The following is a 113,216-nucleotide window of genomic DNA, read 5'->3' as shown; positions in this document are numbered from 1 at the left end:
GTGTAGCGCAGCCTGGTAGCGCATCTGGTTTGGGACCAGAGGGTCGCAGGTTCGAATCCTGCCACTCCGACCATCATTTATGAGTAAAGCAATAATTTATATACCAAATAAAAGTCCTATGCAGTCAGGTACTGCAAAAAACAATAAATGGATTTTAGAATTTATAACTAAAGATCCAATCAAAAATCCTTTGATGGGTTGGGAAAGCTCAATAGATACGTTATCAGAGTTAAAATTGGAATTTTCAACAAAAGAATTAGCAATCAACTATGCAAAAAAAAATAAAATTAATTTTGATTTAATTGAACCAAAAAAAAGAAAAACTGTAAAAAAATCATATGCAGATAATTTTTTAAAATAATAAATGTTTAGATTTTTTAAATTAAAAAAATGGATCATGTGGTCGTGGTTAGGATCAATGATAATATTAACATCATTATGGGTTCAAGTTAAAATTGATGTCAAAATTAATGAATGGTTTGGTCAATTTTATGATATGATTCAAAAAGCTCTTTCTAAACCTAATGCTATAACTATTGAAGAATATTGGTCTAGTTTATTATCATTTATTACATTAGCTGCATTCTATGTAGCTGTAGCTGTTATTGTAAGTTATTTTACTTCACATTATTTGTTTAGATGGAGAACTTCAATGGTTGAGTGGTATCATAGTGTTTATGATAGAGCTCGTAAAATTGAAGGAGCCTCTCAAAGGGTACAAGAAGATACAATAAAATTTTCAAGAATAATGGAGTCTTTGGGTACAAGTTTAATTGAAGCCTTAATGATTTTGATTGAGTTTATGCCAATCTTATTTGGTTTAAGTATAAGTATTCCAATTTTCTTTTTCGGTGATTGGGATTATGGTCTAATTGTAGGTGCTTTAATCTGGTCAGTTGGTGGAACAATATTTTTGATTATTTTAGGATTAATTTTAAGACTTGTTGGTGTTGAATATGATCTTCAAAAAAAAGAGGCAGCATATAGAAAAATATTAGTTGTTGCTGAAGATGATGGGACTATAAGACCAAAATCAATTGAGGAACTTTTTAATGGTGTTAGAGAAATTCATTTTTTAAGTTATATTAGATATTTATATTTTAATATTGGTAGGATTGCTTACCTTCAAGCAAATGTACTTTCAGCGTATGTTTTTTTAGCTCCTGCAATTGTTGCTGGAGCTGTTACACTTGGTGTTATGCAGCAAATAATAAGAGCTTTTGGTAGAGTTGAAGGTTCAATGCAGTATATTCTTAAAGCTTGGCCTACAATAATTGAATTTGCTAGCGTATATAAACGTTTGAGAGAATTTGAGTCAAAGATAAATCAAGATGAATTTATTGATGAAAAAATTTAATGGCAATAGATAAAAAATTTATTGATCAATTTATCAACGTCACATCTAAAGCAGCATTAGCAGCTTCATACCAAATTGGTAAAAAAGATAAAAATAGAGCAGATCAAGCTGCAGTTGACTCTATGAGGGCTGAGTTAAATAAAATTAATATGAATGGTAAGGTTGTAATAGGGGAGGGAACTTTAGATGAGGCACCATTACTTTATACTGGAGAATTTTTAGGATCAAAAAACGGTCCTGAATTTGATATTGCTGTTGACCCTGTAGAAGGAACAAATTTTGTTGCAAATAATTTACCTGGTGCAATAGCCGTTATATCGATAGGAGAAAAAGGAAATTTATTTAATGCTCCAGAAACCTATATGAATAAAATAGCAACTGGAAAAATTGATAAAGGCCTAATTGATTTAGACTATCCACTTGAAAAAAATATTAAAAATTTATCAAAATTTAAAAATAAAGATGTATCTTCATTAACTGTATGTATTTTAGACAGACCAAGACATAAGATAATTATTGATGAGTTAAAAGATCTGAAAGTAAATATAAAACTTATATCAGATGGAGATGTACTTGGTGCTTTATACGTTTCTGATCCTAAATACAAAGTTGATATGTTTTTAGGTATAGGTGGCGGACCAGAAGGAGTTCTTGCTGCATCAGCATTAGATGCTTTTAATTGTCATTTTCAAGGAAGATTTATTTTTGATAATGAAAAAGATATAGCTGAAGCCAAATTATTAGGAATAAACGATTTAAACAAAAAATATGAATTGAATGAAATAATTAAGGGTGACTCTATTTTTTGTGCATCAGGAATAACAAGTAGTGCAGTTTTAAATGGTATTTCTATAAAGGAAGATAAATTTTTATGTGAAACTTTAATTACACATAAAAGTTGTAATTTTAAAAAAATTGTAAAAAGTGTTAATTCAATTAATGAATGATATCTATTACTGGAAAAAAATGGGTACAAAAAAAAATTAACAAAAATCTTGCTGAAAAAGTTAAACAAGATTATGAGTTAACAAATTTTTTATCTAATTTTGTTGTATCTAGAAATTATGATGCTACAGAAATTTTTTCTATCAATAACAATCAAAAATTATCAAATATATTTATAAATGATTTTGATTTTAAAAAAGCCTCATCAATTTTTATAGATTCTATTAAAAAAAAAGAAAATATTTGTATATTAGGTGATTATGATGTCGATGGATCCTGCGCAACTTCATTGTTGGTAAGATATTTAACCCACATTAATCAACCTCATTTTTTTTATATTCCTGACAGAGTGGTAGATGGATATGGCGCTAGTAAGAAGCTTTTCCAAAAATTAATATTAAAAAAACCTAAATTGGTAATTATGGTTGATTGTGGTTCAAATTCAATTGATGCTGTTGATTTTTTAAGACAAAATAATATTAAATCTATAATTATAGATCATCATGAAATCAATAGCCCATACCCAAAATCTAACGCTCTCATAAATCCAAAAAAAAATATTATAAAAAAAGAACATACTATATTATGTGCTACTACTTTAACTTATTTTTTTTTAGATATTTTAATAAAAAAAAATAAATCAAAGTTTAAATTATCAAAATTTTTAATTTATGTATTATTGGCAACTATTTGTGATGTAATGCCGTTAAGAAAAATTAATAAAATTATAGCTATTAATACAATAAAAGATTTTAATATTAAAGATAATGCAGCAATTGAATTTATATTTAATCAACATGACATAAAAAAAAAAATTTCTATAGAGGATTTAGGTTTTTTAATTGGTCCAATAATAAATGCCGGTGGTAGATTAAATTATTCAAATTATGGAGTAGAATTATTATCCACTGATAATAAAGAAATTATTAAAAAAAAATCAATAGATTTAATTAATCTGAATAACAAAAGAAAAAAAATTGAAGAAAATATTTTGAATAATCTTAATTTTGAAGAAATTAAAAAAGAAAATAACAATGTTATAATTTATCAAGACAATAATATACATGAAGGTTTAATTGGAATTATAGCAGCTAGATTAAAAGATTATTTTAATAAACCAGCGATTGTCATAACTAAATCAAATAATTATTTAAAAGCATCTGCCAGATCAACTTCGTCATATAACGTTGGTTATTTAATTAAATTACTAATTGATAAAAAGATAATTGAAAATGGTGGGGGTCATAATTTGGCTGCTGGTTTTTCATTTAAAAAAAAAAATATTGATCTTTTGCGTAATTTCATAGAAAAAGATTTTTCAAAAAAAAATACTAACTTTGATAATTCTATCAAATATGACTCAGAGCTATCAATCTCTGCTATTAATAGTCAGTTTTTAAGTGAAATTTCTAAATTAGGACCATTTGGAAATGAAAATTTATTACCTATATTTTTAATCAAAAATGTTAAAATTATCAAACCAGAAACAATTAGAGATAAACATATATCTGTTATAATTAAACCTAGTATTGGATCATCAATTAAATCAATATGTTTTAATTCTGTGAATAGCCAATTAGGTGAATACTTGTTGTCATATAAAAAAGAGATAAATTTAATTGCTCAAATACATCAAAATTTTTGGAATAATAAAAAAACTATCCAATTAAATATTAAAGACTTAATTTTGTAGCTGAATAACTCTTGAATTTTACCATCTTTTAAAATAAAAGACTTTTCAACGGTCCCTTCGTCTATCGGTTAGGACAGCTGGTTTTCATCCTGCAAAGGGGGGTTCGATTCCCCCAGGGACCGCCATTGATATGTTCTATTATACATATATGTTAAAAACTATAACTCCTGGTATTAAAAAGACATACGTTGGATATACAAATAATTTAAATCTAAGACTATCAAAACATAATTCTAATAAAGGAGCTAAATCAACTAAAGGTTATAAGTGGATATTGATTTATAGTAGAAAATTTAAATCAAAAAATTCTGCAATGGCATATGAATATAAGTTAAAAAAAGATAGAATTTTAAGAAATGAATTATTAATGAAATCAATAAAATGAAAATATCAATTTTGTTACCATTTAAGGAGAATTTTTCTGCAAACTATGCAGGTGCTGTTTCATTATTTGTTAATGATACAATTAATCAAAGCTTTTATAAGAAATCAATTACAGTTTTTGGTAATACAAATTATAAAAATTTTCTTTCTAAAAGTTATACAAATATAGAATTTAAAAAAAAGATATTTTCTAGTACTAATAAATTGTATGTCGAAAAATTTCTTAATATTGAAAGTAAAATAAATTCTGACTTAATAGAAATTCACAATAGACCTAGCTATATTTCAATTATAAGAAAAAAATATCATAAACATTTATTTTTGTTTCTACATAATGACCCTCTACAAATGAATGGATCAAGATCAGTTGACGATCGTATTAAATTACTTCAAAATGTGGATAAAATCATATTCAATAGTGAATGGTGTAGGAATAGATTTTTTAAAAATTTTGAAAATAAATCTGAATATTTAAAAAAAACTGATTTATGTTATCAATCAACATCAAAAATAAAAATTGATTTTAAAAAAAAGAAAAAAATTATTTCATTTGTAGGTAAATTAAATAAAGCCAAAGGGTATGATATTTTTGGAAAAACTATTATTAAAATTTTAGATAAATATCCAAATTGGTCTGCAAGTGTTTTTGGTGATGAGCCTAGAGAAAAATTAATCTTTAATCATAAAAATTTACATTTATTTGGTTTTAAAAATAATCAATATGTTTTAAATCATTTAAAAAAAGTAAGTATTTCAATTGCTTGTTCAAGGTGGGAAGAGCCTTTTGGTAGAACTAGTTTAGAGGCTGCTAGTAGAGGATCAGCTGTTATAATTTCTAATCGTGGAGGTTTACCAGAGACTTCAAGTGTTGCTATTAAACTAAATGAATTATCTTCAAAATCATTATTTAATGAAATAGAAAAACTTATCAAAAATAAAAAAAAACTTTTATTTTTACAGCAACAAAACTATAAAAAATTTAAATTTACTCATAAATATATATCAAAAATACTAGACACTATTAGAGATCAATATTTAATACCAATACCATTAGTTAAATTTAATGTAAAAAAAAATAAGATTTTAAAAATTTTACATTTAACTAATTTTAATAGACGTTTTGATGGGAGACTTCAGTATAATACTGGTAGAAGACTGAATAATGGTTTTGTTAGATTAGGTCATAATGTTTTAACTTTAAGTGATAGAGATATAATCCATGATAATAAAAAAATTCTAGATCCTACGGGTAAAAAACAGTTACAAAAATCTATCATTCAAAACTTTAAAAATTTTAAACCTGATTGTTTAGTTTTAGGCCATGTAGACTCTATTAATAATTCTACTATTAGTGAACTTAGAAATTTAAATAAAAATTTACGAATATGCCAATGGTTTTTAGATCCAATACATAAACATGGCCCTGATTATATTAAAAATAATGAAAGAATTTCTAATAATTTAAAAAATATTGATTTTACCTTTTTAACATCTTGCCCAAGTCTCCTTAAATATAAAATTAATAATTCTTTTTTTATACCGAATCCATCAGATACATCTTTTGAAATATTAAAAAATTATGAAGTTAATTGTCCTAATGATATTTTTTTTGCAATGAGTCATGGTGTTCATCGAGGAGTTCTTAAAGATGGTAAATATGATAATAGAGAAAAATTTATTAAAAAATTAATTAAAAAAAATTCTAAAATTATATTTGATATTTATGGTATGGATAAAATACAACCCGTCTGGGGTAATAATTTTATAGAAGCTATATCAAAATCTCAAATGGGTCTAAATTTGAGTAGGGGCAAACCAGCTAAATATTATAGTAGTGATAGAATTGCTCAACTTTTAGGAAATGGTCTTTTAACTTTTATTGATAAGGAAACACAATTTGATGATTTAATCGGCAAAGACTCGGTTATCTACTACTCTAATTTAGATGATTTAAGTTATAAAATTAACAAATATAAAAAAGATACAAAACAAGCAAAAAAAATAGCCAAAAAAGGTAGAGATATTTATATCAAATATTTTAACTCAACCATTGTGAGTGATTATATGTTATCAAAACTATTTGATTACAAGAGTTCAAATAACTTTATTTGGACAAAATAAAAAATTAAATTTTATGTTTATATCTTTATTTTATTTAGTGGATTATTTTTAAATAAATTTGCTTCTTTGATATATCTTCTTACCATTTCAGGAGATTTGTGACCTGTCATAGCCATAATGTTCCTTTCCTCTACTCCAGATTCTGCAGCTGACGTAGCAAAGCCTGAGCGCAAACTATGTCCTGAATAATTTTTACTTTCAATGCCAGCAATTTTAAGATATTTTTTTATTATAATAGCAACTGTTTGATCAGTTAATCTATTATTAGTTAATTTAGAGCCCTTAGAAAACCTTCTAAATATAGGTCCCGAATTAATATGAGATACTTCAATCCATTTTTTGAGACTTAAAACTGGACAATATTGTGTATTATTAAAGTAGGGTATTCCTTTTACTAATCCTACTCCAAATTGGTCAGTTTTTGATCTTCTTAGATTAATTTTAAGTCCCTCTGTTACAAAGTCTAAATCATCGTAGTCTAGAGAGACTATTTCATTTCTTCTAAATCCACCTGAAAATCCAATTAGTATTATCGTTCTATCTCTTAATTTCTTAATTTTATTATTTTGATCATTATCAATTACATTAATTATTTGTTTTAAATTATTGATTAATAATGGTTTTTTTCCTTTTTGAATACTTCCTTTTCTTCTTTTTATACCCATTACATTTTCTATTATTGATGGATGTTTAGTATCTAAATAAAGACCTTTTAGTCTATGAATAACGCCTATTGATACCAATCTACGTTTTAAAGTACTCATTTTAATGTTTTTCGTAGTTAAATGTGTCAGGTATAAAGAAACTATTTTTGGTTCTGACGGAAGTGACTTAAATCCATTCTGAGCACAGAATAATCCAAAATCATTAAAATCTGATTTGTAAGCTCTGACCGTATTATTTGCTTTAGAGCTTTGCAAATTTAATAATGTTTCTTCTTGTAAAGCTTTTATATCTGTTATTATATTATTCATCATTATTACTATTGATAACCATTAATTATCGTTAATAATATATTAGTAAAAAATAATTGTCAATGATTAAAAAAAGATTAATCTAAAAAAATGAGAACTTTAATATTGTCTTTTTTTCTTATTATTTCTAGCATTAGCAATAGTCATGCAAACTGTACAGCTAGCTTCATGAGTAGCCCTGACATCATTTTTGGTCAAACTTTTAACTGTGATGATGGATCAATTTTAACATACAATAGTAATTCAATAAAATAGCCAATAACACAGGTTTTAAACTCTATGAACTTAAATGGAACTAAGTTTCAACTAAAAGTCTGGAATTATTTGAGGAAAATACCAAAAGGTAAAGTTAAAACCTACCTTGAAGTTGCTAAAGCCATTGGAAAACCTAAAGCTTTTAGAGCAGTTGCTAATGCAGTAGGCAAAAACCCCTATCCACCCAAAATACCTTGTCATAGAGTGATAAGATCTGATGGCAGCCTTGGTGGCTACTCAGGAAAAGGTGGTATTCAGCAAAAAAGGCGATTACTGAGATTAGAGAAGGTCTTAATTAAATAGCATTTTTTATATACCAAATACCTAAATTAACCGCATAAATAAACACTTATAAGCTATTTTAATCCTTTTTCCCATAAATGGTATTGTACACCCTTCAGTTGTACTAGATATCGATCTTTGCTTAAAATAAGGTGCTCTATGGGCGTTTAAAGCGTATATTCTGATAGTGCATTGCTCTAGTTTTTAATGATACCAATACTTTTAGAAGATGAAAAAAAAGGTTGTATTTTTAGTTATTTTCACTCCCCTACTGCACTTTAAAATGAATCATTTATGTTAGAATGTTTAAAAGTGTTGTTATTAAACAATTTTAATCAATAACAATAAATTTGAATTATTGATATAAGTTTTTATTAATATGAAGCTGAATATTAGATTAATGTTTATCTTATTATCACTGATTATCGAGGTTAATTAAATATATAGTTTATTTTTTTTACTATATTATAATATTATCTACATTTTTATATAATCAAATTAATTAACAATTACAATAATTTATTATATATAACTAATCTAATACATCAGTATATAGTAAATAATTTATTACTATTAATTTAGCTTGCTTAGATAATATTCTCTCCTAGAGATATATAGACCGCTTAACACTATAATAAAAAGACCCAGATAAGTCCAATTATCAGGAAGTTCATGGAAGAAATAATAACTAATAATGATATTAGTAATAATCTCTGTATAGCCTAAAGGAGCTAATTTAGAGGCATCAGCATATTTGAGTGATAATATAAGAAAAAGATGTGCTACAGACGCTATAAGGCCTATTAAAGCCATTAAAATCCATTGATTTGACGTTGGATTAACCCAAACAGAAGGCATAAATAAGCTAATTATGATAGTTCCAATCAAACCTGACAACAAAAGTGTTAATAGTGGATTATCTGAAGTACTGAGTTTCCTAGTTATTATAAGATAAAATCCATAGCAAACTCCATTACCTAATGCAGCCATTGTAGCTAAATTTAACTCAATGAAGCCAGGTCTTATTACAATCAACGTTCCAATAAATCCTAGGGAAACTGCGGCCCACCTCTTCACCCCTACTTTTTCATTGAGGAAGAAAGGAGATAAAGCTGTTACACATATAGGGGCAACAAAAGCTAAAGTTAAAGCTTTAGGTAGAGAAATCTCTGATATTGCATAAAAAAATAAGTACGTAGAAAAAACAAATATTAATCCCCTTATCAATTGAAGTGCTGGTTTTTTTGTCCATACCAATGTGTGTCTGTAGAAAATTAACATTAAAGATAAAGTAAAAACTACAGTGAAGAAATATCTAGCCCATGTAATTTGAAGAACATCCATAGATGAACTTAAATATTTTGCAAAAGCGTCCATCACTGGAACAATCATCCATGCAGAAGCATTTAAAATTATAGCCTTCATAATAAAAGGATACCTTTTAATAGAAGTATTTTAAAGCAAAGAATAAAGTAATAGGAATCGTAACTAACGACATAATTGTAGATACAACAATGGTACTAGAAATATTATCAACAATTTCTTTTGGTGAATACATTGAGGCTACTAAATAGCATAATATTGCACTAGGCATAGAAGATTGAATTAATACGACACCAGCCGAAACACCTGTTAGGCCAAAAATCTTTATTAAAATAAACCCAATAATGGGTCCTAAAATTACTCTTCCAGTTGAAGTTATTACAGCATCTTTGAAGGAGAAAACTTTCATTTGAGTGAGTGCAACACCCAAAGACATCAATATCATGACTATCATTCCATATGCCAGCAACATAACGGTATTCATTACAAATTGCGGAACAGGTCGCTCAAAGTATAAAAATAAAACAGTTATTATTATTGCATAGAATGCAGGACTTTTAAAAATAGTTTGAAAATCAAATGCTCTTTTAGCTAAAAAAATATTTAATGTGAAGTGAAGAAGGACGACTAGTGAAGAAATTGCTGCGGCTATACCCATACCTAGCTCTCCATACGCAAATAAACATATTGGAATACCCATATTTCCCGTATTAGGCAAAATAAATGTAGGTAGCTCTCTTATATAATCTTTTTTCATTAAAACTAAAAAAACTAATCCAATTATTCCAAATGCACTTAAAAGTATTAAAGCATAAAAAAAGAATTCTTTAAAAATATCAAAAGTTACACCACCAGCAGTAAGTGCAAAAATTACCAATGCAGGAGTTCCAAAATTTCCTGCATATGTAGTTATGAAAGAAGTGTCAAAATTTGGGTTCTTTTTTCCCAATAAAAAACCAATTCCAACTATAAAAAAGACTGGAAATAAAACTTCAAAGAGTTTTAAATATATGTCCATTAATTATATAACCTGATTAACACAGGTGTTTTAAGAATATTTTTATTTTTCTTAAATATAGATAAACAGTTATTACAATTAAGTTCAGAAGTTTTGTGAGTTATTATTACAATTGTAGCTTTATTATCTTTTTTATTAGGAGTTTGAATTAATCTTTTTACAGATATTTTGTATTTGGCAAGTCGATTAGTAATCTGTGATAAAACACCTGGTTTGTCTTTAACTTCAAATCTTAAATATAATGAATTTATATAATTTTTTACATTATATGGTTTGAAGGATTTTAGTTTCTTTACAGAAATTCCAAGAGGTTTTTTAATGTTACCTCTTAAAATAGATAATAAATCAGACAACAATGCTGATGACGTTGGACCTGGACCAGCGCCTTCACCTTGCAAAATACTTTCGCCAATTGGTTTACCTTCAAGGATAACCGCATTCATTACACCACCAACATTACCAATATAAGATTTTTTACTCACAAGGCACGGATGTACTGTTTCAAACAAATTACCATTTTTTAACTCAGATATTCCTAGAAGTTTTATTCTTAAATCAAGTTGGTTTGCAATTTTAATATCTTTAAGATCAATTTTTTCAATTCCTTCCATTAAACATTTATGTTTAGAAATTTTACTATTAAATGATAATGCTGATAAAATTCGAACTTTTGCGAAAGCATCAAAACCATTTAGATCTAGTTTTGGGTTACCTGGTTCAGCATAACCAAGTTTTTGAGCTTTTTTCAATACATCAGAAAAACTTTGGTTAGAATTTTCCATTTCAGAAAGAATATAATTAGATGTGCCGTTTAAAATTCCATAAACTTTCGAAATCTTATTAGTAGCTAAACCTTCTTTAATTGATCTTAATATTGGAATACCTCCACCGACAGATGCTTCAAATTCAAGATTAACATTATTAAGTTCAGCGATTTTGGCTAATTCATTTCCATGTTTTGAAATTAATGCTTTATTTGGAGTTATTACATGAATTTTATTTTTTAAAGCTTTTTCAATAACTTTCTTTGATACACCACCTGACTGACCTATTACTTCAAATAAAATATCAACTTTTGTTTTATCAAAAATTTCTAGTGGATTTTTAAAAAATATTTTTTTATTGATTTTAAATTGTCTTTTTTTATTAATATTTTTTGCTGAAATGGCTATAATATTAATTTTCTTACCAGTTTTTATCTGAATATCTTTTTTTTTAGTATTCAATTCATTAAGTAGATAAGAGCCTACTTGACCAAGGCCTACTACAGCAATATTTATTGATTTGTTCATTGGTCTATATCTGGATATTTACTTTTTTTTGTATACTCATCTATATAAATCTCATATTCTTCATTTGTCATATTTGTTATATCTACTGACTTTTTTAATACTTCAGATATTTTATTTTGATCATCACTATTTTTAACGACCTCTTCTGTCCAATATTCAGAATCTTTGTTTAACGAACAATTATTTAAAAACAAAATAATAAAAAATATAAAGACTAATTTCATTTTAATGCTGTATTAATTGGAAAATTAAATTTCATATTTAAATTCTGTATTGCTTGGCCTGCGCCTCCTTTAATCAAATTATCAATAGCTGAAATTATTATAATTTTATTTTTATATTTTGACTTACAAACAGATATAAAGCAATTGTTTGAGTTAATAACATCGTTTGTACTTAATAATGTATTTGCTTTTAAAATTTTAATAAAATCATCTTTTTTATAAAAAGATGTTAGTGTTTTAATTATTTTCGACTGAGTAGCACTTTTTTCAAGATCAATATAAATTGTACTTAATATACCTCTAAACATAGGAGTTAAATGAGGTGTAAAATTAAAACTTAATTTCTTTTTAGTAAATTTATTTAACATTTGATCAATCTCTGAATTGTGTCGATGAAAACCAACACCATATGCACTCAAAGACTCATATAGATTTTTATTTTTATACTTTTTATGAACACCTCTACCAGCTCCTGAATAACCAGATTTAGAGTCCATTATTATATTATTAACTTTAACTAATTTTTTTTTGATAAGAGGAATTAATGGTAATAATATTGAAGTTGGATAGCATCCAGGACAAGATATAATCTGGTATTTACTTATATTTTTTCCATTAACTTCTGGCAGACAATAAATACTTTTTTTAATTAAATTTACTGCTCTGTGCTTTTGTTTATACCATTTGAAATATTCTGATACTTTTTCTAATCTAAAATCAGCTGCTAAATCTATTAAAGTGTTATTTTTTGTTAAATATTTTGATATTTCTTGAGCTTCTCCATTTGGTAATGCTGTAAAAATAATATCAACATCTTTTAAAAGTTTTTTATTAAATTTAATAATTCTTGGTAACTTTTTCCCAGATAGAGATTTATCATAATTAGAAATATTTTTTCCTACAGAACTACTACCGCAGAGATATTTAATATTTATATATTTGTGTTTAATTAATAATTTAATTAATTGAACTCCAATATATCCAGTTGATCCAGCAATCAATGCATTAAGCTTAGCCATAATCTATTATAACAGTTAAAATTTAAAAGAGAATTATCTTTTAGAAAATTGGAAGCTTCTTCTAGCTTTTCTTCTACCAGGTTTTTTTCTCTCTACTGCTCTAGAGTCTCTGGTTGTAAGTTTTTCAGTTTTTAAGGTAGATTTTAAATTTTCATCAAACATAACTAATGCTTTAGAAATACCGTGAACTAAAGCTCCTGCTTGACCAGTAGGTCCTCCCCCACTTACACTGCATCTTACATCATAATCGGTAGACTGATTGATTATATCGAAAGGTCTCGTAATTTGAAGATGATGAAATTCGCTTGAAAAATATTCACTAAATAATTTACCATTTACATAAATCTTACCAGAACCTTTTTTTAACCATACCTTTGCAATCGAAGTTTTTCTTCTTCCTGTTGCATATTTACTGTCCTTAAAGTCTAGTTTTAACTTCGGTGTTTTTGATGTTGTTTGAGTATTTTCCATGTTAAGTTCTTGCTAAGTTTTTACTGTTTAATTTACCCAATTCAATCACTTGAGGATTTTGTGCTGTATGTGGATGATCACTTCCAGAATAAATCTTTAATTTTGTTAATTGTTTTCTACCTAATACACCACCAGGTAACATTCTTTTTACAGCAAGTTTTAAAGTTTCACCTGGTTTTTTTTCATGTAATTTTTCTGGTGTTGTTTCTTTAATTCCACCGGGATGTCCAGTGTGTTTATAATAAATCTTATCTTGAAATTTTTTTCCAGTAAATTTCGCTTGTTCAATATTTTTTACTACAACAAAATCTCCATGATCCATATGGGGTGTGTAAGTAGTTTTGTTTTTTCCTCTAATAATTTTAGATATTACAGTAGCCAATCTTCCAACTACAGCGTTTGTAGCATCTATTTCATACCATGATGAAGTTACTTGATCTTTTTTTACAAATTTTGTCATTGTGCGAGGATTAATACTATTATTAATTGCAAAGTCAATTTGATATTTAACTTGTAATATAAGACTTATCTGCTAAAAAGAAATTGCCGATTTGATCCTATTGCGGGCATAAAACTGCTAAACAGGAATTTTCAACAATTAATCGGTAGGCATTTGAACTGTATTGTGCGCCTTGCATTAAGTTAAAGCACTAAAAAAGGGAGTAAAATGAGTACAAAAAGAAATAATCCAGAAACAATAGCAATTCATGGAGGTGACTATAGAAGTGACCCCTCGACTAATGCGGTAGCTGTCCCAATCTATAGAACTACATCATATCAATTCGATAGTACCGAACATGCAGCCAACCTGTTTGCGCTAAAAGAATTTGGTAACATTTATACAAGAATCATGAATCCTACCAATGATGTTCTTGAAAAAAGAGTTGCTGCACTTGATGGCGGCTTAGCCTGTTTGACAGTTGCATCAGGACAAACTGCTTCTACTTTTGCAATTTTAAACGTAGCTAAAGCAGGAGATAACATTGTTAGTTCAACAGATCTATATGGAGGAACAGTATCTTTGTTTACACATACATTGAGTAAACTTGGTATTGAAGTTAGATATGCTGACCCTTCTGACCCGAAAAACTTTGAAAAAGTTATTGATGAAAAAACAAGAGCTTTTTATGGTGAAACTTTACCCAACCCATATTTAAGAGTTTTTCCAATTAAAGAAGTTGCAGACATTGGTAAAAAATACAATATACCATTAATTGTTGATAACACAGCAGCACCTGTTATTTGTAAACCACTTGAACATGGAGCAGCAGTAGTTGTTTATTCACTTACAAAATACATTGCTGGACATGGAACAGTTGTTGGGGGAGCCTTAGTTGATGGTGGTAATTTTGATTGGACAACAGATCCAAAAAGACAACCATTATTCAACGAACCAGACGCAAGTTATGGTGGAGTAGTTTGGGGAAAAGCAGTACCTGAATTAACAGGCGCAAATGTTTCTTTTGCTGTAAGAGCAAGAGTAACTTTATTAAGAGATCTAGGATCAGCTTTATCACCTGATAATGCTTTTGGAGTGATTCAGGGCTTAGAAACTGTTGCTTTAAGAATGAAACAACATTGTGAAAACGCTACAAAAGTTGTTGATTATCTAAAAAAACACAAAGCAATTTCTAAAGTGATCTATGCAACTGAACATAATGAGGAAATTTCTAGTAGAGCCAAGAAATATCTTAAAAACGGTAATGGTGCATTAGTTGGGATAGAATTAGCTGGTGGAATAGAAGCAGGTAAAAAATTTATCGAGTCTTTAAAGATGTTTTATCATGTAGCTAACATAGGTGATGCAAGAAGTTTAGCAATTCACCCAGCAACTACTACTCATAGTCAATTAACTGAAGACGAACTTGCAGCTGCTGGTGTAACACCTGGTTATGTTAGATTGTGCATCGGTTTAGAACATATTGATGATATTATTGACGACTTAGATCAAGCTCTAGATAAATCCTCAAAAGGTAACTTAAAAGCTGTAAGTTAAATAAAGTATTTATATGTCGACAAACAGAAATTAATTAATTCTCCTATATTTTGTAATATAGATAAAATATAGAGTGGAAAGAATAATCAAAATTGAATTTATCTGGTGTAAAGATGCATAAAAAATTTTTACTCCAGATAAAATAGTAAATATTCCTAAAACAATCTGTAAAAATAAACTAACCCCTATAATAATTACAGGTTTTCTAAGTATTTCAATCCTATCTCTGATGATACAAAAAAGTATATAAATATAAATACAAACAATTAAGTAAGCTAAATTTCTGTGAATAAATTGAACTATAGAAGGATTATCAAAAACATTTAAGTTTAAAAATTCAATAAATTGACTATCATCAGGAAAGTAAGATGAACCCATCATAGGCCAAGTATTGTAAACTCTTCCAGCATCCATTCCTGATACAAAGGCACCAATTATTAATTGTAAAAATAATAAAAAAAGGAAAAACTTTACTAAATTGATGTTAATTGAGATATCAATAGTTTGTATTTTAGTTAATTTAAGAAATTTCCAAAATATAACAGATAATATTATAAAAGCTGTTACTAGATGGAGTGAAAGTCTATAATGACTAACATCTACTCTTTCAATTAAGCCACTGGATACCATATACCATCCAATAAAACCTTGAAAACAAACTAATAAAAAAATTAATCCATATTTTTTTAAGATCCACAATCCATTTTTGATGGAAAAAAAAATGAGTGGTAATAATACAGTTAACCCAATTAATCTACCTAGCTGACGATGACCCCATTCCCACCAAAAAATTACCTTAAATTCATTTAGTGACATATTGAAATTTTGTTCACTAAATTCTGGAATGGTTTTATAAAGATTAAAATAATCAATCCATTTATCATTTGTTAATGGTGGAATAAAACCAACAAACAATTCCCAAGTTGTTATAGATAATCCAGAATCTGTTAGTCTTGTTAATCCACCAACCAAAATTATAAGAATAACTAGAACGATAAGTGTAAGTAACCAGACCTTTAATTGGAAATTTAAATGACTATTCTGACTGTACATATATAGATAAATATAATAATTATTCATTAATCCAATAAATTAAATGTCGCCAAAAAATAAAAAAAAATTAGATGGAATTCGTACAAAACTAGATAAGTTAGACAATAAACTTCTAGCTCTAATCAAATACCGAACTTCTCTTGTCAAAGAAGTGCTCAAATTAAAAGAATTTAAAAAAGAAATAATAGATCAAAAAAGGATTAATTTTATTTTAAATAAAATTAAAGGAAAATCTAAAAAGCTTAAAATAGACCCAAAAATTACTAATCGTATATGGAAGAATATGATTTGGTCTTATATTGATTTCGAAAGACGAAATTTCAAAAAAAAATAATTATTTACTGTGCGGTGGAAGTTTTTTTTCCACAAAGTTTTCATGTTTTCTAGTAGCTGGATTATATTTTTTAGCTGAAAGTTTAACTTTAGCTTTTTCTCCACCAGCAGGTTTTTTCACATAATAAAAAAAAGGGCTGTCAGGTTTTGACTCTGGAACTAGTCTAACTTTTATGTGTGTTTTTTTTGCCATTTTATTTTAAATTTTTTAAATTTTTAACAATTTTAGAAATCTTAATTAATTTATTTCTTAAATTATCAGCTTTTATAGAATTATTTGCCAATTCGTCAAGTTCTAAAGATTGAACTCCATTAAGTATTTTTTTTACACCATTAATAGTCATACCCTGTTCTTTAAGAAGAAATTTAACTTTTTTGAGAATATTAATACAATTTTCATCATAATATCTTCTATTTGAATTTAAAATTTTTGGTTTGATTTGTTTAAATTGGGTCTCCCAAAATCTAATTATATGTGTTGGAAGTTCACCCTTCTTATTAGATTTCAAATTTAATATTTTAGCAACCTCTCCTATTGTTTTATAGGCACTATCAGACTTATCCATTATCTTTCAAATTTACAAATTCTTTGAATTCTTTTGAAGGTTTAAATAATACGACGTCTCTACTTGATATCATTTTAGTTTCTTTTGTTTTTGGATTTCTTCCTATTCTTGATTTTTTTTCTCTTATAGTAAAAGTTCCAAATTTAGATAATTTTAATTTCTTTTCTTGTTTAATATTTGAGACAATTGTTGATAAAAAATCCTCAATAAGGTTTTCAGAAATTTGTTTTGAAAAACCTAGTTGCATATAAACTAAATTAACTAAGTCTTTTTTAGTTAAATTTATTCTCATTAAAATTAAATATTTTGCTTAATCTTTTCTATCAAATTACCTTTTATAATTCTATGACAAACATCTAAAGAATTAGAAAATCCGATAAAATCAGTTCCACCATGGCTTTTAACTACAGGGGAATCAAGCCCAATAAATATAGCACCATTATAAAGTCTTGGATCTAGTCGCTTTTTAAATTTTTTCAAATTTGAAATATTTAATAATGATGAAATTTTTCCAATTAAAGATCCCGTCATAGCTTTTTTAAGTTCATCTGTAATAAAATTTGCTGTCCCTTCAGCAGTTTTAAGAGCTACATTTCCAGTAAAACCATCAGAAACTATTACATTAACTTCTCCATCCATTAAATGGTTCCCCTCTATATAGCCAGAAAAATTATAGTTATCAGATTTTTTATCATTTAGATTTTGGTATGTTTCTTTAATAATTTCATTTCCTTTAAGTTCTTCTGATCCAATGTTTAATAAACCTACGTTTGGTTTTAGCCCAGGATATAAAGATGTGTAAAGAGAAGCGCCCATGATAGAAAAATCTAATAAGTTTTTAGAACTACATTCTATATTTGCACCTAAATCTAACACAACACTCATCCCATTTTTATTTGGCCACAAAGCTGATAATGCTGGTTTGTCAATATTCTCAATCATCTTAAGATTTAGTTTTGAAATAACTAATAGAGCTCCAGTATTACCAGCTGATACTACAATATCTGTCTCTTTTTTCTTAACGCTTTCAATTGCAAGCCACATACTAGTTTTTTTTCCTCTTTTAGCTCCTTCAAGTGGGCTATCAGTACTTTTAACTATATCTGTAGTATGTATGATTTCAAAAAAATCATTATTTATTTTTTTATTGATAAGTGGGCTTATTCTATTTTCATCACCAAAAATTTTATAAAACAAATTTTTATTAGTTCTATGATTAAGAATTATTCCTTCAATAATCTTATTTGGTGAGTTATCACCACCCATTGCATCGACTGCAATTTTTATCAGATCTGTCATTATAGATTTTTTATTCTTTTGGGTCTAAAACTTGTCTACCCTTGTACATACCAGTTTTTAAATCTAAATGATGAGATAATCTGTACTCACCTGATTTTTTATCTTCAACAATGTTTTTAGTTGAATATTTCATAGTTTGAGCCCTTCTCATTCCAGTTCTGGATGGGGTTTGTTTTCGTTTTGGTACAGCCATAATTATGGGTTACTTACACTTTTTAAATAAGAATTCAAAGTTTTTTTTGATAAATTTTCATTAAATAGCTCAAAATAATCAATCAAATGATCAATTTCTTTAAAATCACTTAAAAAAATTGAAAACTTTTCAAATTTTTGAATTCTTGATAAATTTTTCCAAAAATGTACTTCGGAAACCATCGAATGAAATAGATTTATATAATCTTTCATTTTTTTATTAATTGATTGATCTCCATACCCTATTTCTCTGATGCTGAGCTCAAGTTGTCTAAATATAAAATCATAGATTTCCTGTAAAATAATCTTATTTTCGTCATTTTTAAAATTTTTTAAAAAGAATGAAAAATGTAATAAAAATAAGGTTAAACGATCAGAAAAATTATCTTCACGACCTAAATCTTTATATAAAGCCTTATTTCTGGTGTAACTAATTAAATTGTTATAAACATAAAGATATTTTTTATTCATGATCAAAATATTATATATATTTTTTATTTCAATAATAGTTACAAATTGTTCATTAAAAGAAGTTTCAGAAATACACGGTATACCTTTCTTAGAAAAAAAACAGGCCTCGCTTATTATAAATAAAACTAATAAAAATGATATAAGGAGGATTTTAGGTAATCCATCAACAACGAGTAAATTTGATAATGATATATGGATTTATATTGAAAGAAAGCAAACTCAATCTGCATTAAGAAATTTAGGTAAAATGAAGATTAATGAAAATAACGTTCTAGTATTAGAAATAAATAATTACGGAATACTAACAAAAAAAAAATTTTATAACAAAGAAGATATGAATGATTTAAAAATTGCTAAAGCAACTACTCAAGCAGGATTTAAAAGAAATTCTTTTATATATGAATTTATGTCAAGTATGAGACAAAAGGTTAATGACCCTCTTGGACAGAGGGCCAAAAAACGTAAAGAAATTAGCCAGCGATAACAGCTAATAGTAATAACGCAACAATATTTGTTATTTTTATCATTGGATTGACTGCGGGTCCTGCCGTATCTTTGTAAGGATCACCTACCGTATCACCTGTTACTGCAGCCTTATGAGCCTCAGAACCTTTTCCACCATGGTTTCCGTCTTCGATGTATTTTTTAGCATTATCCCATGCTCCACCTCCTGCTGTCATTGATACAGCAACAAATAATCCTGTGATAATAACGCCTAACAACATTGCTCCAACAGCTGCTAATGCAGCTACTTGTCCACCAATTGATAAAATTATAAAATATAAAACAACTGGAGACAAAACCGGTAATAAAGATGGAATTATCATCTCTTTTATTGCTGCTACAGTCAAGAGATCAACCAATTTAGCATAATCTGGCTTTTGTTTTCTTTTCATAATACCAGGAAATTTTTTAAATTGTCTTCTTACCTCAATAACAACGGCACCACCTGCTCTTCCAACAGCTTGCATTCCCATTGAACCAAATAGGTATGGTAGCATTCCACCAATTAACAACCCAACAACAACGTAAGGATTTGATAAATCAAAAGTTACAACTATACCCTCTAATTTTGAACCTGCTACGTTTGAGTAATGTTTAATATCTTCTACATAAGCTGCAAATAAAACTAGAGCTCCTAAACCTGCAGATCCAATAGCATACCCCTTAGTAACAGCTTTTGTTGTGTTACCTACTGCATCTAATGCATCCGTAGTTTTTCTAACTTTTTTGTCTAAGTTAGACATTTCTGCGATACCTCCAGCATTATCAGTCACTGGTCCATAAGCATCAAGAGCAACTACCATTCCAGCTAACGCAAGCATAGTAGTTACTGCGATTGCTATCCCAAAAAGTCCTGCAATAGAATTTGTAGTTAAAATACCAGCAACAATAATTATTGCAGGTACTGCAGTTGCTTCCATTGATACAGCTAAACCTTGAATAACATTAGTACCATGACCCGTTGTTGAAGAAGCTGCAACAGATTTAACTGGTCTATAATTTGTACCAGTATAATATTCTGTGATCCAAATTAATAAACCTGTAATTACTAATCCAATTATCCCACAGTAATATAAACTCATTCCATTAAAGTTTTTGCCATTAACATTATATTCTGTTGCAAAACCTAATACATGATCAGTAACAGGATATAAAATTACTATAGATGTAATAGCTGATACTACAAATCCTTTATATAAAGCGTTCATAACATTTTTGTCTTTACCAAGTTTAACAAAGAAAGTACCTAATATTGAAGTAATGATACAAGCACCACCAATTGTTAAAGGGTAAATCATCATATTCATATCTCCCTGAAAGAAGATAGATGATAAAACCATAGTTGCTACAATTGTAACTGCATAAGTTTCAAATAAATCAGCAGCCATTCCAGCACAATCCCCTACGTTATCACCAACATTATCAGCAATAACAGCTGGGTTTCTAGGATCATCCTCAGGTATTCCAGCTTCAACTTTACCAACTAAGTCTGCACCAACATCAGCACCTTTAGTAAATATACCACCACCTAATCTTGCAAAAATAGAAATTAGAGAAGCACCAAAACCTAGAGCAACAAGTGCATTAACTATCTCTCTTTGATCAACATTAAACTTTAACAAATAATAGTAATAGACTGCTATAGACAATAAGGCTAAACCAGCAACCAGCATACCAGTTACAGCACCTGACTTAAATGCAACGGATAAACCTTGTGCAAGACCTTTTCTAGAGGCCTCAGCAGTTCTAACGTTAGCTTCAACAGACACTAACATTCCAACATAACCTGCGATACCAGATAATGTTGCACCAACTAGATATCCTAAACCAACTAAAGGACTAAAAGCAATACTTACTATTACTAGAACAACAACACCAACAATAGCAATTGTTTTATATTGTCTTGCTAGATAAGCCTTAGCACCAATTTGAATGGCAGAGGCAATATCTTGCATTTTAGCATTACCCGCACTTTGATTTAAAATATTTTTACCAGTAAAAAATCCATAAACTATGGACAATAATCCAGCTCCGATTGTGTATAATAAAATTGTCTCTACTGTTTCGCTCATATAAACCTTAAGGTTGTTGGTTGTTAAATTTTAAGCCCGGACAATACAAAAAAAGGTAAAAAAGACAATAATTAACTTTAGAATTGATGTTTATAACCAGAATTTTTAACCAGTAAATACTCACCTTTTTTATCAATAAAGACTGATTTTTTATTATTTGAATTAATTTGACCTATTCTAGATATTTTAAGACCTAATTTCTTGGATATGTTTTTTATGATTCTAGATTTGTCTGCACTAGCAGTAAATAAAATCTGATAGTCATCTCCATTCGATATAAAATTTGATTTTTTAAGTTCATTCTTTTTTAAATAACTGTACAAATTTCTAGATATCGGGATTTGTTCCTCCCAAATTTTATAAGATAATTTTTGCTTATTAATCATTTTTTCAAGATCATCAATTAATCCATCCGATATATCAATCGATGAGTTAGCAAATTTAAATAATTCTTTTGTTAAATCAATTTGAATTTCAGGTTCAAAATATTTTTTTACAAAATAGTTTTTAAGTTTTTTATTTATCCTAATTTTATTTTGTAAAATTTTTAATCCAATAAAACTATCTCCCAGATTCCCAGTTACATAAATATCATCATGAAGTTTTACTTTATTTCTATAAATAATTTTTTTTGAATGTCCTACTGACGTAATTGAAAAACTTAATTGATTTGAAAATGTAGTGTCTCCACCACATAAAAAAATTCCATATTTATCCTGTTCTTTCTTTAATGAATTTGAAATTTTAGATAAGTTTTTTTTTGTAAATGTCTTTTTATTACCACTGCCTGATATAAAATAATATTTTGGTAAAACACCTTTACAAATCAAGTCTGATATAGAGGAGCGTATAATTTTTTTAATTACTAATTCAGGATTTTTAAAATCTAAAAAATGAGTTCCTTGATTATAAGTATCGATCGAAATAACTAAAGATTTTTTTTTATCAAAAAAAACATCATCATTTAAATCTAGTGAATATTTATTAAACTTTGATAATTTTGAAAAATATTTTCTAATTAGATCAAATTCATGCATTTGAAGTTCTTAACTTTTTACCAACATTGTCTAGTAAGGCGTTTAAATACTTAGTTTGAGAGTCTTCTAAAAAAAAATTGGATGAATTGAGATATTCTTTGATAATGATATTAATAGAAATATTGGGCTTATATAGAAATTCATAAGTTGCTGCTTTTAATATAGTTTGAAATACTTTATCTAAATTATCTAGAACAAAATCATCACCAAGTTTATTGCTTAATTCATCAAGAATTAAATCGTTACGCTCTATGGTTCCAAAAACAATGTCTTTAATAAATTTTTTAAATCTATGTTTTGGAAATTCTAAATCATTATCTTCATTATAAAATTTCCCATATAGTTTTTGAATTATAATAACTCTTGGATTATTCTTTGGATTAAAATGAGTTTTCATTTTTGTGATAAAACTGAGTTTACTGCTTCAGCAGCTTCTGCACCTTTTCTTCTTCGAACTTTAGCCTGCCTCATATTCAAACAAGTTATAATCCCATTGCCGATAGGTTTTTTATTAAGGATAGACAAATCCATTATCGCATTAGTAGATGCTTGTGATATAAAATCAAAATGTGGAGTTTGACCTTTAATAACACATCCAAGTGCCAAAAAAGCATCATATTTTTTAATATTTTTAGATATAGTTACAGGTATTTCAAAAACTCCTGGAACTCTAACAATTTTAATTATACTAGATTTTGGGATCAATTTTAAGGCACTATCAAGAAGACCTTTTGCAATTTCTTTATAATAATCTGCTACAACGATTAGGTATTTTTTTTTCATTAAATAATTTCTTGTTTGGTAATTCTTATACCATAACCATCTAAACCTATAACTTTTTTAGGTGATTTTGTGATTAAGGTCATATTTTTAATTTTTAAATCCTTTATTATTTGTGCACCAATACCATAATTTCTAATTAGTTTGTCTTTTCCTTTTTTATAAAAGTCTTTATTTTTGTAATCTTTAAGAGTTTGGGTAACAGATTTAAGATTCGTATCTTTTATAAAAACTAAAACACAATTATTAAATTTTTTAAAATAATTAAGCGTTTTATTAAAAGAGTTAGGTAATTGCTGATTAATTAAATAATTTTGAACAACATTTGATGAGATCACTCTAACTCTAGGTGTGATCCCTTTTTTTATAACTCCTTTGATCAAAGCAAAATGTTCAGATCCATCTAGAAGATTTTCATAAATTCTGATTTTGTATTTTTGTTTTTTAACATCAATATAACTTTGTTTCTTTAACCTAATTAATTTTTCTTTTTTCAATCTATAGGCAATTAAATCCTCGATCTTACCAATTTTAAGTTTATGTTTTTTTGCAAAATTAAATAAGTCTTGATCTTTAGCCATTGTCCCATCTTCATTCATAATTTCGCAAATTACAGCTGAATTATTTTTTTTTGCTAATTTAGATATATCAACAGATGCTTCTGTATGTCCGGCTCTAACCAGCACACCACCATCTTTTGCAATTATAGGAAATATATGACCAGGTGAGACAATATCATTTTTTTTAACATTTTTTTTTGATGCAATGCTAATTGTTCTTGCTCGATCTTTAGCAGAAATTCCAGTGGTTATTCCTTTTTTGGCTTCAATAGATACCGTAAAAGCAGTTTTATTTCGTGACTGATTATTTGCAGACATTAAAGTCAAATTTAATCTTTTTGCTTGAACTGAGTCTAAAGCCAAACAAATTAAACCACGACCATATTTAGCCATAAAATTTATTTTTTTTGCATTTGAATTAGACGTTGAGATAATTAGGTCACCCTCGTTTTCTCTTTTTTCATCGTCAACTAAAATAAACATACCACCTTTTTTGGCAACATTGATGATATTTTCAATTGATGTAAAATTATTTTTTTGCATTGAAATAATTTCTAACGTATTTCGATAAGATATCTATCTCAATATTAACAAGATCATTTTTTTTAATAGTGGATAGATTTGTTTCATTATAGGTGTGAGGAATAACCCATATCTGAAAACCTTTTTTAGAAACTTTTGAAATAGTAAGCGAAATACCATTTACACATATTGAAGCTTTTTCTATTAAATTTTTTCTTTCCTGGATTGGAACTTCAAATTCAAATAGATAAGATTTATCAACTTTCTTTAGATTAATTACCTTAGCAATAGTATCTACATGACCTTGGCATATATGGCCTGAAATTTTTGTTCCATATTTTAAAGGTAATTCAAGATTTATGATATCTTTAGTTTTTAAATATTTGAATTTTGATCTAACTAAAGTCTCTTTGGACAAATAAAATTCCATTAATTTTGATTTAAATGAAATTAAAGTAAGACAAACGCCATCACAAGCTACTGACAAACCCATATCTTTCTTAGATACTTTAAGGTTGCTTTTTATAAATATATTTAACCCTTTTGGTCTTTTAATAATTTTTGTAACAGTTCCCTGATTATATATAATTCCATTAAACATATTAGTTTTTATACAATGTTATTTTATCTTTACCTAAAAATAGGTTTAAATTAAATTTATTTTTATAATTTTTCTTTAATACATCTAAACTGTTAAATTTCAAATACTCGGTTTCCTTAGAAAGATTTTTAGGGCTTTTATACAAATAAAATTTATTAAAAATTTTATTTTTTAAAAGATGACTAGTTAAAGAGTCACCACCTTCAATCAGTAGATTTCTGCAATTGAACTTATATAACTTTTTTAATATAGTTTTGAAATCAAATTTACCTTGTTTATTGATCTTGGATTTGATTAATTGAATTTTTTTTTTCTTAAAATCTAAAACCTTGGACTTGCTAGCTTGATTATAAAAAATTATAGTATTATCTTTATTTGCAGTTTTTATTATATAGCTATTAATTTTAGTTTGAAGTTTGTTATCTAAAATAATTCTCTTAGGAGAATAATTACTAAAACCTTTAATTCTGCAATTTAATCGTGAATTATCTTTGTTTAAAGTTTTGTACGAAATCATTAATGCATCATTCTTATATCTTAACAAATGTGTAAATTTATCAGCTTGTACGTTTGTAATTCTTTTATTTAATTTGCTATAAACAAGATTATTTTTTGAAATTGCAATTTTTCCAGTCACATAGGGTAGTTTATGTTTTCTGTTAAAAAAATAATTTGAATAAAAGTTATTAATTATATCTTTAAGAATACCCTTTTTAACGTTGACGTTATTTGATTTTAAAATTTTTTGACTTTTATTTCTTACTCTTTTGTCAATATCTGCAACAGAATATATAACTTCTGAAATTTTAGATTTAATTATTATATTTGTACATGGTGGTGTTAAACCATGATGACAACATGGTTCTAGAGTAACATACATTTTTGAACCATTTAAATCATCTGTACAATTTTTAATTGCATTAAATTCAGCATGCGGTCTTCCATTATATGATGTTTGTCCAATAGAAATTATTTTATCATTTTTTACTATCACACATCCTACAGATGGATTAGATCCTGTAAGTCCTTGACGAGAGTTAGCCAACTTTAGGGCTATCTCCATATAAAATTTATCTTTTAATGAAAATTTATCTTTTTTTGTAGACATCAAGTTTGTCCACGAATTGCACAAAGTCTTTTTCTTCTCTAAAATTTCTATAAACAGATGCAAATCGAACATATGCAACTGGGTCGAGTTCCTTTAAACCTTCCATGACCATTGTACCTATAGTATTTGTTGAAATTTCACTTTGACCTAACTCTTCTAATGCTCTTGAAATTTTACTTATAAATTTTTCAACAGTTTCAGTGTCTATAGGTCTTTTCTTGAGAGCTATGTATATTGATTTAGCTAATTTATCTCTATCAAATGCTGATTTTCTGCCATTTTTTTTTACAACCATTATTTCTCTGAATTGAACTCTTTCAAATGTTGTAAAACGTGCGCCACAGACGCACAATCTTCTTCGTCTTATAGCTGTACCATCTTCTGTTGGTCTAGAGTCGACAACTGAGGTCTCCCCTTTTTTGCATATTGAACAAATCATTTATTAGAGGTTCTTATATATCGGAAACGATGAAGTTAAAGAAATAACTTCATTTTTTACTTCATTTTCTATTTTACTATTATCAGTTGGGTTTTCGGATAACCCTTTTAAAGTTTTAGTAATCAATTCACCTACGGTTTTAAATTCACTTAATCCAAAACCTCTTGTTGTAGCTGCCTGAGTACCTAACCTGATACCTGAAGTGATCATTGGTTTTTCAGTATCAAAAGGAATTCCATTTTTATTACATGTGATATTCGCTCTCGATAAACTTTCAGCAGCAAGATTACCTTTTACGTTATAAGGTCTTAGATCTACTAACATTAAGTGTGTATCTGTGCCATCTGAGTAAATCTTAAAACCATTATTTTTTAAAGTTTCTGCTAACATCTTTGCGTTTGATAAAACTGATTTTATGTAATCTTTAAATTCAGGTTGTAATGCTTCTAAAAAACCAGCTGCTTTAGCTGCAATAATATGCATTAAAGGTCCACCTTGATACCCTGGAAAGACTGCAGTATTAAATTTTTTAGCAAGATCTTCGTGATTAGTTAAAATTATTCCACCTCTTGCACTTCTAAATACTTTATGTGTTGTTGAAGTAACAACATGAGCATGATCACAAGGATTAGGATAACCTTGGCCTGCAACCAAACCTGAAAAATGTGCCATATCAACCATCAAGTATGCACCTACTTTATCAGCAATTTCTCTAAATCTTTTAAAGTCAATAACTCTCGAATAAGCACTTCCACCAGCAATGATTAATTTAGGTTTATGTTCTAATGCAAGTTTTTCAACATTATCATAATCAATCAACTCAGATTCTTTATCAACATCATAGCCGATTGCATTAAACCATTTACCAGACATTGAAATTTTTAAACCATGAGTAATGTGACCACCTGAATTTAAACTCATTCCCATGAATGTATCACCTGGGTTTAATAAAGCTAAAAATACTGCTCCATTTGCTTGTGCGCCAGAATGAGGTTGGGCATTTGCAAATTTACAATGAAACAATTTCTTCAATCTTTCTATTGCAAGATTTTCAGCAACATCAACATGCTCACAACCATTGTAATATCTTTTACCAGGATAACCTTCAGCATATTTATTTGTTAAAACTGACCCTTGTGCTTCTAATACAGCTTGAGAAACTATATTTTCAGAAGCAATTAACTCTATGTGCTGCTGTTGTCTGATTAGTTCATCTTTAATTGCTTTATAAAGTTCTGGATCTTTTAAAGACAAACTATCTTCAAAAAAACTTTTGTAGCTATCATTTAAATAATTTTTTTCACTAGACATAATTATATTTTTTTTATTCTTTTTAAGTGTCTTCCACCTTCAAATTTAGTGTTTAAAAAAGCGATAACACAACCTAACGCCAATTTTTTACTTAACACTCTAGATCCTAATGTAATGATATTTGCATCATTATGCAATCTTGATAATTTTGTTGATTTTAAATTAAAACATTGTGCAGCACGAATATTTTTATGTCTATTTGCCGCTATATTCATACCCATGCCTGAACCACAAACTAAAATACCAACGTTGTTTTTGTTGGTTTTAACTTTTTTTGCTACCTTATGAGCATAATCAGGGTAGTCAACACTATCAATATTGTAGGGACCCATATCCTCATAAGATATCCCCTTTTTAGATAAATATAATTTTATTTCTTCTTTTAATTTATATCCAGCGTGGTCCGATGAAATAAATATTTTTTTCAAATTAATTAAATTTATAATCTAAAACACATGCAACTAAATGTATCCTATTCTCTTCTCCGCCATTAAATGCATTGTGATATTTAGTGTTATTAGTGACCCAGACTGAACCATCAGCGGGCATATGTTTGGCAACGTTGTCGATAACCATTAGACATCCTGGATTTGTTATTATTGGTATGTGCAATCTTGGTTCAGGATCTCTGTGCCAACTTAAAGTTGATCTTGGTTCTTTTAGAAGAATTCTCACTCTTCCAAGTTTATATTTTGATGAAAGAACATCATATACTTCTTTGAAATAAGTATTTTCGTAATCTGTTATAAATTCGGAGTAATTTGACTCGTCAATTGACTGATCTCTCACAACTTCTTTTCCTGATTTATCAGGTTTAGTCCAAAATATACCACGTGCTTTATTCCCTTTTATAGAATCTGGATCACCTGGTATTTGAGTTAAAGAAATAGCTCCAAAATGAGTTACACCAGCATCTTCAAATTTTTTAATTTTCACAATTTGTTGATAGGCTTCTTGTAATTTTTCAATATCAAATTTAATTTCTTGCTTTTGAAAATCACTAAAATTTAAAATTCTGTCCTCTTTTTTGACATTTAAGTCTATTACTTTTGAATTATCAATGGTCATCGTGATTGCTTTTTACCCTTTTTTTTGTATATGTGTATATTACATTTGTCGCAATTTGAAAGTAAATTAAAAGATGATTACAGGTAAATATCCAAGTCTAAGGCTTAGAAGAAATAGAAAAGAATCCTGGTCTAGAAAACTAATACAAGAAAATACATTAAGCCCAAATGATTTTATATTACCTATTTTTTTAATTGATGGGTCTAATAAAAGACAGGAAATTTCAACTATGCCTAACGTTTTTAGATATACAATTAATAGATTAAGCCAAGTTGTAGATAAAGCTATAAAAATAGGAATACCTATGGTTGCTCTTTTCCCTAAAACAAAAAATTCAATAAAAGATGAACTAGGGTCAGAATCACTTAATGAGAAAAACTTAGTTTGTAGAGCAATATTAGAAATAAAAAAAAGATATAAAAATCAAATTGGAATTATGTGTGATGTTGCTTTAGATCCATATACTTCACATGGTCACGATGGAATAATAAGATCAAATCAAATTGTAAATGATGAAACAATAGAAGTTTTAGTTAATCAATCATTATTACAAGCAGAAATGGGTTGTGATGTTTTGGCACCATCGGACATGATGGATGGAAGAATAGGAAAAATAAGAAAAGCTTTAGACAAATCTAAATATCATAATGTTCAGATTTTATCCTATGCAGCTAAATATGCGTCAAGTTTTTATGGACCATTTAGAGATGCAGTAGGATCTAAGGGTTCGTTAAAAGGAGATAAAAAAACATATCAAATGGATTTTAGAAATAGTGATGAAGCTTTAAGAGAAGTTGCTCTGGATATCAAAGAAGGTGCGGATATAGTGATGGTAAAACCAGGAATGCCCTATTTAGATATTATCAAATCAGTGAAAGAAAAATTTAAAATACCTGTATTTGCTTATCAAGTATCAGGTGAATACAGTTTAATTTCAAATGCCATACAAAAAAAATTAGTCAATGAGGATGCTGTTCATGAAAGTCTTATGGCTTTTAAAAGAGCTGGTGCCAATGCTATTGTTACTTACTATGCCGATAGAATTGATAAAATCATAAAATAATTACTTCAAAGAATTAATAAATAATAATCTACTATTTGGATAGTTTATGTTATTAGGCTTTAATATTGTTTTATCTAGATAATCACTAACTAATTTAAGTCCTTTTAATAAAGTTTTTAAGTCACTTACCTCTATATCTTTATCAATTAAAAAATTAGGAACATATTTTTTTTCAGTCGATGAACTAGCATAATAAACAGTTTTATTTTCAATAGTGTCTTTTTCAACTAAACTTTCAAGCTCAAGATCATAACCAAGAACTTTTAGTAAATCTAATTCCCAGAAAATATATTCTTTTAACCAATCTTTATAATTTAAAATCAAAAAAAGGTTTTCAATTATTTGATAAACTTTATTATTTTTTTGAGAGTCAGCAGTAAGAATTTTAATTAGATTTGTTGCTGAAGTTATACATGATAATTTTTGTTTGTGGTCAAAATATAAAGGACTATAAGCATTTAAAATCTCTACTTTAAAATAACCAATTCTATTATTATTTTTAGAACTATAATTTATGTGAAGCCTATTGCCTATTTGTAAATAATTTTTAATTTTTTTTGAAGTACCTCCAAAAATTATACCTGAAATTTTTCCTTGATCTTTTGTAAATATTTCAGCTATTAAGGAATTTTCACTATATCTATTTTTACTAATTAAAAAGCCTTCATCAATCCAATTCATAATATTATCATTTTATACTTTTTAGACATTCTATAGCAGCATTTTGTTCAGCATCTTTTTTTGATTTACCTAGGCCAAAAAAATATTTTGTATTTGGAAGTTTAACACCCACTTTAAATGATGGCTTATGTCGCGGTCCAGTGTTTGATATGAGTTTATAAACTGGAAGTTTTTTAAAATTTTTTAATGTTAATTCTTGTAATGTTGTTTTAGCATCAATTTGAGTAATAATACTTTCCTTAATATGATTTTTCCAAAGATCCAAAATTACTTTTTCAACCTCTACTAAATTTTTATCAAGATAAACTGCTCCTATTAACGCTTCACAACTATCAGAGACAATTTTATCTTCAATTCTTATTTTTTTATTATTTGGATTAAAAGTTAAAATATATTTTTCTAAGTTAATTTTTTTTGCAATTTCTAAACATGTTTTTTTATTTACAAGTGATGCAAATTTTTTATCTAGTATGCCTTCTTTTTCGTCAGGATATATTTCTAGAAGTTTTTTTGCAATTACTAATCCTAAAACTCTATCACCTAGAAACTCAATTTTTTCGTTATTATTCTTTTTATCATAACTTTTATGAGTTAGTGATTTAATTAGTAAATCTAAATTCTTAAATTTAACTTTAATTTTTTTTTGTAAATCAAGATAGTTAATTTTCATTAATTAATACTATCAAAAGTTCTATCAAATCTTATTGATTTGTGCCATTTCCAAAAAGTAAAAATACTACCTATCTTTCTATCAGATGAAAAAAAAATAAATTGAGCTTTACCTACAAGGTTATCTTTATGTACATATCCAACACTTGATAAAAATCTACTATCTTTCGAACAGTCTCTATTATCTCCTAGAAAAAAATAATGATCTTCTGGAACTTCAAAGATGTCTGAATTTTGATAAGTATAATCTTTTAAATAAACTGTATGAAATTTTTTTCCATTAGGTAATTTTTCTTCAAATTTATGAACATCTATTGTTCTACTTCCGCAATTTATTTTTGTCTTATTTGAAATTTTTGATTTTAAAATCTCACTATTATTTAAATATAAGTTTGCATCAATAAACTGAACTTTATCACCTGGAAGTCCTACCAGTCTCTTAATATAATCGGTTCTATTATCTGCTGGTGTTTTAAAAACAATCACATCACCTCTTTCAGGGGCATTAAAAAAAATTCTTTTACTTAAAATTGGGGGGCTAAATGGAAATGAGTGTTTGCTATAGCCATATGAATACTTAGTAACAAAAAGTCTATCTCCTACGAGTAAAGTGGGCTCCATTGATGAAGATGGAATATAAAACGGTTGAATAAAAAAAGATCTAATTATTACAGCTATTACTAATGCATAAAAAATAGTTTTTATATTTTCTGAAAAAAATTCTTTGTCTAACTTCATATTGATTGAATTATTGTAAAAGCTGTTGAATATTCTTTTTCATCTGAAATAGATAAAAAACAATTAAAATTTTTAACTTTAAATTCTTTTCTTATTATTTGTGTCATTTTTTTTGTCTTTGAATAATACGGTTTACCAAATTTATCATTCATTATTTCAATATCTTTGAAATTTAAATCATTTCTAAACCCTGTGCCTAGTGCTTTAGCAAAAGCTTCTTTTGCTGCAAATCTTTTTGAGAAATATTCAATTTTATTTTTTGAAGAAATTGATAATTTAAGTTCATTAATGCTGTAAATACGATTTCTAAATTTATGATTTTTGATAGAACTTTTAATTCTGTTATTTTGAATTATATCAACACCAATACCTAAAATTTTCATGACCTAATCTTTAATAATTTTTTTAAATTTTTTAATTACTTTTGAAAGACCATCAAATATTGACTCTCCAATTATGAAATGACCTATATTAAATTCCTCTATTTCTTTAATTTTAGCTAATATTTTTGTTGTCTGATAATCCAGTCCATGCCCAGCATGAACTTCAATATTGAGTTTATTTGCTAAAATAGAACAATTTTTAATTCTATTTAATTCTTTATTATATTCTTTTTTTGACTTTACCAAATTAGATATTTTACCGGTATGGATTTCAACGCAGTCAACATTAAGTTCCTTTGATAGTTTTACATCTTTAATTGAGGGATTAATAAATAAACTAGTACGTATTTTATTTTTTTTAAACTTTTCAATAATAATTTTTAATTTTTTTTTATATTTAACTAGATTTAATCCACCTTCAGTAGTTACTTCTTTTCGATTTTCTGGAACAAGACAAATATAATCAGGTTTAATTTTTAGAGCATTATTAACAATTTTTTCATTAATTGAAATTTCAAGGTTAACTAAAACTTTTTTTGTTTTACAAATTTTTTTAGCATCTAAATCATTTATATGTCTTCTATCTTCTCTTAAATGAATGGTTACTGAGTCAGCTCCCATTTTTACAACTTGTAATGCTGTGCTATATGGGTCTGGATGATATTCTCCTCTAGCATTTCTTAAAGTAGCTACATGATCTATATTTACTCCTAATCTTTTCACTTAATAAATCTACTTCCTGGTGTAGTTATAGGTATTGATTTTAAATCTTGTGGTAGTCGTTTTGTGTTAAATGTTGGAACATCGATTTTTAGATGCGATATAATTCCAGTTTTTATTTTCAGTGATTTTTTTGTTGATCTATCAATTATAGATGCAAAACCTAAAAGTTTTGCATTAGCTTTTTTTATTAACTTAACGCATTCAAGACTTGATTTTCCTGTTGTAATGACATCTTCAATAATTAAGACATTTGCACCTTTTTTAATACTAAATCCCCTTCTTAATTCAAATTTACCTTTTACTCTCTCACAAAATATTGTTTCTTTTTTTAAAAGCTTGCCAATTTCATAACCAATTATTACACCTCCCATTGCTGGTGATAAAATTAAATCAATCTTTTTGTATTTTCTTTTAATTTTATTAGCAAGGGATTTGCAGATTATTTCAGACAGATGAGGAAAACTTAAAAGTTTTGCACATTGAATATATTTTGATGAATGTAGACCTGAAGATAATACGAAATGTCCCTCTAAAAGAGCATCAGTCTTTTTTAAAATATTTAAGGATTTTTTGAGTGAAAGCATTTCTTTTATCTTCGTGTCTAATTATCTTAAATTTTATACTCTTTTGCTTAAGCTCTGCAATAAAATTTGTAAAATTTTTTAGATTTGTAATAATTAATTTAAACTTAAAGTTAATATACTTTGTATTTTTTCCTGCCATTTCAACATTTGAAATATTTAGCTTGTGACTACCAATCAATGAACTTATATCCCCTAATTGACCTGGTTGATCAGGTAATGAAATCCAAAGAGTTGTATTGTATTTCTTAGTCTTTTCCTCTTTTTGTTCACCTTTATCATGCCAATATCTTCTAATAGCTGATCTTGCTTTACCTGTTTTTGTTGTGGGTATCCAATGTAGTGAAGGTGATTGGTTTTTAGAGGTAATTATATTTACCCTGTCTCCATTTCGTAATACTTCCTGTAATTCAGATTTATTTCCATTAATTTCACATCCAATAGCAGTGTTACCTATTTTTGTATGAACCGCGTATGCAAAATCTATAGGTGTAGCATCTTTTGGTAATTTTATTACTGATCCTTTGGGAGTAAAACAAAATACATTTTCTTGGAACATTTGAAGCTTTGTATACTCATAAGAGTGTTCCGGATTTTCATTTTTTTCAATTATTTCAACAAGATCCTTTAACCAATCGTATTCTTTCCAACTTAAAGAATTAAATTTTTCTGAAGACTTATATTTCCAATGAGAAGCAACTCCTCTTTCGGCAAATTCATGCATTTCATGGGTTCTTATTTGTATTTCAATTGGTTTTTTATTTGATCCAATTACTGACGTATGAAGTGACTTGTAACCATTTATTTTAGGTGAAGATATATAATCTTTAAATTTTCCAGGTATACAATTCCATTTTTTATGGAATATACCAAGAGTTTTGTAACATTCATCTATAGTTGATAGTGTAATTCTAAACCCAATGATATCAGTAATTTGTTCTAATGAAATTCTTTTTTTTTGAACTTTACGCCATATTGAAAAAGGAGTTTTTTCACGACCATGTATTTCGGCGTTAATATGATTGTTGTTTAAGATTTCACTTAATTCAAATGAAAGAGACTCAAACAAATCTTTTTTATCTGATTTTATTTCATCTAACTTATTTTTAATTAATTCTCTTGCTTCATTATTTAAAATTTCAAAGGAAAGATCTTCGAGCTCATCTCTAATTCTGTGCATCCCCATTCTATCAGCCAATGGAGCATAAATTTCCATTGTCTCTTGAGCGATTCTTTGTCTTTTATCTATTTTAGGAATAGCTTTAATTGTTCTCATATTATGAAGCCGATCAGCAATTTTAACTAATAAAACTCTTATATCTTTAGAAGTAGCTAAAATTAATTTTCTAAAATTTTCTACTTTAGAATTTGAACCAGCAGTATTTTCAAAAACAGAAATTTTTGTAACACCATTTACTAATTCGGCAACTTCATCACCAAATTCATCTTTAATCGTCTCGTAAGTAGCGAATGTATCCTCTATAGTATCATGAAGTAAACCAGTCGTTATTGTTGCACTATCTAATTTTAATTCTGTTAAAATATTTGCTACTTCAATAGGATGAACTGAATAGGGATCTCCAGAAGCTCTTTTTTGGTTTTGATGTGCATTAACTGCAAAATTAAAAGCTTTGTCTAATCTTTCTGGATTCAAAAACTTATTGTAACTTTTTACTTTGTTTATTAAATCATTCGAATTAAGCATATTTGATTATAACATTAATTCAAATTTGATTAATAGATCTAATATCCTTATTTGGTAAGGAATAAATTAGCTTTTTTATATTAGTTTTTTTAACTGGATGCTTCCAATCCCTTTCAATGTCAAATAAAGGAAGTAATACAAAATTTCTTTTATGCATGCTTGAATGGGGAAGTTTTAATCTACCATTTAAAATAATTCCATCAAAATCAATTATATCTATATCACAAATTCTAGGAGAATTTTTAGGTGCTTTTTTTCTTCCTAGTTTTTTTTCTATAATTTTACACAAATTTAAAAGTTCTAAAGGTTCATATCCACATGAGACTTTTAAAACAATATTAATATATTTTGGCTTCTTCGGATCTGGCCAAGATGGTGTCTCATAATAGTTAGACGAAGAAATAAAATTAATTTTACTCTGCAATAAAAAATATTTGGCTTTTTCTATATTACCTAGTCTGTTACCTAAATTTGATCCTATACCTAAAAAAATCTTTTTAGCTTGTTTTTCTGATGTATCTTGCTTTATCACGGTTCCAATCTCTATTTTTTTTTGTTGCTCTTTTATCGAATTGCTTTTTTCCTTTTGCAACAGCTAATTCAACTTTTGCTTTACCTTTTTTAAAGTACATTTTTGTAGGAACTATAGTAAATCCATCCCTTTGCATTTTGCCAATTAATTTATTGATTTCCTTTTTATTTAACAAAAGCTTTCTGTCATCTGTTGGATTATGATTAGAATAACTTGCCTGTTTATAAGCAGATATATGAGAGTTAATTAAAATTAATTCACCATTTTTTTCTACAGCATAAGAGTCAGCAATATTTATCTTGCCTTCTCTAATAGATTTTATTTCAGATCCCTTAAGCACAATACCCGCCTCCAAAAGATCTTCAAAAAAATAGTTAAAGCTTGCTTTTCTATTTAAACAAATAATTTTTAAACCAGGATTGGTTTTTTTGTTCATTAAATCAATTTTGCTGACTCTAAAGCTTTTTTAATAATTGGCTTAGAACTTTCAGAAGTTTTTACTAATGGCAATCTAACTGCATCATCACATAAATTCATCAATTTAGCACCATACTTTACTGGGCTTGGATTGCTTTCAATAAACATTGCACTATGAACTGGTTGCAATATCTTATCTAATTTTTCAGCTTCATTAACATCACTTTGATTATTGGAGATTGATAGTTTTTGAAAATCCGAACATAATTTTGGAGCGATATTAGCTGTTACACTAATAGTTCCAATGCCTCCTCTTTTATTAAATTCAAATGCATTGTCATCATTACCGGTCAATTGAATAAATTCTTTTCCCATTTTTGATAATTGTTGATCAACTCTATCGAGATCTCCAGTAGCATCTTTAACGCCAACAATGTTTTTTAATTCAAATAATCTTGCCATTGTATCAACTGACATATCAATTACTGATCTCCCTGGTATATTATAAATTAAAATTGGGACTCCACAGTTATCATTAATGGCTTTGTAATGCTGATAAAGACCTTCTTGAGTTGGTTTGTTGTAATATGGTGTAACAATTAATACACCGTTCGCTCCCGCTTTTTCAGCATGAGCAGTTAAAGAAATAGCTTCCTCAGTTGAATTAGATCCAGTTCCAGCGATTACAGGTATTCTACCTGCACTTTCTTTAATACATAAATCAATAACTCTTTGATGTTCTTCGTGGTTAAGTGTTGGGGATTCACCAGTAGTTCCAGCTGGGACTAGACCACTGGTACCATTGTCCATATGAAAATGAATTAACTTTATATAAGCTTCTTCATCAAGGGCATTATTTTTAAATGGAGTAATTAAAGCAACATTTGATCCTTTGAACATAAATACTTATAACATAGTTTATAGATTCATATACTAAAACATTATGCTTAAAAAATTATTATTTCTTAGCTTATTCATATCAGTGGTATTAAATTTTAATTATGTTTCAGCTGAAACATCACTCATAATTCCTTTAAAAAAACCTTCCCTTACAGATAAAGAAATAAAGAAAAAAATATCTCAAAATATTGTGAGACCAATTAAGAAGCCATCAATAACTAAGAATATTAAATTTAAAGAAAAGAAAATAGTAAAAATAGAAAAGATAAAAAAAGATAAGAAATTATCTTTTAAAATTCCGAAAAAAAAACCTTCCATAGCTGGATTAACTAAGTCAAGAAGTGTTAAAATATCAAAATACTATAGTAAAAAAGATTTTAATATTGCAAGAAAAGCAATATCAGAGATGCAAAAAAGTAGGTGGTCTTCGTCACTAAAAATTGCAAAAAAAGCTAAAGATAAATCAATATATAATTTTATTCAGTGGAGACACTTATCAACCCCTGGAAATCAAGCTTCTTTTTATGATTATAAAGTTTTTATAGATAGGAATAGTCATTACCCAAGAATTGATAAATTGAGGTTTAATGCTGAGCATAAATTATCAACATCTAAAATATCTCCAAAAAAAATAATTAATTGGTTTGATCAAAGAGAACCTTTAAGTGGATATGGAAAAATGATACTTGGAGAAAGTTATGCTCTAACTGGTAATAAAACAAAAGGAGCTAACTTAATAAAAGAAGGATGGATTACAGCAAAATTATCTAGGAATGAATTAAAATTTTTTAGAAAAAAATTCAAAAAATATCTAAATGCGGAAGATTATATAAAAAGAGCTGATTATCTTGCTTGGAATGGTAAATATTGGGATTTAAAACGATTAACTAGATATCTTCCTAAAGATTATGAGCTTTTATATACAGCAAGACAAATATTAATTAGCAAAGGTTATGGTGTAGACCAGGCAATTAAAAATGTACCAGAAAAATTAAAAAATAATGCTGGATTAAATTATGATCGATTAAAATGGAGAAGAAAAAAAGGTAGAGTAGATTCTTCTGCAGAAATTTTACTAAAAATTAAAAATAATAAAGATTATTTGGTTATGCCAGATAAATGGTGGAAAGAGCGTGAAATAATTTCAAGAGCACTTATTTATAAAAAGAAATACGAAATTGCATATAAGATTTCAAGTAATCATGGAATGACTGAAGGTTCTGATTTTGCTTCTGCTGAATGGATGAGTGGATGGATTTCTTTAAGTTTTTTAAATGATCCATTAACAGCAAAGGATCATTTTCAAAATTTTTATAACAATGTGAGTTACCCAATTAGTACATCTAGAGGAGCTTATTGGCTTGCAAGAGCTTATGAAAAATTAGGTGATAGTGAACAATCTAATAAATGGTATCAGCAAGCCTCAAAATATTTAACTACCTATTATGGTCAATTAGCATTTCTAAAATTAAAGCCTAATGGAAAATTTGAACTTAAAAAAGATATGGAAGTTGATAATAAATATCGTTACATATTCTTTAATAAAGAACTTGTTAAAATTGTTTATTTATTAGATGAATTAAAGAAAGACAAATACACTAAATTTATTCTAAGACACCTTGCAAATGACAATATAAACAAAGGTAGTGAAGCTTTAGCAGCTGAACTCGCAACAAATATAGAAAGGTATGATTTTGCAATACAAGTTTCAAAGATAGCTTCTTATCAAAAAAGATTTCATAATAAATTTAATTATCCAATTATAAGTACTCCTAAAACTATAAATGGTCGAAAAATTCCTGATAGTGCTTTTATACTATCTATTATCAGACAAGAAAGTGAGTTTGATTTAAGTGCCAATAGTCATGCTGGTGCAAAAGGTTTAATGCAACTAATGCCATACACTGCAAAATTAGTTTCAAAACAAGCAAAACTTCCTTATTCAAAATCAAGATTAACCACTGATCCTGAATATAATATTAATCTAGGATCTCATTATATTGCTGGTTTAATTTTACAATATGATGGTACCTACCCATTTGCAGTAGCTGCTTATAATGCGGGTCCTAATAGAGTTAAATATTGGAAAAAAATAAATAAAAACCCTCAAAAAAAACAGATAAATTTTGTTGATTGGGTTGAGTTAATAAAATTTAGAGAAACAAGAAACTATGTTCAGCGAGTTTTAGAGAACTATAATGTCTATAGGTATATCTTAGAAAAAAAACCTATACCAATGAAAGACTTTTTCAAAGATCAGCCTTTATTTTGATGGCGGAAGAGGAGGGATTCGAACCCTCGGTACAAGTTTCCTCGCACGGTCATTTAGCAAACGACTGGTTTCAGCCTCTCACCCACTCTTCCATATGACATAGTGTATTAAGCGATTGTATTGAAAATTCAATACTAATAAAGTAATTATTCGATAATTATGAAAAATAAATACTCTGTATTTTCGTTAATCAAAAATGCGTTCTCTTATCATGAGAATTGGCAACGTGCTTGGAAAGATCCAGCACCAAAAAAAGAATATGATGCAGTTATAGTTGGAGGTGGAGGTCATGGGTTGGCTACTGCTTATTATTTGGCAAAAAAACATAATATGAAAAATATTGCAGTTATCGAAAAAGGTTGGATTGGTGGTGGTAACACAGGAAGAAATACTACAATAATTAGATCAAATTACTTATGGGACGCAAGTGCTGGTCTATATGATCATGCATTAAAAATTTGGGAGGGTTTATCTCAAGAGCTAAACTACAATGTGATGTTCAGTCAAAGAGGTGTAATGAATCTTGCACACAATCTTCAAGATGTTAGAGATTTAAAAAGAAGAACTCACGCTAATAGATTAAATGGTATTGATGCTGTTTATTTAAACACTGAAGAAGTTAAAAAATTTTGCCCAATAATTAATACATCACCAGATATCAGATACCCTGTTCTAGGTGGAACACTACAGCGTAGAGCTGGAACAGCAAGACATGATGCTGTTGCGTGGGGTTATGCTAGAGGTGCTGATGAAATGGGGGTTGATATTATTCAAAATTGTGAAGTTAAAGGAATTAAAAGAAATGGTGATACTGTTGAAGGTATAGAAACAACAAAAGGTTATATAAAAACAAAAAAAGTTGGTGTTGTTGCTGCTGGACATTCAAGCGTTATAGCAAACATGGCTGGTTTAAAATTACCTCTAGAAAGCAAACCATTACAAGCTTTAGTTTCAGAACCAGTTAAACCAATAATTGATACTGTAGTCATGTCAAATGCTGTGCATGCTTATGTGAGTCAATCAGATAAAGGTGAATTAGTAATTGGTGCAGGAACAGATGATTATGTTTCTTATACACAAAAAGGAAGTCATCAAATAGTAGAAGGTACACTGAATGCTATTTTAGAACTCTACCCTATTTTCAGTAGAATGAGAATGTTGAGACAATGGGGAGGAATTGTAGATATCTGTCCTGATGCTAGTCCAATATTAAGTAAGACTTCTATTAAAGGATTGTATTTTAATTGTGGTTGGGGAACTGGAGGATTTAAAGCAACACCAGGTTCTGGAGATTTATTTGCACATACAATTGCAAATGATGAGCCACACAAATTAAATGCAGCATTTAATTTAAATAGATTTGTAAGTGGAGACCTAGTTGACGAACATGGTGCTGCAGCGGTTGCTCATTAATGTTTATTATTAATTGTCCTTATTGTGGTGAAAGAGATCAGCAGGAATTCAAAGCAGGTGGTGAAGCTCATATTGAAAGACCAAAACAACCAACAGAATTAAGCGATGACGAATGGGCAGAATATTTATTCATGAGAAAAAATATCAAAGGTGTTCAATTTGAAAGATGGAATCATGCTCATGGTTGTAGAAAATGGTTTAACATGGTGAGAGACACCTCTAACGATGAAATTATATTAACTTATAAAATGGGTGAAAAACCTCCTGTACAATAATATGCCCAACGATCTTAGAGTTAAATCAAGTGAATTTATTGATGAAACAGTAAGAATTTCATTTAAATTTAATGGAAAAACTTACTACGGATTTAAAGGTGATACACTTGGATCAGCTTTACTTGCAAACAATGTTCATTTAGTAGGAAGAAGTTTTAAATATCACAGACCTAGGGGAATAATGACAGCAGGTTCAGAAGAGCCTAATGCAATTGTTCAAATAAGCAATGGCACAGACAGAACAGAACCTAATGTAAGAGCTACAGAAGTAGAAATTTATGAAGGTTTAGAAGCTTCTAGCCAAAACTGTTGGCCTAGTGTTAATTTTGATATTGGAGGAATAAATAATGCTATTTCAGCTTTTTTGCCTGCTGGATTTTATTATAAAACTTTTATGTGGCCAGCAAGTTTTTGGGAGAAATATGAATACCTTATAAGACACTCTGCTGGTTTGGGTAAATCACCAACTGAAAAAGATCCAGATGTATATGATCATAGATATGTTCATTGTGATGTATTGGTGGTTGGAGCTGGTATTTCAGGAATATTAGCCGCAAAAACTGCAGCTAAAAATAACTTAAAAACCTTACTTGTTGATGAAAAAAATGAATTAGGAGGATCAACAATTTATCAAAACAGAGAGTTTAATAAAATTGAAAATCAAAGCTCATCCGATTGGCTTAAAAAAGAAATACAAGAATTAAAGAATATAAAAAATATTGAGATTAAGACAAGAACTAGCGTTGCTGCATTTCATGGATACAACTATTTATTAGCAAGAGAAAATTTAACAGATCATTTAGAAAAGAAAGATAAACAAGGAAAAATTAGACAAAGACTCTTAAAAATAAGAGCTAAAAAAGTTATTCTTGCAACAGGAGCTTTGGAAAGACCCCTTATCTTCAATAATAATGATAGACCTGGAATTATGCTTTCGTCAGCTGTTAAAAAATATGCTGACTTTTATGGTGTAGTTTCTGGTCAAAAAAATGTTTTCTTTACAAATAATGATAGCGCTTATGAAAGTGCTTTTTGTCTCCACGACAAAGGAATAAAGGTTGAGGCTATAATTGACATTAGAGAAAATTCAAACTCTAAGATAGTTAAAGCTGTGGAAGAAGCTGGTATCAAAGTTTATTGGTCTAGTACAATAGTTGATACAACTGGCTATAAAAGATTGAATGGTGTTTCAGTTATGAAACTATCTAATGACGGTTTGTCTGTAACTGGCAACAAAATGAATATTTCTTGTGACTGTTTAGGTGTTGCAGGTGGTTGGACTCCTGCTGTACATTTATTTACACAATCAGGTGGAAAATTAATTTTTGATGAAAGTGATAAAGTATTTTTACCAAATAAATCCCCTTCTGAACAATTGAGTGTTGGGTCATGTAATGGTGATTTTGAGATAAAAGAAATTGTTAAAAATCTTTCTACTAATTTAAAAGATTTTTTAAAGATTGATAAAACAGATTTTGAAAATATCAATGTTGAAAGTGAAAAAGAAAGCTCTAAAAGAAATATTTGGCTTTTACCATCAGATAAACCAATTGGGAAAACTAAACCATTTGTTGATTATCAAAATGATGCAACTGCAAAAGATATAAAACTAGCCCTAAGAGAAGGATTTAGATCAATAGAACATGTAAAAAGATATACAACTACAGGTATGGGAACTGATCAAGGTAAACTTGGAAATATGCATGCACTTGGAATAATTGCTGATACAGCTGAAGTTAAAATGGGTGAACTTGGTACTACAACTTTTAGACCCCCCTACACACCTTTAACATTTGGAACAATTGTTGGAAGAAATGTTGGAGAATATTTTGATGTATTTAGAAGAACACCAATGAATGATTGGCACATTAATAATAAAGCAGAATTTGAAAATGTTGGTCAATGGAAAAGGGCCTGGTATTACCCTATTAATGGTGAAAGCATGCATGAAGCTGTTCAACGGGAAAGTGTTGCTGCAAGAGAAAGTGCTGGAATATTAGATGCCTCAACATTGGGTAAAATTGACATTCAAGGTAGTGATGCATCAGAATTCTTAAACAGAGTTTATACAAACGCATGGTCAAAACTTGGAATTGGTAAGTGTAGATATGGTTTAATGTTAAATGAGGATGGTATGGTTTATGACGATGGTGTTACTACAAGACTTGGGGAAAATCATTACCTGATGACAACAACAACTGGTGGTGCTGCTAACGTTTTAGGTAAACTTGAAGACTATCTGCAAACTGAATGGCCTGAATTAGATGTTTATTTAACTTCAGTTACTGATCATTATGCAACTGCTAGTATTTGTGGCCCTAATAGTAAGAAGATTTTAAATAAGATTATTCCAGATCTTGATTTTTCAAAAGAAAATTTTCCTCATATGTCTTTTAAAGAAGCACAAATCGAAAATATTAAATGCAGAATAATGAGAATTAGTTTTACTGGTGAGCATAGCTACGAAATTAATGTTCAGGCAAATTATGGTAAAGCTCTCTGGGACAAATGTATGGAAGCAGGTAAAGAGTTTAATATCACCCCATATGGTACTGAAACTATGCATTTACTACGTGCTGAAAAAGGGTTTATTATTGTTGGTCAAGATACAGATGGCACTATGACCCCTATTGATCTTCAGATGGATTGGGTTGTAAGTAAAAAGAAGTATGATTTTATTGGTAAAAGATCACTTTATAGATCAGACACTATGAAAGAAGATCGTAAACAATTAGTTGGGCTTGTAACAGATGATCCAAATATAGTTTTAGAAGAAGGGGCTCAAATTGTTTCAGAACTTAATCAATCCCCTGTCAATATGCTTGGTCACGTTACATCAAGTTATTACAGTCCTAATTTAAAAAAATCTATTGCTCTAGCAGTTGTTAGAGATGGAAAGAATATGATGGGAAAAAAATTATTTATTCCAATGGAAAATAAAACAATCAATGTAACTATAACAAACTCAGTTTTTTTTGATAAAGAAAATAAGAGGTTAAATGCTTAACTATAATTCTCCTATTAATAAAGAAATCAAACATAATGATATTTCTATCAAAGAATTCTCACCTATAATGAAACTCAATCTAAGAGGCAAAAAAAGAGAATTCTTTACTACAGTTGGTAAACATTTAGATATGATTTTACCTACAGAAGCAAATACCTCATCATCTAGCTCTAAACTCACATCTATTTGGCTAAGCCCAGATGAGTGGATGATAATATCTAACGATATAACAAAAAAAAAAGATACAATTAAATATGATGTTGAAGAAAGTTTGTATAATGACATTTCAAAAACTAATTTAGGTGCTGTAATTGATGTAACAGATCACTTTGTAATGCTAGAATTAGAAGGGAAAAATATATATGAATTATTTGCAACTGGTAGTCCATTTAACTTTAATGAATTTAAAGAAAAAAAAGGATCTACAACACAGACATTACTAAACAACATTGATGTTATAATTCAGAATAAAGGTGAAAATTTAGTTAATTTATTTGTTAGACGCTCATTTTCAGAGCATTTGTACTCTTGGATTAATGATAGTGCGTCAAGGTTATAAGGTTATTTTTAATTATTTGTGGGTAAAAGAAGTTATGAAAAAACTTATCTTACTTGCACTTATGGTGCTTTTACCCCTTTCAGTTAACGCAGAATCTAAACTAGATCAAATATTAGCATCTGGTGAATTAAAAGTTGGAACTACAGGTGACTGGGATCCAATGACAATGAAAGACCCAGCAACAAATAAATACAAGGGTTTTGACATTGATGTCATGAATGAATTAGCCAAAGACATGGGAGTAAAAATTACTTTTGTTCCAACTGAATGGAAAACTATAGTTTCAGGAATTACTTCAGGTAGATACGACATTTCAACAAGTGTTACTAAGACTCCTAAAAGAGCAGAAGTTGCTGGTTTTACTTCAACATATTACAAATATGGAACGGTGCCGCTAGTTCTTAAAAAAAACTTAAAAAAGTTTTCAACTTGGGATTCTTTAAATAAAAATGGTGTTAAAATAGCTACTACTCTTGGAACTTCTCAAGAGCAAAAAGCAAAAGAATTTTTTCCAAATTCTACTTTAAAATCTGTTGAAGCCCCAGCTAGAGACTTTCAAGAAGTTTTGGCAGGTAGAGCCGATGGAAACATTACAAGTTCAACAGAGGCTAATAAACTAGTTGTTAAATACCCACAATTAGCAATAGTTCAGGATGGCGAAAAAAATCCAGCTTTTCTAGCTATGATGGTTCCAAAAAAAGATAGTGTTTGGAATGAATATGTGAGTAACTGGATTGAAAAGAAAAAAAGCTCTGGTTTCTTTGAACAGCTGTTAGCTAAATATAGTCTTAAAAGTTTATAATCAATTAGATATTAGTAATTAATTATCTATAATTTTAAGAGTGAAAAATATATTTTTTTTACTCTTAATACTTCCTCTCTCTTCTTGTACAGATCAAGAATTGGGATGGTTTATTATTTCACCTAATAATGTTGAAGGATTAACAAATCTAAAATTCTTATTAAGTGGATTAACTACAACAATTTTTATCTCTGTAGTGTCTATTGTTATATCTATGATATTGGGTTTTGTTGTTGCGATCCCCTCTTTAGCAAAAAACAAATTTTTAACTTACATAAATATTGGTTATGTTGAAATTGTAAGAGCTGTTCCATTATTAGTTTTAATTTTATGGATCTACTATGGCTTACCAATAATGACAGGTATTAGCTTTAGTCCATTTGTTTCTGGGATAATTGCATTAGCTATAAGTGAAAGTGCTTTTCAAGCTGAAATTTTTAGAGCAGGAATTAATTCAATTAAAAAAGCACAATGGGAAGCTGGAAGTTCATTAGGTTTAAATTTCTTTAAAAGATTAAGGTTAGTAATACTTCCTCAGGCAATAAAAAATATTTTGCCTGCTATTGGAAATCAATTTGTTTATGTGCTTAAAATGTCATCATTAGTTTCCATAATTGGTATCGGCGATTTAACTAGAAAAGCTAATGAATTAGTTGTTACCACCTATAGACCTTTAGAAATCTATACTTTCTTAATATTGGAGTATTTAGTCTTAATATTAATTGTTTCTTTCTTTGTAAGAAAATTAGAGAAAAATTTAAAAACAGATTAAATATTAATTTTTTTTTCGCCAATTCCATGGGTATTCAAATTCCATTGACCACATGCCAAGTTTATTAAATTTGGCATAATCTTCATCGGGTACGAATTTTTTGGAATATCTTCTATAAGCAAATGCATAACCACTTCTAACTAAATAACTTGATAAACTCTCGTTATTTACAAAACACTCAGCTAATGTTCTTTTGTATTGATCTTTACCTTCATTAACACAGGTAACTTTATTATCAGCAATTTTGTCGATAAGAATTTGTTTGGCTGTTATTCCACATGGTTTTCTGACTCCTTGTTTAATACAGGTTTGTTTTAATTCTGGGGTATCTATGCCACTAAACCTTATTTTTTCTCCGTTTACTTTGATGGTGTCTCCATCTGTTATCTTGATATCTTGAGACTTAATATCTGTATAAGTAAAAAAAAATACTAATATAGAAATACTAATAACTAAAATGGCTTTTCTTTTGCTTAAATACATTATTTAAAAAATACCCAATGAAGATTATTAGAGCAATACCCATAATCCAGTTAGTAGCCATTATTGTGTAGAATATATCATTATAATCACCATCCCTGATATTAATTACATACCATAAAGATAAAAATGGAAATGCGGTTAATCTAAGAATGCTTAAATAAAGACTATAAATTGGTTTTTTAAGAGCTTGGAATACAGCTGTAGTAATAAAGAATACTGGGTAAATAGGACCAATTAAAGCTGCAACTTTAAGATAAAGCGCACCATGTTTAATTGCTTCAGTATTATCAGTAAATTGAGATACAAAAAATTCTGCACCAAAAAATAATATTATTCCTGCACCGATCATAAATGAAGAACCAAATAAAAGAGCCTTTGTATACAATTCTCTTATACGATTAAATTTCTTAGCACCAAAGTTCTGTCCACCAATTGAAAGTACAGCTGTATTTAAGCCAATAACAGGTAACAAGAAAACTTGTTCAACTCTTAAAGCAGAACCATAACCGGCTGTGGCCATTTCTCCAAATTGTCCAATAAAATATAAAATATTAAATATACCCACTCCAATAAAGAGCATGCTAAACATGATAGGAAGTGCTTGAGCAAATAATTCTCTCAACATATCTAATTTAGGAATGAAACACTTTATGTATAAATATTTTCTTAATTTACATGAGTTAATTTTATAAGCTAAATAAAATGTACCAATAGATTGAGAAATTACTGTTGCAATAGCAAGTCCACGTATTCCAAAAGCAGGAATAAACCCATAACCCCAAATAAATAATGGATTTAAAAAAATATTTAAGAAAAAGCTAAAAATTAATACATTTCTATAACTTTTTGTATCACCTTGAGCGTTAAGAGCACCATTTAAAGAAATTTGTATCATCACAATAAAAGTACCGTAAAAAATGATATCTAAATATTCTCTTGTTAAAGCTATGCTTGAAGCATCGGAACCCATTACACCTAAAAGAAAATTAGAAACATTTAATCCAAATAATGTCACTATAATAGACGTTACTATTGCAAAAATAACTGATTGAGCAATAAATAGTGATGCCTTATTCAGCTTCTTTTCACCTAATAAATTACCTATACATGCATTTGTTGCAGCACCTATTCCTACACCAACTGCTATAATTACAAAATATATCGGAAATGATTTGGCTATTGCTCCTATAGCTTCTGCTGAAATTCTACCAGCAAACCAAGTATCAACTAAATTATAGAAAGTTTGAAACAAAGAGCCTACGCTTGCAGGGATTGTTACTTTTCTAAGAAGATCCCAAATAGGGTCTTTTGTTAAATTTATTTGTTTAGACAATGTTTTTTATTTAAATTCTTTCTGAAATATATGCTTTGATCCACTCTTTTTAGCACGATTAATTTGTTTTTGTCTCATTCTAAATCTGGCTTTTTGAGTATCGGTTAAATTATCGTGACAATTTGGGCAAGAAACACCTTCTTCATATTTTTTTGATTTCTTGTCTTTAATAGAAATAGGTTTTCTGCATCCGCTGCACATAAAGTAAGTTCCAACTTTTAAACCTTGTTTAAGACTGATTCTGTTATCAAAAACAAAACATTCTCCTTTCCATAAACTATCTTTTTCTTTTATCTTTTTTAGATAGTTTAAAATGCCACCATTTAATTGATATATGTTCTTAAAACCTTTCTTTTTCAAATAAACAGAAGTTTTTTCACATCTAATTCCCCCAGTGCAAAACATAGCGACAGGTTTATCTTTTTTAATTTTATTTAGGTATTTAGGAAAGTCTCTAAAATTATCAACATCTGGATTAACTGACTTTTTGAACGTCCCAACATCAAATTCAAAAGGTTTTCTTGTATCAATAATATGAGTATCTTTTTTTTTAATTAGATTATTCCACTCCTTGGGGTTTAAATGGGTATCTAAATTTCTTTCTTTAGAATTTAAAGTTAAATTCATTGGCACAACTTCTTTTTTAATTTTAACTTTTGGCTTATGGAATGGTTGAAAACTAGATTTAGATTTATTGCTGTTATCAAATTCTTTGAAAGAAAATATTTTTTTTAATTTATTAATAGTACTTTTTATATCTTTGTTATCACCAGAAATTGTTCCATTTAAACCTTCGTTAGCAATAATAATAGTTCCCATAATTTTCTTTTTAATTAAAAAATCTTGTAGTAAAACTTTATTCTTTTTTAAAGATCTAATATTTATAAATTTATAGAAACCTAAAACTTCAAACATTACAAAACTCTACAAACAGTCATCCCATCACCTAATGGTATTATAATTTGTTCAACTCTTTTGTCATTTGAAACATATGAATTAAATTCCCTTATATTAATGGTATATTTATCTAAATTATCTTTATCGGCAACTTCACCATGCCACAAAACATTATCGACGATTATCAATCCACCTTTGTCTACTAACTTTAAAGATCTTTCATAATATTCTTTATAATTCATTTTATCTGCATCAATAAAAACCATATTAAATTTATTATTTTTAAGATCTTCTAAGCTTTCTAAGGCTGGTTTTATTATTGTTTTTATTTTATGGTCTTGTTTAGCTTTTTTAAAAAATTTTAATGCCACTTCGTTAGTTTTTTCATCTTTATCAAGTGCTATCAACTTGCCATCATCTGGTAAAGCTAATGAAATTGAAAGTGCGCTTAACCCTGTGAAAGTCCCAATTTCTAATACATTTTTTATATTTGAGATTTTTATAATTAAATGCAGTAAATAACATTGAGATGGATCAACTTGCATTCTTTTGATATCACCTAAAGTATTATTATAATCAATTATTTCTTGCTGAATTGGATTTAGATTTAACCCAAAGTCATTAATATAACTTTGTAATTTTTCTGTTATTTTAAGGTTTGCACCCATTTCTATTAAAGCTTTTTCTTTAATATCTCATTTATTAATTGGGGGTTTGCTTTACCGCCTGAAATTTTCATTGCTTGACCTACAAAAAAACCAAATAATTTTTCTTTACCATTCTTATATTCAATCGCTTTTTCTCTATTATCATTGATTATTTTATCTATTAAAGCTTCTAGAGCTTTTGGGTCACTTTCTTGTTTCAAACCTTTTTCCTCAACAATTACTTGGGGATCTTTATCTCCATCAAGCATTAATTCAAATATTGTCTTACCTATCTTTCCGGAAATCGTTCCATTTTTAATTAGATTAATTAACTTTGCTAAATTTTTTGCACTTATAGGGCTTTCGGATATTTCTAAATTTTTATTGTTTAAAACAGCAAATAATTCACCTGTAATCCAGTTCACCGCTAATTTCATATCACGATTCTTGCCCATTTTTGCAACAACTTCTTCAAAATATTTTGCAGTTTCAATATCAGATACTAATATTGTTGCCTCATAAGAGGACACTTTAAATTCATCTATAAATCTTTTCTTTTTATCATCAGGCAATTCTGGAATATCTTCTTTTAATTGTTCTATAAACTCATCTGTAACTTCTAATGGTAATAAATCTGGATCTGGAAAATATCTATAATCATGAGCATCTTCTTTTGATCTCATTGATCTGGTTTCATTTTTTTTAGTATCAAATAATCTTGTTTCTTGATCAATAGATTTACCTTCTTCTATCAAATCAACTTGTCTATTAGCTTCATAATCAATTGCCATTTGCATAAATTTAATAGAATTAACATTTTTAATCTCACAACGTGTTCCAAGTTCTTTACTGTCTTTTAATCTTACAGAAACGTTAACATCTGCTCTTAAAGAACCTTCTTGCATATTACCATCACATGTACCCAAATATCTCATTATGGATCTTAATTTTTTAATGTAGTGACTTACCTCATCTGGAGTTCTTAAATCAGGCTTACTAACAATTTCCATTAAAGCTACACCTGATCTATTTAAATCTACTAAAGTATTTTGTGGATCCATATCATGAATGCTTTTTCCAGCATCTTGCTCTAAGTGTAGTCTTTCAATACCTACCTCTTTCTGTCCATTTGGCATATCAAGAACAACTGTTCCCTCTCCAACTATTGGATATTTAAATTGAGAAATTTGATATCCTTGTGGTAGGTCAGCATAAAAATAATTTTTTCTATCAAAAACTGACCTTTTATTAATTTGAGCTCTTAAACCAATACCTGTTTTTATTGCTTGTTTCACGCAATATTCATTAATTACAGGTAACATTCCTGGAAATGCAGCATCAACTAAACTAACTTGTGTGTTAGGTTCAGCACCAAATTTTGTTGAAGAAGATGAAAATAATTTTGAATTAGATGTTACTTGCGCATGTACTTCAAGACCAATAATAACCTCATAAACATTATCATATCTTTCAATTAAATATTCTGAATTTTCTTTGGGCACTATTTAATCCACCAATCAGTAATTTTGTTTTTAAAATTAATTTTATCTTCCATTGCGTATGCTAAATTTAATATTTCTTGTTCTTGAAATGCTTTACCAATAATCTGTAATCCCAAAGGATATCCAGCTGCATCATGACCTGCAGGTATAGATATAGCTGGTAAACCTGCTAAATTTACAGGTACGGTGAAGATATCATTCAAATACATTGAAACTGGATCATTTTTCTTTTCACCTATTTTAAATGCTGAGCTAGGTGTCGAAGGTGTTAAAATAGCATCTACTTTTTTATACGCTTCATCGAAATCATTTTTAATCAATTTTCTAACTTTTTGTGCTTTCAAATAATAAGCATCGTAATACCCTGATGATAGTACGTAAGTACCAATCATTATCCTTCGCTGAACTTCAGCCCCAAAACCTTCTGATCTTGTTTTTTCATACATATCAATTAAGTTCTCCCCTTTAGCTCTAAAACCATACTTAACACCATCATATCTAGCTAAATTTGAAGAAGCTTCTGCTGGTGCCACAATATAATAAGTGGGTAAAGCATAACTTGTGTTAGGTAATGAAATATCAATTATGTTAGCACCACAATCTTTTGCGTATTCAATTCCTTTTTTCCATAAGTCTTCAATTTCTGTAGGCATACCTTCTACTCTATACTCTTTGGGTATTCCTATTTTTTTTCCTTTAATATCTTTTGTTAAATCTTTGCTATATTGAGCTCTTTTAAAATCTATCGATGTAGAGTCTTTGTTGTCATACGTACTGATTACCTCTTGTAATAAAGCGCAATCTTCAACATTTTGAGACATAGGCCCTGCTTGATCTAGTGAAGATGCAAAAGCAACAATTCCATACCTAGAACAACTTCCATAAGTTGGTTTTAAACCAACAGTACCTGTAAATGAAGCGGGTTGTCTTATTGATCCACCAGTATCAGTTCCTATTGTAATAGGTGTTAATTGACCACTAACTGCAGAAGCTGAACCACCTGACGATCCTCCAGGAACTAATCCTTTGTCAATTGGGTTTTGAACATTTCCATAAAAGCTAGTTTCGTTAGAAGATCCCATTGCAAACTCGTCACAATTTAATTTACCTAGTAAAATACCTCCTTCATTCCAAATGTTTTCAGTAACTGTTGACTCATAAGTTGGAACAAAATTTTCAAGAATCTTACTACCAGCTGTAGTTCTAATATCCTTAGTACAAAAAAGATCTTTAACAGCCATTGGTATTCCTGGAAGTTTTAAATCAAGATTTGGTTTTTCATCAAATTTTTTGGCTTTATGGATGGCATTTGAAAAATCTTCTGTAATATAAGAATTTAGTTCTTTTGATTTTTCAGAACGATCAACGAAAGCTTTTGTAACCTCTTCAGAGGATAATTTTTTTTCTTTAATATTTTTAACTAATGAAGTTAATGTTTGTGAAGTTATATCTGACATTATTCAACAACTTTTGGAACCACAAAAAAATCCTCATTATCTTCAGGGGAATTTTTTATAATTTGTTCTCTTATATTTTGATTTTTAACTTCATCAGATCTAAATTTTAAAGTTGTTTCAGCAACAGATGTAAGCGGCTCAACATTGTCAGTATTTAATTCGTTCAATTTTTCAATAAATTTGAAAATTGAATTTAAATCATCTGCAAGTTTTTCAGCTTTTTGTTCATCCACTGAAATCCTTGATAGTTTTGAAATATGCTTTATTGTTTTAAGATCAATGCTCATATGGTATTTAAATATGTCGCAAACTATCACTTAAGTTAAAAATATACAATATGATCACTATTGAAGATTTGAAAAAAAAACAGGCTGAACCCTCTAGATTAATTGGATTAGATCTTGGTTCTAAAAGAATTGGTGTATCAATATGTGATGAGAGGCAGTCTATAGCCACACCCTTTAAGACAATTACTAAGACAAATACAAACGAATTAATTGCTCAATTAAAAGAGATAATTAATGAATATGATATTAAAGGAGTTATAATTGGCAATCCTTTGAATATGGATGGTACATCTGGTAGATCAGCACAATCTGTTAACGATGTGTCAAATAATATAGATAAAGCAATTGATATAAACGTTTGCCTCTGGGATGAGAGACTTTCTACTGTTGGAGCTTTTAATCTATCTAGCCAACTAGATATTAATGTAAGTAAAAGAGAAAAGAATATAGATCAAAATGCTGCGGCTTTTATACTTCAAGGAGCAATAGACTTTTTAAATAATTAATACTTGCCATGTCATTACTTTATAGTTATAGAGTTAATTTTAATGGCATCTAAAACCCAAAAAGCTATTAAAATTTCTCAAAAACATTTGTTAGGTATTCAAGATTTGTCAATCAATGATGTAAACTTGATTTTAAATGAATCTCAATCATTTATTAAACTTAACCAGAGTAAAAACAAACGATTAAACGTTCTAAATGGAAAAACTCAAATTAACCTATTTTTTGAACCTTCCACAAGAACACAAAGTTCATTTGAATTAGCGGGTAAACGTTTGGGAGCAGACGTAATGTCTATGAACATGGGAAACTCTGCCATTAAAAAAGGTGAAACTTTAATTGACACTGCAATGACTTTAAATGCAATGCACCCCGATATAATTGTAATTAGACATCAAGACTCAGGTGCTTGTAACTTGTTATCTCAAAAAGTTAATTGTGCCGTGCTAAATGCTGGCGATGGCAGAAGAGAACACCCTACACAGGCTTTATTGGATGCACTAACAATAATTAACAGAAAGAAAAAAATTCAAGGGCTAAAAATTGCAATTTGTGGAGATATTCTCCATTCAAGAGTTGCTAGATCTAATATTTATTTACTAACAATGCTTGGTGCAGAAGTAAATATTGTTGCACCAACAAATTTAATGCCAAAAGAAATTGAAAAATTTGGAGTTAATACTTTTACTGATATGAAAAAAGGACTTAAAGATTGTGACATAGTAATGATGTTAAGACTTCAAAATGAAAGAATGACAAGTTCGTTTCTTTCTTCAAATAGAGAGTACTATGAATACTACGGATTAACTCCAGATAAACTAGATCATGCAAGACCTGATGCAATTATTATGCATCCTGGTCCCATGAACCGAGGAATAGAAATCGATACAAGACTAGCTGATGATATTAATAAAAGTGTAATAAAAGAACAAGTCGAACTTGGTGTAGCGGTAAGAATGGCTTGTTTAAAAATATTTTGTGAATAAATGAAAAAACAATATTTTATAAATGCAAATATTATCGATCCATTTAACTCATTAAATGAGAATGGAGGATTAATAGTATCTGAAGATGGAAAAATTGAAGCTATAGGAAAAAAAGTTAATTCCAATAATCTACCTACAAGAGAAAAACCGATAGATTTAAAGGGCAAATATATTTTTCCTGGACTTGTAGATATGAGAGTTTTTGTAGGTGAGCCAGGGTATGAATATAAGGAGAATTTTAGAACTTTAAGTAATGCTGCACTATCTGGAGGAGTAACATCTGTTGTTACAATGCCTAATACGGATCCAATCATAGACAATGTTTCAATTGTCGATTTCTTAAAAAGGAGAGGAAGAGATAAGTCTAAAATAAATATATTTCCTTGTGCTTCTTTAACACGGGATATTGAAGGTACTAATATGACTGAATTTGGTTTATTGGCCAAAAAAGGAATAATTGCTTTTACAGATGGAGTTAAGACAATTCAAAATACAAGCTTAATGTCCAGAATAATGAATTCAGCTAAAGATTTAGATTGTTTAATTATGCAACATGCTGAAGACTACCATCTTTCTAAAAATGGAATGATAAACTCTGGTATTATTGCAACTAAACTAGGTTTATCAGGAATACCTGATATTGCTGAAAGAATAATTATAGAAAGAGATTTAGCTCTTCTTGAAAAAAATAAATGTCGATATCACATATCTCAACTCTCATCAGCAAAATCAGTTGAAGTTATTAGGGAAAGAAAAGATAATATTAAATTTACCTGTGGTGTATCAATAAATAATTTATCCCTAAATGAAAATGATATTGGTGATTTTAAAACATTTTTAAAATTGTCTCCACCTTTAAGAAAAGAAGAAGATAGAGAAGCATTGGTACAAGGGTTAAAAGATAAAACAATTGATGTAATTGTATCAGATCACAAACCTGAGGATGAAGAGTCTAAACGATTAACTTTTTCACAAGCAGCAACAGGTGCTTCAGGTATAGAAACATTATTATCCTTATCTTTAGAACTATATCATAACGGATCAGTAAAACTTGACACCATTATTCAAGCACTAACATCTAATCCAGCAAAAATTTTGAGAATTAATAAAGGAAATCTTTCAATAGGAAATGATGCAGATTTTTGCATTGTAGATTTAGACAAACCTTGGATTGTAAAAAAAGAAAATTTAGTTTCAAAATCTAAGAATACTTCAATTGAAGATAAAAGACTTCAAGGTAAGGTAACTAATACCTTTGTAAAAGGTAAAGAATTATTTAAAATATAAAAATGGATTATTTAATAATTGGTTTTGCTTCATATTTAATGGGCTCTATTCCATTTGGTTTAATCTTAACTAAAATTTTTTTAAATAAAGATATTAGAGAAATAGGTTCTGGTAACATAGGGGCTACAAACGCTTTAAGAACAGGAAATAAGCTAATAGGCTATTCAACTTTAATATTAGATATAGTAAAAGCTGTAATTCCGGTTATTTTTGTTAAAATAAATTATCCTGACTTAATATATGTAGCTTCTTTATGTTCCTTTTTAGGACATGTATTTCCTATATGGCTTAAATTTAAGGGTGGCAAAGGTGTTGCTACTTATGTTGGAATTTTATTTTCTATAAATTTTTTACTTGGAATTATCTTTGCAGCAAGTTGGGGTATTATATTTTTAATATTTAGATACTCTTCACTCTCGTCAATTATAGGCTCTATATCAATACCTATTTATATCTTGATAACTGAACAAATAAATAATGCTATTTTTTTTAGCATAATGTTTATTTTGATCTTCTTTACCCACAGAGAAAATATTAAACGATTGAAAAATAAAGAGGAAAGTAAGACTAAAATTTATTAATTTGACTATCAAAGACTTTTGAGTAGTTTGTTAAATTATGAATCTAGTCATAGTTGAAAGTCCAGCAAAAGCAAAAACAATTAATAAGTATTTGGGTGATAACTATATTGTCTTAGCTAGTTATGGTCACATTAGAGATTTACCATCAAAAAATGGTTCGGTTGACCCAGAACAAAATTTTAAAATGGAATGGGAAGTTGATAGCTTTTCAAAAAAATATTTAAAAGAAATTACTGATGCTGCAAAAGATTCAAGTAAAATTATTTTAGCGACTGACCCTGATCGTGAAGGAGAAGCTATAGCTTGGCACGTAAAAGAGTATTTAAATGAAAAAAAACTTTTAAAAGATAAAGAAGTTGAAAGAGTTGTTTTTAATGAAATTACCAAAAAGGCAGTAACTCACGGTATAGATAATCCAAGACAAATTGAACCCTTACTTGTTGATGCTTATATGGCTAGAAGAGCTCTAGATTATCTAGTTGGTTTTAATATATCCCCTATTCTTTGGACCAAACTACCAGGATCAAAATCTGCCGGTAGAGTACAATCCGTAGCTTTAAAACTTATAACTGAAAGAGAACATGAAATAGAGTCTTTTGATCCTAAGGAGTTTTGGACTTTAAGTGTCAATTTTCAGGACGAAAAAAAAAATTTAATTACTTCAAGTATTTCTCAATTAGATGGAAAAAAAATAGAAAAATTTTCTTTTAAAAATAAAAATGAAATTAATGATGCTATAACAAATATTAAGGATAAAAAATTCAACATAACTGATATTTCATCAAAAATTATTAGTAGAAATCCATCTGGTCCATTTACAACATCAACTTTACAACAAGTCGCATCAAGTAGATTAGGCTTTGGAGCTTCTAGAACAATGCAAATTGCCCAAAGATTATATCAAGGTATTGAAATAGATGGAGAAACAATAGGATTAATTACCTATATGAGAACTGATGGAACAAATCTCTCAGCTGACGCAGTTTCAGATTTTAGAGATTTTATTAAAAATCAATATGGAAATGAATATTTACCTGAAAAAGCTCTGAATTATTCTGGTAAAAAAGCAAAGAATGCACAAGAAGCTCATGAAGCTATTCGACCTACAGATATAAGTAGATCACCAGATACTGTTAAAAAATATTTAAGCACAGATCAACAAAAACTATACAATCTGATTTGGGGCAGAGCTTTATCATCTCAAATGGAGACCGCAAAATTTGACAGAAACACAATAACAATAACTACAGAAGATGGTGGTACAATTTGTAAATCTAGCGGGTCTGTATTAAAGTTTGATGGTTTTTTAAAAGTATTCCCAAGTCCGAACAAAGATGAGGATGAAGCTATCTTGCCTGAAATGTCAAAAGGACCAATTAATATTGAGTCACTTATTGATGAACAACATTTTACTCAACCTCCTCCAAGATATTCTGAAGCAAGTTTGGTAAAAAAATTAGAAGAACTTGGTATTGGTAGACCTTCAACTTATGCAAGCATTATATCTACAATTGCAAACCGTGGGTATGCAGAAATACTAAACAAAAGATTTTTTCCTACTGATCGTGGAAAATTAATATCTGCCTTTTTAGAAAAACTATTTTCTAAATATGTTGATTATAATTTTACCGCAGGATTAGAAGACCAACTAGATGAAATAACAACTGGAAAAGAAAGTTGGATAAAAGTTTTAGAAATGTTTTGGAAAGATTTTAATAATAATGTTTCAGAAGTAAAAGAAAAAAGAACTAGAGAAGTTTTAGATTTATTAAATGAGAGTCTGGGAACATTAATTTTTGACAAAGATAAGGATGGTAACGTTGTTAGAAAATGTCAATTATGTAATACAGGTTCACTTAGTTTAAAAAATAGCTTTAGAGGTGGTGCCTTTATTGGTTGCTCAAATTATCCTGAATGTAAATTTACAAGACCCTTATCTAAAGCAAAAGCAGCAGCGCAGTCTCAATTAGCTGAACCAAAATTCATAGGTAAACATGAAAATGGAAATGATATATATTTAAAGAATGGAAGGTTTGGTCCTTATCTTCAATATGAAAAAATACCTGAAGAAAAGACTGATGAAAAAATCACAAAGAAAAAAAAGAAAACAAAAAAAATTAAAGAGGATGTAAACGAACTTTTAAAAAATGTTTCGATACCAAAAGGCTTAGAGTTAAAAAGTATAGATTTAGAAAAAGCTCAATTTTTATGTTCTTTACCCAAATCTCTAGGATTAAATCCTGAAAATCAAAAAGAAATTACTCTAAATACTGGAAGATTTGGCCCATATCTAAAATGTGAAAACAAATCCGCAAGAATAGAGAATATCGAAGAAATATTCTCAATTGGACTTAATAGAGCAATCACTTTAATAGCAGAAGCCAAACCAGGAAGAATGTCTTCTTCTATTATCAAAGATTTAGGAGAACATCCGGAGGATAAAAAGCCTGTAAGAGTAATGAAAGGTCAATATGGTCCATATATTAAATATAAGTCATTAAATGCAACAATTCCTGAAGAAAAAGATCCAACAGATCTAACTATGGAAGAGGCTTTAATATTGATTGAGAAAAGAAAGGAATACGATAAAAATAAAAAAAATAAAAAGAAGAAAAAAAAGTGAAAAAAATAATTTTTATAAGTTTAATCGTATTTGGCCTCATATCTCAAATTAATGCTACTGAAAAAGTTGATTGTTCAGGTATTAAAAAATTATCCAAAGCTTATTTAGCATGCAAATCTGGGAATCTTAAAAAAAGTATAGTTAATACAGGAAGCAAAGTGAAAAAAGGAACAGTAAATAAAGCAAAAAATTTTAAGTCATCTATTAACAATCCATTTAAAAAGAAAGAAAAATAATGAATTTTGAAGATAAAATAAATGAATTAAACATAAGATTACCAGAAGCTAAAGCTCCTGTCGGTAATTATGTAGCAACTAAAATAGTAGGAAATTTACTTTATGTGTCAGGTCAAGTTTCAATAAATTCAAATGGAGAGCTAATTAAGGGTAAAGTTGGTAAAGACTTGACTACAGATGATGCTTATAAGGCTGCTGAAAGATGTGGAATGAGTATAGTGGCACAGGCTAAGAAAGCATGTGCAGGAGAACTTTCAAAAATTAAGTCTTGCATTAAACTTACAGGATTTGTCAATTCAACAGATGATTATACTGAACAACCAAAAGTAATTAATGGTGCTTCAGACTTAATAGCCTCTATTTTTGGAGACGCAGGAATGCATACTAGAGCAGCAGTAAGTACTAATAGTTTACCTTTGGGTGTATCTGTAGAAGTAGACGCTATTTTTGAATTAAATTAATTTTTATCTTCCTATACCAAAATATTTAAATCCTTGTGATTTAACTTTTAAAGGAGAATAAATATTTCTCATGTCGTAAATTTTTAGATTTTTTGAAGGATTTAATTTTTTAAAATTGATAGATTTAAAATCATTCCATTCAGTATGTAAAATTACTAAATCAGCATTTTTAACAGAATCTTGAATAGAATTTGAAAAACTTACATTTTTTAATTTGTTAAATTCTTTTTTTAATCCTGTTGGATCATAATATTTAATTTTAGCTCCTTTTTTAGAAAGAAACGGTATCATTTCTAAACTAGATGAGTCTCTCATATCATCAGTATTTGCTTTAAAAGTAACTCCTAAAAAACAAATCTTTTTATTTTTTATCTTATTTTTAAGAATTTCATTAACTTTTTTTATAAGTAATTTTGATCTCAATGAATTTGATTTAATGACGCTTTTAATTACAGATAAATTTGTTTTAAATTTATCTGCAGTTGTGACTATTGCTTTAGTATCTTTTGGAAAACAAGAACCGCCGTATGCTGGTCCTGCTCTTAAAAATCGACTACCTATTCTTTTATCTAAACCAATACCTATGGAAATATCTTCAACATCAATACCTGTTTTTTCACATAAATTTGCTATCTCATTTATAAAAGTTATTTTTGTAGCCAAAAAAGCATTTGAGGCATACTTAATTAGTTCTGCAGCTCTTCTATTAGTAGAAATAAATTTTGCTCCTTTCGATATTAATGGGGAGTAAAGATTCTTTAAAATAATAGCTGATTTATTGTCATTAGCACCAATTACAATTCTATCTGGATAAATAAAATCTCTTATAGCTTCTCCCTCTCTTAAGAATTCAGGGTTTGATATGACAGAAAATTTATTTTTCTTCACTTTTTTTAACAAAATTTTTTCAATTTCATCCCCTGTAGTAACAGGAACTGTTGACTTCGTTATGATTATTTTAAATCTATTAATGGATTTTGATATCTCTTTTGATACTGAATAAATTTGACTTAGATCAGCGCCAATATCATTCTTTTTTGTCGGTGTTCCAACACATATGAAAATTATATCTGATTTTTTTATTGAGTTTTTTAAATCAGTTGAAAATTTTAATTTCTTATTTTTAAAGTTTTTAAGAGTAAGTTCTTGTAATCCAGGTTCATAAATAGGAATAATACCCTTTTGAAGGTTATTTATTTTATCTTGATCTTTATCTACACATATAACGTCGTTGCCAAGATCTGAAAAACACACACCACTAACCAAACCAACGTAACCAGTGCCAATCATACAAAGTTTCATAATTTTGCAATCTCCTTGGATGAATTAATATACCCTTCCATACTTCCGCAGTCTAAATATTTTCCAGAAAAATTATGTGCTATAAATTTTTCATTATCATTGATTAAAAGTTGAATGGCATCTGTTATATGAATTTCACCACCTTTAGTGGGTTTCAAATTTTTTAATTTTGAAAAAATTTTATTTGGTAATATATATCTACCAATTACAGCTTTATTTGAAGGAGCATCTTTAATATTTGGTTTTTCAACTACTCTATTAATTAAATAATCTGTTTTATTTAATTTCTTTTTAAGTTTATAAATACCCCATCTTTCAACAGTTTTTTTTTTAACATTCATGCTTGCCATGACTGAAGCTTTGTGTTTTTTATGAGAAACAATCATAGACTTAGAGCAGTTTTTTTTAATTATAAGATCATCTGGCAGTAGCATTAAAAAATATTTATCTTTAATATATTTTTTAGTTTTAAGAACAGCGTCACCAGTGCCTTTTGGCTTATCCTGATAGACAAACTTTATCATTTTTCGATATTTTAAAATTTTTTTATATTCTTCGATAATTCTAGTATCCTTTTTTTTCTTAATTAATTCTTTATAAAATTTGTCATTATAAAAATATTTTTTAATCATCTTTTTTCTTTTTGATATGATGAAAATTATTTCTTTAATTCCTGCATCAATACATTCATTTAAAATATACTCTAAACCAGGCTTACCATTTATAGGTAAAAGTTCTTTTGCAAAAACACTCGTCAAAGGCATCAGTCTTGTGCCAAGTCCGGCCAAAGGAATTATAGCTTGTTTAATCATCTAAATGTTTTACTTATTAAATATTTTAATACAAATGAAAATTATATTAAACAATCGTGATTTATCCAAAACAATAAGGCCTTTTAAGGATATTGGTTTTGTTCCCACAATGGGTGGTATTCATAAAGGCCATATATCTCTTATTAGAAGATCAATTCAAACTAACAAAAAAACTATGGTCAGTATATTTATAAATCCAAAACAATTTAACAATATAAAAGATTTTAATTCATATCCTGCAAATATAAAAAAAGATTTAGCTGTTTTAAAAAAAATTAAAAAATTAGATTTTGTTTATATTCCAAAATTTATGGATATCTATGAAAACAAAGAAAAATCAGAAATAAAAATTGAAAAAAAATATAAAGTTCTATGTGCAAAATATAGAAAAGGCCACTTTGAGGGTGTTTTAGATGTAATGAATAGATTAACGAAATTAATTAAACCTAAGAAAATTTTTATGGGCAAAAAAGATTTTCAACAATTTTTTTTAGTAAAAGATTTTATTGAAAAAAACTATAATACAAAAGTGATAGGATGCAAAACTATTAGAAATAGAAATAAATTAGCTTTATCTTCAAGAAATTTCTTACTCAAAAGAAGTGAGTTAACTAAAGTTGAAAAAATTTCAAAAAATTTTTTAAATCTAAAAAATAAGATCAAATACACAAAAAATATTAATCAATTTTTAAAGCAAACAAAAAATAATTTTGAAAGTTTTTTTAGTATTAAAATTGAATATTTAGAGAATAGAAACATAAATGATTTATCTATGTCCAATAAATATGATGGATCTAAAATTTTCTTAGCGTATAATTATAAAGGTGTTAGATTAATTGATAATTTTTAAGTCTATAAAAAATAAGCACCCACACCCAAAAATGATACAAAACCTATAACGTCAGTAATTGTTGTTACAAACACACTGGAAGCAATTGCTGGATCAATATTCATTTTTTTTAAAGTAACTGGAACCAAAATACCAAAGAGACCCGCAATAATCATAGTTAGAACCATTGAAATTGAAATTATAATTGAAAGAATATTATCTTGAAACCAAATTTGAACAATGAACGCACTTATAGCTGCAAAAATAATTCCATTTAATATTCCTATAGAAAATTCTTTAATAACATTGGATGCAAAATTATTTTCTGTCAAATCGTTAGTTGCTATTGTTCTAACTGTAACGGCTAGAGTTTGCATTCCAGCATTACCACCCATTGATGCAACTATAGGCATTAAAAATGCTAACACTACCATTTGTTCAATTGTTGCACCAAATAAACTAATGCACCATGTGGCTAAAAAAGCAGTAAATAAATTTAATAGTAGCCAATTAAATCTTCTTTTAGTTTTAGTAATTACACCATCAGTTATTTCCTCATCACCTACCCCAGCCAATCTCAAGGCATCTTCTTCAGCTTCCTCTTGTAATACAGTTAAGACATCATCACTCATAATCATTCCAACTAGTTTATTATTTTTATCCACAACAGCAGCAGAATTTAAATTATAATTTTCAAATAAGTTGGCCACTTCCTCTTTATCCATATCTACAGGTATTAGTAATTGAGACTCCGACATAATAGATAGCATTTTTGTGTCTCTTGATGTGGTTAATACACGAGAAGAAGGAACTGTACCTATAGGTTTAAACTCCTCATTAATAATGAATATTTCTAAAAACTCTTCTGGAAGATCTTTGTTTTCCCTTAAATAATCTATTGTTTGACCTACAGACCAATTACTTGGTATAGCTGTAAATTCTCGTTGCATTATCCTTGCAGCTGTATCTTCAGGATAACTTAAACTTTCTAATAACGCAAAACGGTCTTTAGGAGGTAATGAGCTTAGAATATTATTCTTATCTTCCTCCGGTACATTTTCTAAAATTGATATTGCATCATCAGACTCAAGATTAGTTAAAATTGAAACAATTGAATCTGATGAAAGATAAGTAATAATTTCTGTTTGAACAGACTCGTTTAGTTCAACAAAAACTTCAGGGTCAATTTTAAAATTATTAAGTTTTATTAAACTTTCTCTGTCAGATTGATTTAGGTGTTCAATAATGTCAGCAGCATCTGCTGGGTGCATTTCTTTAAAAGAATTAGTAATAAAAAGAGCATCATTGTTAGCAATTTTAGATGTTACTACTTTTATATATTCTTTATTGAATTCAAAATTTACTTTTTTATCTTTTATTTTTTTTACTAAAGACATAAATCTACCTATAATTTAGGTTGGACTATTAATAGATAATTAAGATAATACAATTTATAAATGAATATAGAGATCAAAAAGTCAATAAAACCAATAAATTATTTTGATGCAATAAATCTATTAGAGAAAAGGTTGGAAGATTTACACCAAAATAAAGATAAAGAACTTATTTGGATCTTAGAACATAATGAAATATTTACAGCAGGGACAAGTTATAAAGAAAGTGAAATTTTAGATAATTCTATAGAATTAATAAAAACTAATCGTGGTGGCAAAATAACATGTCATGCACCAGGTCAATTAATTTGTTATTTTGTTTTGGATTTAAGAAAAAAAAAAGATATTAGAAAATTTATTTCTTGTATTGAAAAAACAATCATTGAAACTTTAAAAGAATACAAAATAGAAACATTTTCAGACAAAGATAATATTGGAATATGGCATAAAAAAAATGACTCTATAAATAAAGTTGCAGCAATTGGAGTAAGAGTAAAAAAATGGATTGCTTATCACGGATTTGCAATAAATATAAATAATAATCTAGAACAGTATAAAAAAATTATTCCCTGTGGAGTGACTGATAAAGGTGTTACTAATTTAATTAATATTAATAATAATGATTATTCTGACTTAGGTAAATTATTAATAGAAAAATTTATTTCAAACTTGAAAATCTAAGTCTTTTTGTCTTTAATAATTTTCTAAAATAATCTGGTAGTAAAGCAGTATATGTGTGCTTTACATCATCAATAATAAATTTGATCTGATATGAATGAAGCATTAAATTCTTATTTAATCCTCTTGAAGAATTAGATAATTTATACTTAATATCACCAAATATTGGTTGTCCTAGTGCATATAATTGTTTTCTAAGTTGATGTTTACGACCTGTGATGGGTTTTAATTCAACTAAACTTGCTTCTGAATTCTTATCTAAAACTTTATAAATAGTTTTTGCTTTTTCTATAATTTTTTTATCTCCATCATATCGGATAAGATCATCATTCCATTCACCAGAATCTGTATTTAATTCACCATGACATATAGCCAGATATGTTTTATGAACCTTTCTCAATCTGAATAAAGAGGTCAATAATTGAGCCGACTCTCTTTTTTTGGCCATTATAAAAACACCTGAAGTATCTTTATCTAATCTATGTACAGAATAAGGTTTTGTGCCTTGAAAAATTTCGCTTTTGGCAAATATATCTACTAAATTCTTTTTTGATTTAGTTCCACCTTGTACAGAGATGCCTGAACTTTTATTTAATACAACAAAATTTTCATTATTATCTATAATTTGGTCTTCATTAGATTTTATAATTTCTTTTGATGGTTCAAATTTTATTTTCTTTTGAACTATAGTTTCTTTAAAGTCTAAATTAAAAAAACTGACAATATCTTTTGCTTTAACCTTTGTTGAACTTTTAATCTTTTTTTTATTTAACTTGATTTTGCCAGATCTTAAATATTTTTCGATTAATCCTTGAGGAATTTTACCTATTTTGAGTCTGGTCCAACGATCAATACGCATATCATTACACGTTGAATCAACGGTGTATGACTTTTTCATGTTTTAGATTTTATGCTGTTGCTTGTTTCTTTTCTTCAGCTTTAGGCGTTTCTTTATTAGGATCTTTTTTTGGCTTATCAATTCTTTTAGCCTCAACATCTCTGTCTACAAACTCAATAATAGCCATTGGTGCGTTGTCACCATATCTAAATCCAGCCTTTATAATTCTAGTATATCCACCATTTCTTTTTTCGTATCTTTTTGAAAGAGTTTTTTTAACTTTGTTTGCAGATTTAATATCTTGAAGTTGAGAAACTAGCATTTTTGTTGTTTGCAGTGTTTCTTTTTTACCTAGAGTAATAATTTTGTCAGCTTGTGGTTTAAGAAATTTAGCTTTTGGCAAAGTAGTTTTAATTTGCTCATATTTAATTAAAGAATTTAACATGTTCTTTAAAAGAGCTTTTCTATGTTCAGAAGTTCTGTTTAACTTCTTATTTGCCATTCCATGTCTCATTAGATGGCTTCCTCTAATTTTTTAGACATTTCAGCAATGTTATCTGGTGGCCAGTTTGGAATTTCCATCCCTAGATATAGTGACATTCCAGTTAAAACTTCTTTAATCTCGTTTAGAGATTTTCTACCAAAATTTGGTGTTCTAAGCATTTCACCTTCAGATTTTTGAACAAGATCACCAATATAAATTATATTATCATTTTTAAGACAATTCATTGATCTAACTGAAAGCTCTAGCTCGTCAACTTTTCTTAATAAGTTCTTATTAAATTCTGGCTCTGTTGAAACTTCTTTTACTGCTACTTCAACAGGTTCGTCAAAATTAACAAACATTTTTAATTGATCCTGAAAAATTCTTGCTGAATAAGCAACAGCATCTTCTGCTGAAATTGAACCGTTTGTTTCAACTTCCATAGTAAGTTTATCGTAATCTAATGCCTTACCTTCTCTTGCTGTACTTATTGAATAAGATACTTTTTTTACAGGGCTGTATAATGAGTCTATTGCAATTAATCCTAAAGGTGGTTCCTCTGGCTTATTTAAATCTGCTGGAACATAGCCTTTTCCAGTGCTTACATTCATCTCCATATGAAAATTGGTATTTTCATCAAGATTACAAATTACTAGTTCAGGATTTAAAATCTCAACATCTGCAACTGGTGTAATATCAGAAGCTTTGATTTCACCTGGACCTTTTGCATCTAGTATAAGTTTTTTTGTTCCTTCAGAACTACTTTTTAATGCCAAAGATTTTACATTTAAAACTATATCAGTAACATCTTCTCTTACACCCTTGATAGATGTAAATTCATGTAATACACCATCTATTTGAATAGAAGTTACCGCAGCTCCTCTTATTGATGAAAGTAAAATTCTTCTTAAAGAATTACCTAATGTTAATCCGTAACCTTTTTCTAATGGTTCAGCTACAATTTTAGCATGAGTTAAGTCATCGCTTATTTGAACATCTAATTTAGATGGTTTAATTAATGACTTCCAATTTTTAACATTTACATTTTCGACTTCCATTAAACTCTCCTTTTCTTTGGTGGTCTAGTTCCATTATGAGGCATAGGTGTTGTATCTTTAATTGATAAAATTTTAAAACCTCTCGCTTGTAATGCTCTCAAAGCTGTTTCCCGTCCAGAGCCAGGGCCCTTTACTTCGACAGATAAAGTTTTCATTCCATATTCCAATGCTTTAGATGCGGCAGCATCAGCAGCAATTTGTGCAGCATATGGAGTTGATTTTCTTGACCCTTTAAATCCTTTTTGTCCAGCAGAAGCCCAAGAAATTACATTTCCATTGGTATCAGCAATTGAAATCATTGTATTATTAAAAGTGGATTGCACATAAGCAATTCCATTTAAGATATTTTTTTTAATTTTTTTCTTTTTTGAATAAGAGCTTTTATTACTTTTTTTTGAAGATTTTTCTACCTTCTGATCTTTATTTTCAACTTTATCAGCTTTAGCCATAATTATTTTTTAGTTGGTGTTAATTTTTTTCCAGCAATTGCGATTGCTTTTCCTTTTCTTGTTCTTGCGTTGCATCTTGTTCTTTGACCTCTAACTGGCAATTTTTTTCTATGTCTTGTGCCTCTGTAACAAGCTAGATCAATTAATCTTTTAATTGTAAGCGAGTAATCTCTTCTAAGATCACCCTCAACTTTAAAATTTGCATCTATATATTCTCTAATTTTTAAAATTTCATCATCAGTTAATTCATTAATTCTTTTTGCTTTAGGAATTTCTAATGAGTTACAAATTTGATTAGAAAATTTATCACCAATTCCATAAATATAAGTTAACCCTATATGAACAAGTTTATTTTGTGGAATGTTGATACCTGCGATACGAGCCATAGTTTTTGTGATAATTTTGAGCCTTTTATATAATAAGATTCTCTAAAGTCAATGTCTTAAACATTGATAAAAGCCTCAATTTCCTTTGTTATTTGATCAATTTCTTGTGTCCCGTTAATCTGATGAAAATTTGGATTTTTTGAGTAATAATCTAACACAGGTCTAGTGGTTTCCATGTAAGTGTCGTATCTTTTAAGAATAGTATCTGCATTATCGTCAGATCTATTCTCTAAAGTTTTTCTTTTTTCAATTCTTTCTATAATTGTATTTTTGTTTACATTTAAGAAGAAAATATGGTCTATTTTTTGATTTGAATTATCTAATAATAAATCCAAATATTTTGCCTGACTTAATGATCTGGGGTATCCATCAAATATTAATTTGTCTTTTTTTCGAGGGTCAAGCATTAGTTTTTTAATTAACGAGTTAACAATTTCATCACTAACAAATTTACCTTCATTCATATTACTTGTTATTTGTTGGCCAATATCTGAATTTTTTTTAATCTCTTCTCTTAAGATATCACCTGTAGAAACTTGAAAATTGTTTAGTTTATGAACTAAATACTTTGACTGAGTGCCTTTACCTGCGCCTGGGGGCCCAAATAAAATAATATTCACTTACTTACCAAATTTTGTTTTCTTGATTAATTGTTCATATTGAGAACTCATTAACCTAGTTTGAATTTGTGTCACTGTATCAATAGCAACAACCACAACAATCAAAATTGAAGCACCACCTAAATAAAAAGGTATGGGATAATTAGCAATTAAAAATTCTGGCATTAAACAAACTAGAGTTAAATACAGTGCACCAATAGTTGTTAATTTGGTTGATATATTTTGAATATATAGAGCTGTACTTTCACCAGGTCTTATTCCTGGAACAAAACCACCATACTTTCTTAAATTATCTGCAGTTTCTGTAGGATTAAAAGTTATAGACGTATAGAAAAAAGTAAAAAATATTATTCCAGATGCATACAATAGCATGTAAAGAGGCTGTCCTTGGGTAAAATAAGAGCTTAAATTTAAAAAAGTATCATTACTTGAGAAAGAAAAATTAGAAAAAGTTACTGGTAACAAAAGTAAAGCTGAGGCAAAAATTGCTGGTATTACACCAGCCTGGTTAATTTTAAGTGGTAAATGTGATGACTCGCCTCCATACATTTTATTGCCCATCTGTCTTTTAGGATAATTAATCAAAATTTTTCTTAAAGCTCTTTCCATAAAAACTACAAATAAAATTGTAGCAACTAATAAAACAAATATTGCTAAGATCATAAAAGTTGATACAGCACCAGTTCTACCAAGCTCAAAAGTTGTAACTAAAGCCCTTGGAATTTCTGCAACTATACCTGCAAATATTATCAAAGAAATACCATTACCTATTCCTCTTTGAGTGATTTGTTCACCTAGCCACATTAGAAACATCGTACCAGCAACTATAGTTGTAACTGTTGTAATTTTAAAAAAAGCACCAGGATTAATTACAAGATCCGCTGATGACTCTAAGCCAACAGATAAACCATATCCTTGAACTGTTGCTAAAATTACTGTTCCATATCTTGTAATTTGAGTAATTTTTGCCCTGCCTGTCTCACCTTGAGCTTTTAAATTTTTAAAATATTCTGAAACTCCAGTTAATAGCTGAACTATAATCGCAGATGAAATATAAGGCATTATTCCTAGAGCAAAAATAGCCATTCTACTCACAGCACCACCTGCAAAAACATTGAACATTCCGAGAAGGCCTTTTTGATTACCATCCATCATTACCTTAAGTTGTTCTGGATCAATACCTGGCAATGGTACAAAAGTACCAAATCTATAAACTGCTAGAATAAATATAGTGAATAGTATTCTATTTCTTAAATCATTTGATGATGATGACGCACTCATTGAAATTTATTATTTTTTCAATTGAATAGATCCACTAATTTTTTCTAGTTTTTCTATTGCTGATTTAGATGCTAAGTCTGCTTCTATATTAACTTTATCCTTAATCTCTCCAGTTCCAAGTATCTTTAACTTTTGGGAATTTTTATTAATCAGTTTAAGTTTTTTAAGTAATTCCATATTTATAGTGTCGTTAGGATTAATAGTTTTTTCATTTATAAATGACTGGATTTTTTCAAGATTCATTATTGCTATATTTGTTCTAGAGATAGGATTGAAACCTCTTTTCGGCAGTCTTCTGTACAATGGCATTTGACCACCTTCAAACGCTTTAATTGCAACTCCCGATCTTGATTTTTGACCCTTTACACCTCTGCCAGAAGTCTTACCTTTGCCAGATCCAATACCTCTTCCAACACGCATTTTTGATTTATTAATTTTATCTTTAGTATTTAAGGTAATCATTATCCTCTTTTCTCAACTATTTCTGAAATTTTTTTATTTCTAATAGCTGAAATTTGTTTTGGTGAATTTTGTTTTAGTAATGCTTTCATGGTAGCCCTAATCACATTATGAGCATTTGAAGTTCCCATTGATTTTGCTACAATATCTTTAACTCCTAATACTTCACAAACAGCTCTAACCGGTCCACCTGCAATGATACCAGTTCCTTTAGATGCTGCTCTTAGTATTATTCTTCCTGATCCATCTTTTGCTTTTACGTCATGATGAATAGTTCTTCCTTCTCTTAAAGGGATATGTATTAATTTTCTTCTTGCTACTTCATTAGCTTTTTTAATTGCATCAGGCACTTGTTTGGCTTTTGCATGAGCAATACCAATTTTACCTGCTTGATTTCCTACAACTACCAGAGCTGAAAAACCAAATCTACGTCCACCTTTTACTACTTTTGTAATACGGTTGATATGTACTAATTTTTCTAAAATATCGTCGTTCTTTTTATCTTTAAAATTTTCCATAATTAAAATTCCATTCCATTATCACGTAAGGTTTCAGCAAATACTTTCACTCTGCCATGATATCTATAGACACCTCTATCAAAGTAAATCTTAGTAATTTTCTTCTCTTGAGCTTTTTTTGCAAGTTTAGTTGCAACTATTTTAGAAAGTTCAGTTTTATTAACTTTCTCTCCTGATCTAATATCTTTCTCAACAGATGAAGCAGATAATAATGTAACTTTATTTAAATCATCAATTATTTGTGCAGAAATATTTTTTGATGATCTAGAAATACATAGTCTGAATCTATCTTTAGAAGCAACTTTTTTAACTTTATTGCTTACTCTAAATCTTTTCCTAGTGCTTGTATTTAGTTTCATTATTTTTTCTTTCCTTCTTTTTTAAGAACATATTGTCCTTTTTCACGTATACCTTTACCTTTGTAAGGTTCAATTTTTCTGTATGTTTTAATTTTTGAAGCAACAGATCCAACCTGCTGTTTGTCCGAACCTGAAATCTTTAAAGTTGTTTGTTTTTCAACTTCAATTTTTATGCCATCAGGAATATCATAATTAATATCATGACTATAACCAAGTTGAAGATTTAGCTGTTTTCCTTTTAAAGCTGCCCTATAACCAACACCAACTAGTTCAAGAATTTTTTCATAGCCTGTACTTGATCCAATCACTGCGTTATTTATTAAGCTTCTATTCATTCCCCAAAGTCTCTTAGAATTTTGATCTATTTTTTTTGGTTTAATTGATATTTCTTTACCTTCTTTGATATCAAGATTGAACATTTCTAAATCAATGCCTAATGATTTTTTTCCTAAAGGACCTTCAATATTTATCATATTTCCAGCCAAAACAACTTTAACTTTTTCAGGGATTGAAATACTTATTTTACCAATTTTAGACATTAAAATACCTTACAGATTATTTCGCCACCAACACGTTGTTTTCTAGCATCTATATCTGTCATCACACCTTTAGGTGTAGAAATGATTGCGATACCTAGACCATTGTTAACTTTTGGCAGGCTTTCTGCACTAGAAAAAATTCTTCTACCAGGTTTTGAAACACGTTCAAAAGCACTGATAACAGGATTTCCAGAGTGATACTTAAGTTCTAAAGATAAAGTTGGTTTTTTATCCTCAGAATCGATCTTAAAATCTTTAATAAATCCCTCATTTTTAAGGATATCTGCTATTTTAGTTTTAAAGTTTGAAGATGGTAATGCTACTTTTTTATGATTTCTTGATTGAGCATTCTTAACTCTTGCTATCATATCTCCAATTGGATCACTTAAACTCATAATTTTCCTTTCTACCAGCTTGACTTAGTCATACCTGGAATTAATCCAGCTAAACCTAGGTCCCTTAAAGCTATTCTTGATATTTTTAATTTTCTATAAACCCCATGAGGTCTTCCTGTAATTTTACATCTATTCATCACTCTTGTTTTTGCTGAATTTCTTGGCATCTGAGACAATTTTTGTTGTGCTTTAAATCTTTCTTCAAGGGGTAATTTTTTATCCATAATTATCTTCTTTAAACTTTGTCTTTTTTTATAAAGTCTATCAGAAAGTTTAATTCTTTTATCGTTCTTGTTTACAGCGCTTACTTTAGCCATATTTAATTGTCTCCTTTTTTAATAAATGGGAAATTCATTTTTTCTAATAAAGCAAATGCGTGATCTTTACTTAAAGCTTTAATTACTACCACTATATCTAGACCACGTACTTTATCCGCTCTATCAAAACTTACCTCTGGAAAAATAATATGTTCTTTTACTCCAAATGTATAATTACCAAATTTATCAAATCCTTTTGGAGAAAGTCCTCTGAAATCTTTAATTCGAGGTAATGCAATATTTACTAATCTATCAATAAATTCATACATTTTATTTTTTCTCAGTGTTACTTTTAAACCAGCATTTGAACCTTTTCTTGTTTTAAAATTTGCAACTGATTTTTTAAATTTAGTAATTACAGGTTTTTGCCCAGTAATCTTTCCCATATCTTCTTCTGCAGCTTTTAGAATTTTTGCATCAGCTCCATCTAGTCCAAGACCCATATTTAATACTATTTTATCAATCCTAGGTGCCATAAAAATATTTTTTAGACCCAAACTATCTTTTAAAGCTGGTTTAATTTCTTTACTATAAATTTCTTTTAATCTTGGTGTCATTATTTTTTAGCCTCTGTTTTTTTTGCAGCTTTCTCGTCAATTAGCTTAAGGTTTGATAAATGAATAAAGCTCTCTTTTGATACAATTCCGCCTTTTTTTTCTTTGGTTGTTTTTACGTGTTTTTTAACCATGTTAATTTCTTTAACTTTTGCTCTGTTGTTAGGTCTATCGATTTCAATAACTTCACCCTCTTTTTTCTTATCTCTACCTGTTAAAACTCTCACTTTTAAACCTTTTTTAATCATTTTATAAAACCTCCGGCGCTAGTGAAATTATTTTCATCTGGCCTCTACTTCTTAACTCTCTTGTTACTGGGCCAAAAATTCTAGTTCCTACCGGTTCACCTTTGTCATCAACTAAAACTGCTGCATTATTATCAAATTTCACTTTTGAACCATCATTACGATGAATTCCTTTTTTAACTCTTACAACAACTGCTTTATGGACTGTACCTTTTTTTACCTTACCTTTAGGTATTGCTTCCTTTACAGCAATTACAATAGTATCTCCAATACTTGCATATCTTCTTTTAGACCCCCCAAGTACTTTTATACATTCTATTCTTTTAGCACCTGTATTATCTGCTACCTGTAATTCTGTTTGTACACCAATCATTATTTTGTATTCTCCATTACTTGGAATTTTTTATTTTTTGAAAACGGCTTACTTTCTATAATGGAAACCTTGTCGCCTGTTTTAAAAGTATTATTTTCATCATGCGCATTGTAATTTTTTCTTACTTTAATTACTTTTTTAAGCACAGGATGAGAATATTTTCTTTCAACCATCACAGTTATAGTTTTATTTGGCTTGTCACTTATAACTACTCCAGTTAATATTTTTTTAGGCATTAATTTTTTCCTTTAATATAGTTTTTAATCTTGCAATTGTTTTCTTTGTTTCACCAATTTTTGCTGGGTTTGTTACTTGTGAATTCATTTTTTGGAACCTGAAATTAAAAAGATCTTTTTTTAATTTGTCAATATTTTTAATCATTTCATCTTTAGATAATTTTTTGATTTCTTGTTTTTTCATATTAAGCAAACCTCTTAATAGTTTTAGTTTTTATTGGTAATTTAGCTGATGCTTTGTAAAGAGCTTCTTTTGCTATTTGTTCTGACACACCATCAACTTCAAATAAAATTCTTCCAGGTTTAACTCTACAAGCAAAAAATTCTGGGTTTCCTTTTCCTTTACCCATTCTAACTTCGATAGGTTTTTTTGATACAGGGATGTTTGGGAATACTCTAGTCCACACTCTTCCTTGTCTTTTCATATGTCTTGTTAATGCTACTCTAGCTGCCTCTATTTGTTTTCCAGTGATTCTTTCTGGTTGCAAAGCTTTCAAAGCAAACGCACCATAATTAATAGAACTTGCTCTTGTCGCTGTTCCATGGATTCTTCCTTTGTGAGCTTTTCTCCATCTAGTTCTAACTGGTTGAAGCATTATTCTTTACCCTCTTTCGGTATTACTTTGTTAGTCTCTTGACTAAATTCTCTTGCAAATACTTCGCCTTTATAGATCCATACTTTAATTCCAATAATTCCGTATGTAGTTAAAGCTTCCGCTTCAGCATAATCAATATCTGCTCTTAAAGTGTGAGATGGTATACTTCCTTCTCTTAACCATTCAGTTCTTGCTATTTCGTTTCCTCCAAGTCTTCCACTAATAGAAACTTTAATTCCTCTTGCCCCTAACCTTATACATGACTGCATAGATCTTTTCATGGCTCTTCTGTATGAAATTCTTTTTACTAACTGTTGGGCAATATTTTCTGCAACTAAATATGCGTTTGTTTCAGGTTTTTTTACTTCTTTTATATTTAAAGCAACTTCATTAGTTGTGAATTTTGATAAATTATTCTTAATTTTATCAATATCACTACCTTTTTTTCCAATAACAAATCCTGGTCTAGAAGTGTAGATAGTAACATAGCACTTATTAGATGTTCTCTCTATCATCACTTTTGATACACCAGAATTGACTACATTTTTTTTGATATAATCTCTTATCTTAAAATCTTCAATTAAATAATTTCCAAAATCTTTTTTCTTAGCATACCAAACAGAGTCCCAGCCTCTATTGATACCTAATCTAAAACCTACAGGATTAACTTTTTGTCCCATGACTCTCCATTTGTTTAACTTCTGATAAAATTATAGTTACAGTTGACCAAGGTTTTAAAATTGGTGCGGCTCTACCTTTCGCTCTTGGTCTAAATCTTTTCATTACAATTTTCTTTCCACAATAAGCTTCTTTAACAACTAAATTATCAATATCATATTGAAAGTTGTTTTCAGCATTTGCAACTGCAGAACTTATTGTTTTTCTTATATCTTTACTTATTCTTTTAGCTGAGAATTGTAAGTCTCTAATTGCTACATCAACTTTTTTTCCAACAATACTTTTTAAAATAGGATTAAGTTTTCTAACACTAGTTCTTATACTATTGTTAACAGATTTAACCGAATCTACTTTTTTTCTATTTTTTTTCTTTGTCTTGTTCATATTTATTTTTTAGCCGCTGTTGCAGGTTTAGCTTTTTTATCTGCTGGTGTATGACCATAAAAAGTTCTTGTCGGTGAAAATTCACCCAACTTATGTCCAACCATGTCTTCTGAAATAGTTATTGGTATAAATTTTTTACCATTATAAATTTGAAAACTAACACCAACAAAGTCAGGTAATATTGTTGACTTTCTTGACCATGTTTTAATTGGAATTTTTTTAGGGTCTTCTTTGTATTTATCTACTTTTTTCATTAAGCTTTCTTCAACAAAAGGTCCTTTCCATACTGATCTAGCCATTATTTTTTAGTATCCTTCCTTTTGTTTCTTCTTTTAACAATAAATTTGTCTGTTCTCTTATTGTCTCTTGTTTTTAATCCTTTCGCAGATTGACCAGTAGGCGATACTGGATGTCTTCCTCCAGCTGACTTACCTTCACCACCACCATGAGGGTGATCAACAGGGTTTTTAACAACTCCTCTTGTATGTGGTTTTCTTCCAAGCCATCTTGATCTTCCTGCTTTTCCAATCTTAATATTTTTTTGATCAGGGTTAGTTAATGTTCCAATAGTAGCTAATGATCTAGAATCTATTTTTCTCACTTCTCCCGAAGCTAGTTTAATTAAACTATAGTTTCCGTCTAATCCACTAATAGTGACTGATGAGCCTGCAGATCTCGCGATTTTACCACCAGCACCGGGTTGAATTTCTACGTTATGTATATTTATGCCAACAGGAATATCCTGAAGCGGCATACAATTTCCAACTTTAATTTCCTTTTTAGATCCATTTTCAATTTTATCACCTGCTTTTATTTTTTGTGGTGCTAAATAATACGCATGAGAACCATCCTCAAATTTTACAAGCATGATGTAACATGATCTATTTGGATCATATTCAATTCTCTCAACAGTAGCTTCCATGTCAAATTTTTTACGGTAAAAATCAACATGTCTGTACATTTTTTTATGTCCACCAGATCTATTAATATTAGTTATATGTCCGTTATTATTTCTTCCTTTCATCGCGTTTTTTGGAGATACAAGTGCTTTGAAAGGCTTACCTTTCCACAGACCAGTTCTATCAACTAAGATAGTTCCTCTAGTAGATTTTGTATAAGGTTTAAAAGTTTTAAGTGCCATTTATTAAATACCCGTTGTTAGATCAATGCTTTGACCCTTTTTAAGTGTTATTATTGCTTTTTTAAATCCAGAAACTTTAACCTTTTTACCTCTGGTAATTTTAGTTCTATTCTTTTTGTTGATTATATTAATCTTAGTCACATTTACTTTAAAAATCTTTTCAATATTCTTTTTTAAGTTTGTTTTGTTTGCACCTGCAGCAACTTTAAAAACAATTTTGTTTTGTTCAGATAGATTACTTGATTTCTCAGTAACCATCGGAGAGACAATTTTATCGTATAAATGTATCTTATCCATTTTAAGAGTATCTCTTTTCAAGTTCTTTTACTGAGCTTTCGGTAAAAACAACTTTTTTAAATTTGATAATGTCATAAGAACTAAAATGATTAACATCAGTTACTTTAACATTTGGAATATTTCTTGCTGATTTTTCAACTTTTTCTTTAGAAGATTTATCTAGAATAATTAAAGAATGAGTTATTTCAAGTTTCTGAATAATTGCGTTCATTTCTTTTGTTTTTTTAATCTCTGTGTCAAAGTCATTTAAAATTAATAAATTTTTATTATTATTTTTTTCTGTAATTAATGAGGCAACACTTAATTTTTTTTCATTTTTATTTAGTTTTCTTTTTTTGTAAGCAAGTTCACCTTTAGGACCGTGTGCAATACCACCTCCTACAAATATTGGGGCTTTTCTACTAGCGTGTCTAGCTCCACCTGTACCTTTTTGAGCGTAAATTTTAGATGTTGGACCGCTTACCTCATTTTGCTGTTTAGTTTTAGCATGCCTACCTTTGTAATTAGCATTTGTTTTGTACAATACACTGCTTACTAACTTGCTATTAATTTTTGCAGAAAATATTTTATCTAACACTTCAATAGTGTCTTTTTTTCCATCAATGCTTATTTTTTCAATTTTCATTATTTTTTCTTTTTATCTGGTGTTTTTTTTGCTTCTTCTGCTGCTGCAATTTTTTCGGAAATTGTCATTTTATTTATGTTTTTAATTGATTTTCTCACTACAACTTCTGTATTTTTTGATCCTGGAATTGAACCTTTTAAATACAAAAGTTCATTTTCTAAATCTGTTTTGATAATTTCAATATTAAGCATAGTTCTAAGTCTGTCACCCATGTGACCAGCCATTTTTTTTCCTTTAAATACTTTTCCTGGATCTTGACTGTGCCCTGTTGAACCATGGGCTCTATGTGAAACTGATACACCATGACTGGCTCTTAGGCCTCCAAAATTCCATCTTTTCATTGCTCCAGCGAATCCTTTACCTATAGTTTTTGACCTTGTATCAACAAATTTTGTATCCTTAAATATTTCAAGGCCAAATTCATTACCCTCTTTATAAGTCTCGGTATCTTTTACTTTAAATTCTTTTAGTTTCTTTTTTGCTTCAGTATTTTTTTTAGCATAAAAGCCTTTCATGGCTTTTGTAAGTTTAGAATTTTTGATTTTTCCATAACCAAGTTGTACTGCCTTGTAGCCTCTTTTTTCTTCATCAATAACCTGTATAACTCTAGCTTTTTCAACTTTAAGTACAGTCACAGGAACAAGCTGACCAGTTTTATAAAACTCTCTAGTCATTCCTATTTTTTTTCCAATTAAAGATATCTCAGTCATAACTAAATTTTAATTTCCACATCCACTCCTGAAGCCAGATCAAGTTTCATTAAAGCTTCAACTGTTTGTGGTGTTGGTTCTATTATATCTATTAAACGTTTATGAGTTCTTGACTCAAATTGTTCCCTACTTTTTTTGTCAATATGTGGGCCTTTTAAGACCGTATATCTCTCAATTCTTGTTGGTAATGGAATTGGACCTTTAATAGTAGCACCTGTTCTTTTTACTGTATTTACAATTTCCTCCGTAGATGCATCTAAAATCTTGTTATCGTATGCTCTGAGTTTAATTCTAATATTTTGTTTTTCCATAATTACCCTGCAATCTTCTTAGTTACTTCGTCCTGTACGTTTTGTGGTACTTTAGAGTAATGGTCAAAGAACATAGAATATTGAGCTCTTCCTTGAGACATTGATCTTAAATTATTAATATATCCGAACATGTTTGCTAGAGGAACCATGGCTGTAATTACTGTTGCATTTCCTCTTTGTTCTTGAGTGCTAATTTGACCTCTTCTACTATTTAAATCACCAATAACATCACCCATATAATCTTCTGGGGTAACAACCTCAACCCTCATTACCGGCTCAAGAAGTTTTAAGGTTCCTTTAGTACATGCTTCTTTGAAACAAGCTCTACCAGCAAGTTCAAAAGCAAGAACGCTTGAGTCAACATCATGATGTAAACCATCTAAAATTGTCACTTTATAATCAATCATTGGAAATCCACAAAGAATTCCATTGTCAGAAACTGTTTCTATTCCTTTTTCTACACCTGGGATAAATTCTTTAGGAATTGCACCACCTTTAATTTTACTTTCAACAGATCTTCCAGCACCTGGCTCTTGAGGTTCAACAAGAAGTTTAACTTTTGCAAATTGACCAGCACCCCCACTTTGTTTTTTATGTGTGTATTCAACTTCAGATGCATTTTCTAATGTTTCTCTGTAAGCAACTTGCGGAGCACCAACATTAGCTTCAACTTTAAATTCTCTTTTCATTCTATCAACAATTATATCTAAGTGTAATTCACCCATACCTTTAATAATTGTTTGACCAGACTCCTCATCAGATGTCACTCTGAATGATGGATCTTCTTTAGCAAGTCTTCCTAAAGCTTCACCCATTTTTTCTTGGTCAGCTTTTGTTTTTGGCTCAACGGCAATTTCAATAACAGGATCTGGAAACTCCATAGGTTCTAGCAAAACAGGGTTTTCTTCATCACATAGCGTGTGGCCTGTGATAGTATATTTCAGACCAGCTAAAGCTACTATGTCACCAGCATTTGCTTCTTTAATATCTTCTCTAGAATTGGCGTGCATCAACAACATTCTCCCGACTCTTTCTTCTTTTTCCTTTGAAGAATTAAAAATTCCTGTACCAGTTTTAATAGTTCCTGAATAAATTCTTATAAATGTCAAAGAACCAACAAATGGATCGTTTGCAACTTTAAAAGCTAAAGCAGAAAATGGTTGACTATCTTCAAATTTCATTTCCATCTCATCCTCAGAACCCGGTTTAGTACCTTTGATTGATCCAATATCAATTGGACTAGGTAAGTAATTTATTGTAGCGTCAAGTAATGGTTGGACACCTTTATTTTTAAAAGCAGAACCAGTAGTAATTGGAACAAAACTAAAGTTTAAAGTTCCTTTTCTAATACATCTAACTAAATCGTCTTCTTTAATTTCTTCACCATTTAAATAAGCTTCCATTAATTTTTCATCTTGCTCAACAGCAGTTTCAACTAATTCAGTTCTATATTTTTGTGAAATTTCTTTTAAATCATCTGGAATATCTTTGTATTCCCATTCAGCTCCTAGAGCTTCGTTTTTCCAAATTTGTGCTTTCATCTTAACAAGATCAACAACACCAGAAAGCGATGCTTCAATTCCAATTGGTATTTGAATTGGTAGTGGTTTGCATCCTAATCTATCTCTAATCATTTCAACACATCTAAAAAAATCTGCGCCAGTTCTATCTAATTTATTAACAAAACAAATTCTCGGAACCTTGTATTTATCAGCTTGCCTCCAAACAGTTTCTGACTGAGGCTCTACACCTGCAACACCATCAAAAACACATACTGCACCATCCAAAACTTTAAGAGATCTTTCAACTTCAATTGTAAAATCTACGTGGCCAGGTGTATCAATAATATTAATTCTATGATCATTCCAAAAACAAGTAGTTGCAGCAGAAGTAATTGTAATTCCTCTTTCTTGCTCTTGTTCCATCCAATCCATAGTTGCAGCACCATCATGTACTTCTCCTATTTTATGGCTTTTTCCTGTGTAGTATAAAATTCTTTCAGTTGTAGTAGTTTTTCCAGCATCGATGTGAGCCATGATCCCAATATTTCTATATTTATCTAATGTATGAGTTCTAGCCATTTTTTATTACCATCTAAAATGTGCAAAGGCTTTATTTGACTCAGCCATTTTATGCACATCCTCTCTTTTTTTAACTGCAGCACCTTTTTTTTCATAAGCATCAAACAGTTCATTAAAAATTTTATCTGACATATGTTTGTCTTTTCTTTTTCTTGCTGAATCTACCAACCATCTAATTGCTAAAGCTTGAGCTCTTTTACTTTTAACCTCAACAGGAACTTGATAGGTAGCACCTCCAACTCTTCTAGATCTTACTTCAACAGTTGGTTTAATATTGTTAATAGCTTCATTAAAAATATTTATAGGTTCATCTTTAGATTTAGTTTTTATTTTTTCAATTGCATCATAAACAATTTTAGCAGCAACACCTCTTTTACCATCGTACATAATATTGTTAATCAATTTTGGAATAATCGTAGAATTAAATTTTGGATCTGGAACTACGTTTTTTTTAGGCTGAGTTTTTTTTCTAGACATTATTTACCTTTTTTAGTTCCGTATAAAGATCTTCTTTTTTTTCTGTTAGCAACACCTTGAGTATCAAGATTACCTCTCAAGATATGATAACGAACACCTGGTAAATCTTTAACCCTACCACCTCTAATTAACACTACCGAGTGTTCTTGAAGATTGTGTCCTTCTCCAGGAATATAAGCTGTTACTTCAAAACCATTTGACAATCTTACTCTTGCAACTTTTCTCAATGCAGAGTTAGGTTTTTTTGGAGTTGTTGTATAAACTTTAACACATACTCCTCTTTTAAGAGGTTGCTTTTGTAAAGCAGGAACTTTATTCCTTGTAAGTTGTTTAACTCTTTTCTTTCTTAACAACTGATTAATAGTTGGCATAAATTTTTTATAAAATTAATTAATTTATTTTTAGAAGAAAATAACTGACAGGTTATTTTGTGGCAGCGTTTAGCACTATTAGTAGGTACTACATTCCAACCAAAAACATCGCCAAAATACTTATTAATCCGTCTTTGTCAAACTAAAACTTCAATTATTAGGTGTTATTTTTATTGATTTGCAGGTGATTCTGAAGGCTCAGAAGTTTCTATTTTATCCTGTTCAGTAATAAAATTATTATCATCCTCAAGGGCTTTTTTGTTCCACTTATTCTTAATACTACCTGTACCAGCCGGAACTAATCTACCAACAATAACGTTCTCTTTTAAGCCGTTTAAAGGGTCAACTTTACCTTTAATTGCTGCATCAGTTAAAACTCTTGTAGTTTCTTGGAACGAGGCTGCTGAAATAAATGACTCAGTTTGTAATGAAGCTTTAGTAATACCCATCAACACACGTTCGCCAACTGCAGGTGTTTTACCTTCGGCTATAAGTTTTTCATTAGCATTATCAAATTTAATTCTATCAATAACTTCACCTGGTAAATAGCTAGAATCACCAGACACTTTAACTTCAACTTTTTTAAGCATTTGTCTTAATATAGTTTCAATATGTTTGTCATTTATAATTACACCTTGTAATCTATAAACTTCTTGAACTTGATTAACAAAATATTCTGTTAATTCTTTAATTCCCAATACTCTTAAAATATCGTGAGGTAATGGTTGTCCATCAAGTAAGTATTCACCTTTTTGAATTTTTTCACCAGGGTTGAAATTAATATGCTTACCTTTTGGAATTAAATAATTTGAAGGTTCGGCCCCATCTTCTGGAACAATAGATACTCTTTGTTTTCCTCTAACTTCTTTACCAAATACAACTTGCCCATCATTTTCAGCAATGATAGCACTATCTTTTGCTTTTCTTGCTTCAAATAATTCAGCAACTCTTGGTAGACCACCTGTAATATCTTTTGTCTTAGTAGTTTCTTTTGGAAGTCTTGCGATAACATCTCCAGCAAAAACTTTTTGACCGTCTTTAATAGAAAGAATTGAATCTGGTACAAGATAATATCGTGCTTCATTATCGTCAGCTTTTTTAATTACGTTTCCTTTTTCATCTCTAAGAGTAATTCTAGGTTTTAAATCTGTGCTTTTAGATTGTGCTCTCCAATCAATAACTGATTTAGAGGAAATACCTGTAGCATCATCTGTAGTTTCTTGAATTGAAACTCCATCAATTAAATCGACAAAACTAGCTGTACCACTTTTCTCAGCTATTACTGGAGTTGTGTATGGATCCCATTCACAAATTTTTGTATTAGCTTTAATTTTATCACCATTATTAAAAAATAATCTTGATCCATAGGCAACTTTATAAACCGCAACCTGAACTCCATTATCATCTTCTATAGATAATTGAGTATTTCTACCCATAACAATCAAGTTTTTCTTGGAGTCTTCTAAAATATTAGAATTTAAAATTTTAAGAGTTCCTTCATTTTTACTTACAATTTGAGAATCTTGTTTTACAGATGCTGTTCCACCAACGTGAAATGTTCTCATAGTCAGCTGAGTACCTGGTTCGCCAATTGACTGCGCTGAAATCATACCAATTGCTTCTCCAACGTGTACCATTTTTCCTCTAGATAAATCTCTTCCATAACAAGTAGCACAAACACCTTCTTTCGAACTACAAGTCATCACAGAGTAAACTTTGATAGACTTTACACCAGCTGCATCAATTAAATCACAACCTGCTTCATCAATCATTTTTGATTTTTTAATTACAACTTCACCTGTTAGTGGATTTTTAACATCGGCTGCAGTAACTCTTCCTAAAGCTCTTTCAGATAAACTTACAACAACATTTCCACCTTCTAAGATTTCTGAAAGTTCAATAAAACCTGGATCATCACATTGAACTTTTGTAATTGTTAAATCTTGGGCAACATCACAAAGCCTTCTAGTCAAATAACCTGAGCTTGCTGTTTTAAGGGCTGTATCAGCAAGACCTTTTCTAGCTCCGTGTGTAGAATTAAAATATTCTAATGCTGTTAAACCTTCTTTAAAGTTTGAGATAATTGGGCTTTCGATAATTTCACCTGAAGGTTTTGCAATCAAACCCCTCATACCAGCTAGCTGCTTCATCTGTGCCGCAGATCCTCTAGCACCACTATCAGCCATCATATAAACTGAATTAATTTTTAAACCTTCTGAAGTTTTTTCAGTAGCAGAAATACCCTTCATCATCTCACCAGCAACTTTATCAGTACATTTCGACCAAGCGTCTACTACTTTGTTATACTTCTCACCTCTTGTGATTAAACCTTCAGAATATTGATTTTCATAATCTGCAATTAATCCTTTTGTGTCTTCAATTAGTTGAGTTTTACTCTCTGGAATTACAAGGTCATCTTTTCCGAATGAAATTCCAGCTTTAAAAGCATGTTTGAATCCTAAATCTTTTAATTTGTCACAAAATATAACTGTAGTTTTTTGTCCACAAAATCTAAATACTATATCAATAATTTCAGAAACTATTTTCTTAGGTAGCAATCTATCTACTAAAGAAAATTTAATATTACTATTTTTGGGAAGTAAATTTGCTAGTAAAAATCTTCCTGCTGTTGATGTATATTTTTCATATTTTTTATTTCCATTTTCATCAACTGTTTCAATTCTTGATATAATTGTGCTGTGAACTTTAATCTGTTCAGAAGCTAATGAAAATTCTATAGCATCAACATCAACAAAATACCCTGAAGGTTTATCCGTCATTGGTTCCTGAGATAGGTAATAAATACCTAAAATCATGTCCTGACTTGGTACAATAATTGGTTTTCCATTAGATGGAGATAAAATATTGTTTGTTGAAAGCATTAATATTCTTGCTTCTAATTGAGCTTCTAAGCTTAATGGAACGTGAACAGCCATTTGGTCACCATCAAAGTCAGCATTAAATGCAGCACATGTCAATGGGTGCAATTCAATTGCATCACCTTCAATAAGCTTAGGTTCAAATGCTTGAACACCTAATCTATGAAGTGTTGGTGCTCTGTTTAAAATTACCGGATGTTCTCTAACAATTAATTCTAATGCATCCCAAACAGCGTTAGTTTCTTTTTCAACTAGTTTTTTAGCTTGTTTGATTGTAGATGCTAGTCCAAGTTTGTTTAATCTTGCATATAAAAATGGCTTAAATAGTTCTAAAGCCATTTTTTTTGGTAAACCACACTCGTGAAGTTTTAAGTCTGGACCAACTACAATTACAGATCTTCCAGAGTAGTCTACCCTTTTACCAAGTAAGTTTTGTCTAAATCTACCTTGCTTACCTTTTAACATTTCTGCTAAAGATTTAAGAGGTCTTTTTCCTGTCCCAGTTATTACTCTTCCTCTTCTACCATTATCAAATAATGCATCGACTGACTCTTGAAGCATTCTTTTTTCATTTCTAACAATGATATCTGGAGCTTTAAGATCCATTAATCTTTTCAATCTATTATTTCTATTGATAACTCTTCTATAAAGGTCATTTAAGTCTGAAGTAGCAAACCTACCACCATCTAGTGGTACTAATGGTCTTAATTCAGGTGGAATTACTGGTACTACAGTTAAAATCATCCATTCTGGTTTTTGACCAGTTTCAATAAATGATTCTACTAATTTCAATCTTTTGATTGCTCTTTCCTCATTAACTTTTGATTTTGTTTCTTTAATAAAGCTAGCAAGATTTTTTCTTTCTAGTTCTAAATCTAGATTTTTTAACATCTCAAGTACAGCTTCAGCACCAATACCAGCTGTAAATGACTCTTCGCCAAATTCATCTTGGTATTTTGCAAGTTCTTCCTCGTTAAGAAGTTGATTTTTTTGTAATCCAGTTAAACCAGGTTCAATCACTATAAAGTTTTCAAAATATAAAACTCTTTCAATTTCTTTAAGCTTCATATCTACCGCTAAAGCTATTCTGCTAGGTAAAGATTTTAAAAACCAAATGTGAGCAACAGGTGTGGCTAAATTAATATGACCCATTCTTTCTCTACGAACATTAGATTTTGTTACCTCAACACCACATTTTTCACAAATAATTCCTCTGAATTTCATTCGTTTATATTTTCCACACAAACATTCGTAGTCTTTAATTGGTCCAAAAATTCTAGCACAAAATAAACCATCTTTTTCAGGTCTAAAAGTTCTGTAATTTATTGTTTCTGGTTTTTTAATTTCACCAAAAGTCCAAGATTTGATTTTTTCAGGACTTGCTAAAGAAATTTTAATACTATTAAAATTTTGAGCTTCAGAAATTTCAGTGTTTTTAAATAAATCTGTCAGTTCTTTTTTCATTTTTAATTAAGCTCCACGTTTAATGCTAATGATTTGATTTCTTTAACCAGAACGTTAAATGACTCAGGAATACCAGACTCAAAATTTTCCTCACCTTTAACTATAGTTTCGTAAACTTTAACTCTACCTGCAACATCGTCTGATTTAACAGTTAATATTTCTTGAAGTGTGTAAGATGCACCATAAGCCTCTAATGCCCAGACTTCCATCTCACCAAATCTTTGACCACCTAATTGAGCCTTACCACCTAATGGTTGTTGTGTTACCAAACTATAAGGTCCTGTTGATCTTGCGTGAATTTTATCTTCAACTAAGTGATGTAGCTTAAGCATATATATTATACCAACAGTTACAGGCCTATCGAATTTTTCACCTGTTCTACCATCCCATAAGTATGTTTGTCCTGATCTTGGTAATTTAGCCAGTTCTAACATTTCAGTTACGTTTTTCTCTTTAGCACCATCAAATACTGGTGTTGATATAGCAATACCATTTTGTAAATTTTCACATAAATCATTAAATTCTGGTTTTGATAACTTCTCAACTTTTTCGTTGAAAATTTCTTCACCGTAAACAGATTTTAAGAATTTTGATATTTTTTCAGTTTTTTCAATTTTTTTATTATTTTCATTAACTAATTTTTTTACCTCTTCGCCAAATTCTTTACAAGCCCATCCTAAGTGGGTTTCTAAAATTTGACCAACGTTCATACGACTTGGGACACCAAGTGGGTTTAAAACTATATCTACTGGTCTTCCATCTTCTCTATATGGCATATCTTCAACAGGAACAATTTTACTGACAACTCCTTTGTTACCGTGTCTTCCAGACATCTTATCACCCGGTCTTAGTCTTCTTTTAATTGCAACAAAAACTTTAACCATTTTCATTACACTTGGTAATAAATCGTCACCACTTCTTATTTTTAAAACTTTATCTTCAAATCTTTCCGTAATATCTTGCTTCGCTTTATTGTACTGATCTTTAAGTTGGGCTAATGTTGCTTCATCATTATCGTTGCCAACTATTATTTTAAATACATCGTTAGCAGATAGTTTATTAATTGTTTCAAAATCTAATTCCGTACCTTCTGCTAAATCTTTAACTTTTTTAGTTAAAGAAGAACCTGATAAAAATTGTGATGCTCTTTGTTTAATACTTCTCTCTAAAATTTCTTCTTCAACAATTTTATCTTGTTGTACTTGTTCAATTTCAGCTCTTTCAATTGTAATAGATCTTTCATCTTTTTCTATACCGTGTCTATTGAATACTCTCACATCAACAACTGTTCCACTGCTACCTCTAGACATTCTTAATGATGTATCTGTTACATCTATTGCTTTTTCACCAAAAATTGATCTTAAAAGTTTTTCTTCAGGTCCTGATGCTGAATCACCTTTTGGTGTTACTTTTCCAACTAAAATATCACCTGCATTAACTTCTGCACCAATATATACTATACCAGACTCATCAAGATTTTTTAATGCCTCTTCATTAACATTTGGAATATCTCTTGTAATATCTTCTTCACCTAATTTTGTATCTCTTGCCATTATTTCATATTCAACAATATGAACAGATGTAAACACATCATCAGTAACACATCTTTCAGATATTAAAATTGAGTCTTCAAAATTGTAACCTTGCCATGGCATAAATGCTACTGTTACATTTTTACCTAAAGCTAATTCACCTAATTTAGTAGATGGACCATCAGCTATTATATCTCCAGACTTAACCTTATCACCAACTCTAACTAAAGGTTTTTGATTAATACAAGTATTTTGGTTTGATCTTTTGAACTTTTGTAAGTTATATATATCAACACCTGATTTAGAAAAGTCAGTTTCTTCAGTTGCTTTAATTACAATTCTTTTACCATCAATTTTATCTACAGTACCATCTCGTTTTGCAACAATAGTAACACCAGAGTCTAAAGCAACATCACTTTCAATACCTGTTCCAACTAATGGAGACTCAGGTTTTAATAACGGAACTGCTTGTCTCATCATATTAGATCCCATCAGGGCTCTGTTGGCATCATCATTTTCTAAGAATGGAATTAGTGATGCTGCAACTGAAACAAGTTGCTTAGGTGATACATCAATATAATCAATAGTTTCTGGTTTAGCTAAAAGGAAATTTAGGTTTTGTCTACAAGAAACTAGTTCCTCAGTAATCTTTGCATTTTTATCTAATTTTGTATTTGCTTGAGCAATAGTAAACTTAGTTTCTTCCATTGCAGATAGATATTCAACATTGTTTTGAACAACACCGTCCTTAACTTTTTTATATGGGCTTTCAATGAAACCATATTTATTAATTTTTGCGTAAGTTGATAGACTATTAATTAATCCAATGTTTGGTCCTTCTGGAGTTTCAATTGGACAAATTCTTCCATAATGAGTTGGGTGCACATCACGAACCTCAAAGCCAGCTCTTTCTCTTGTTAGGCCACCAGGTCCTAGTGCTGAAACTCTTCTTTTATGAGTAATCTCTGACAATGGATTAGTTTGATCCATAAATTGTGAAAGTTGAGAACTTGCAAAAAAGTCTTTAAGAGAAACTGTTAATGGTTTTGCATTAATTAAATCTTGTGGCATTGCTGACTCAACATCTAATGTTGTCATTTTTTCTTTTATAGCTCTTTCCATTCTGTAAACACCAATACGAGCTTGATTTTCAACTAATTCACCAACAGAACGTACTCTTCTGTTTCCTAAATGATCAATATCATCTACTTCATCTTTACCGTCTCTTAAATCTAACATTTTATGAACAATAGCAATGATGTCGTCATTTCTTAAAATCGTAATTTTATCTGAACACTCTTGTTCTAATCTTGAGTTCATTTTAACCCGACCTACATCAGAAAGGTCGTATCTGTCTGAACTAAAAAATAGATTGTTAAAAATTTGTGTAGCTATTTCAATTGTTGGCGGCTCACCTGGTCTTAACATTTTATAGATTTCTGTAATAGCCTCTTCTTTTGAGTTATTTTTATCGTTTAAAATAGTAGTTAATAAATAAGGACCTTTGTTAATTGAGTTCGTTACCGAGATTTGTAAAGAATGTATATTTGCATCTAATACTTGTTGAATTACAGCATCATTAAGCTCTGTACCTATTGAAAAAGTACCTTCTTCTTCATCATTTACTTTTACATCTCTATGTAAAAATTTTCCAAACAATGACTCTCTTGAAACTAAAATATCCTTAAGACCATCACTTGCTAATTTTTTTGCGTTTAAAAAATTAATCTTATCACCTAATTTTATTACTACTTCACCTGTTTTTGCATCAATTACCTCTTCAGAAAAATTTTTAGCTTTATAGTTATCTGGATTAAATTTAGTTTTCCATTTTTCAGACTTTGAATCATATGTATATTGCTCATTAGCATAAAACTCATCTACGATATCCGATTTAGAATATCCTAGTGCTAATAATAAAGTTGAAGCAAAAATTTTCTTTTTTCTATCAATTTTAAAATATAGAAAATCTTTTACATCATATTCGAAGTCTAACCAAGAACCTCTGTTAGGAATTACTCTTGCATTAAATAATAGTTTACCACTTGCGTGAGTTTTTCCTTTATCATGATCAAAAAATACACCAGGACTTCTATGCATTTGATTAACTACAACTCTTTGAACACCGTTAGTTATAAATGTACCACTGTTAGTCATCATGGGAACTTCACCCATATAAACTTCCTGTTCTTTCGCAGATAAAATATCTTTAGTATTATTTTCTTGATCTATTTCATAAACAACTAGTCTCAAAGTGCATTTAAGAGCAGATGAATAAGTTAAACCTCTAGTAATACATTCTTCAACGTCAAATTTTGGTTTGTCTAATCTGTAAGAAACATATTCTAATGTTGCTTTATCGTTTAAATCTTCAATAGGGAAAATACTTTTAAAAACTCTATCAAAACCTTTGGTTAGTTCTGCTTCAGAATAAAATTCAGTTAATTCTTTATAAGAATTTTTTTGAACTTCGATTAAATTTGGAATTGATAAACTTTCTTTAAGTTTACCAAAACTTTTTCTTATGTTTTTCTTCTCAGTAAAAGATAATTGCATTTATGTTTAATAATACTGATTAAAAATAATCAGTATTTGAATTCTTTCTTATTAATTTATTTAAGTTCTACTTTTGCGCCTGCAGCTTCTAATTTAGCTTTGATCTCTTCTGCCTCTTTTTTTGGAACACCCGACTTAACTTCTTTTGGTGCACCCTCTACAAGATCTTTAGCTTCTTTTAAACCTAATGAAGTAGCTGCTCTAACTTCTTTAATCACATTAATCTTTTTCTCACCTGCTGATACAAGCATAATTGTAAAATCATCTTTATCTTCTGCTGGAGCTGCACCACCTGCTGCTGCGGGAGCTGCTGCTGCCATTGGAGTTACACCCCATTTTTCTTCTAATTGTTTTGATAATTCTGCTGCTTCTGCAACAGTCAAACTTGATAGGTCTTCTATAATCTTGTTTAGGTCAGGCATAATTTACTCTTTGGGTTATGTTTCAGAATTTTCTGCCGACAAATTACTCATTTTTTCCGAGTATGCAAGTAAAATACTTACTAATTTTGATGCAGGAGCGTTTAAAATTCCAACAATATTTGCTCTTGCTTCGTCTAAAGTTGGTAAACTAGCTACATTTTGGACACCAGCCTGATCTAAGACTTCGTTATCCATTATTCCACCAATTAATTTTAAATTTTCATTATCTTTAGCAAATTTTGAGAGAATCCTTGCAGATATTATAGCATCCTCACCAAAAGCAACTGCTGTTGGACCCGTAAATAAATCTGATAAATCTTTACATTTTGTTTTCTCTAAAGCTAATTTAGTTATTCTATTTTTTGTTATTTTAAAGATAATTCCATGCTCTCTCATTTTGGCTCTCAACTCATCTAGTTGGGTCATCGTTAAACCTTGATAATGTGTAACCATAACAGCTTTACTATTCTCAAACTGAGTAGTCATTTCTGAAATGTAATTTTTTTTTTGTTCTTTTGTTAACATGATTATATCGACTTCCCTAATTTAACTTTGTATGAAACGCCCATTGATGAAGTAACAAAAGTATTCTTAATTAAATCTCCTTTAAGAGTATTATTAGATTTTTCTTTTTCTAGTGCATCTAATATAGCATGAAAATTTTTTAATAGTTGATCATCATGAAATGATTTTTTTCCTATACTTACACCAATGTTTCCATCTTTGTCATTTCTAATTTCAACTTGACCAGATTTAGCATTAGTTACAGCCTCTTTAATATTTTCAGAAACAGAACCAAGTTTTGGATTTGGCATTAATCCTTTTGGACCCAATACTTTACCTAGTTTAGAAAGTTTAATCATCATACCAGGTGTACATATTAATTTTTCAAAATTTAACTCACCACCTTTAATCTTTTCAACAAATTCATCACTACCAATAATATCTGCTCCTGCATCTTTAGCTTCTTGTGATTTATTATCTTCACAAACAACAGCAACTTTAACTTTCTTTCCAGTGCCTCCTGGCAAGTTTACAACTGTTCTAATATTAATTTCACTTTTTTTTTGTTTGTTATTTATTTGAAAACTTAAATCTAAAGATTCGTCAAATTTAGTGGTACAATTTTTTTTAACATCAGCTAATAATTTTTCAATAACCTCAGCATTTAAATCTTTTGTTTTTTCTGGTAATTTTTTATATCTTTTTGATGGCATTATTCTTTTACCTCTATGCCCATTGATCTAGCTGAACCTGCTATGATTTTTACTGCTTCATCTAAATCGTGAGCATTTAAATCATTCATTTTTTGATTAGCAATATCTTCTAATTGTTTTTTTGAAATCGATGCAACAATATTTCTTCCAGGTTCTTTAGATCCACCTTTTAGTTTAACTGCTTCTTTAATAAAAAAAGATGCTGGTGGAGATTTAATTTTAAAATCAAATTTTTTATCTTTATAAACTGTAATTTCTACTGGAACAGGTTTACCAGCCATTGATTTAGTTTTATCATTAAAAGCTTTACAAAATTCCATTATGTTTACACCACGTTGACCTAATGCAGGTCCAACAGGAGGTGCTGGGTTTGCCTGACCACCTTTAATTTGCAACTTTATAAATCCACTAATTTCTTTCGCCATTAACTTACTTTCTCAACTTGGTTATATTCTAAATCTACTGGTGTTGGACGTCCAAATATAGAAACTGAAACCTTAAGTCTAGACTTTTCTTCATCTATATCTTCCACCATTCCACTGAATGATGCAAAAGGACCATCAACAACTTGAACTTTTTCACCAACGCTGTACTCTATACCAGATTTTGGCTGAGCCACACCATCTTTTATTTGACCTAATATCTTTTCTATTTCTTTATCAGAAACTGGAACAGGGATACCCTTAGAGCCTAAAAATCCACTCACTCTCTTAAGATTTTTAATCATATGATAAATATCATTATCCATTTCACACTTTACAAGGACATAACCAGGAAAATACTTCTTTTTTCTCTGAATTCTTTTTCCTCTTTTAACTTCTGTTACATCATGTGTTGGAACAATAATTTCTTCAAATTTATCAGAAATCTTAGCTTTCTCAGCTTCTTCTTTAATCAAACCAGAAACTTTGTTCTCAAAGTTAGAGTGTGATTGAACAATGAACCAATTTTTCATTAAATACTTACCTTAAGTAATAGCTCTAGAAAAAACTTTAAAACTTGATCTAAAAGAAGAAAAAATAATGACATTACAACAGCCATTGCAAAAACCATTAAAGCTCCTTGTAAAGTCTCTTTCCATGTAGGCCATGAAACTCTGAAAGCTTCTTGTTTTACTTCTTGAATAAATTTCATCGGGTTTTTCATAATTATTTAGCTCAGATTGGCAGGAGCGGAGGGACTCGAACCCTCAGCCTCCGGTTTTGGAGACCGGCGCTCTACCAATTGAGCTACACTCCTATTTATAGAGTTACTCTATAATTTTAGTTACTACTCCTGCTCCAACAGTTCTTCCACCTTCTCTAATAGCAAAGTTAAGTTGTTCTGCCATAGCAATCGGTGTAATTAATTTAACAGTAAATTTAGCATCATCACCTGGCATAACCATTTCTGTTCCTGCTGGTAATTCTACTTCTCCCGTTACGTCTGTTGTTCTAAAGTAAAACTGAGGTCTATATTTAGTAAAGAAAGGGGTATGTCTTCCACCTTCATCTTTTTTAAGTACATATGCCTGAGCTTCAAATTTAGTATGTGGAGTAATTGATCCAGATTTACAAAGAACTTGACCTCTTTCAATGTCAGTTCTTTCAATCCCTCTCAATAAAATTCCTACGTTATCACCAGCTTCACCTGAGTCTAAAAGTTTTCTAAACATTTCAACTCCAGTACAAACTGATTTTTTAGTTTCTTTAATACCAACGATTTCAACTTCTTCACCAGTTTTAATTACACCTGACTCAATTCTACCAGTTGCAACTGTTCCTCTTCCTGAAATTGAAAATACATCCTCAACAGGCATCAAGAATGGTTTATCAACATCTCTTGCTGGTTGTGGAATATGTTCGTCAACAGCTTTCATTAATTCTAAAATTGAATTTTTACCAATTTCATCATCTCTTTTTTCTACTGCAGCTAATGCTGAACCTTTAACGATTGGAGTTTTGTCTCCTGGATATTTGTAAGAAGTTAAAAGTTCTCTAATTTCTTCTTCTACAAGTTCAATCATATCTTTATCATCAACTTGGTCTACTTTATTTAGGTAAACAACAATTGCCGGAATTCCAACTTGTCTTCCTAAAAGAATGTGCTCTCTTGTTTGTGGCATAGGACCATCAGCAGCATTAACTACTAAAATAGCTCCATCCATTTGTGCAGCACCAGTGATCATGTTTTTAACATAGTCAGCGTGACCTGGGCAATCTACGTGAGCGTAATGTCTTTTTTCAGTTTCATATTCAACGTGTGCAGTTGAAATTGTAATTCCTCTTTCTTTTTCTTCAGGAGCTTTATCAATTTGATCGTAAGCTACTGCTGTTCCACCACCAGCTTCTGCTAACGTAATTGTTATAGCTGCAGTAAGAGTAGTTTTACCATGGTCGACATGACCAATAGTCCCAATATTACAGTGGGGTTTATTTCTAACAAATTTTTCTTTTGACATTACTTTTTTACCTCAGTTTTTGTTTTCATTAATAATTTCTTTTCTTGGAGCGGGTAAAGGGAATCGAACCCTTACATCCAGCTTGGAAGGCTAGCGTTCTACCATTGAACTACACCCGCACGACCCCAAGAGTAACACTCCATGCTACTTAAATTTTTATTGAATGGTGGAGGGGGAAAGATTCGAACTTTCGAAGACCGAAGTCAACGGGTTTACAGCCCGCCCCATTTGACCGCTCTGGAACCCCTCCTTTCGGGGAAGTGTCCCCTGTTCAATAAAGCTTCAAACAACATGCGTTTTATATATTTTATTTATTCAAATGCAACACGTGATTTAATAGATAAATATACAAAAAAACGTGTAAAATTGATTAAAATTTATGAATAAATCCTCTTTTTTTATCGCTGGTCAACATGCTGTTATTGAGGCACTTAGAAATCCTGATCGAAAGGTTTTAAGAGTGTTTTTAACTGAAGATGCCAAGAAAAATATACATAGAAAAAACCCTAGAAAAAATGTTTTAGAGGATGTTAAAGTTTATTTTAAATCTAAAAAAGAATTAGACAAATACACATCTAAAGAACAGCTAATGCATGGTGGCTATGTTGCAGAAATTGAACATTTAGATCAACCTGATTTAAAAGAATATATTAAAGAAAAAAAAAATTGCACTTTTGTTTGTTTAGATGAAGTAACAGATCCAAGAAATATTGGTTCATTAATTAGAAGTGCTTCATCATTTAACATAGATGGTTTAATTATTAAAGAAAGACATTTTCCAAAAGATAGTAAGCTAATGTACAAGTCAGCAAGTGGCTGTATGGAACATTTAAATATTTTTCAGGTATCAAATATTAATTCAACTATTAAAAATTTAAGAGAAAGAAATTTTTGGGTTTATGGGTTTGATGCTAGAGGAGATAAGGATTTTACAGAGATTAAATGGGAAGGTAAAAACGTTCTTCTATTTGGATCAGAAGGTTTTGGTATGAGAGAACATACGGGTAAATACGCAGATTTTTTTGTTAAAATTGATATAAATAAGGACATAGAAAGTTTAAATATATCAAATAGTGCTGCAATAGTATTTCATCACTTAAGCTATCTAAAAAAAAAGAGTTGATTATTTAACAAATAATTAATAGTTATTGCGCATGCCCTTGTAGCTCAGTTGGTAGAGCAATTGATTTGTAATCAATAGGTCCGCGGTTCGAATCCGTGCGGGGGCACCATCACTCAATAAAATCAACGTTAAATATTTTTGCAAAGTTAAGGGTTAACTAAATTTTGATACTAAGTGTGACGCTAGTGTGACGTCAGTATGATGTTATCAAGTAGTTGATTAAGAATTAAAACTTAACAATCTACACCAAGAGTACAAGCACCAGACAACATTCTTTGTCCCTGTTTCATTAGAGCTTGATTGTTTCTCCAAGCTGATGAATTTGCCAATGACTGTGCAGCAGCTGCGTTCATTTCTGTTGCTCTTGCAGTTGCCTCAGCAGCTTTAGCTTGAGCCTCTGATGCTTGAAGTTTTTTTTGTTCTAAATTCATTTTTTTATTAAGAACCAATAATTCTAATTTGCATTTAGCTAATTCTGGAGTTGAGTCTTTAAAACCTAATTGAATACATTCGTTATGAACTTTTGCCATTGAATCAGCATTTGCGATTGAACAGAAAAACAAGAATAATAATGAATAAAAAATTTTAATCATAACTAACAATCAATACCTAATGTACATTGACCAGAAAGCATTTTCATACCTTGTTGCATCAAAGCATTGCTATTTCTTCTCTGTGACTCAGCAGCTTGTCTTTGTGCAGCTTGAGCTTGAGCCTTTGCGGCATCGGCTTGTCTTTGAGCTATTTTAGCTTGTTGTTCGGCTAAATAAATCTTTTGTTGTTCTAGAGCTTCTTCTTTATAAAGTGATGATAATTTTAAATTGCAATCAGCATATTCAGTTGACTCAGATGAAAACCCTAAAACTAAACATTCTTCTCTTGCTTTATTATTTGCATCTTTAAGAGCTGTTTGAATTTTAACTCTATTCTTTTCTTCTTGAGAAACATATACATATCTTGAACCTTCATAAACCAAAACACAATCTGAGTATGCGGTTCTACAAGCTCGCATTGCATTATTTGTGGCCTCATACTGAGAATTATAAGATGCACCATAAGCTCCAACATTTTGTCCTATTCTATTTTCTGATTCAGCAAGAGCAGTATAAGAATAACCCATTTGTCTAACTTCACTATAATTTGAAGGTCCACAAGAAGTTAAAAGCAATAATAACAAAAATGAAATTAAATATTTCATTGAATAACTATAGCACTGTGACGCTAGTGTGACTAGATCAAAGTTAAATATCAAATTTCGTTGGAAACAAATATTTATTTAATATTTTATAATTGATTTGTAATCAATAGGTCCGCGGTTCGAATCCGTGCGGGGCACCACTTTACTAACTAGTTTCTTTTCTTATTTGTTCAATTTTAATTTTTTTTTGTAAACTTCTATTTTTATCATAAAGAAGATTAAACTTAATTTTATTATTAGTTTTAACTATAATTGATTTAGCATTTCTTACTTCTGAATTGTCTGCAACGGCACTTATAGGTCTTTTCGATGGATTTAAATTTGTTATAATAATTTTTGTTTTATAGTTAACAATTTTTCCCTTCCATCTTCTAGGTCTAAAAGCGCTAATTGGAGAAATAGATAGTTTTTTTGAATGCAAACTTAAAATTGGTCCATGTACAGACAAATTATACGCCGTGCTTCCAGCAGGTGTTGAGACTAATACTCCATCTGAAACTAACTTCTTTATTATTTGTCTTGAACCTTGTTTAATAGATAATGAAGCTGCTTGTCTACTTTGTCTTAAGATTGAAACTTCATTAATTGCTATAGATTTTCTTGTTTGATTGTTTTTATTTTTTACAATCATTTCTAGAGGAGAAATAGAAACCATATTTGCTTTAGTTAGATTTTTGATAATATTTTTTGAAGAAAATTTATTCATCAAGAAACCGTAGTTTCCAGAATTAATGCCATAAAATTGTTTTTTTGAATTCTTATTTTTTTTGAGTGTTTGGAGCATAAAACCATCTCCTCCAATAACAATAATAAGATTCTTTTTTTTAAATTGTTCTTGATTAATTTTTCTAGTTAATAGATTTTGAATCTTGTAAGATTTTTTATTTTTATCAGAAATAATCTGAAGTTTAGTCATTTAATGGTGCCCTCGGCCAGACTCGAACTGGCACTCCGCAAGCGGCAAGGATTTTAAGTCCTTTGTGTCTACCAATTTCACCACGAGGGCATTAATGAATTTCATGAGTGTTTAAGCTAATATTTATAATTCAACAAGAGGAATAAGTAAAATTTTTTTAATTAAATACCCAATAATCCTCTTTGAAGATATTTAATATCCAAATCACAATCTTTATATCCTCGCTTAACAATATTAAGATACCTTTCGGTAGGAAATTTAAATGCTGATTTTGTAACCATTGTGTATGTCATTACTTTTTTGCTATAATAATAAAAATAATACTTCCTATATAATGTTGGGAAATCCTCATAAACATCTAATTTCTTTTCATCACTCTTTGATATCTCGTACAATCCACCAGGTACTATTGAGTTTTTTTTAGGCTCAATATCTGCTGCTCTATATTTGCTCCTAAATGTTAGTTTAAAATTTTTTAGATTTATTTTCTTTAAATAAACACTTTCTTTACACCTTCTTTTCATTTGAAAATGATGCAAGTTACTTCCATAAGCAAAATAAAGCATTTAACGATCCACTACTTCAATTTTTTTTTCATCGACAAACTCTAAAATTTGTGATTTGCAATTGTCAATCTTGGATTGTTCCTCTGATCTAATTACAATCGAAACTCCTAGTTTTCCAGCTTGAAAGAACGGATAACTTCCAATTTCAACATCTTGATTATCATTTTGGACTTTGGTTAAAGAATCTGCAATTTCACTTTCAACTGTTCTTAAGCTTATAGTTAAACTTAAAATAGGTTCACCTCCAACAATACTGTTGGTTAAACCACCTAACATAGATTTTAAAATTGATGGAACCCCAGGTAAACAAAATACATTTTCAACACTAAAACCTGGAGCACCGCTTGTGGGATTTAAAATTAAATTTGCATTTTCTGGCATCCATACCATTTTTTGTCTACCTTCATTAAATTCACCTGGCTTATAATAGGCCTCTAAAATTTTATATGCTTCTTTATGTATTTCATATTTTAATCCAAATGCTTTTGAAACAGATTCTGCGGTAATATCATCGTGAGTAGGACCAATGCCTCCAGTGGTAAAAACATAATCATAAGTTGTCTTTAATAAATTAAGTGTATCAATTATTGTCTTTTCAATGTCTGGAATAATCCTAACCTCTCCAACTTTAACCCCAATTGAATTTAACCAAATTGCTAATGTTGAAGTGTTGGTATCTTGAGTTCTGCCAGATAAAATTTCATTACCTATAATTAATATTGCAGCATTAACTTTTGTGTTTTTGGTCATTTTAAATGTATAATTTAGAAATGGAATTTACCAAGTCTTTAATAAAAGGCAAATTAATCAAACGTTACAAACGTTTTTTTACTGATGTACAATTAACAAAAGAAGTAGTTACTGCACATTGTCCTAATACAGGATCGATGAAAGGTTTACTAGATGAGGGCAACGATGTTTATTTGTTACCCAATAACGATCCCAAGAGAAAACTTAAATACGGGCTTGAAATTATTAAAACAAGAAAAAACCTTGTTGGTGTTAATACTCATATGGCTAATAGAATAGCTCAACACGCTTTAGAAAATAATCTTATTAAAGAACTTAAAAATAATGATCTAATTAAACCAGAGGTATTTTTCAATAAAGAGACTAGATTTGATTTTTTAATTGAAAAAAACAAACAAAAAAGCTTTGTAGAGGTTAAAAATGTTACCCTTTTTAGAAATAAAGATACAGCTGAGTTTCCGGATGCTGTGACAGCACGTGGCACCAAGCACCTACTTACTCTTATTGATGCCATAAAAAAAGGTTATAAAAGCTACTTATTATTTTTAGTTCAAATTCAAAATATGGAAAATTTTAAAATAGCTAAAGATATAGACGCTGAATATTATAAGAATTATCTAATTGCAAAAAAAGCAGGAGTTAACTTTTTAGCCTATAGATGTGTTATAAGTTCTAAAGAAATTTTTATAGATAAAAAACTTAAGATTATTGATGAGTAATTATAAAGAAAAATTTGAAAAAATGAGAGTAGCTGGAAAGTTGGCAGCTCAAACATTAGATATGCTGACTGATAATATCAAGGAAGGTGTATCAACAGATCATATTGATAAATTAGGTTACGAGTTTATAAGAGATAACGGTGGATACTCTGCCCCACTTTATTATAGAGGTTTTACAAAATCTTTGTGTACATCTTTAAATCATGTTGTATGCCACGGTATTCCATCAGATAGAATTTTAAGAGATGGTGATGCTATCAATGTAGATGTTACTGCTATTGTTGATGAACATTATGGTGATACAAGTAGAATGTTTTCAATCGGTAATACCTCTGTAAAATTAAATAATCTTATAGACACAACTCACGAGTCAATGATGAGAGCAATTAAAATTCTAAAACCTGGAATTAGATTGGGAGATATAGGATATGAAATTCAATCATTCGTTGAAGATAAAGGTTTTTCTGTTGTAAGAGATTTTTGTGGTCATGGTATCAGCACAACATTTCATGAGCCTCCTAACATTCTTCATTATGGAAGTAAAAACTCTGGTATGGATTTAAGACCTGGAATGACTTTTACAATTGAGCCTATGATTAATACGGGTAAATATGATGTTAAAATGTTAAATGATGGTTGGACAGCTGTTACAAAAGATAAATCTTTATCGGCACAATTTGAACATACGTTAGGAATTACTGAAAATGGTTATGAAATCTTTACAGAATCTGCTAAAGGTTATTTAAAGCCTCCATACTTATAATTAATGATTAAAAGATACTCGCGAAAAGAATTAACTGACATTTGGTCAGAAGAAAATAAATATAAAATTTGGCTAGATGTCGAAGTTGCAGCTGCTGAAGCAATGGAAAAACTTGGACAAATTCCAAAAGGAGTTGCATCAGTTGTAAGAAAAAAGTCCAAAATTAATGTAAACAGAATTCATAAAATAGAATCTGAAGTTAAACATGATGTTATAGCCTTTCTTACTTCTGTTACTGAAAAAGCAGGTATAAAAGCTAGATATCTTCACCAAGGTATGACCTCATCAGATGTATTGGATACAAGTTTTAATATCCAAATGGTTCAATCAGGTAAAATCATCCTAAAAGACTTAGATCAAATGTTAAAAGTTCTTAAAAAACAATCAAAAAAATACAAATTTACACCGTGTATGGGAAGAAGTCACGGTATTCACGCGGAACCAGTTACTTTTGGATTAAAATTGGCTTCATTTTACGAAGAATTTAAAAGAAATAGAAAAAGATTATTAGATGCAATTGATGAAGTATCAACTTGTGCGATATCTGGTGCTGTTGGAACCTTTGCTAATATTAATCCTAATGTTGAAAAATACGTTGCAAAAAAACTAGGTTTAAAAGTTGAACCAATTTCAACTCAAGTAATACCTAGAGACCGACATGCTTTTTATTTTTCAGTATTGGGAATTATTGCTGGATCAATTGAAAGAGTTGCGGTTGAAATTAGACATTTACAAAGAACTGAAGTTTATGAATTACAAGAATTCTTCTCAAAAAATCAAAAAGGTTCTTCTGCAATGCCTCATAAAAAAAATCCAATATTAAGTGAAAACTTAACTGGTCTTGCAAGAATGGTTAGAAGTGCAGTCATTCCTGCTTTAGAAAATATTGCTCTATGGCACGAAAGAGATATTTCACATTCAAGTGTTGAAAGAAATATCGGGCCTGATTCAAATATCACAACTGATTTTGCATTGGTTAGATTAACTAACATTTTAGATAATATGATTGTTTATCCTAAAAAAATGTTAGAAAATTTAAATATCACTAAAGGATTAATTTTTTCACAAGAGGTAATGTTAGAGTTAACAAAATCTGGATTAAGTAGAGAACAATCTTACAGAATGGTTCAAAATTATGCTAAAAAATGTTTTGCAGAAAACTTAAATTTATTTGATGTAATTAGTTCCGATAAGTTAATTATGAGCAAAATCTCCCTTAAAAAACTAAAATCTATATTTAGTTACGCAAAACACTTTAAAAATGTGAATTTCATCTTTAGAAGAGTTTTTAAATAATGAAAAAAGGTAAAAAACTATACGAAGGTAAGGCTAAAATCATTTATACAACCAATGATAAAAATTTTGTCATTCAGTATTTTAAAGATGATGCAACAGCCTTTAATAATCAAAAAAAATCTACTATTGAAGGAAAAGGTGTTTTAAATAACAGAATTTCAGAACATATTCTTTCAAATCTTTCTCAAATTGGGATTAAAAATCATTTAGTCAAAAGACTTAATATGAGAGAACAAGTTATTAAGTTAGTAGAAATTATTCCAATTGAATTTATTGTGAGAAACGTTGCAACTGGATCCATTACTAAGAGATTAGGTATTGAAGATGGAACAGTTTTAAAAGAACCATTAATTGAGTACTGCTTAAAGGATGACAAATTAGGAGATCCTCTAATAGCGGAAGAACATATTATAGCTTTTGATTGGGCTTCAAAAAAAGAAATCGAAAAAGTAAAAAAAATGATTTTAAGAATTAATGACTTTATGATTGGTATGTTTAGAGGTGTGGGAATTAAATTAATTGATTTTAAGTTAGAATTTGGAAGACTTAAAGTTAACGGTAAAGATGAAGTTATTCTAGCTGATGAAATTAGCCCTGATACTTGTAGACTTTGGGATAGTATTACTGATAAAAAGTTAGATAAAGATAGGTTTAGAAAAAATTTAGGTGATCTTATTCCAGCATATACAGAAGTTGCAAGAAGATTGGGGATACTTCACGAGCAATCAAATGTTTCTGCGGTAAATATTACAAAATTATCATCAGTTAAAAGGAAACCTAAATGAAAATTTCAGTAATTATAACTCTTAAAAAAGATGTCTTGGATCCTCAGGGCAAAGTTATTCACCAAACATTAGATGGGATGGGTTTCAATGACATCAGTGAAGTAAGACAAGGAAAGTATTTTGAAATCAATACTAAAGAAAATGACCCTAAAAAAGCTAAAGATAAAGTTGAAGAAATGTGCAAGAAACTTTTAGCTAATCTAGTTATCGAAAATTATAAAATTATTGATGTACAATAATTAATGAAATCATCCGTCATTACATTTCCTGGTTCTAATTGTGATCGAGATATGAGTGTAGCTCTTAAAAAATTTGGTTTTAAAAATAAAATGGTTTGGCACGATGATCTTGAGTTACCAAAAAGTGATTTAGTAGTTTTACCTGGAGGCTTTTCTTATGGTGATTATTTAAGATGTGGAAGCATGGCATCTAAATCAAAAATAATGAAATCTGTCATTAACTTTGCAAATTCTGGTGGAATGGTGATGGGAATTTGTAATGGTTTTCAAATTTTAGTTGAAACAGGTTTAGTTCCAGGCGTTTTATTAAGAAACAAATACTTAGAATTTATTTGTAAAAATGTATTTGTTAAAATTAATAATAAACAAAATACATACTTTAAAAATATTGATAATGAAGTTTTAGAGTTACACATTGCTCATAACGAAGGAAACTATTTTTGTACTAAAGAGCAGTTAAAAGAAATTGAAGATAATGAGCAAATTGCAATTAATTACTGTGATAAAGAAGGTAAAACTGAAGAACAGTTTAATCCTAATGGATCAATTAAAAATATTGCAGGAATTTTTAATAAAGAAAAAAATATTTTAGGAATGATGCCTCACCCTGAAAGAATGATTGACACTTCTTTATCGGGTGAAGATGGATCTCTTTTTTTTAGTAATTTAATAAATAATTTAAAATGATCGTAAACGAACAAGTAGCTATAGATCACGGTCTTAAAAAAGATGAGTATGCTAAAATTTGTGACCTATTAAAGCGAACACCTAATATTACGGAGCTTGGTATTTTTTCAGCTATGTGGAATGAACATTGTTCATATAAGTCATCTAGACTTCACTTAAAAAAACTTCCAACAAAAGGAAAGCAAGTAATTCAAGGACCAGGTGAAAATGCTGGTGTTGTTGATATTGGAGATAATGATGCAATTATATTTAAAATAGAAAGTCACAACCACCCTTCTTTTATCGAGCCCTATCAAGGAGCTGCAACTGGTGTTGGTGGAATTATGAGGGATGTGTTTACAATGGGAGCACGACCTATAGCCAATTTAAACTCTATTCATTTTGGCTCTCCTCAACACAAAAAAACAAAAAATTTACTAAGAGGTGTAGTTCATGGAATAGGTGGTTACGGCAATTGTATGGGTGTTCCAACTATTGCAGGTCAAACAAACTTTGATAGTTCTTATAACGGTAATATTTTAGTTAATGCTATGACTTTAGGTTTAGTCAAAAAAGATAAGATTTTTTATTCCAAAGCTGCTGGCCTAAATAAACCAGTAATTTATGTAGGATCAAAAACAGGAAGAGATGGAATTCATGGTGCTAGTATGGCGTCAGCTAGTTTTGATGAAAAAATAGAAGAGAAAAAACCCACTGTTCAAGTTGGAGACCCATTCACTGAAAAATTACTACTTGAAGCTTGTTTAGAATTAATGGCTGGAGACTCAATTATAGCTATACAAGACATGGGGGCAGCAGGATTAACATCATCAAGTATTGAAATGGCTTCAAAAGGAAATCTTGGAATTGAAATTAATTTAAACAAAGTTCCATGTAGAGAAACAAAAATGACCCCTTATGAAATTATGCTTTCTGAAAGTCAAGAAAGAATGTTGATTGTACTTGAAAGTGGTAAAGAGGAACAAGCTAAAAAAATATTCGATAAATGGAATTTAGATTTTGCAGTAATTGGTAGAACTACTAATTCTAAAAAAATTGAACTTTTTTTTGATAACGAACAAGTGGCTAATATTCCAGTAAATACTTTAGTTGAAAATTCACCAATGTATGACCGTAAATGGAAAAAAGCAAAACTTCCCAAAAAAAACAAAATTAAAAAAGAAGATTTTAAAAATTTAAAAATTATAGATGTGTTGAAAAAAGTTTTATCCAATCCTAATGTTTGTAGCAAAGAATGGATTTGGCAGCAGTATGACCATACAGTTATGGGTGATACAATTCAAAAACCAGGTGGGGACTCTGGAGTTGTTAGAGTTCATGGAACCGATAAAGCAGTTGCTGCATCGGTAGACTCATCTGCTGTATATTGTTGGGCACACCCTTTAACTGGTGGAAAACAAGTTGTTTGTGAAAGTTTTAGAAATCTAATTTCTGTTGGTGCAAAACCTGTTGCTATTACAAATTGCTTAAACTTTGGTAGTCCTGAAAATGAAGAAAACATGGGAGAGTTTGTGGAGTGTGTTCAAGGAATTGGTGAAGCAGCAGAGTATTTAAAATTCCCAGTCGTGTCTGGAAATGTATCTTTTTACAATCAAACGAAGGATAAAGGAATTAAGCCTACCCCATCTATAGGTGGAGTCGGTTTAATCAAAGATTATAACAAAATGATTACAATGGATTTTAAAGAAGTTGATAATGTCGTTTTGGTTATTGGAAAAACTGAAGGTCATATTGATCAAAGCTTATTTGCAAGAAACATTTTAGATGAAAAAAATGGTCCTCCACCGGAGATAAATTTGTTTAATGAAAAAAATAATGGTGAAACTTTATTGAAATTAATTGAAGGGAGCCATATCAAAAGTGCTCATGATGTTTCAATTGGTGGAATAATAACTGCCGTAAGCAAAATGTGTATTAAGGGAAATAAAGGAATTAATCTTAAAAAACCAAAATATTTAATTAATGAAATTGAATACTATTTTGCTGAGGATCAAAGTAGATATATAATTGAAGTAAGTAAAAATAGTCTAAAAAAAGTGACTGATATTTTAAATAAAAATGCTGTACATTTTGATGAACTTGGAACAATTAATGAAGATCAACTGTTTATTAATGAGAAGACAAAAGTATCAATTGACGAATTAAGAACATCGAATACAAGTTGGTTAACTAATTATATGAGTAAATAATGGCAATGGATTTAAAAGAAATTGAGAGTTTAATTAAAGAGGCACTTTCTGATGCTACAGTTGAAATTCAAGATTTAGCAGGAGATGGTAATCATTATTCAGCAACAATTACTTCTAAAGAATTCTCAGGTAAAAGCAAAATTGAACAACATAAAATGGTATATAATTCTTTAAAAGGTAAAATGGGAAATGAATTACATGCCCTAGCAATTAAAACAAAGGAGCAATAATGGACGATAATATAAAAAATATAATTCAAAATCATATAAATACAAAAGAAGTATGTTTATTTATGAAAGGAACACCTGATGCTCCTCAGTGTGGTTTTTCTATGGCAGTAACAAATATGTTAAAACTTCTTGAAGTTAACTTTCAAAGTGTAAATGTTTTAGAAGATCAAAATATTAGAGAAGGAATTAAAGTTTTCAGTGACTGGCCTACAATTCCACAACTTTATGTTAAAAAAGAATTCATCGGTGGTTGTGATATAGTAAAAGAAATGTACGAAACTGGTGAATTAGCAAAATTATTTGAAACTAACGGAATAAATTTTAAGGCTAAAAATTAATTGAAATTTTATCTAGAGTAATATTCAATTACCAAATTTGGTTCCATCACAATTGGATATGGAACTTCTTCAAATTTAGGTGTTCTTACAAACTTAACTTTTTTATTTTTTTCATCCATTTGAATATATTCTGGAGCTTCTCTTTCTTTACTAGCAAGAGCGATATCAATAATTGCAAGTTGTTTAGATTTGTCTCTAATTTCAATTGTGTCTTCTTCTTTTACAATGTAACTTCCAATATTAACTTTTTTTCCATTCACTCTAACGTGACCGTGGTTAATTAATTGTCTTGAAGAAAATACTGTTGTAGCAAATTTTGCTCTATAAATAACCGCATCTAATCTTCTTTCAAGTAATCCGATCAAATTTTCGCCAGTATCACCTTTAAGCATCACAGCTTTTTTATAAATATTTCTAAATTGTCTTTCGTTAATATTTCCGTAGTAAGCTTTAAGTTTTTGTTTAGCTTGTAATTGAGTTCCGTAATCAGAAAGTTTACCTTTTCTACCCTGGCCATGTTGTCCAGGTCCATAGTCTCTTTTATTAAAAGGACTTTTAGGTCTTCCCCATAAATTGGCTTTTAATCTTCTGTCTACTTTATGTTTAGAGTTTAATCTTTTTGTCATTTGATAATGGGGTTTATAAGCGTACTGAACATTTTGTCAATCAACGTTTTTTACCTAAACTAGCAAATACACTGGCTAATATACGCGTTTCTTTAGATGATAACTCCATTCTATAGAAAATATTTCTTAAATTTTCTAACATAATAGGTTTCTTCTCCTTCGGTTTAAAAAAGTTTATTTCATCTAAATTTTGAATACAAAGGTTTGTCATTGAATGAATCTCTTTTTTGGAGGCAGATTTTACCTTTTGTGATTTTTTAAAATTAGAAGTTTTAGCTTTAACAATATTTGAAACATATTGAGCAATGATAATTAGGCTGTGCGATAAATTTAAAGATTTAAATTCAGGATTAGTTGGAATTTGTAACGTATAATTTGCATAACTAACCTCATTATTAGATAATCCTGATGCCTCAGAACCAAATAGAAATGCTACTTTTTTAGTAAAATCAATTTCTTTTAGGTCATCTAACTGAATATGTTTAATATTTTTATTTCTAAATCTTGCTGAAGTTGCAATCACATAATCTATATTTTTTAATGCAGGCTCTAAACTGTCAAAAACTTTACTTTTATTAATTATATTTTTAGCACCAACTGAAGTAGCTAAAATCTTATCATTAGGAAAAATGGGTTTTGGATCAATAACTGATAGTTTTTGAAAATTAAAATTCTTCATTCCTCTGGCACAAGCACCAATATTTTCTGATAGTTGAGGTTTATGTAGAATAAAAGTAATATTATTTACTGACATTATTTGTGAAAATCAAAATTATAGACTAGCTGGAGCCTTATCTTTAAATAATTTATAATCTAAACTATCTACCAATGCCTTAAATGATGCATCAATTATATTTGGTGAAACTCCGATAGTAAACCAATTAATACCTTTAGAGTCTGTACTTTCGATTGAAACTCTAGTCACCGCTTCAGTACCTGTATTCAAAATCCTTACTTTATAATCAACTAATTTTAAGTCTTTTAAATACTCTGAATATTTAGCAAGTTTATTTACATTTTTTCTAATCGCATTATCAAGTGCATTTACAGGACCATTCCCTTCACCTTCGCATAATATTTTTTGACCATCAACTTCTAATTGTGCCTTAGCATGTGAAATAATTTCACCAGTACTATCTTTTTTAACTGAAACATCATATTCATTGATTAAAATATACCTTGGAATATCACCCATCAATCTTCTAGCCAATAATTCAAATGAAGCGTCTGCTCCATCATAACTATAACCAATAAATTCTCTGTCTTTAACTTCGCTTAAAAGTTTTTTAATTTTTGGATCATTTTTCTCAATTTGGATACCAATTGATTTTAATCTAGACATTATATTTGACTGTCCAGCCTGATCTGAAACCACAATATTTCTTGAGTTCCCTACTTCTTCAGGGTCAATATGTTCGTATGTTTTTGGATCTTTTTGAACTGCGGAAACATGCATCCCGCCTTTATGCGAAAAAGCTGAAGCTCCTACATAAGGTAAATGTTTATTAGGTTTTCTATTAAGTAATTCATCCAACAAACGAGAACATTGTGTTAAATTTTTTAAATTTTCACGTTTAATATTTAAGTCAAATTTTTCACTAAAATCTTTCTTTAAAAACAATGATGGAATTAAAGACATTAAATTTGCATTTCCACATCTCTCTCCTAATCCATTAATAGTTCCTTGGATTTGTCTAACTCCTGCTTGAACTGCAGCCAAGCTATTTGCTACTGCATTTTCTGTATCATTATGAGCATGGATACCTAAATTCTTCCCTGGGATATACTTTGTAACTTCAGATACAATTTTAGTTACTTCATATGGAAGAGTTCCACCGTTTGTGTCACACAAAACAATCCATCTTGCGCCTTGATCGTATGCTGCTTTCAAACATTTTAGGGCATAATCAGGATTAGATTTATATCCATCAAAGAAATGCTCTGCATCAAACATGAACTCTTTGCCTGAGCCAACAATATGTTTTGCACTTTCACTAATATTTTCTAAATTGTCTTTATTAGTAATTCCTAGCGCTACATCAACTTGAAAATCCCAAGATTTACCAAATAAGCACACTGAAGAACTTTTTGAGTTAATTAGTGATGCCAACATAGGATCATTTTCAGCACTATGTTCTGACTTTTTGGTCATACCAAAAGCTGTAAGTTTTGCGTTGATAAAACCGTGATCTTTATTAAAAAATTCTGTATCCGTTGGGTTAGCGCCAGGCCATCCACCTTCAATATAATCTACACCTAGAGTGTCTAGTGAGTTTGATATTTTCACCTTGTCATCAATTGAAAAATCAACTCCTTGTGTTTGAGCTCCATCTCTTAATGTGGTGTCAAAAATATATAACTTTTCCTTACTCATTTTAATTTCCAGATTGTTTTACCATCTTTATCTTCTATTAAAACACCTTTGTCCAAAAGGTAGTCTCGAATGTCGTCAGCTTCTTTGTAATTTTTATCTGCTCTAGCTTTATTTCTTAGATTTATTTTATCTTCAATTTCTGTCTCTGAAATATCTACTTTTCCTTTTTTATAATTTAACCATTCATCTTTTGTTTCTTGTAGCAAACCAATAAAATTACAAGCCGTATTAAATACCTGTTTATCTTCATCATTTCCCTTATTAGCTTTATCATAAAGCTTGTGCAAATTTGCTATGTAACCTGGTGTATTAATATCATCATAAAGTGGCTGAATAATATCATCATCTATATTTTTATTTGAAGGCTGATAAACATTGTACCATTTATCAATTGTATTTTGACAATCTTCTAATAATTTATCATTCCAATCCAATGGCTGTTTATAATGAGCACTAATCAGAGCAAATCTTAAAACTTGTCCACTAACTTTCTTTCTAAAATCTTTTATCTTTAAAATGTTGCCCTGAGATTTTGCCATCTTTTCATTTGACATAGTAATAAAAGCATTATGCAACCAATAATTTGCAAAAAATTTGGTGTCATTTGCGCATCTTGATTGAGCGATTTCATTTTCATGATGTGGAAAAATTAAATCTATTCCTCCACCATGTATATCAAATTCATTTCCTAGAAATTTCTTAGACATAGCAGAACATTCTAAATGCCAACCAGGTCTACCTTTACCCCATGGGGAGTCCCATGATGGTTCATTTTCTAAAGAAGGTTTCCACAATACAAAATCTTCTGAGTTCTTTTTATTATCACTCACTTCAATTCTTGATCCAGCAATTAATTCTTCTAACTTTTTGTTAGATAATTGACCATAGTCACCAAATTTTTTTACTTCAAAATAAACATGTTTATTATTTTCATAAGCAAAATCTTTTTTAATTAATTCAGAAATCATCTCAATCATCAAATCAACATGCTCTGTAGCTTTAGGTTGTTGCGTTGGATTTTCACAATTTAGATAATTACAATCTTCACTGAAGCTTTTAATTACTGTTTGAGTTAAATCTGTAATTGATATTTTTTTTTCATTTGATGATTTAATTATTTTATCATCAACATCTGTAATATTTCTTACATAAGTGACTATTGAATATTTACTTTTAAGTATTTTAAAAAGAATATCAAAGATAACTATTGGTCTAGCGTTACCAATATGAGGGTCATCATAAACCGTAGGACCACAAACATACATTCCAATATTTTTTTCATTTATTGGAACAAATTTTTCTTTTTTATTGCTTAGATTATTTGTTAAAAAAATATCTTTATTCATCATTTTAGAAATATACTTAATTTACAGATTTGTGAATCTATTTGATTAATTTGGAATTTTGCACACTGGAATGGGCTTCATTTTATGCAAATTTTGTTTTCTTATAGTTTCGTATTTTGCTCTATTAGGTGAGTTAGGATTATTCATTGCTTCTTCTAATTGATGATATTGTAAACCAAGTTGACCTTCGTCTGTTCGACCATCATCCCACAAACCATCTGTTGGAGCTGCCTCAACTATTTCTTTTAAAATTCCAAGTTCTTTTCCAATCTCCCAAACTTCTGTTTTATTACAATCAGCAATTGGTGAAATATCAACACCACCATCACCATATTTTGTATAAAACCCAACACCAAAGTCTTCAACTTTGTTACCTGTACCAACTACAATACCTTTGTTTGCAGCTGCTACCTGATAAAGAGTAGTCATTCGTAATCTAGCTCTAGAGTTTGCCATACCATGTTCGTTATCAAATTTAGATAAGCTAGTTGAAAAAGCTCCAAATAATTCATCTAAATTAATTGTATGTGCTTCAACATTTTTAAATTTGTTAACCAGCCACTCTTGATGCTTTAAACTTAAATCATGTTGTTGTGATTTTTGTTTAATTGGCATCGATAATACAATTGTTTTTAATCCTGTCATTGCACTTAATGTGCTTGAAACAGAAGAGTCTATCCCACCAGAAATTCCAATAACTAATGATTGTGCTTTACTTGGCATATTTGTAGCATAATCTTTTATCCAATTAGATATGAAATTTACTTTTTCTGAGGCCTTCATAATTTTAAAATATTATTAGTTGGTATCTTTTACAATGTTTTAAGATGCCGCTCTATCTGCATTTTTAGAATATGAGCTATTCTTTTTTATCTCATCAGAAATTAAAAAAGCTAATTCTAAGGCTTGATTTGCGTTAAGTCTTGGATCGCAGTGAGTATGATATCTTGATGATAAATCTTTTTCTGATATTTTTTGAGCTCCACCGATACATTCAGTTACATTCTGACCAGTAAGCTCTATATGAAGACCACCTGCGTAGCTACCTTCACTTTGATGGCATGCAAATACATTTTTAACTTCTTTAAGTACACTATTAAATGGTCTTGTCTTAAATCCTGTTACTGCTTGAATTGTATTTCCGTGGCATGGATCACATGACCAAACCACATTTAAACCCTCTTTTTTAATGGCACGAATTAATTTTGGTAAATGTTTTGAAACATTATCAGCACCAAATCTTGAAATTAGAGTAATCTTACCTTTTTCATTTTTTGGATTAATCTTATTACAAAGATTAATTAAATCTTCTGGTTTTAAGGTTGGGCCACACTTGATTCCAATTGGATTTTCTATTCCTCTACAAAATTCAACGTGACCACCATCTAATTGTCTAGTTCTATCTCCAATCCAAACAAAGTGTGCTGATGTATCATGATTTTCTCCAGTCGTAGAATCTGTTCTGGTCATTGTTTCTTCAAAAGGTAGCAATAATGCTTCATGAGAAGTCCAAAAATTTACTGTTTTTAATCTTCTATTAAAATCTGAATTAATACCACAAGCTTGCATGAATGCTAAAGCATCAGAAATTCTATCTTCTAATTCTTTAAATCTTTTTAACTCGGGACTATTTTTTATAAATCCAAGGTTCCAAGTATGAACATTTTGAAGATCTGCAAAACCACCATGGCAAAAAGCTCTAATAAGATTTAATGTTGCTGCAGATTGAGAGTAAGCTTTAAATAATCTTTTAGGATCTGGAATTCTAGCTTTTTCAGTAAATTCCATACCATTTATATTGTCTCCTAAGTAACTAGGTAATTGTACTCCATCTTTAGTTTCTACAGGTGAACTTCTAGGTTTTGAAAATTGACCAGCAATTCTTCCAACTTTAACAACTGGCAAAGATGCTGAATAAGTTAATACTAATGACATTTGCAGCATTAATTTAAAAGTATCTCTAATATTATCTGGATTAAATTCTGCAAAACTTTCTGCACAATCTCCACCTTGAAGTAAAAAAGCTTTTCCATCCACTACATCAGCGAGTTGATCTTTTAAATGTCTTGTCTCGCCAGCAAACACTAAAGGTGGAAAAGTACTCATTTTATCCAAAACCATACCCAGTTCTTTTTTATCTGGATATTCAGGAATGTGTTTAACGGGATATTTTCTCCAACTATTTTTTTTCCAATTTTTCATATTCAACTTGGGATTGTTTTAACAGAGTTTGGACTTTATTCAACTGTTACTGATTTTGCCAGGTTTCTTGGCTTATCTATATCATAACCTTTTTTAAGAGCTGAATAATATGCAAGTTTTTGCAATGGAATGGTTAAAAGAAATGGAAGCAAATCATCATTTGTTGTTTCTACCTCAATTTTTTCCCAAATATTTTCAGACACAATTTCATCTTTGCTTTTATTTGTTATCAATAAAACTTTAGCTCCTCTAGCTACTACTTCCTGCATATTTGAAATAGTTTTTTTATAATAGTTATCTCTTGGAGCTAAAACTACGACCGGCATACCCTCTTCAATCAATGCTAACGGTCCATGTTTCATTTCTCCTGCAGGATAACCTTCTGCATGAACATATGATAATTCTTTTAGTTTTAATGCACCTTCTAATGCAATTGGGTATGACAAGCCTCTTCCTAAAAACATTGATCCTTTAGCTTCATTAAATGTTGATGCGATAGCTTGGACATCATTATCT

135 protein-coding genes, 8 tRNA genes and 1 riboswitch (2 of these 144 cut by a window edge) are annotated in these 113,216 nt (G+C 29.4%); of the genes, 41 read left to right on the top strand and 102 right to left on the bottom strand.

What is annotated here, in order from left to right:
- The 8 genes from F754_RS0103455 to F754_RS0103420 all read left to right on the top strand — a co-directional run.
- A tRNA-Pro gene (locus tag F754_RS0103455) sits at positions 1–73 on the top strand; it begins 4 nt to the left of the window's first position.
- A gap of 6 nt (positions 74–79) precedes the next feature.
- Positions 80–361 carry an ETC complex I subunit gene (locus F754_RS0103450; protein ID WP_023648522.1) on the top strand — a complete coding sequence of 94 codons (282 nt, stop codon included), beginning with the start codon at positions 80–82 and terminating at the stop codon, positions 359–361.
- 3 nt (positions 362–364) lie between these two features.
- Positions 365–1,357, top strand: a complete 993-nt coding sequence (locus F754_RS07580) for a putative transporter (protein ID WP_023648521.1) — start codon at positions 365–367, stop codon at positions 1,355–1,357.
- The gene (glpX, locus tag F754_RS0103440; RefSeq protein ID WP_023648520.1) at positions 1,357–2,304 is read left to right on the top strand and encodes a class II fructose-bisphosphatase; all 948 of its coding nucleotides are present in this window, start codon (positions 1,357–1,359) and stop codon (positions 2,302–2,304) included. Before F754_RS07580 ends, glpX begins: the two co-directional genes overlap by 1 nt.
- A complete protein-coding gene (gene recJ, locus F754_RS0103435; RefSeq protein ID WP_023648519.1) occupies positions 2,301–3,995 on the top strand; it encodes a single-stranded-DNA-specific exonuclease RecJ in 1,695 nt (564 codons plus the stop codon). The genes glpX and recJ overlap by 4 nt, the downstream gene beginning before the upstream one ends.
- Before the next feature lie 50 nt (positions 3,996–4,045).
- Positions 4,046–4,120: transfer RNA gene (locus F754_RS0103430), tRNA-Glu, on the top strand.
- Positions 4,121–4,125: 5 nt separating this feature from the next.
- Complete coding sequence (locus tag F754_RS0103425; protein WP_051332839.1) at positions 4,126–4,380, top strand: GIY-YIG nuclease family protein; 255 nt, start codon at positions 4,126–4,128, stop codon at positions 4,378–4,380.
- Positions 4,377–6,500: a glycosyltransferase gene (locus F754_RS0103420; protein ID WP_023648517.1), complete on the top strand. Its 2,124-nt coding sequence runs from the start codon at positions 4,377–4,379 to the stop codon at positions 6,498–6,500. The genes F754_RS0103425 and F754_RS0103420 overlap by 4 nt, the downstream gene beginning before the upstream one ends.
- 17 nt (positions 6,501–6,517) lie before the next feature.
- On the opposite strand, the gene F754_RS0103415 is transcribed toward F754_RS0103420, so the two are convergent.
- A complete protein-coding gene (locus F754_RS0103415) occupies positions 6,518–7,474 on the bottom strand; it encodes a tyrosine-type recombinase/integrase (RefSeq protein ID WP_023648516.1) in 957 nt (318 codons plus the stop codon).
- A gap of 90 nt (positions 7,475–7,564) precedes the next feature.
- Between F754_RS0103415 and F754_RS07750 the strand changes: the two genes are divergently transcribed.
- Entirely contained in the window at positions 7,565–7,729 is a 165-nt protein-coding gene (locus F754_RS07750) for a hypothetical protein (RefSeq protein WP_155242590.1), read from the top strand.
- A gap of 24 nt (positions 7,730–7,753) precedes the next feature.
- Positions 7,754–8,032 carry an MGMT family protein gene (locus F754_RS0103410; RefSeq protein WP_023648515.1) on the top strand — a complete coding sequence of 93 codons (279 nt, stop codon included), beginning with the start codon at positions 7,754–7,756 and terminating at the stop codon, positions 8,030–8,032.
- Between the two features lie 552 nt (positions 8,033–8,584).
- Here the strand turns inward: F754_RS0103410 and F754_RS0103405 are convergent.
- Genes F754_RS0103405 through rplM form a run of 7 tightly spaced genes read right to left on the bottom strand, consistent with a single transcriptional unit; the run spans position 8,585 to position 13,818 of the window.
- Entirely contained in the window at positions 8,585–9,436 is an 852-nt protein-coding gene (locus F754_RS0103405; protein ID WP_023648514.1) for a DMT family transporter, read from the bottom strand.
- A gap of 16 nt (positions 9,437–9,452) precedes the next feature.
- Positions 9,453–10,352 (bottom strand): AEC family transporter, encoded by a 900-nt coding sequence (locus F754_RS0103400; RefSeq protein ID WP_023648513.1) that lies wholly within the window; start codon positions 10,350–10,352, stop codon positions 9,453–9,455.
- Positions 10,352–11,644, bottom strand: coding sequence for a homoserine dehydrogenase (locus F754_RS0103395; protein WP_023648512.1), 1,293 nt, complete (start codon positions 11,642–11,644; stop codon positions 10,352–10,354). Before F754_RS0103395 ends, F754_RS0103400 begins: the two co-directional genes overlap by 1 nt.
- Positions 11,641–11,868, bottom strand: coding sequence for a hypothetical protein (locus tag F754_RS0103390; RefSeq protein WP_023648511.1), 228 nt, complete (start codon positions 11,866–11,868; stop codon positions 11,641–11,643). Before F754_RS0103390 ends, F754_RS0103395 begins: the two co-directional genes overlap by 4 nt.
- Positions 11,865–12,887 (bottom strand): N-acetyl-gamma-glutamyl-phosphate reductase, encoded by a 1,023-nt coding sequence (locus F754_RS0103385; RefSeq protein ID WP_023648510.1) that lies wholly within the window; start codon positions 12,885–12,887, stop codon positions 11,865–11,867. Before F754_RS0103385 ends, F754_RS0103390 begins: the two co-directional genes overlap by 4 nt.
- Before the next feature lie 33 nt (positions 12,888–12,920).
- The gene (gene rpsI / locus F754_RS0103380; RefSeq protein ID WP_023648509.1) at positions 12,921–13,358 is read right to left on the bottom strand and encodes a 30S ribosomal protein S9; all 438 of its coding nucleotides are present in this window, start codon (positions 13,356–13,358) and stop codon (positions 12,921–12,923) included.
- Position 13,359: 1 nt separating this feature from the next.
- The gene (rplM, locus tag F754_RS0103375; RefSeq protein ID WP_023648508.1) at positions 13,360–13,818 is read right to left on the bottom strand and encodes a 50S ribosomal protein L13; all 459 of its coding nucleotides are present in this window, start codon (positions 13,816–13,818) and stop codon (positions 13,360–13,362) included.
- A 138-nt stretch (positions 13,819–13,956) separates the two neighbouring features.
- Positions 13,957–14,024: riboswitch (SAM riboswitch) on the top strand.
- Position 14,025: 1 nt separating this feature from the next.
- Between rplM and F754_RS0103370 the strand changes: the two genes are divergently transcribed.
- Positions 14,026–15,354, top strand: coding sequence for a PLP-dependent transferase (locus F754_RS0103370; protein ID WP_023648507.1), 1,329 nt, complete (start codon positions 14,026–14,028; stop codon positions 15,352–15,354).
- A gap of 30 nt (positions 15,355–15,384) precedes the next feature.
- Here F754_RS0103370 and F754_RS0103365 read toward each other — a convergent pair whose 3' ends face one another.
- Complete coding sequence (locus F754_RS0103365) at positions 15,385–16,407, bottom strand: COX15/CtaA family protein (RefSeq protein ID WP_023648506.1); 1,023 nt, start codon at positions 16,405–16,407, stop codon at positions 15,385–15,387.
- Positions 16,408–16,450: 43 nt separating this feature from the next.
- Between F754_RS0103365 and F754_RS0103360 the strand changes: the two genes are divergently transcribed.
- On the top strand, positions 16,451–16,741 hold the full coding sequence (locus F754_RS0103360; RefSeq protein WP_023648505.1) for a chorismate mutase: 291 nt from the start codon (positions 16,451–16,453) through the stop codon (positions 16,739–16,741).
- Here F754_RS0103360 and F754_RS0103355 read toward each other — a convergent pair whose 3' ends face one another.
- From F754_RS0103355 to F754_RS0103330, 6 genes are read right to left on the bottom strand one after another with little or no spacing between them, the layout of a single operon-like run.
- Positions 16,742–16,933, bottom strand: coding sequence for a 50S ribosomal protein L33 (locus tag F754_RS0103355; protein WP_023648504.1), 192 nt, complete (start codon positions 16,931–16,933; stop codon positions 16,742–16,744).
- 1 nt (position 16,934) lies between these two features.
- On the bottom strand, positions 16,935–17,306 hold the full coding sequence (locus F754_RS0103350; RefSeq protein ID WP_023648503.1) for a MerR family transcriptional regulator: 372 nt from the start codon (positions 17,304–17,306) through the stop codon (positions 16,935–16,937).
- The gene (locus tag F754_RS0103345; protein WP_023648502.1) at positions 17,299–17,598 is read right to left on the bottom strand and encodes an integration host factor subunit alpha; all 300 of its coding nucleotides are present in this window, start codon (positions 17,596–17,598) and stop codon (positions 17,299–17,301) included. The genes F754_RS0103350 and F754_RS0103345 overlap by 8 nt, the downstream gene beginning before the upstream one ends.
- A gap of 5 nt (positions 17,599–17,603) precedes the next feature.
- Positions 17,604–18,605 (bottom strand): phosphate acyltransferase PlsX, encoded by a 1,002-nt coding sequence (plsX, locus tag F754_RS0103340; protein ID WP_023648501.1) that lies wholly within the window; start codon positions 18,603–18,605, stop codon positions 17,604–17,606.
- Positions 18,606–18,615: 10 nt separating this feature from the next.
- A complete protein-coding gene (rpmF, locus tag F754_RS0103335; protein ID WP_008544930.1) occupies positions 18,616–18,798 on the bottom strand; it encodes a 50S ribosomal protein L32 in 183 nt (60 codons plus the stop codon).
- Positions 18,799–18,800: 2 nt separating this feature from the next.
- Positions 18,801–19,268 carry a ubiquinol-cytochrome c reductase gene (locus F754_RS0103330; protein WP_023648500.1) on the bottom strand — a complete coding sequence of 156 codons (468 nt, stop codon included), beginning with the start codon at positions 19,266–19,268 and terminating at the stop codon, positions 18,801–18,803.
- Here F754_RS0103330 and bamE point away from each other — a divergent pair.
- Complete coding sequence (bamE, locus tag F754_RS0103325) at positions 19,267–19,752, top strand: outer membrane protein assembly factor BamE (RefSeq protein WP_023648499.1); 486 nt, start codon at positions 19,267–19,269, stop codon at positions 19,750–19,752. The two genes, F754_RS0103330 and bamE, sit on opposite strands and share 2 nt — an antisense overlap.
- Here bamE and F754_RS0103320 read toward each other — a convergent pair.
- The 11 genes from F754_RS0103320 to F754_RS0103270 all read right to left on the bottom strand — a co-directional run bounded on the left by F754_RS0103320 (position 19,739) and on the right by F754_RS0103270 (position 29,270).
- Complete coding sequence (locus F754_RS0103320) at positions 19,739–21,844, bottom strand: sodium-translocating pyrophosphatase (protein WP_023648498.1); 2,106 nt, start codon at positions 21,842–21,844, stop codon at positions 19,739–19,741. The two genes, bamE and F754_RS0103320, sit on opposite strands and share 14 nt — an antisense overlap.
- 77 nt (positions 21,845–21,921) lie before the next feature.
- On the bottom strand, positions 21,922–22,881 hold the full coding sequence (gene thiL, locus F754_RS0103315; RefSeq protein ID WP_023648497.1) for a thiamine-phosphate kinase: 960 nt from the start codon (positions 22,879–22,881) through the stop codon (positions 21,922–21,924).
- On the bottom strand, positions 22,874–23,278 hold the full coding sequence (locus F754_RS0103310) for an antitermination protein (protein WP_023648496.1): 405 nt from the start codon (positions 23,276–23,278) through the stop codon (positions 22,874–22,876). The genes thiL and F754_RS0103310 overlap by 8 nt, the downstream gene beginning before the upstream one ends.
- Positions 23,275–23,664 carry a 6,7-dimethyl-8-ribityllumazine synthase gene (ribH, locus tag F754_RS0103305; RefSeq protein WP_023648495.1) on the bottom strand — a complete coding sequence of 130 codons (390 nt, stop codon included), beginning with the start codon at positions 23,662–23,664 and terminating at the stop codon, positions 23,275–23,277. The genes F754_RS0103310 and ribH overlap by 4 nt, the downstream gene beginning before the upstream one ends.
- Entirely contained in the window at positions 23,664–24,764 is a 1,101-nt protein-coding gene (gene ribB, locus F754_RS0103300) for a 3,4-dihydroxy-2-butanone-4-phosphate synthase (protein ID WP_023648494.1), read from the bottom strand. Before ribB ends, ribH begins: the two co-directional genes overlap by 1 nt.
- On the bottom strand, positions 24,751–25,344 hold the full coding sequence (locus F754_RS0103295; RefSeq protein ID WP_023648493.1) for a riboflavin synthase: 594 nt from the start codon (positions 25,342–25,344) through the stop codon (positions 24,751–24,753). Before F754_RS0103295 ends, ribB begins: the two co-directional genes overlap by 14 nt.
- Position 25,345: 1 nt before the next feature.
- Entirely contained in the window at positions 25,346–26,452 is a 1,107-nt protein-coding gene (ribD, locus tag F754_RS0103290) for a bifunctional diaminohydroxyphosphoribosylaminopyrimidine deaminase/5-amino-6-(5-phosphoribosylamino)uracil reductase RibD (protein WP_027303448.1), read from the bottom strand.
- Entirely contained in the window at positions 26,433–26,891 is a 459-nt protein-coding gene (gene nrdR / locus F754_RS0103285) for a transcriptional regulator NrdR (RefSeq protein WP_023648491.1), read from the bottom strand. The genes ribD and nrdR overlap by 20 nt, the downstream gene beginning before the upstream one ends.
- 3 nt (positions 26,892–26,894) lie before the next feature.
- Entirely contained in the window at positions 26,895–28,202 is a 1,308-nt protein-coding gene (locus F754_RS0103280; protein WP_023648490.1) for a serine hydroxymethyltransferase, read from the bottom strand.
- Positions 28,203–28,204: 2 nt separating this feature from the next.
- Positions 28,205–28,630 carry a ribose 5-phosphate isomerase B gene (rpiB, locus tag F754_RS0103275; RefSeq protein WP_023648489.1) on the bottom strand — a complete coding sequence of 142 codons (426 nt, stop codon included), beginning with the start codon at positions 28,628–28,630 and terminating at the stop codon, positions 28,205–28,207.
- A gap of 1 nt (position 28,631) precedes the next feature.
- Positions 28,632–29,270, bottom strand: a complete 639-nt coding sequence (locus F754_RS0103270; protein WP_023648488.1) for an aspartyl/asparaginyl beta-hydroxylase domain-containing protein — start codon at positions 29,268–29,270, stop codon at positions 28,632–28,634.
- Positions 29,271–29,343: 73 nt separating this feature from the next.
- Here F754_RS0103270 and hemB point away from each other — a divergent pair, with 73 nt between their 5' ends.
- The gene (hemB, locus tag F754_RS0103265; RefSeq protein ID WP_023648487.1) at positions 29,344–30,333 is read left to right on the top strand and encodes a porphobilinogen synthase; all 990 of its coding nucleotides are present in this window, start codon (positions 29,344–29,346) and stop codon (positions 30,331–30,333) included.
- Here the strand turns inward: hemB and recO are convergent, their stop codons facing one another.
- From recO to F754_RS0103215, 10 genes are read right to left on the bottom strand one after another with little or no spacing between them, the layout of a single operon-like run.
- Complete coding sequence (recO, locus tag F754_RS0103260) at positions 30,334–31,014, bottom strand: DNA repair protein RecO (protein WP_023648486.1); 681 nt, start codon at positions 31,012–31,014, stop codon at positions 30,334–30,336.
- A 7-nt stretch (positions 31,015–31,021) separates the two neighbouring features.
- Positions 31,022–31,684, bottom strand: a complete 663-nt coding sequence (rnc, locus tag F754_RS0103255) for a ribonuclease III (RefSeq protein ID WP_023648485.1) — start codon at positions 31,682–31,684, stop codon at positions 31,022–31,024.
- A complete protein-coding gene (lepB, locus tag F754_RS0103250) occupies positions 31,684–32,421 on the bottom strand; it encodes a signal peptidase I (RefSeq protein ID WP_023648484.1) in 738 nt (245 codons plus the stop codon). The genes rnc and lepB overlap by 1 nt, the downstream gene beginning before the upstream one ends.
- Entirely contained in the window at positions 32,418–32,804 is a 387-nt protein-coding gene (acpS, locus tag F754_RS0103245) for a holo-ACP synthase (RefSeq protein WP_023648483.1), read from the bottom strand. The genes lepB and acpS overlap by 4 nt, the downstream gene beginning before the upstream one ends.
- A 3-nt stretch (positions 32,805–32,807) precedes the next feature.
- Positions 32,808–33,527 (bottom strand): pyridoxine 5'-phosphate synthase, encoded by a 720-nt coding sequence (locus tag F754_RS0103240; protein ID WP_023648482.1) that lies wholly within the window; start codon positions 33,525–33,527, stop codon positions 32,808–32,810.
- A complete protein-coding gene (locus tag F754_RS0103235) occupies positions 33,524–34,111 on the bottom strand; it encodes an orotate phosphoribosyltransferase (RefSeq protein ID WP_023648481.1) in 588 nt (195 codons plus the stop codon). The genes F754_RS0103240 and F754_RS0103235 overlap by 4 nt, the downstream gene beginning before the upstream one ends.
- The gene (locus F754_RS0103230; RefSeq protein WP_023648480.1) at positions 34,068–35,813 is read right to left on the bottom strand and encodes a RelA/SpoT family protein; all 1,746 of its coding nucleotides are present in this window, start codon (positions 35,811–35,813) and stop codon (positions 34,068–34,070) included. Before F754_RS0103230 ends, F754_RS0103235 begins: the two co-directional genes overlap by 44 nt.
- A 19-nt stretch (positions 35,814–35,832) precedes the next feature.
- Entirely contained in the window at positions 35,833–36,345 is a 513-nt protein-coding gene (folK, locus tag F754_RS0103225; protein ID WP_023648479.1) for a 2-amino-4-hydroxy-6-hydroxymethyldihydropteridine diphosphokinase, read from the bottom strand.
- A complete protein-coding gene (gene smpB, locus F754_RS0103220; protein ID WP_023648478.1) occupies positions 36,311–36,781 on the bottom strand; it encodes an SsrA-binding protein SmpB in 471 nt (156 codons plus the stop codon). Before smpB ends, folK begins: the two co-directional genes overlap by 35 nt.
- Entirely contained in the window at positions 36,781–37,662 is an 882-nt protein-coding gene (locus tag F754_RS0103215; protein WP_023648477.1) for a 4-hydroxy-tetrahydrodipicolinate synthase, read from the bottom strand. The genes smpB and F754_RS0103215 overlap by 1 nt, the downstream gene beginning before the upstream one ends.
- A gap of 43 nt (positions 37,663–37,705) precedes the next feature.
- Between F754_RS0103215 and F754_RS0103210 the strand changes: the two genes are divergently transcribed.
- Positions 37,706–39,934, top strand: a complete 2,229-nt coding sequence (locus tag F754_RS0103210) for a lytic transglycosylase domain-containing protein (protein ID WP_023648476.1) — start codon at positions 37,706–37,708, stop codon at positions 39,932–39,934.
- Here the strand turns inward: F754_RS0103210 and F754_RS0103205 are convergent.
- Positions 39,935–40,026, bottom strand: a tRNA-Ser gene (locus F754_RS0103205). It abuts the gene before it with no gap.
- A 67-nt stretch (positions 40,027–40,093) separates the two neighbouring features.
- On the opposite strand from F754_RS0103205, the gene F754_RS0103200 reads away from it, so the two are divergent.
- From F754_RS0103200 to F754_RS0103175, 6 genes are read left to right on the top strand one after another with little or no spacing between them, the layout of a single operon-like run.
- Positions 40,094–41,347, top strand: a complete 1,254-nt coding sequence (locus F754_RS0103200) for a sarcosine oxidase subunit beta family protein (protein WP_023648475.1) — start codon at positions 40,094–40,096, stop codon at positions 41,345–41,347.
- Positions 41,347–41,622 (top strand): sarcosine oxidase subunit delta, encoded by a 276-nt coding sequence (locus F754_RS0103195; RefSeq protein WP_023648474.1) that lies wholly within the window; start codon positions 41,347–41,349, stop codon positions 41,620–41,622. Before F754_RS0103200 ends, F754_RS0103195 begins: the two co-directional genes overlap by 1 nt.
- 1 nt (position 41,623) lies before the next feature.
- The gene (locus tag F754_RS0103190; protein WP_023648473.1) at positions 41,624–44,629 is read left to right on the top strand and encodes a sarcosine oxidase subunit alpha family protein; all 3,006 of its coding nucleotides are present in this window, start codon (positions 41,624–41,626) and stop codon (positions 44,627–44,629) included.
- Complete coding sequence (locus F754_RS0103185) at positions 44,622–45,188, top strand: sarcosine oxidase subunit gamma (RefSeq protein ID WP_023648472.1); 567 nt, start codon at positions 44,622–44,624, stop codon at positions 45,186–45,188. Before F754_RS0103190 ends, F754_RS0103185 begins: the two co-directional genes overlap by 8 nt.
- Positions 45,189–45,222: 34 nt before the next feature.
- Positions 45,223–45,990 (top strand): transporter substrate-binding domain-containing protein, encoded by a 768-nt coding sequence (locus F754_RS0103180; protein ID WP_023648471.1) that lies wholly within the window; start codon positions 45,223–45,225, stop codon positions 45,988–45,990.
- Between the two features lie 40 nt (positions 45,991–46,030).
- Positions 46,031–46,762 (top strand): amino acid ABC transporter permease, encoded by a 732-nt coding sequence (locus F754_RS0103175; protein ID WP_023648470.1) that lies wholly within the window; start codon positions 46,031–46,033, stop codon positions 46,760–46,762.
- A 3-nt stretch (positions 46,763–46,765) separates the two neighbouring features.
- Here the strand turns inward: F754_RS0103175 and F754_RS0103170 are convergent, their stop codons facing one another.
- Genes F754_RS0103170 through gatC form a run of 7 tightly spaced genes read right to left on the bottom strand, consistent with a single transcriptional unit; the run spans position 46,766 to position 53,368 of the window.
- A complete protein-coding gene (locus F754_RS0103170; protein WP_023648469.1) occupies positions 46,766–47,245 on the bottom strand; it encodes a thermonuclease family protein in 480 nt (159 codons plus the stop codon).
- Complete coding sequence (locus F754_RS0103165; protein WP_023648468.1) at positions 47,208–48,578, bottom strand: MATE family efflux transporter; 1,371 nt, start codon at positions 48,576–48,578, stop codon at positions 47,208–47,210. The genes F754_RS0103170 and F754_RS0103165 overlap by 38 nt, the downstream gene beginning before the upstream one ends.
- 6 nt (positions 48,579–48,584) lie before the next feature.
- A complete protein-coding gene (locus tag F754_RS0103160; protein WP_023648467.1) occupies positions 48,585–49,493 on the bottom strand; it encodes a rhodanese-related sulfurtransferase in 909 nt (302 codons plus the stop codon).
- A complete protein-coding gene (locus tag F754_RS0103155; protein WP_023648466.1) occupies positions 49,493–50,143 on the bottom strand; it encodes a class I SAM-dependent methyltransferase in 651 nt (216 codons plus the stop codon). Before F754_RS0103155 ends, F754_RS0103160 begins: the two co-directional genes overlap by 1 nt.
- A gap of 5 nt (positions 50,144–50,148) precedes the next feature.
- Complete coding sequence (gene gatB, locus F754_RS0103150; RefSeq protein ID WP_023648465.1) at positions 50,149–51,624, bottom strand: Asp-tRNA(Asn)/Glu-tRNA(Gln) amidotransferase subunit GatB; 1,476 nt, start codon at positions 51,622–51,624, stop codon at positions 50,149–50,151.
- On the bottom strand, positions 51,624–53,081 hold the full coding sequence (gene gatA, locus F754_RS0103145) for an Asp-tRNA(Asn)/Glu-tRNA(Gln) amidotransferase subunit GatA (RefSeq protein ID WP_023648464.1): 1,458 nt from the start codon (positions 53,079–53,081) through the stop codon (positions 51,624–51,626). Before gatA ends, gatB begins: the two co-directional genes overlap by 1 nt.
- Positions 53,081–53,368, bottom strand: coding sequence for an Asp-tRNA(Asn)/Glu-tRNA(Gln) amidotransferase subunit GatC (gene gatC / locus F754_RS0103140; protein WP_023648463.1), 288 nt, complete (start codon positions 53,366–53,368; stop codon positions 53,081–53,083). Before gatC ends, gatA begins: the two co-directional genes overlap by 1 nt.
- Before the next feature lie 50 nt (positions 53,369–53,418).
- Between gatC and ruvX the strand changes: the two genes are divergently transcribed.
- Genes ruvX through F754_RS0103105 form a run of 7 tightly spaced genes read left to right on the top strand, consistent with a single transcriptional unit; the run spans position 53,419 to position 60,046 of the window.
- Complete coding sequence (gene ruvX / locus F754_RS0103135; protein WP_023648462.1) at positions 53,419–53,874, top strand: Holliday junction resolvase RuvX; 456 nt, start codon at positions 53,419–53,421, stop codon at positions 53,872–53,874.
- A gap of 42 nt (positions 53,875–53,916) precedes the next feature.
- Positions 53,917–54,858 (top strand): aspartate carbamoyltransferase catalytic subunit, encoded by a 942-nt coding sequence (locus F754_RS0103130; RefSeq protein WP_023648461.1) that lies wholly within the window; start codon positions 53,917–53,919, stop codon positions 54,856–54,858.
- Positions 54,859–56,145, top strand: coding sequence for a dihydroorotase (pyrC, locus tag F754_RS0103125; protein WP_023648460.1), 1,287 nt, complete (start codon positions 54,859–54,861; stop codon positions 56,143–56,145). It abuts the gene before it with no gap.
- A gap of 2 nt (positions 56,146–56,147) precedes the next feature.
- The gene (gene plsY / locus F754_RS0103120) at positions 56,148–56,726 is read left to right on the top strand and encodes a glycerol-3-phosphate 1-O-acyltransferase PlsY (RefSeq protein ID WP_023648459.1); all 579 of its coding nucleotides are present in this window, start codon (positions 56,148–56,150) and stop codon (positions 56,724–56,726) included.
- A gap of 37 nt (positions 56,727–56,763) precedes the next feature.
- Positions 56,764–59,349, top strand: coding sequence for a type I DNA topoisomerase (topA, locus tag F754_RS0103115; protein ID WP_023648458.1), 2,586 nt, complete (start codon positions 56,764–56,766; stop codon positions 59,347–59,349).
- On the top strand, positions 59,346–59,585 hold the full coding sequence (locus F754_RS0103110; RefSeq protein WP_023648457.1) for a hypothetical protein: 240 nt from the start codon (positions 59,346–59,348) through the stop codon (positions 59,583–59,585). Before topA ends, F754_RS0103110 begins: the two co-directional genes overlap by 4 nt.
- Positions 59,585–60,046, top strand: a complete 462-nt coding sequence (locus F754_RS0103105) for a RidA family protein (RefSeq protein WP_023648456.1) — start codon at positions 59,585–59,587, stop codon at positions 60,044–60,046. The genes F754_RS0103110 and F754_RS0103105 overlap by 1 nt, the downstream gene beginning before the upstream one ends.
- A 3-nt stretch (positions 60,047–60,049) precedes the next feature.
- On the opposite strand, the gene F754_RS0103100 is transcribed toward F754_RS0103105, so the two are convergent.
- A complete protein-coding gene (locus F754_RS0103100; RefSeq protein ID WP_023648455.1) occupies positions 60,050–61,348 on the bottom strand; it encodes a UDP-glucose/GDP-mannose dehydrogenase family protein in 1,299 nt (432 codons plus the stop codon).
- The gene (locus tag F754_RS0103095; RefSeq protein WP_023648454.1) at positions 61,345–62,160 is read right to left on the bottom strand and encodes a UTP--glucose-1-phosphate uridylyltransferase; all 816 of its coding nucleotides are present in this window, start codon (positions 62,158–62,160) and stop codon (positions 61,345–61,347) included. The genes F754_RS0103100 and F754_RS0103095 overlap by 4 nt, the downstream gene beginning before the upstream one ends.
- 4 nt (positions 62,161–62,164) lie before the next feature.
- Between F754_RS0103095 and F754_RS0103090 the strand changes: the two genes are divergently transcribed.
- Positions 62,165–63,010 carry a pantoate--beta-alanine ligase gene (locus F754_RS0103090; protein WP_023648453.1) on the top strand — a complete coding sequence of 282 codons (846 nt, stop codon included), beginning with the start codon at positions 62,165–62,167 and terminating at the stop codon, positions 63,008–63,010.
- Between the two features lie 2 nt (positions 63,011–63,012).
- Here the strand turns inward: F754_RS0103090 and mgtE are convergent, their stop codons facing one another.
- A complete protein-coding gene (mgtE, locus tag F754_RS0103085) occupies positions 63,013–64,386 on the bottom strand; it encodes a magnesium transporter (protein ID WP_023648452.1) in 1,374 nt (457 codons plus the stop codon).
- 60 nt (positions 64,387–64,446) lie between these two features.
- Between mgtE and lipB the strand changes: the two genes are divergently transcribed.
- Positions 64,447–65,064, top strand: a complete 618-nt coding sequence (gene lipB, locus F754_RS0103080) for a lipoyl(octanoyl) transferase LipB (RefSeq protein ID WP_023648451.1) — start codon at positions 64,447–64,449, stop codon at positions 65,062–65,064.
- Here lipB and F754_RS0103075 read toward each other — a convergent pair.
- The 42 genes from F754_RS0103075 to F754_RS0102870 form a co-directional block, all read right to left on the bottom strand.
- Positions 65,042–65,959, bottom strand: a complete 918-nt coding sequence (locus F754_RS0103075; RefSeq protein ID WP_023648450.1) for an RNA pseudouridine synthase — start codon at positions 65,957–65,959, stop codon at positions 65,042–65,044. The two genes, lipB and F754_RS0103075, sit on opposite strands and share 23 nt — an antisense overlap.
- 10 nt (positions 65,960–65,969) lie before the next feature.
- Positions 65,970–66,413 (bottom strand): 50S ribosomal protein L17, encoded by a 444-nt coding sequence (gene rplQ, locus F754_RS0103070; protein ID WP_023648449.1) that lies wholly within the window; start codon positions 66,411–66,413, stop codon positions 65,970–65,972.
- Positions 66,413–67,441 (bottom strand): DNA-directed RNA polymerase subunit alpha, encoded by a 1,029-nt coding sequence (locus F754_RS0103065; RefSeq protein WP_023648448.1) that lies wholly within the window; start codon positions 67,439–67,441, stop codon positions 66,413–66,415. Before F754_RS0103065 ends, rplQ begins: the two co-directional genes overlap by 1 nt.
- On the bottom strand, positions 67,441–67,890 hold the full coding sequence (gene rpsK / locus F754_RS0103060; RefSeq protein WP_023648447.1) for a 30S ribosomal protein S11: 450 nt from the start codon (positions 67,888–67,890) through the stop codon (positions 67,441–67,443). Before rpsK ends, F754_RS0103065 begins: the two co-directional genes overlap by 1 nt.
- A gap of 2 nt (positions 67,891–67,892) precedes the next feature.
- Positions 67,893–68,276 carry a 30S ribosomal protein S13 gene (gene rpsM / locus F754_RS0103055; protein ID WP_023648446.1) on the bottom strand — a complete coding sequence of 128 codons (384 nt, stop codon included), beginning with the start codon at positions 68,274–68,276 and terminating at the stop codon, positions 67,893–67,895.
- A 56-nt stretch (positions 68,277–68,332) separates the two neighbouring features.
- Entirely contained in the window at positions 68,333–68,896 is a 564-nt protein-coding gene (locus F754_RS0103050; RefSeq protein WP_023648445.1) for an adenylate kinase, read from the bottom strand.
- Positions 68,897–70,177: a preprotein translocase subunit SecY gene (secY, locus tag F754_RS0103045; protein ID WP_023648444.1), complete on the bottom strand. Its 1,281-nt coding sequence runs from the start codon at positions 70,175–70,177 to the stop codon at positions 68,897–68,899.
- A 9-nt stretch (positions 70,178–70,186) separates the two neighbouring features.
- The gene (locus F754_RS0103040; RefSeq protein WP_023648443.1) at positions 70,187–70,639 is read right to left on the bottom strand and encodes a 50S ribosomal protein L15; all 453 of its coding nucleotides are present in this window, start codon (positions 70,637–70,639) and stop codon (positions 70,187–70,189) included.
- Positions 70,639–71,154 (bottom strand): 30S ribosomal protein S5, encoded by a 516-nt coding sequence (rpsE, locus tag F754_RS0103035; protein WP_023648442.1) that lies wholly within the window; start codon positions 71,152–71,154, stop codon positions 70,639–70,641. Before rpsE ends, F754_RS0103040 begins: the two co-directional genes overlap by 1 nt.
- Before the next feature lie 2 nt (positions 71,155–71,156).
- Positions 71,157–71,513 (bottom strand): 50S ribosomal protein L18, encoded by a 357-nt coding sequence (locus F754_RS0103030; protein WP_023648441.1) that lies wholly within the window; start codon positions 71,511–71,513, stop codon positions 71,157–71,159.
- Positions 71,513–72,052: a 50S ribosomal protein L6 gene (gene rplF, locus F754_RS0103025; RefSeq protein WP_023648440.1), complete on the bottom strand. Its 540-nt coding sequence runs from the start codon at positions 72,050–72,052 to the stop codon at positions 71,513–71,515. The genes F754_RS0103030 and rplF overlap by 1 nt, the downstream gene beginning before the upstream one ends.
- Positions 72,052–72,447, bottom strand: a complete 396-nt coding sequence (gene rpsH / locus F754_RS0103020) for a 30S ribosomal protein S8 (protein WP_023648439.1) — start codon at positions 72,445–72,447, stop codon at positions 72,052–72,054. The genes rplF and rpsH overlap by 1 nt, the downstream gene beginning before the upstream one ends.
- A gap of 11 nt (positions 72,448–72,458) precedes the next feature.
- Entirely contained in the window at positions 72,459–72,764 is a 306-nt protein-coding gene (gene rpsN, locus F754_RS0103015; protein ID WP_023648438.1) for a 30S ribosomal protein S14, read from the bottom strand.
- Between the two features lie 2 nt (positions 72,765–72,766).
- Positions 72,767–73,321, bottom strand: coding sequence for a 50S ribosomal protein L5 (gene rplE, locus F754_RS0103010; protein ID WP_023648437.1), 555 nt, complete (start codon positions 73,319–73,321; stop codon positions 72,767–72,769).
- Positions 73,321–73,566 carry a 50S ribosomal protein L24 gene (rplX, locus tag F754_RS0103005; protein ID WP_023648436.1) on the bottom strand — a complete coding sequence of 82 codons (246 nt, stop codon included), beginning with the start codon at positions 73,564–73,566 and terminating at the stop codon, positions 73,321–73,323. Before rplX ends, rplE begins: the two co-directional genes overlap by 1 nt.
- A gap of 1 nt (position 73,567) precedes the next feature.
- The gene (gene rplN, locus F754_RS0103000) at positions 73,568–73,936 is read right to left on the bottom strand and encodes a 50S ribosomal protein L14 (RefSeq protein ID WP_008544079.1); all 369 of its coding nucleotides are present in this window, start codon (positions 73,934–73,936) and stop codon (positions 73,568–73,570) included.
- Positions 73,936–74,172 (bottom strand): 30S ribosomal protein S17, encoded by a 237-nt coding sequence (gene rpsQ, locus F754_RS0102995; protein WP_023648435.1) that lies wholly within the window; start codon positions 74,170–74,172, stop codon positions 73,936–73,938. The genes rplN and rpsQ overlap by 1 nt, the downstream gene beginning before the upstream one ends.
- Entirely contained in the window at positions 74,165–74,356 is a 192-nt protein-coding gene (gene rpmC, locus F754_RS0102990) for a 50S ribosomal protein L29 (protein ID WP_023648434.1), read from the bottom strand. Before rpmC ends, rpsQ begins: the two co-directional genes overlap by 8 nt.
- A 1-nt stretch (position 74,357) precedes the next feature.
- On the bottom strand, positions 74,358–74,768 hold the full coding sequence (gene rplP, locus F754_RS0102985) for a 50S ribosomal protein L16 (RefSeq protein WP_023648433.1): 411 nt from the start codon (positions 74,766–74,768) through the stop codon (positions 74,358–74,360).
- Positions 74,768–75,448: a 30S ribosomal protein S3 gene (gene rpsC, locus F754_RS0102980; protein WP_023648432.1), complete on the bottom strand. Its 681-nt coding sequence runs from the start codon at positions 75,446–75,448 to the stop codon at positions 74,768–74,770. The genes rplP and rpsC overlap by 1 nt, the downstream gene beginning before the upstream one ends.
- On the bottom strand, positions 75,432–75,830 hold the full coding sequence (rplV, locus tag F754_RS0102975; RefSeq protein WP_023648431.1) for a 50S ribosomal protein L22: 399 nt from the start codon (positions 75,828–75,830) through the stop codon (positions 75,432–75,434). Before rplV ends, rpsC begins: the two co-directional genes overlap by 17 nt.
- A gap of 2 nt (positions 75,831–75,832) precedes the next feature.
- On the bottom strand, positions 75,833–76,129 hold the full coding sequence (gene rpsS / locus F754_RS0102970; protein ID WP_023648430.1) for a 30S ribosomal protein S19: 297 nt from the start codon (positions 76,127–76,129) through the stop codon (positions 75,833–75,835).
- Positions 76,129–76,971: a 50S ribosomal protein L2 gene (gene rplB, locus F754_RS0102965; RefSeq protein ID WP_023648429.1), complete on the bottom strand. Its 843-nt coding sequence runs from the start codon at positions 76,969–76,971 to the stop codon at positions 76,129–76,131. The genes rpsS and rplB overlap by 1 nt, the downstream gene beginning before the upstream one ends.
- Positions 76,972–76,974: 3 nt before the next feature.
- Positions 76,975–77,268 (bottom strand): 50S ribosomal protein L23, encoded by a 294-nt coding sequence (gene rplW / locus F754_RS0102960; protein WP_023648428.1) that lies wholly within the window; start codon positions 77,266–77,268, stop codon positions 76,975–76,977.
- A 1-nt stretch (position 77,269) separates the two neighbouring features.
- Positions 77,270–77,893, bottom strand: coding sequence for a 50S ribosomal protein L4 (gene rplD / locus F754_RS0102955; RefSeq protein ID WP_023648427.1), 624 nt, complete (start codon positions 77,891–77,893; stop codon positions 77,270–77,272).
- Entirely contained in the window at positions 77,893–78,603 is a 711-nt protein-coding gene (gene rplC / locus F754_RS0102950; protein WP_023648426.1) for a 50S ribosomal protein L3, read from the bottom strand. Before rplC ends, rplD begins: the two co-directional genes overlap by 1 nt.
- A 2-nt stretch (positions 78,604–78,605) precedes the next feature.
- Entirely contained in the window at positions 78,606–78,914 is a 309-nt protein-coding gene (gene rpsJ, locus F754_RS0102945) for a 30S ribosomal protein S10 (RefSeq protein ID WP_023648425.1), read from the bottom strand.
- 2 nt (positions 78,915–78,916) lie between these two features.
- The gene (fusA, locus tag F754_RS0102940) at positions 78,917–80,995 is read right to left on the bottom strand and encodes an elongation factor G (RefSeq protein ID WP_023648424.1); all 2,079 of its coding nucleotides are present in this window, start codon (positions 80,993–80,995) and stop codon (positions 78,917–78,919) included.
- A 6-nt stretch (positions 80,996–81,001) separates the two neighbouring features.
- Positions 81,002–81,472 carry a 30S ribosomal protein S7 gene (rpsG, locus tag F754_RS0102935; protein ID WP_023648423.1) on the bottom strand — a complete coding sequence of 157 codons (471 nt, stop codon included), beginning with the start codon at positions 81,470–81,472 and terminating at the stop codon, positions 81,002–81,004.
- Positions 81,472–81,843, bottom strand: coding sequence for a 30S ribosomal protein S12 (locus F754_RS0102930; protein WP_023648422.1), 372 nt, complete (start codon positions 81,841–81,843; stop codon positions 81,472–81,474). Before F754_RS0102930 ends, rpsG begins: the two co-directional genes overlap by 1 nt.
- A 170-nt stretch (positions 81,844–82,013) precedes the next feature.
- The gene (rpoC, locus tag F754_RS0102925; protein WP_023648421.1) at positions 82,014–86,186 is read right to left on the bottom strand and encodes a DNA-directed RNA polymerase subunit beta'; all 4,173 of its coding nucleotides are present in this window, start codon (positions 86,184–86,186) and stop codon (positions 82,014–82,016) included.
- A gap of 2 nt (positions 86,187–86,188) precedes the next feature.
- The gene (gene rpoB, locus F754_RS0102920; protein ID WP_023648420.1) at positions 86,189–90,274 is read right to left on the bottom strand and encodes a DNA-directed RNA polymerase subunit beta; all 4,086 of its coding nucleotides are present in this window, start codon (positions 90,272–90,274) and stop codon (positions 86,189–86,191) included.
- A 56-nt stretch (positions 90,275–90,330) separates the two neighbouring features.
- Positions 90,331–90,696 carry a 50S ribosomal protein L7/L12 gene (rplL, locus tag F754_RS0102915; protein ID WP_023648419.1) on the bottom strand — a complete coding sequence of 122 codons (366 nt, stop codon included), beginning with the start codon at positions 90,694–90,696 and terminating at the stop codon, positions 90,331–90,333.
- Positions 90,697–90,711: 15 nt separating this feature from the next.
- Positions 90,712–91,221, bottom strand: a complete 510-nt coding sequence (gene rplJ / locus F754_RS0102910; RefSeq protein ID WP_027303445.1) for a 50S ribosomal protein L10 — start codon at positions 91,219–91,221, stop codon at positions 90,712–90,714.
- A gap of 2 nt (positions 91,222–91,223) precedes the next feature.
- The gene (gene rplA / locus F754_RS0102905) at positions 91,224–91,913 is read right to left on the bottom strand and encodes a 50S ribosomal protein L1 (protein WP_023648418.1); all 690 of its coding nucleotides are present in this window, start codon (positions 91,911–91,913) and stop codon (positions 91,224–91,226) included.
- Complete coding sequence (gene rplK / locus F754_RS0102900) at positions 91,913–92,338, bottom strand: 50S ribosomal protein L11 (RefSeq protein WP_023648417.1); 426 nt, start codon at positions 92,336–92,338, stop codon at positions 91,913–91,915. The genes rplA and rplK overlap by 1 nt, the downstream gene beginning before the upstream one ends.
- Complete coding sequence (gene nusG / locus F754_RS0102895) at positions 92,338–92,868, bottom strand: transcription termination/antitermination protein NusG (protein WP_023648416.1); 531 nt, start codon at positions 92,866–92,868, stop codon at positions 92,338–92,340. Before nusG ends, rplK begins: the two co-directional genes overlap by 1 nt.
- Positions 92,868–93,059, bottom strand: coding sequence for a preprotein translocase subunit SecE (gene secE, locus F754_RS0102890; protein ID WP_023648415.1), 192 nt, complete (start codon positions 93,057–93,059; stop codon positions 92,868–92,870). The genes nusG and secE overlap by 1 nt, the downstream gene beginning before the upstream one ends.
- A gap of 17 nt (positions 93,060–93,076) precedes the next feature.
- Positions 93,077–93,152 (bottom strand) — tRNA-Trp (locus F754_RS0102885).
- Between the two features lie 10 nt (positions 93,153–93,162).
- Positions 93,163–94,353 carry an elongation factor Tu gene (tuf, locus tag F754_RS0102880; RefSeq protein ID WP_023648414.1) on the bottom strand — a complete coding sequence of 397 codons (1,191 nt, stop codon included), beginning with the start codon at positions 94,351–94,353 and terminating at the stop codon, positions 93,163–93,165.
- A gap of 45 nt (positions 94,354–94,398) precedes the next feature.
- Positions 94,399–94,472, bottom strand: a tRNA-Gly gene (locus F754_RS0102875).
- Positions 94,473–94,517: 45 nt separating this feature from the next.
- Positions 94,518–94,603, bottom strand: a tRNA-Tyr gene (locus tag F754_RS0102870).
- A gap of 129 nt (positions 94,604–94,732) precedes the next feature.
- Between F754_RS0102870 and rlmB the strand changes: the two genes are divergently transcribed.
- A complete protein-coding gene (gene rlmB / locus F754_RS0102865; RefSeq protein WP_023648412.1) occupies positions 94,733–95,476 on the top strand; it encodes a 23S rRNA (guanosine(2251)-2'-O)-methyltransferase RlmB in 744 nt (247 codons plus the stop codon).
- Between the two features lie 33 nt (positions 95,477–95,509).
- A tRNA-Thr gene (locus F754_RS0102860) sits at positions 95,510–95,585 on the top strand.
- Between the two features lie 124 nt (positions 95,586–95,709).
- On the opposite strand, the gene F754_RS0102855 is transcribed toward F754_RS0102860, so the two are convergent.
- The 6 genes from F754_RS0102855 to F754_RS0102830 form a co-directional block, all read right to left on the bottom strand.
- Complete coding sequence (locus tag F754_RS0102855) at positions 95,710–96,069, bottom strand: hypothetical protein (RefSeq protein WP_023648411.1); 360 nt, start codon at positions 96,067–96,069, stop codon at positions 95,710–95,712.
- Between the two features lie 2 nt (positions 96,070–96,071).
- A complete protein-coding gene (locus F754_RS0102850; RefSeq protein WP_023648410.1) occupies positions 96,072–96,674 on the bottom strand; it encodes a hypothetical protein in 603 nt (200 codons plus the stop codon).
- A 145-nt stretch (positions 96,675–96,819) separates the two neighbouring features.
- Positions 96,820–97,590, bottom strand: coding sequence for an NAD kinase (locus tag F754_RS0102845; RefSeq protein ID WP_023648409.1), 771 nt, complete (start codon positions 97,588–97,590; stop codon positions 96,820–96,822).
- Positions 97,591–97,594: 4 nt separating this feature from the next.
- Positions 97,595–97,680 (bottom strand) — tRNA-Leu (locus F754_RS0102840).
- Positions 97,681–97,751: 71 nt separating this feature from the next.
- A complete protein-coding gene (locus F754_RS0102835; RefSeq protein WP_023648408.1) occupies positions 97,752–98,156 on the bottom strand; it encodes a gamma-glutamylcyclotransferase in 405 nt (134 codons plus the stop codon).
- The gene (locus tag F754_RS0102830; protein WP_023648407.1) at positions 98,157–98,906 is read right to left on the bottom strand and encodes a competence/damage-inducible protein A; all 750 of its coding nucleotides are present in this window, start codon (positions 98,904–98,906) and stop codon (positions 98,157–98,159) included.
- Positions 98,907–98,926: 20 nt separating this feature from the next.
- Here F754_RS0102830 and sfsA point away from each other — a divergent pair, with 20 nt between their 5' ends.
- From sfsA to grxD, 9 genes are read left to right on the top strand one after another with little or no spacing between them, the layout of a single operon-like run.
- The gene (gene sfsA, locus F754_RS0102825) at positions 98,927–99,625 is read left to right on the top strand and encodes a DNA/RNA nuclease SfsA (protein WP_023648406.1); all 699 of its coding nucleotides are present in this window, start codon (positions 98,927–98,929) and stop codon (positions 99,623–99,625) included.
- On the top strand, positions 99,618–100,388 hold the full coding sequence (gene map, locus F754_RS0102820; RefSeq protein ID WP_023648405.1) for a type I methionyl aminopeptidase: 771 nt from the start codon (positions 99,618–99,620) through the stop codon (positions 100,386–100,388). The genes sfsA and map overlap by 8 nt, the downstream gene beginning before the upstream one ends.
- Before the next feature lie 3 nt (positions 100,389–100,391).
- On the top strand, positions 100,392–101,684 hold the full coding sequence (locus F754_RS0102815) for an adenylosuccinate lyase (RefSeq protein ID WP_023648404.1): 1,293 nt from the start codon (positions 100,392–100,394) through the stop codon (positions 101,682–101,684).
- Positions 101,684–102,469 (top strand): phosphoribosylaminoimidazolesuccinocarboxamide synthase, encoded by a 786-nt coding sequence (locus F754_RS0102810; protein ID WP_023648403.1) that lies wholly within the window; start codon positions 101,684–101,686, stop codon positions 102,467–102,469. Before F754_RS0102815 ends, F754_RS0102810 begins: the two co-directional genes overlap by 1 nt.
- Complete coding sequence (gene purS / locus F754_RS0102805; RefSeq protein WP_023648402.1) at positions 102,466–102,708, top strand: phosphoribosylformylglycinamidine synthase subunit PurS; 243 nt, start codon at positions 102,466–102,468, stop codon at positions 102,706–102,708. Before F754_RS0102810 ends, purS begins: the two co-directional genes overlap by 4 nt.
- Positions 102,709–102,711: 3 nt before the next feature.
- Positions 102,712–103,395, top strand: coding sequence for a phosphoribosylformylglycinamidine synthase I (gene purQ / locus F754_RS0102800; protein ID WP_023648401.1), 684 nt, complete (start codon positions 102,712–102,714; stop codon positions 103,393–103,395).
- Positions 103,392–105,584, top strand: coding sequence for a phosphoribosylformylglycinamidine synthase subunit PurL (gene purL / locus F754_RS0102795; RefSeq protein WP_023648400.1), 2,193 nt, complete (start codon positions 103,392–103,394; stop codon positions 105,582–105,584). Before purQ ends, purL begins: the two co-directional genes overlap by 4 nt.
- Positions 105,584–105,814 carry a BolA/IbaG family iron-sulfur metabolism protein gene (locus F754_RS0102790; RefSeq protein ID WP_023648399.1) on the top strand — a complete coding sequence of 77 codons (231 nt, stop codon included), beginning with the start codon at positions 105,584–105,586 and terminating at the stop codon, positions 105,812–105,814. The genes purL and F754_RS0102790 overlap by 1 nt, the downstream gene beginning before the upstream one ends.
- The gene (gene grxD / locus F754_RS0102785; protein ID WP_023648398.1) at positions 105,814–106,152 is read left to right on the top strand and encodes a Grx4 family monothiol glutaredoxin; all 339 of its coding nucleotides are present in this window, start codon (positions 105,814–105,816) and stop codon (positions 106,150–106,152) included. Before F754_RS0102790 ends, grxD begins: the two co-directional genes overlap by 1 nt.
- Positions 106,153–106,160: 8 nt before the next feature.
- Here the strand turns inward: grxD and rpsD are convergent, their stop codons facing one another.
- The 7 genes in view from rpsD to glmS are tightly spaced (at most 45 nt apart) and all read right to left on the bottom strand, a layout consistent with a single transcriptional unit that may run on beyond the window.
- Complete coding sequence (rpsD, locus tag F754_RS0102780) at positions 106,161–106,778, bottom strand: 30S ribosomal protein S4 (RefSeq protein WP_023648397.1); 618 nt, start codon at positions 106,776–106,778, stop codon at positions 106,161–106,163.
- Between the two features lie 40 nt (positions 106,779–106,818).
- Positions 106,819–107,532 carry an RNA methyltransferase gene (locus tag F754_RS0102775; RefSeq protein ID WP_023648396.1) on the bottom strand — a complete coding sequence of 238 codons (714 nt, stop codon included), beginning with the start codon at positions 107,530–107,532 and terminating at the stop codon, positions 106,819–106,821.
- 18 nt (positions 107,533–107,550) lie between these two features.
- Complete coding sequence (locus tag F754_RS0102770; RefSeq protein ID WP_023648395.1) at positions 107,551–109,152, bottom strand: citramalate synthase; 1,602 nt, start codon at positions 109,150–109,152, stop codon at positions 107,551–107,553.
- Positions 109,149–110,498, bottom strand: coding sequence for a cysteine--tRNA ligase (locus F754_RS0102765; protein ID WP_023648394.1), 1,350 nt, complete (start codon positions 110,496–110,498; stop codon positions 109,149–109,151). Before F754_RS0102765 ends, F754_RS0102770 begins: the two co-directional genes overlap by 4 nt.
- A 45-nt stretch (positions 110,499–110,543) precedes the next feature.
- Positions 110,544–111,281 carry an NAD(+) synthase gene (gene nadE, locus F754_RS0102760; protein ID WP_023648393.1) on the bottom strand — a complete coding sequence of 246 codons (738 nt, stop codon included), beginning with the start codon at positions 111,279–111,281 and terminating at the stop codon, positions 110,544–110,546.
- A gap of 39 nt (positions 111,282–111,320) precedes the next feature.
- On the bottom strand, positions 111,321–112,700 hold the full coding sequence (locus F754_RS0102755) for a 3-deoxy-7-phosphoheptulonate synthase class II (protein WP_023648392.1): 1,380 nt from the start codon (positions 112,698–112,700) through the stop codon (positions 111,321–111,323).
- A 35-nt stretch (positions 112,701–112,735) separates the two neighbouring features.
- Positions 112,736–113,216, bottom strand: partial view of a glutamine--fructose-6-phosphate transaminase (isomerizing) gene (gene glmS / locus F754_RS0102750; RefSeq protein WP_023648391.1) — the 3' end only. 1,340 nt of this gene lie beyond the right edge of the window; the window shows 481 of its 1,821 coding nt (coding positions 1,341–1,821); the start codon falls outside the window, past its right edge — the gene reads right to left on this strand; the stop codon is at positions 112,736–112,738.

The organism is Candidatus Pelagibacter ubique HTCC8051, from assembly GCF_000472605.1.
GTDB lineage: Bacteria > Pseudomonadota > Alphaproteobacteria > Pelagibacterales > Pelagibacteraceae > Pelagibacter > Pelagibacter communis_B.
This window is presented reverse-complemented; position numbering and strand designations above follow the sequence as displayed.

Excerpts from the sequence above, each read along its gene's own strand:
- F754_RS0103450 (WP_023648522.1), top strand. The coding sequence starts at position 80 with ATGAGTAAAGCAATAATTTATATACCAAATAAAAGTCCTATGCAGTCA.
- F754_RS07580 (WP_023648521.1), top strand. The coding sequence starts at position 365 with ATGTTTAGATTTTTTAAATTAAAAAAATGGATCATGTGGTCGTGGTTA.
- glpX (WP_023648520.1), top strand. The coding sequence starts at position 1,357 with ATGGCAATAGATAAAAAATTTATTGATCAATTTATCAACGTCACATCT.
- recJ (WP_023648519.1), top strand. The coding sequence starts at position 2,301 with ATGATATCTATTACTGGAAAAAAATGGGTACAAAAAAAAATTAACAAA.
- F754_RS0103425 (WP_051332839.1), top strand. The coding sequence starts at position 4,126 with ATGTTCTATTATACATATATGTTAAAAACTATAACTCCTGGTATTAAA.
- F754_RS0103420 (WP_023648517.1), top strand. The coding sequence starts at position 4,377 with ATGAAAATATCAATTTTGTTACCATTTAAGGAGAATTTTTCTGCAAAC.
- F754_RS0103415 (WP_023648516.1), bottom strand. The coding sequence starts at position 7,474 with ATGAATAATATAATAACAGATATAAAAGCTTTACAAGAAGAAACATTA.
- F754_RS07750 (WP_155242590.1), top strand. The coding sequence starts at position 7,565 with ATGAGAACTTTAATATTGTCTTTTTTTCTTATTATTTCTAGCATTAGC.
- F754_RS0103410 (WP_023648515.1), top strand. The coding sequence starts at position 7,754 with ATGAACTTAAATGGAACTAAGTTTCAACTAAAAGTCTGGAATTATTTG.
- F754_RS0103405 (WP_023648514.1), bottom strand. The coding sequence starts at position 9,436 with ATGAAGGCTATAATTTTAAATGCTTCTGCATGGATGATTGTTCCAGTG.
- F754_RS0103400 (WP_023648513.1), bottom strand. The coding sequence starts at position 10,352 with ATGGACATATATTTAAAACTCTTTGAAGTTTTATTTCCAGTCTTTTTT.
- F754_RS0103395 (WP_023648512.1), bottom strand. The coding sequence starts at position 11,644 with ATGAACAAATCAATAAATATTGCTGTAGTAGGCCTTGGTCAAGTAGGC.
- F754_RS0103390 (WP_023648511.1), bottom strand. The coding sequence starts at position 11,868 with ATGAAATTAGTCTTTATATTTTTTATTATTTTGTTTTTAAATAATTGT.
- F754_RS0103385 (WP_023648510.1), bottom strand. The coding sequence starts at position 12,887 with ATGGCTAAGCTTAATGCATTGATTGCTGGATCAACTGGATATATTGGA.
- rpsI (WP_023648509.1), bottom strand. The coding sequence starts at position 13,358 with ATGGAAAATACTCAAACAACATCAAAAACACCGAAGTTAAAACTAGAC.
- rplM (WP_023648508.1), bottom strand. The coding sequence starts at position 13,818 with ATGACAAAATTTGTAAAAAAAGATCAAGTAACTTCATCATGGTATGAA.
- F754_RS0103370 (WP_023648507.1), top strand. The coding sequence starts at position 14,026 with ATGAGTACAAAAAGAAATAATCCAGAAACAATAGCAATTCATGGAGGT.
- F754_RS0103365 (WP_023648506.1), bottom strand. The coding sequence starts at position 16,407 with ATGTACAGTCAGAATAGTCATTTAAATTTCCAATTAAAGGTCTGGTTA.
- F754_RS0103360 (WP_023648505.1), top strand. The coding sequence starts at position 16,451 with ATGTCGCCAAAAAATAAAAAAAAATTAGATGGAATTCGTACAAAACTA.
- F754_RS0103355 (WP_023648504.1), bottom strand. The coding sequence starts at position 16,933 with ATGGCAAAAAAAACACACATAAAAGTTAGACTAGTTCCAGAGTCAAAA.
- F754_RS0103350 (WP_023648503.1), bottom strand. The coding sequence starts at position 17,306 with ATGGATAAGTCTGATAGTGCCTATAAAACAATAGGAGAGGTTGCTAAA.
- F754_RS0103345 (WP_023648502.1), bottom strand. The coding sequence starts at position 17,598 with ATGAGAATAAATTTAACTAAAAAAGACTTAGTTAATTTAGTTTATATG.
- plsX (WP_023648501.1), bottom strand. The coding sequence starts at position 18,605 with ATGACAGATCTGATAAAAATTGCAGTCGATGCAATGGGTGGTGATAAC.
- rpmF (WP_008544930.1), bottom strand. The coding sequence starts at position 18,798 with ATGGCTGTACCAAAACGAAAACAAACCCCATCCAGAACTGGAATGAGA.
- bamE (WP_023648499.1), top strand. The coding sequence starts at position 19,267 with ATGATCAAAATATTATATATATTTTTTATTTCAATAATAGTTACAAAT.
- F754_RS0103330 (WP_023648500.1), bottom strand. The coding sequence starts at position 19,268 with ATGAATAAAAAATATCTTTATGTTTATAACAATTTAATTAGTTACACC.
- F754_RS0103320 (WP_023648498.1), bottom strand. The coding sequence starts at position 21,844 with ATGAGCGAAACAGTAGAGACAATTTTATTATACACAATCGGAGCTGGA.
- thiL (WP_023648497.1), bottom strand. The coding sequence starts at position 22,881 with ATGCATGAATTTGATCTAATTAGAAAATATTTTTCAAAATTATCAAAG.
- F754_RS0103310 (WP_023648496.1), bottom strand. The coding sequence starts at position 23,278 with ATGAAAACTCATTTTAATCCAAAGAATAATCCAAGAGTTATTATAATT.
- ribH (WP_023648495.1), bottom strand. The coding sequence starts at position 23,664 with ATGAAAAAAAAATACCTAATCGTTGTAGCAGATTATTATAAAGAAATT.
- ribB (WP_023648494.1), bottom strand. The coding sequence starts at position 24,764 with ATGCAAAAAAATAATTTTACATCAATTGAAAATATCATCAATGTTGCC.
- F754_RS0103295 (WP_023648493.1), bottom strand. The coding sequence starts at position 25,344 with ATGTTTAATGGAATTATATATAATCAGGGAACTGTTACAAAAATTATT.
- ribD (WP_027303448.1), bottom strand. The coding sequence starts at position 26,452 with ATGTCTACAAAAAAAGATAAATTTTCATTAAAAGATAAATTTTATATG.
- nrdR (WP_023648491.1), bottom strand. The coding sequence starts at position 26,891 with ATGATTTGTTCAATATGCAAAAAAGGGGAGACCTCAGTTGTCGACTCT.
- F754_RS0103280 (WP_023648490.1), bottom strand. The coding sequence starts at position 28,202 with ATGTCTAGTGAAAAAAATTATTTAAATGATAGCTACAAAAGTTTTTTT.
- F754_RS0103270 (WP_023648488.1), bottom strand. The coding sequence starts at position 29,270 with ATGACCATTGATAATTCAAAAGTAATAGACTTAAATGTCAAAAAAGAG.
- hemB (WP_023648487.1), top strand. The coding sequence starts at position 29,344 with ATGATTACAGGTAAATATCCAAGTCTAAGGCTTAGAAGAAATAGAAAA.
- recO (WP_023648486.1), bottom strand. The coding sequence starts at position 31,014 with ATGAATTGGATTGATGAAGGCTTTTTAATTAGTAAAAATAGATATAGT.
- rnc (WP_023648485.1), bottom strand. The coding sequence starts at position 31,684 with ATGAAAATTAACTATCTTGATTTACAAAAAAAAATTAAAGTTAAATTT.
- lepB (WP_023648484.1), bottom strand. The coding sequence starts at position 32,421 with ATGAAGTTAGACAAAGAATTTTTTTCAGAAAATATAAAAACTATTTTT.
- acpS (WP_023648483.1), bottom strand. The coding sequence starts at position 32,804 with ATGAAAATTTTAGGTATTGGTGTTGATATAATTCAAAATAACAGAATT.
- F754_RS0103235 (WP_023648481.1), bottom strand. The coding sequence starts at position 34,111 with ATGCTTTCACTCAAAAAATCCTTAAATATTTTAAAAAAGACTGATGCT.
- F754_RS0103230 (WP_023648480.1), bottom strand. The coding sequence starts at position 35,813 with ATGCTTAATTCGAATGATTTAATAAACAAAGTAAAAAGTTACAATAAG.
- smpB (WP_023648478.1), bottom strand. The coding sequence starts at position 36,781 with ATGAACAAAAAAACCAATCCTGGTTTAAAAATTATTTGTTTAAATAGA.
- F754_RS0103215 (WP_023648477.1), bottom strand. The coding sequence starts at position 37,662 with ATGTTCAAAGGATCAAATGTTGCTTTAATTACTCCATTTAAAAATAAT.
- F754_RS0103210 (WP_023648476.1), top strand. The coding sequence starts at position 37,706 with ATGCTTAAAAAATTATTATTTCTTAGCTTATTCATATCAGTGGTATTA.
- F754_RS0103200 (WP_023648475.1), top strand. The coding sequence starts at position 40,094 with ATGAAAAATAAATACTCTGTATTTTCGTTAATCAAAAATGCGTTCTCT.
- F754_RS0103195 (WP_023648474.1), top strand. The coding sequence starts at position 41,347 with ATGTTTATTATTAATTGTCCTTATTGTGGTGAAAGAGATCAGCAGGAA.
- F754_RS0103190 (WP_023648473.1), top strand. The coding sequence starts at position 41,624 with ATGCCCAACGATCTTAGAGTTAAATCAAGTGAATTTATTGATGAAACA.
- F754_RS0103185 (WP_023648472.1), top strand. The coding sequence starts at position 44,622 with ATGCTTAACTATAATTCTCCTATTAATAAAGAAATCAAACATAATGAT.
- F754_RS0103180 (WP_023648471.1), top strand. The coding sequence starts at position 45,223 with ATGAAAAAACTTATCTTACTTGCACTTATGGTGCTTTTACCCCTTTCA.
- F754_RS0103170 (WP_023648469.1), bottom strand. The coding sequence starts at position 47,245 with ATGTATTTAAGCAAAAGAAAAGCCATTTTAGTTATTAGTATTTCTATA.
- F754_RS0103160 (WP_023648467.1), bottom strand. The coding sequence starts at position 49,493 with ATGTTTGAAGTTTTAGGTTTCTATAAATTTATAAATATTAGATCTTTA.
- F754_RS0103155 (WP_023648466.1), bottom strand. The coding sequence starts at position 50,143 with ATGGGTGCAAACCTTAAAATAACAGAAAAATTACAAAGTTATATTAAT.
- gatA (WP_023648464.1), bottom strand. The coding sequence starts at position 53,081 with ATGTCAGATATAACTTCACAAACATTAACTTCATTAGTTAAAAATATT.
- gatC (WP_023648463.1), bottom strand. The coding sequence starts at position 53,368 with ATGAGCATTGATCTTAAAACAATAAAGCATATTTCAAAACTATCAAGG.
- ruvX (WP_023648462.1), top strand. The coding sequence starts at position 53,419 with ATGATCACTATTGAAGATTTGAAAAAAAAACAGGCTGAACCCTCTAGA.
- F754_RS0103130 (WP_023648461.1), top strand. The coding sequence starts at position 53,917 with ATGGCATCTAAAACCCAAAAAGCTATTAAAATTTCTCAAAAACATTTG.
- pyrC (WP_023648460.1), top strand. The coding sequence starts at position 54,859 with ATGAAAAAACAATATTTTATAAATGCAAATATTATCGATCCATTTAAC.
- plsY (WP_023648459.1), top strand. The coding sequence starts at position 56,148 with ATGGATTATTTAATAATTGGTTTTGCTTCATATTTAATGGGCTCTATT.
- topA (WP_023648458.1), top strand. The coding sequence starts at position 56,764 with ATGAATCTAGTCATAGTTGAAAGTCCAGCAAAAGCAAAAACAATTAAT.
- F754_RS0103105 (WP_023648456.1), top strand. The coding sequence starts at position 59,585 with ATGAATTTTGAAGATAAAATAAATGAATTAAACATAAGATTACCAGAA.
- F754_RS0103100 (WP_023648455.1), bottom strand. The coding sequence starts at position 61,348 with ATGAAACTTTGTATGATTGGCACTGGTTACGTTGGTTTGGTTAGTGGT.
- F754_RS0103095 (WP_023648454.1), bottom strand. The coding sequence starts at position 62,160 with ATGATTAAACAAGCTATAATTCCTTTGGCCGGACTTGGCACAAGACTG.
- F754_RS0103090 (WP_023648453.1), top strand. The coding sequence starts at position 62,165 with ATGTTTTACTTATTAAATATTTTAATACAAATGAAAATTATATTAAAC.
- mgtE (WP_023648452.1), bottom strand. The coding sequence starts at position 64,386 with ATGTCTTTAGTAAAAAAAATAAAAGATAAAAAAGTAAATTTTGAATTC.
- lipB (WP_023648451.1), top strand. The coding sequence starts at position 64,447 with ATGAATATAGAGATCAAAAAGTCAATAAAACCAATAAATTATTTTGAT.
- F754_RS0103075 (WP_023648450.1), bottom strand. The coding sequence starts at position 65,959 with ATGAAAAAGTCATACACCGTTGATTCAACGTGTAATGATATGCGTATT.
- rplQ (WP_023648449.1), bottom strand. The coding sequence starts at position 66,413 with ATGAGACATGGAATGGCAAATAAGAAGTTAAACAGAACTTCTGAACAT.
- F754_RS0103065 (WP_023648448.1), bottom strand. The coding sequence starts at position 67,441 with ATGGAAGTCGAAAATGTAAATGTTAAAAATTGGAAGTCATTAATTAAA.
- rpsK (WP_023648447.1), bottom strand. The coding sequence starts at position 67,890 with ATGGCTAAAGCTGATAAAGTTGAAAATAAAGATCAGAAGGTAGAAAAA.
- rpsM (WP_023648446.1), bottom strand. The coding sequence starts at position 68,276 with ATGGCTCGTATCGCAGGTATCAACATTCCACAAAATAAACTTGTTCAT.
- secY (WP_023648444.1), bottom strand. The coding sequence starts at position 70,177 with ATGAGTGCGTCATCATCATCAAATGATTTAAGAAATAGAATACTATTC.
- F754_RS0103040 (WP_023648443.1), bottom strand. The coding sequence starts at position 70,639 with ATGATTACCTTAAATACTAAAGATAAAATTAATAAATCAAAAATGCGT.
- rpsE (WP_023648442.1), bottom strand. The coding sequence starts at position 71,154 with ATGGAAAATTTTAAAGATAAAAAGAACGACGATATTTTAGAAAAATTA.
- F754_RS0103030 (WP_023648441.1), bottom strand. The coding sequence starts at position 71,513 with ATGAAACTAAATACAAGCACTAGGAAAAGATTTAGAGTAAGCAATAAA.
- rplF (WP_023648440.1), bottom strand. The coding sequence starts at position 72,052 with ATGTCTAAAATTGGTAAAATAAGTATTTCAATCCCTGAAAAAGTTAAA.
- rpsH (WP_023648439.1), bottom strand. The coding sequence starts at position 72,447 with ATGAGTTTAAGTGATCCAATTGGAGATATGATAGCAAGAGTTAAGAAT.
- rpsN (WP_023648438.1), bottom strand. The coding sequence starts at position 72,764 with ATGGCTAAAGTAAGCGCTGTAAACAAGAACGATAAAAGAATTAAACTT.
- rplE (WP_023648437.1), bottom strand. The coding sequence starts at position 73,321 with ATGACACCAAGATTAAAAGAAATTTATAGTAAAGAAATTAAACCAGCT.
- rplX (WP_023648436.1), bottom strand. The coding sequence starts at position 73,566 with ATGATTAAAAAAGGTTTAAAAGTGAGAGTTTTAACAGGTAGAGATAAG.
- rplN (WP_008544079.1), bottom strand. The coding sequence starts at position 73,936 with ATGATTGGTGTACAAACAGAATTACAGGTAGCAGATAATACAGGTGCT.
- rpsQ (WP_023648435.1), bottom strand. The coding sequence starts at position 74,172 with ATGCCTAAAAAAATATTAACTGGAGTAGTTATAAGTGACAAGCCAAAT.
- rpmC (WP_023648434.1), bottom strand. The coding sequence starts at position 74,356 with ATGAAAAAACAAGAAATCAAAAAATTATCTAAAGATGAAATGATTAAA.
- rplP (WP_023648433.1), bottom strand. The coding sequence starts at position 74,768 with ATGCTTCAACCAGTTAGAACTAGATGGAGAAAAGCTCACAAAGGAAGA.
- rpsC (WP_023648432.1), bottom strand. The coding sequence starts at position 75,448 with ATGGGACAAAAAGTTAATCCTGTAGGTTTTAGATTAGGTATCAATAGA.
- rplV (WP_023648431.1), bottom strand. The coding sequence starts at position 75,830 with ATGAACAAGACAAAGAAAAAAAATAGAAAAAAAGTAGATTCGGTTAAA.
- rpsS (WP_023648430.1), bottom strand. The coding sequence starts at position 76,129 with ATGGCTAGATCAGTATGGAAAGGACCTTTTGTTGAAGAAAGCTTAATG.
- rplB (WP_023648429.1), bottom strand. The coding sequence starts at position 76,971 with ATGGCACTTAAAACTTTTAAACCTTATACAAAATCTACTAGAGGAACT.
- rplW (WP_023648428.1), bottom strand. The coding sequence starts at position 77,268 with ATGGATAAGATACATTTATACGATAAAATTGTCTCTCCGATGGTTACT.
- rplD (WP_023648427.1), bottom strand. The coding sequence starts at position 77,893 with ATGAAAATTGAAAAAATAAGCATTGATGGAAAAAAAGACACTATTGAA.
- rplC (WP_023648426.1), bottom strand. The coding sequence starts at position 78,603 with ATGACTGAGATATCTTTAATTGGAAAAAAAATAGGAATGACTAGAGAG.
- rpsJ (WP_023648425.1), bottom strand. The coding sequence starts at position 78,914 with ATGGAAAAACAAAATATTAGAATTAAACTCAGAGCATACGATAACAAG.
- fusA (WP_023648424.1), bottom strand. The coding sequence starts at position 80,995 with ATGGCTAGAACTCATACATTAGATAAATATAGAAATATTGGGATCATG.
- rpsG (WP_023648423.1), bottom strand. The coding sequence starts at position 81,472 with ATGTCTAGAAAAAAAACTCAGCCTAAAAAAAACGTAGTTCCAGATCCA.
- F754_RS0102930 (WP_023648422.1), bottom strand. The coding sequence starts at position 81,843 with ATGCCAACTATTAATCAGTTGTTAAGAAAGAAAAGAGTTAAACAACTT.
- rpoC (WP_023648421.1), bottom strand. The coding sequence starts at position 86,186 with ATGAAAAAAGAACTGACAGATTTATTTAAAAACACTGAAATTTCTGAA.
- rpoB (WP_023648420.1), bottom strand. The coding sequence starts at position 90,274 with ATGCAATTATCTTTTACTGAGAAGAAAAACATAAGAAAAAGTTTTGGT.
- rplL (WP_023648419.1), bottom strand. The coding sequence starts at position 90,696 with ATGCCTGACCTAAACAAGATTATAGAAGACCTATCAAGTTTGACTGTT.
- rplJ (WP_027303445.1), bottom strand. The coding sequence starts at position 91,221 with ATGTTAACAAAAGAACAAAAAAAAAATTACATTTCAGAAATGACTACT.
- rplA (WP_023648418.1), bottom strand. The coding sequence starts at position 91,913 with ATGCCATCAAAAAGATATAAAAAATTACCAGAAAAAACAAAAGATTTA.
- rplK (WP_023648417.1), bottom strand. The coding sequence starts at position 92,338 with ATGGCGAAAGAAATTAGTGGATTTATAAAGTTGCAAATTAAAGGTGGT.
- nusG (WP_023648416.1), bottom strand. The coding sequence starts at position 92,868 with ATGAAAAATTGGTTCATTGTTCAATCACACTCTAACTTTGAGAACAAA.
- secE (WP_023648415.1), bottom strand. The coding sequence starts at position 93,059 with ATGAAAAACCCGATGAAATTTATTCAAGAAGTAAAACAAGAAGCTTTC.
- tuf (WP_023648414.1), bottom strand. The coding sequence starts at position 94,353 with ATGTCAAAAGAAAAATTTGTTAGAAATAAACCCCACTGTAATATTGGG.
- rlmB (WP_023648412.1), top strand. The coding sequence starts at position 94,733 with ATGAATAAATCCTCTTTTTTTATCGCTGGTCAACATGCTGTTATTGAG.
- F754_RS0102855 (WP_023648411.1), bottom strand. The coding sequence starts at position 96,069 with ATGATTAAAATTTTTTATTCATTATTATTCTTGTTTTTCTGTTCAATC.
- F754_RS0102850 (WP_023648410.1), bottom strand. The coding sequence starts at position 96,674 with ATGAAATATTTAATTTCATTTTTGTTATTATTGCTTTTAACTTCTTGT.
- F754_RS0102845 (WP_023648409.1), bottom strand. The coding sequence starts at position 97,590 with ATGACTAAACTTCAGATTATTTCTGATAAAAATAAAAAATCTTACAAG.
- F754_RS0102835 (WP_023648408.1), bottom strand. The coding sequence starts at position 98,156 with ATGCTTTATTTTGCTTATGGAAGTAACTTGCATCATTTTCAAATGAAA.
- F754_RS0102830 (WP_023648407.1), bottom strand. The coding sequence starts at position 98,906 with ATGACCAAAAACACAAAAGTTAATGCTGCAATATTAATTATAGGTAAT.
- sfsA (WP_023648406.1), top strand. The coding sequence starts at position 98,927 with ATGGAATTTACCAAGTCTTTAATAAAAGGCAAATTAATCAAACGTTAC.
- map (WP_023648405.1), top strand. The coding sequence starts at position 99,618 with ATGAGTAATTATAAAGAAAAATTTGAAAAAATGAGAGTAGCTGGAAAG.
- F754_RS0102815 (WP_023648404.1), top strand. The coding sequence starts at position 100,392 with ATGATTAAAAGATACTCGCGAAAAGAATTAACTGACATTTGGTCAGAA.
- F754_RS0102810 (WP_023648403.1), top strand. The coding sequence starts at position 101,684 with ATGAAAAAAGGTAAAAAACTATACGAAGGTAAGGCTAAAATCATTTAT.
- purS (WP_023648402.1), top strand. The coding sequence starts at position 102,466 with ATGAAAATTTCAGTAATTATAACTCTTAAAAAAGATGTCTTGGATCCT.
- purQ (WP_023648401.1), top strand. The coding sequence starts at position 102,712 with ATGAAATCATCCGTCATTACATTTCCTGGTTCTAATTGTGATCGAGAT.
- purL (WP_023648400.1), top strand. The coding sequence starts at position 103,392 with ATGATCGTAAACGAACAAGTAGCTATAGATCACGGTCTTAAAAAAGAT.
- F754_RS0102790 (WP_023648399.1), top strand. The coding sequence starts at position 105,584 with ATGGCAATGGATTTAAAAGAAATTGAGAGTTTAATTAAAGAGGCACTT.
- grxD (WP_023648398.1), top strand. The coding sequence starts at position 105,814 with ATGGACGATAATATAAAAAATATAATTCAAAATCATATAAATACAAAA.
- rpsD (WP_023648397.1), bottom strand. The coding sequence starts at position 106,778 with ATGACAAAAAGATTAAACTCTAAACATAAAGTAGACAGAAGATTAAAA.
- F754_RS0102775 (WP_023648396.1), bottom strand. The coding sequence starts at position 107,532 with ATGTCAGTAAATAATATTACTTTTATTCTACATAAACCTCAACTATCA.
- F754_RS0102770 (WP_023648395.1), bottom strand. The coding sequence starts at position 109,152 with ATGAGTAAGGAAAAGTTATATATTTTTGACACCACATTAAGAGATGGA.
- F754_RS0102765 (WP_023648394.1), bottom strand. The coding sequence starts at position 110,498 with ATGAATAAAGATATTTTTTTAACAAATAATCTAAGCAATAAAAAAGAA.
- nadE (WP_023648393.1), bottom strand. The coding sequence starts at position 111,281 with ATGAAGGCCTCAGAAAAAGTAAATTTCATATCTAATTGGATAAAAGAT.
- F754_RS0102755 (WP_023648392.1), bottom strand. The coding sequence starts at position 112,700 with ATGAAAAATTGGAAAAAAAATAGTTGGAGAAAATATCCCGTTAAACAC.